This is a genomic window from Brevundimonas sp., from assembly GCF_016742135.1.
GTDB lineage: Bacteria > Pseudomonadota > Alphaproteobacteria > Caulobacterales > Caulobacteraceae > Brevundimonas.
Genome location: NZ_JACVCG010000004.1, coordinates 110,980 through 220,279, shown reverse-complemented (window position 1 = coordinate 220,279; position 109,300 = coordinate 110,980). Strand labels below are relative to the sequence as shown.

The window sequence follows — 109,300 nt, the reverse complement described above, 5'->3', positions numbered from 1 at the left end:
GCGCTCGGCCCCGGTCAGGGCCTCCACCGCGGGCAGGCGGTCGATCACGGCTTCCTGCCAGGCGTTCTTCGCGCCGCCTTCGGTGGCATCCTTGGCCATATGGTTGGCTCCCCTTGCAAACTTTGTCCGAACCCGGTTCGGTCCGCGGTTGATCCCTTATCAGAAGGTGACGTGGGGGTGGTCAAGGCTTACACCCCGATCATCAACCCTGTGACCCGGCCTGCATGAACGCTTCTCCCGCCGCTTCGGATGCCCTGACCGCGCTTCTGGCCTTCTGGCACGATGCGGGCGTCGAGGACTGTTTCGGCGACGCGCCGGTGGATCGCACGCGCGAAACCGCTCCGCCCCCGCCCGCCAGGGCGACCCGCGCGCCTGGCCCGGCCCGGCCCGGCCCCGTTACACCGCTGCGCGCGGCACCCCCTCCGGGCAAGGTCTCCGCCGACACGGTGGCAGAAGCGGTGGCCCTGGCCCGAACCGTGGCAAGGGCGGCGGATTCGCTGGAGTCCCTGACCGAGGCGATTCGGGGCTTCGAGGCCTGCCCCCTCAGCACCCTGGGCGCGCGTCAGGCGGTGGTCTGGCGCGGAGAGGCCACGGCCCCGCTCATGATCATCGGTGAAGGCCCCGGTGCCGAGGAGGACGCCCAGGGTCTGCCCTTCGTCGGCAAGGCCGGCCGCCTTCTGGACCGGATGCTCAGGGTCGCCAACCTCGAGGATCAGGTGATCATCACCAACAGCGTCTTCTGGCGTCCGCCCGGCAACCGTACGCCCTCCCCCGAGGAGCAGGCGATCTGCGCGCCCTTCGTCGCGCGCGCCTTCGAACTGGTTAAGCCGAAGCTGGTGCTGACCGTCGGCGCCGCCGCCGCCCGCGCCATCCTGCACACCGAAGAGGGCATCACGCGGCTGCGCGGCAACTGGGGCGAATGGCACCTGCCGGAGGGCGGCGTTTCGGCACCCGTCATGCCGACCCTTCATCCCGCCTTCCTGCTACGCCAGCCCCAGGCCAAGGCCATGGTCTGGGCCGACCTGCTGACGGTCGCGGCCCGTCTGGGCGTTCCCCCTCGAGGGCCTGACTCAAAAACGCCCCATTGAGGCGACAGCTATGGCGCCTTCCGGGACGTCCGAGGGGCTGGCATCACCCTTGCGAACGACCCCTGATCCGGCGGGAACCTGATCGGATACGGGACAGACGGGGCAAGGCGACTCAAAGGGGCAGCATGATCCGACGGTTTTCAGACCTTGCGGCACGGAGCTTGTTTGCAGGCTTGTTCGCAGGCCTGGTTGCGATCCTGATGGCTGCTGCCCTGACGACCCCGGCGTCGGCCCAGCCGCGCGTGCTCAGCAACTCCGACCGGCTCAACTACACCACGGCCTATGATGCGCTGCGACGCGGCGACCTCGAGGCCGCCCGCGCCTCGGCCCGCCAGGCCGAAGACCGCGTCCTTCTGGGCCAGGTCGAATTCGCTCGACTGTTCCATCCCGACTACGTCTCCAGCTTTGAGGAACTCAGCGCCTGGCTGGAGGACTATGCCGACCTGCCCGAGGCTCCCCGCGTCTATGCCCTGGCGCTCCGTCGACGGCCTGACGGCGCGCCCGAGCCGCGTCGTCCGCGCCGCGTCGATGGCCGCACCTGGGAGAGCCTGACCGAGGCCGAGGGTGCCAAGGCCGCCCGCATCGCCTTCAACGCGGATGATCTCGGCCGCGCCCATGCCACCGGCATCGCGATCGGCGACTGGTGGGTGGTCGGCCTGTCCGCCTGGCGGATGGGCGATTTCCCCGGCGCCTTCACCGCCTTCGAGCGCGTCGCCTGGGATCCGACCGAGGATGCCTGGGTGCGGGCCGGGGCTGCCTTCTGGGCCGCCCGCTCTGCCGCCCGTTCCGGCCAGCTGGAGCAGATCGACACCCTGCTGCGCCTGTCGGCCTCCTGGCCCGCGACCTTCTATGGCCAGATCGCCCTCTATCAGCTGGACATCGAACCGACGCTCCGGAACTGGGGCCCCCAGCCCTATACCGCCGCCGAGGACGAGGGCCTGCGCGCCATCGCCTTTACTCCCGACATCCGCGTTGACGATCAAAGCCTGATCGCCTTCATCGACCGCGATCCCCAGGCCCGTCGCGTGGTCGCCTGGATCGAGGTGGGCCGGCTGGACGACGCCCGCCAGCAGTTCCGCACGGGCCTCCGTTCCGCCACGACCGAAGAGGACCGCAAGCTGTGGTCCGCCCTGGGCCGAGCCTTCTCTCGACAGCTGACGCCCCGCGCACGTGACGCCGAGGTGATCGACGCCATGCGCTATCCCATGCCGCTGCTCGAGCCCGAGGGCGGCTTCGTCATTGAGCCGTCGCTGGTCTATGCCATTGCCCGCAAGGAGACCGACTTCAATCCGCGCGTCCGCTCCGGTGCCGGTGCCTATGGCCTGATGCAGGTCATGCCGACCACAGCCGCCGAGCTCAGCGGGGACCGGGGCTTTATCTCGGACCCCGAGCGCCTCTACCAGCCGGCGGTCAACATGCGGCTGGGCCAGGCCTATGTGATCAAGATGCTGGGTCTGTCCGCCTTCAATGGCGACGTGCTGCGGGCCGTGGCATCCTACAACGCCGGACCCGGGCCGATGCTGGGTGCGCTGCGAAAACTGGGGCCGGACGCCGACCCCCTGTTGCTGATCGAGACCATCGATGTGCCCCAGGCCCGTGACTATGTCGAAAAGGTCGTGGCCGCCTACTGGATCTACCAGCGTTTGCAAGGACGGCCGCTGAACACACTCAAGGCCGTGGCCACAGGCCAGACCGGCATTTCCATCTATCTGGATTTCGTGCCCCCGCCGCCGATGCCGGAAGGTCCGCTTCCGATCGAATCCGGCCCCCTAAATCAGGCTGCTGAGCAGTAGGGCGCACAGGCTGCAGGCCACCACGATGCTGACGACCACGCTCACCCAGCCGGGCTGGTCGGCGTTTGCGGGTCCGGGGACAACAGGCGAGGACATCGGGGCTCTGGGGCTTGAGGGTGGCGTTCTTTGCCGAACGTGCCCATCCTGCCCCGGTTCCCCCTAAGAAGCGGTGTTTGGTGACGGTTAACCGTTCCCTTTCAGACCCAGCTCTTCGAGGCCCGCCTCGCTCCACTCCAGAAAATCCGGCTGGGACAGCAGGACCCGACAGTATTCGGCCGCCGTCCCGTCATCGCCATGCGCTTCCAGGTCGATGCGGAAGTGACGGAAGCGCGCCGCCACCGGCGTGAAAAAGGCGTCTGCGATCGACCAGTCGCCGAACAGATACGGGCCGCCCTCGCCGAACCGGCCCTTGGCATCCGCCCACATCGCGACCATCCGGCGGATGTCGGCAGACAGGGCCCCGGATGGCTGATGCGCCTCGTCCTGCACCACGCACATCGGATGATGGGGTGCCATGCCCAATTCATTTCGCAGGGTTCCGAACGCCGAATGCATCTCGCAGACCGCCGAGCGCGCCACCCATCGGGCGTGCGGATCGACCGGCCACAGCCGCGCGTGCGGATAGTGTTCCTCGGCCCACAGGGCGATGGCCAGACTGTCCCAGACGGTCACCCCTTCCACCTCCAGCGCCGGCACCTTGCCCGCCGGCGCGTGACGCGCGATCTGCGCGGCGGTATCCGGTCGGTTCAGGGCGACCATCACCTCCTCGAACCCGGCCCCGCAGCGCTTCAGGATCAGCCACGGCCTCAGCGACCATGTGGAATAGGCCTTGTCTCCGAGGATCAGCTTCATGACGGGCTCCCTTAGCTCCGGGCTTCAATGAACCCCGAGCGGATTCGCCGCAACCTTGACTCCCCCGCCTTGCCGACCGAAACGCCAGCCCATGATCACGCGCTATTCCCGCCCCGCCGCCACCGACATCTGGTCCCAGGAGACCAAATACCGGATCTGGTTCGAGATCGAGGCCCATGCCGCGACGAAGATGGCCGAGCTCGGCACCATTCCGGCCAGCGCGGCTGAAGCCATCTGGGCCAGGGGCAGGGACGTGACCTTCGACGCCGACCGCATCGACGAGATCGAGCGCACCACCAAGCACGACGTCATCGCCTTCCTGACCCATGTGGCCGAGATCGTCGGCGAGGAAGCCCGCTTCCTCCATCAGGGCATGACGTCCTCCGACGTGCTCGACACCTGTTTCTCGGTGCAGCTTGCGCGGTCCGCCGATCTGCTGATCGAGGGCGTCGACCGGGTGCTGGCGGCGCTGGAGACCCGCGCGAAGGAGCACAAGCTCACCCCCTGCGTCGGCCGCAGTCACGGCATCCACGCCGAGCCGGTCACCTTCGGCCTCAAGCTGGCCGGTTATCATGCCGAGTTCCAGCGCGCCCGCCGGCGGCTGGTCACCGCGCGCGAGGAAATCGCCACCTGCGCCATCTCCGGCGCGGTCGGCACCTTTGCCAATGTCGATCCCGCCGTCGAAGCCTATGTCGCTGACAGGATGGGCCTCACGGTCGAGCCGGTCTCGACCCAGGTCATCCCGCGCGACCGCCACGCAGCCTTCTTCGCCGCCCTCGGCGTCGTCGCCTCCTCGGTCGAGCGCCTCGCCGTCGAGATCCGCCACCTGCAGCGCACCGAGGTGCTGGAGGCCGAGGAGTTCTTCGACAAGGGGCAAAAGGGCTCGTCGGCCATGCCGCACAAGCGCAACCCGATCCTGACCGAGAACCTGACCGGTCTCGCCCGTCTGGTCCGCTCGGCCGTCACCCCGGCCATGGAAAATGTCGCCCTCTGGCACGAGCGCGATATCAGCCACTCCTCGGTCGAGCGCGGCATCGGCCCCGACGCCACCATCCACCTCGACTTTGCCCTGCACCGTCTGGCCGGCGTGGTCGAGCGGCTGAACATCTATCCGGCCAATATGGAAAAGAACCTCAACCTGCTGGGCGGGCTGGTTCATTCGCAGCGCGTCATGCTGGCCCTGACCCAGGCCGGTGTCAGCCGCGAGGACGCCTATGCGGCGGTTCAGGAGAACGCCATGAAGGTCTGGCGCGGCGAAGGGCAGTTCCTCGATTTCCTCAAGGCCGACACGCGCGTCATTCTGCCCGAGGCCGAGCTCGAGGCCCTGTTCGATCTCGGCTATCACACCAAGCACGTGGACACGATTTTCGCCCGTGTCTTCGGTTCCTGAGCCGGCCTGCGGGCGGCCGCATCCCGGATCACGAAACCGACAGGTGCGGTCACATGTCGCGCCGGAAAACGTGATCACCCCGCATCCTTTCAGCGGCTGGGCAGTATCTCCCCCGGTACCGCAATCCGCGGTTCGCCTCAGGAGAAGCGACAATGAAATTCACCCGTATCCGCGTCATGACGGCCGTCTCGGCCGTCGCCATCCTCGGCCTTGCCGCCTGCAACAGCGAGCCGGAAGTCCCCGCCACCGACACCATGGAGCCGGCGGCAACCGACACCATGGCCCCGGCTGCTGACGGCACGGTCGTGGCCGTGGCCCAGGGCAACCCCGACTTCTCGACCCTGGTCAGCGCGGTCCAGGCGGCCCAGTTGGTCGACACCCTGAACGGGGACGGCCCCTTCACCGTCTTCGCCCCGACCAACGCTGCCTTCGAGAAGATCCCGGCCGACACGCGCAATGGCCTGATGCAGCCCGCCCAGCGTGATGCCCTGACCGGCATCCTGACCTACCACGTGGTTCCGGGTCGTGTGGATGCCGCGACCCTGACCCGGCAGATCGAACAGGGCGGCGGCTCGGCCACCCTGACCACCGTCCAGGGCGGCACGCTGACGGCCCGCGTCGTCGACGGCACCGTCACCCTGACGGACGCGGCCGGCAACACCTCGCGCGTCGTCACCGCTGACGTCGCCGCCTCGAACGGCGTCATCCACGCCATCGATACCGTGGTCATGCCGAACTGATCGAGCGAGAGCTTCGTCTCCGCACAGTCCCATCCTTCCTCGCGCGGAGGCGGACCGGGTGATCCATGAAGTCACCCTAACGGAAATGGCCGCGTCCCTCCCGGGCGCGGCCATTCTTGTACGTCAGCACCCCAGAGACCTGGAGGCGATCAGCCCTCGTTGCGGACCTGGTCGCGGGCGATGGAGGCCAGTTCGTCCATCTTGCCGCGGATCTCGCCTTCCGAGACGGTCAGGCCGGCCCCCTTGAAGTCACCGGCGATCTTGCGGAACACGTCCTCCTCGCCCGGCTGTTCAAAGTCGGCACGGACCACGGCGGCGGCGTATTGTTCGGCGCTTTCGGCGGAGAGGCCCATCTTCTCGGCCGCCCACAGACCCAGCAGCTTGTTGCGCCGGGCGACGGCCTTGAACTCCTGCTCCTGATCGAGGGCGTATTTGGTCTCGAACCCTTTTTCCCGATCGTCGAAGGTGGTCATGGACGTCAAATGCTCCTGTCGCGGCCCCTTGATGGCACGCAGGGCGGTCTATACCCCGCCCGCACCCGAACGCAACAAAAGTCGTTGTCGCAGGCAGGCACACGCGGCCCCGGCCAAGGTTTGTCACCCGGCCTGGCTTCCGCTAAGGAGGGGCACCATCCCTTCCCCCTCAACGGCCTGACCTTGCCCCTGGTGTTTCGCTCCGGATCCTTCCGGCCCGAACGGCAATTCCGGCCCGTGAGTCCCCAAGTCCCGCCGGTATTCCGGCCTCGGAACGCACATGAACGCCAAGCGCAAGAAGCTCTACGAAGGCAAGGCCAAGATCCTCTACGAAGGCCCTGAGCCCGGCACCCTGATCCAGTATTTCAAGGACGATGCCACCGCCTTCAACGCCCAGAAGAAGGCCACGCTCGAGGGCAAGGGCGTGATCAACAACCGCATCAGCGAGTTCATCATGTCGCGCCTGAACGGCATCGGCGTGACCAACCACTTCATCAAGCGGCTGAACCTGCGCGAACAGCTGATCCGCGAGGTCGAGATCATCCCGCTCGAGGTCGTGTGCCGCAACGTCGTGGCCGGCTCGATGAGCCAGCGCCTCGGTATCGAGGAAGGCACCCCCCTGCCCCGCTCGATCATCGAATTCTACTACAAGAAGGATGAGCTCAACGACCCGATGGTCACCGAAGAGCACATCACGGCCTTCAACTGGGCCACGACCCAGGAGCTGGACGACATCCTGGCCATGACGGTGCGGGTCAATGACTATCTGTCGGGCATGTTCGGCGCGGTCGGCATCACCCTGATCGACTTCAAGATCGAGTTCGGCCGCATCTGGGAAAATGACTTCAGCCGCGTGATCCTGGCCGATGAGATCAGCCCCGACAGCTGCCGCCTGTGGGACTCCTCAACCGGCGAAAAGCTGGACAAGGACCGCTTCCGCCGCGACCTGGGCAATGTCATCGAAAGCTATACCGAGGTGGCCCGCCGCCTCGGCATCATGAAGGATATGCCGACCGTGATTCAGGGGGGACTGCACTGATGGCGAAAGTAAAGGTTCACATCTTCCTGAAGCCCGGCGTGCTGGACGTGCAGGGCAAGGCCGTCGAGGGCGCCCTCAACGGCCTCGGCTGGACCGGCGTCTCCAACGCCCGCGTCGGCAAGATGATCGAGTTCGACTTCGATGGCGACAATGCCGACGCCGAGGTCAGGAAGATGTGCGACACCCTGCTCGCCAACACCGTGATCGAAAGCTACCGCATCGAGGTGGAGTAGGGTTCTCGGGGAACCTCAGCGGCGACGCGCCATTGCCTGAAGAACGCCAGATGGACGGGAGTACCCCATGACCTTCACCCTCACCTCGAACGATCTCACCGACGGGGGCGTCCTGCCCGACGCCCAGGTACAGGCGAAGGGCAATACCTCGCCGCACCTCAAGTGGTCGGGCGCGCCCGCGGGCACAAAGTCCTTCGCCATCACCTGCTATGACCCCGACGCCCCGACCGGCTCGGGCTTCTGGCACTGGACGGTGGCCAACATCCCCGCCGACGTCACCGAAATCCCGGCGGGCGGTCCCCTGCCCTCCGGCGCGGTCGAGGGCCGCACCGACTTTGGTGAGCCCGGCTATGGCGGCGCGGCCCCGCCCCCCGGCCACGGCCCGCACCGCTACATCTTCACCGTCTTCGCCGTCGATACCGAGACGCTGGACGTCACGCCCGAGAATTCGGGCGCCGTGTTCGGCTTCAACCTGCATTTCCACACCCTGGCCCGGGCCTCGATCACGGGCATCTATGAGAACGTGGGTTAGGGACCTCAGCGGGACGGCGGTCGGGGGGCCTCTTGCGCCGCGGATTCCTCCGGGTTGGAGGCCGTGGTGATCAGCCACCACCGGGCATAGCCACCAACGCAATCGGTCAGCTGTGCCGAGCCGTTACGGCGTTCCAGGCAGGTGAATTCGCTGGATGTGGAGTTGGCGTAGACGGCACCCATCCTGACCTCCGCGTCCTTCTCGGGATGCGGAATGGTTTCAAGTCTGACCCGGAACGGTCGTCCGCAGATGTTTGTGAAACGCATACCGTATTTCCAGTACACACGGTCGGAACGGGTCGGCAGGGCCTCGGCGGTCACGCACGGTTGTCCCGACGGATCGAGGAAGGCGGCCGAAAAACCTGTCTCCGTTCCGATCGGGGACGAATTCGATCCCGACTCGCCCCCTGTCGGAACATAGGGCTCGATCGAACCGTAGATGCGTCCGCCCGTCGGTTCCAGGGGCCCGCTGGAATCTGTGGAGGCGCTTTGTGGACGGGCCGGACATTGCCGACGGTTCAGGGTGTACTCGTTGCAGCCCATTTCATAGCGCGACGTAACCGACGGGACCCAGTTGTCATAAGAGTAGGACGAAGGCTCCAGCGGCCCGCCATTCTCACTCATGAACCGCTCGGATCGCACCGACCCGTGCCAATAGCCGTCCACCATCGTGCCGGTCCAGCGTTCGACGATCAAATCACCCTCAACGGCAATCCGCGCCTCCAACACGCCGGCCCCGTTGATCGGCGTGCCGGGCTGGCAGGCACCTGACCAGGTGAAAGGAGGCGGTGCGCCAGCCGCCTCGCCATGATCAATGCCGGCCAAATAAAAGAGACACCCCTGTGTGGTTCGCTCTTCGATCCAGACGGGATCCTGAGCTGTTCCCGGGCTGCTGGCGAGGGCCGCGGCAGCGAGTGTTGATATGATCGACATGAATATTCCCCATCCCCCTTTGGCGTAACGTCTGTCTAAGACGGTCTGCGGCCCCCGCATCATGCAAATGCAATACGCGCAGCCGTCTCTTCCCCGTCGTCGTCCGCAATGGACGATTTTGGAAACCATCGATACCTTATCTGCGAGAGTGAGATGTGTCGCATGGCGGTTGACGGGTACGCTGCGATTGATCGGGCCCGCGTCCTTCTTCTGGAAGCCGCGCTGGACGGCACCCTTTGGCCCGAGGCCTTGAGCGCCGTGGCGGCGGCCTGTGGAGCCCGATCCGGACAACTGATCGACGTTCGAAGCGACGGCGGCGTCGGTGTCCACTGGCTGACCGAAGTCTCCGAGGGCTTCGTCGAGGAAGTCGAAGCCTTCGGGCTGGCCAATCCCGTGGTCAATCCCCGGATGCGGATCGGGGCTGGCGCGCCGCTCATGAAGGCGGTCGCCGATCAGGACTATGTCGACGCGGAAACCCGCGCGCGTCATCCGATCTATGCCGAACTGTTTGATGTCCACGACCTGTGGTTCAACTGCCAGGTCGTCGTGCGGCGCGACGGGGACCGTCTCACCCGCATGTCGGTCAGCCGCACCCGCCGCCAGGGCCCGATGGACGCCGAGGCCTTTCGCGCCTTCGACGCCCTGGCGCCCTACACCGAGGCTGCTGTCCGGTTTCAGTCGACCCTGGACGCGGCGCGCCTGGGGGCGGTGGTCATGGCCTTCGATGCCGTCTCCGCCGCCGCCTATCTTCTGGACGAAGCCGGCCGGGTGGTCGCCACCTCTGCCGGCGGCGAGAGCCTGGCGGCCTCGGCCGACATTGTGCGGCTACAGGGCCACGATCTCCTGCCTGCCCGCCCCGAGCATCACGCAGCCTTCATCGAGTGCATCGGTCGGGCGGGCGCCGCTGCCCGATCAGGCGTCGTCGCCCTCAATCCACCCCTGACGTTGTGGTCGGTGAACGGGGACCGCCAGATGGCCTTCGATATCCAGCCTCTGCCTCTGGCCCGCACCAGCCTGGCCCACGGTCCGGCAGTTCTCGTCCTGGCTCGCCCCAAACAGCAACCTGCGGTCGCCCCGGCTGACCTCCTGATCCAGCGATTCGCCCTCACCCCGGCAGAGGCCGCCGTTGCCCTGCACGTCGCCGAAGGCGACGCCCTGGCCGACATCGCCGAGGCTCGGGCAGTTTCGATGGGCACGGTCCGCAGCCAGCTTCAATCCATCTACGCGAAAATGGATCTGCACCGTCAAGCCGAACTCGTCCTGGCGATCCGCGCCCTGGTCTGACAGAAGGCCTCGATCACCGCGACCCAGGAAAACGCCGGTTGAAGCTCAGACCGCGCCGATGGCTGTCCTGACCTTCGCGGTCAGGGCCTCCAGTTCGTCAAGCAGCGCGGGTTCGACGGCCCTGAAGTTGAAGCAGGTCTTGCCCTGCCGCCGACGCGCCAACTCATCCGACAGGGCCTCCGCCAGCACCGGGTGGTCGTAAAGCGGCGGCAGGTGGAAGGCGACGTAGCTCTTGCGCATCGTCACCGTCCCGAACCAGCCGGGCTGGCCCTTGGCATCCAGGACGCGAGTCCGGACCACCAGATCGCCGGGCACATCCCGGGTTACGTCCAGCCCGTCGCCGTGACGCAGCATCAGCGCGCGCAGGGCGTCAAAGACTTCCTGCCGGTCGCTCATGCCCGGGCCCTCGCCCGCATGAAGCGGCTGTTGCGGAGCAGGATGGCGCTGACGACCGAGACCAGCAGCCCCACCGGGAAGATTTCCACAAAGGTCATGGGCAGGCGATACAGCGGCGACTGATAGGCCACGGCCATCTCTCGATAGCTGGCCTCCAGCTTGCGATAGGCTTCGCCCGAAAGGCCCTCGGCGCGGCGGGCCTCAAGCGTCGCGTTGATGTACTGCTCCATGAAGGCATGGTCGGTCATCGCCAGATAGACTTCCCACACCAGAACGTAGGCCAGAGACGCCACCAGGGCGATCGCCAAGCCCACGCCCAGCGCCGGAAGGAAGCGGATCACCCCGCCCCGCTCGCGGTCGCGATAGCGCTTCACGCCCATGAAGACCGCCGACATGCCCAGCAGCATGATCAGATAGCCCAGCCAGACATTGCCGTGCGGCTGGTCGCCCGCCAGCACGATCGTGCCGATGATGCCGGTGATGATGATCAGGCCGGCAACCAGCCCGTAGATGAAGATGATGCGCGCCATGACGGCCTCCCCGCTGATGTAACGCCTGCACCCTGCGCCTCCATCGACCGCTCGCCTATCACCCGTATGGGTGAATTCGACGGAGTCACCCGCTCAGGGGATCAGGCCGAGGTCGCGCGCCCGACCCACCGCCTCGGTGCGGGTGCCCGCCCCCAGCTTGGCGAACAGGTGGGCCAGATGCGTCTTGACCGTATTGGGCGACAGGCCCAGCGTCCGGGCAATCTCCTTGTTCGCACGGCCGGACGCCAGCTCCGCCAGCACCCGCATCTCCTGCCCCGTAAGCCCCAGTGAACGGATGGCGGCCTCATTGCGAACGAAGTCGGGTCCGTGCCGACGCGTCGCCACCTTCCAGCCCAGCCAGACTCCCCCGATGGCGAACAGCCCCGCCACCACCGCTACATAGGCATCCGGTGCAAACAGGCGCGTGGCCCTCTGCATCTCCAGCCAGGCCAGCAGGAAGGCCCCGAGCGCCAGGACCAGGCCTGCCGTGACCACCGTCCGGATCATGGCGGGATATCCTGCGAGAACCGTCAGCGGCAGGGGTAGCGTTCGACCATCCAGCTGCGCACAGCCTGGTTCAGGGTCTGGTTCTGGCGCGCGGCCGGAACCGCCTTCATGCGCGCCACGATTTCGTCGGGCGACAGGCGAATCCGTTCAGGCATGCAAAATGGAGGGGTGCGCCCCGCGCGTCGGGCCGCGGCCTCTTCGGCCCGCGCCGCTTCGAAGGCGCCCTGTATGGCGTTGGCGGCGCGCCGGACCGACGGCCTCAGGAACGCAGAAGCATCCCTCGGGGCATTGGCGGCGATCTGATTGAACTCGCGCACAGACATCTGCGCCTGGGCAAGGGCTGGCGTCGCGACCATCAGGGTCAGAACACTGATCAGGGCAAGGAGACGCATGTGACACTCGCATCCGGTTGAACAGGCAGACCGGGATAGAAGCAGGCTTCCGGCGCATCCGCCACGGCTTTTCTGCATCGGCCTGTCGCGCGCCCCGGCCCGGCTCCTGACAACACCCGCGAACCCTGCTACACGCCCGCGCCATGAGCGCAGCCGTCATCGTCTTCCCCGGGTCCAACTGTGATCGTGATTGCAAGGTCGCCGTCGAGCGATCGACCGGCGCGCGCGTCGACATGGTCTGGCATCAGGACACGACCCTGCCCGATGGCCTGGACCTGATCGTCATTCCCGGCGGTTTCTCCTATGGCGATTACCTGCGCTGCGGGGCCATGGCGGCCCTGTCGCCGGTGATGCAGGCCGTGAAAAAGGCCGCCGACGATGGCGTGGCCGTGGTCGGCATCTGCAACGGCTTCCAGATCCTGTGCGAAGCCGGAATGCTGCCCGGTGCCCTGCTACGGAACCGGGGCCTGAAATACGTCTGCAAACCCATCAGCCTGACGGTCGCCAACGGCCAGACCCGTTTCACCTCGGGCTATCAGGGACAGCGCGAGGTACTGATGACCCAGGGCAATGGCGACGGCAATTATTTCGCCGAGCCTGAGACGCTCGCCCGCATCGAGGGCCAGGGCCAGGTGGTGTTCCGCTATGTCGACAACCCCAATGGTTCGGTCAACGACATCGCCGGAATCCAGAACGCGCGCGGAAACGTGCTGGGCATGATGCCCCACCCCGACCGCGCCTTCGAGGCCGAGCTCGGCTCCGCCGACGGCGCCACCCTGTTCCGCAGCGTGCTGGACGCGGCATAGCGCCCCGCTATTGAACCTTTGCCGTTCCGGTGCGTAATGCCGTCATGCAAACGCCCGACGCCCTCTCGACCGCCCTCCTCCGCCGCCTGATCCTGCTGTCGGCGGTGATCTTCGCCATCGCCATCGGCTATTCCCAGACCGCCTTGGGCTGGGGCCAGAGCCCGGCGGAATTCGCCGCCGACAGCGACGAGACGCTCAAGGTCGCGGGCTATGCCTTTTCCATCTGGGGCCTGATCTATCTGGGACTGTTCGCCCATGCGGTGTTCCAGCTGCTGCCTCAGGGGCGCGACCGCCCCCTGACCGTGGCCCTGGGCTGGCCCGCCGTCGGCGCCCTGCTGGGCATCGGCTGGTGGGTCGTGGCCGCCGCGCTGGATGCCGAGACCACCACCATCATCCTGATCTTCGGCTCCCTGCTGGTGATCCTGATCCCGCTGCTGCTCAAGGCCCGCCAGATCCGCGCACTGGGGCGCAAGGATGCCGAGCTGTGGCTGACCGCCTGGCCGCTGATGCTGCTGGCCGGATGGCTGACGATTGCGGCTCCGGTCAATCTGATCACCGTCCTGACCGGCAACGACGCCCTGCCCGATATCCTGCCCCCGACCACCTGGGCCATTCTGGCGGTGGGGCTGGTGTCCCTGACCGCGCTGCTGGTTACCGCGCGCCTGCGCCAGATCGCCTATGCCCTGCCGATCGCCTGGGGCCTGCTGGCGGTGTTCGTGGCCGAGCAGCCGCGCAATGCCCTGCTGGCCTATGTGGCCCTGACCGCCGCCGTCGCCGTGCTGGTCGCCGCCATCATCCTCAGCTTCCGCCTCGCGCCCGTCAGAAATACACCGCCGGCCGATCCGCAAGGCTGACTCCGGTCCCGAACCTCGCTAGAAGCGCCAGCCATGAGCGCATCGAAATCCATGGCCGAACTGGCCGCCGAATACGGCCTGTCCCCCGCCGAGTATCAGGTTGTCCTCGACCGCCTGGGGCGAGAGCCCAATGACGTCGAACTCGGCGTCTTCTCGGTCATGTGGTCCGAGCACTGCTCCTACAAATCCTCGAAGATCCACCTCGGCAAATTCCCGACCAAGGGTCCACGCGTCATCTGCGGCCCGGGCGAGAACGCCGGGGTTATCGACATCGACGACGGCGATGCCTGCATCTTCAAGATGGAGAGCCACAACCACCCCAGCTTCATCGAGCCCTATCAGGGCGCGGCGACCGGCGTGGGCGGCATCATGCGCGACGTCTTCACCATGGGCGCCCGGCCTGTGGCCCTGCTGAACGCCCTGCGCTTTGGCGACGTGAACCATGAGAAGACCCGCCGTCTGGTCTCGGGCGTCGTCTCGGGCATCGGCGGCTATGGCAACTGCGTCGGCGTGCCGACCGTGGCGGGCGAGACCAATTTCCACGCCGGCTACAACGGCAACATCCTGGTCAACGCCATGTGCGTGGGCTTGGCGAAGGCCGACAGCATCTTCTACTCCGCCGCCCCCGGACCCGGCCTGTCGGTCGTCTATTTCGGCTCCAAGACCGGCCGCGACGGCATCCACGGCGCGACCATGTCCTCGGCCGAGTTCGACGATGAGTCCGAGTCCAAACGCCCCACCGTCCAGGTCGGCGACCCCTTTGCCGAAAAGCTGCTGATCGAGGCGACCCTCGAACTGATGGCCTCCGGCGCCGTCGCCGCCATTCAGGACATGGGCGCAGCCGGCCTGACCTCCTCCTCGGTCGAGATGGCCGGCAAGGGCGGCGTCGGCATCGAGCTGGACATGGACGCCGTGCCCCAGCGCGAAACGGGCATGACCCCCTATGAGATGATGCTGTCCGAAAGCCAGGAGCGGATGCTGGCCGTGCTCAAGCCGGGCCGCGAGGAAGACGGCTATCGCATCTTCAAAAAATGGGGCCTGGATGCCGCCGTCATCGGCCGCACCACCGACACCGGCCGTCTGGTCCTGAACCATCACGGCAAGGTCGTCTGCGACGTGCCGCTCGCGCCCCTGTTCGACGACGCCCCCCTCTATGACCGCCCCTGGGTCCAGCCCGAACTGCATCCCCGCATCGATCCCAAGGATGTGCCCGCGCCCGACAGCTGGCCCGACGCCGTCCTGAACGTGGTCTGCTGCCCCGACATGGCCTCCAAGCGCTGGCTATGGGAACAGTACGACCGTCACGTCATGGCCGACACCCTGCACGACTCGGCCACCGGCGCCGACGCCGGCGTGATCCGCGTCCACGGCACCGACAAGGGGCTGGCCGTGACCAGCGACTGCACCCCCCGCTATGTCCAGAACGACCCCTATGAAGGCGGCAAACAGTGCGTGGCCGAGGCCTGGCGCAACCTGACCGCCGTGGGCAGCCGCCCCATCGCCATCACCGACAATCTGAACTTCGGCAATCCGCAGCGGCCCGAGATCATGGGCCAGATCGTGCGCGCCATCGACGGCATGGCCGAGGCCTGCCGCATGCTCGACTTCCCGGTCGTGAGCGGCAATGTCAGCCTCTACAACGAGACCAATGGCGTCGCCATTCCCCCGACGCCCACCGTCGGCGCCGTCGGCCTCCTGCCCAACTACGACGTCGTCACCGGCTTTGGCGGCATGGCCGAGGGCGAGACCCTGGTCCTGATCGGCGAGACGCGCGGCGAGCTGGGCGCGTCCCTCTATCTCCGCGAAGTGCTGGGCCGCGAGGACGGTGCCCCCCCGCCGGTCGATCTGGCGCTGGAGCGTAAGACCGGCGACTTCGTGCGCGGGCGGATCGAGGCCGGGGCCCTGACCTGCGTCCACGACCTCTCGGACGGTGGCCTGATCGGCGCGGCGGCCGACATCGCGCTCGCCTCCGACTGCGGTATCGAGCTGGACGCCACCTCGCCCGAGCACGCCCACATCCTGCTGTTTGCCGAGGACCAGGCCCGCTATCTCGTCGCCGTCGCCGATCCCGCCACCCTGATCGCCGACGCCCAGGCCGCCGGCCTGCACGCCTCGGTCGTCGGCCGGGCAAAGGGCCGCGACTTCACATCGGGAGGACCGGGTGGCGACCTGTTCCGCATCCCCCTCGACCACCTCCGCGAAATGCACGAGAGCTGGATGCCCAACTGGATCGAAGGCCGCGCGTGATGCGCGTGCTGGCCCTCGCGATGGTGCTGACGGCCTGCAGCTCCGCTCCCATGAACGCGCTTGATACCTATGGCCGATGCACGCTCGTGGTTCGCTTCGCCAGCAAATGCTGCGGCATCGACCAGCAGACCCGGGGGCGCGTTGCCGATTTTCTGAGGTCGGATCCCCGAGTGGTTTCGGTCACCGAGCACTCTTGGGGCCGCGAGGGCGAAGTGGACGTCTGTGTTCAAACGCGCCTCGGGCTCGACTATCCGGAGTTCTCCACCTTCTACACGGCGCTTGGTGATCTGCTGCCCGAGAATGCAGAGGGCACCACCGGTCCGGTCTCATTGCTCCTAATCGGAGAGGACAACGAATGAGCGTGTCGCCCCATCGCCGTCGCCCGATGACGTTTCGCACGATGGCGGTTTCCGCCCTCGCCCTGGCCCTGGCCGCTTGCGACGGCGGCGGCGACCCGGTTCAGCAGGCCCTGCGCGATGCCTCCGCCGAACGGCATGCGGCGGCTCTGAAAACCACCGAGGAGCTTGAGCGCCAGACTCCGGTTTCCCGCACGACGGAAACCGCCGATGAAGCCAATGTCGCGCGATTGATCGCCGACCACGAAGCCGCCATCGCCACGGCCCGCCGGATGCTGGACCAGTCGCAGGACCCGGACCTCCGCCGCATCGCCCAGGCCACCCTCGACACCCGCACCACCGAACTCGCCGAACTGCGCGCCTGGCAGGCAGGGCGGTAGCCAGGCGTCGTGCCCTTCTCCCCTTGTGGGAGAAGGTGCCCCCCGAGAAGGGGGCGGATGAGGGGGCTGCGCTTAAAATACCGAGCCTCAAGACGCGTGCGCCTTCGCAACCGCTGAGAGAGACCCCTCATCCGAGCCGCTCACGCGGCCCACCTTCTCCCACAAGGGGAGAAGGATCGGGAACGCTGGGCTTGGGCATTCAACCATCAAATCCGCCCGCCAATTCCCCTGCCCTTTCAACGCCCCCACCGTTTCCCGCATTGTTCTCCGCGCCCTGGTCCCCGCCTCGCCCATACTGTCCGGTTGCCATAGACCCACCGACGGAGGCGCAGCCCTTTCAGACCATTCAGACGGTTCAGACGGTTCAGACGGTAAACTTCACCCCCTCTCCGATGGGAGAGGGGGCGGGGGGTGAGGGGTCTCCGTGTCCTTCGGCGTGAGCCGTCGCACCGGTCGTGCCACGGCTATCGCCGACGGAGAACACCGCCCCTCATCCGGCGCTCGCGCGCCACCTTCTCCCATCGGGAGAAGGGTCAAGGACAGCACCATTCAGACCATTCAGACGGTTCAGACGGTTCAGACGGTTCAGACGGTACTTTTCCACCCCCCCACCGTCTGAATTCCCGCCCTCCCCTTCCCCTCGCCCCGCATCAGCCGTCACAATCGGGCTCTAGCCTGAGCGCCCCACCCTTCCGGAGCCTTCCCATGCGCCTGCCCTCGCTGTCCCGTCGTCAGATGATGCTGTCCCTCGGCATGGGGGGCGTGGCGCTGTCGGGGGCGCGGCCGGCGGTCGCCGACCCGGTCTTCATCGACTATCCGTTCCAGCTGGGTATCGCCTCGGGCGACCCGCTGCCCGACGGCTTCGTCATCTGGACCCGGCTGGCCCCGCGCCCGCTCGAGATCGGGCACGGCATGCCCTCGGCTGCCGTCCCGGTGAAGTGGGAGGTCGCCACCGACACCGGCTTCTCCAGCCCGGTCCGCTCGGGTGAGGCCATGGCCCGCCCGGAACTGGGCCACGCCGTCCATGTCGAGGTCGAGGGTCTCCAGCCCGGTCGTCCCTATTTCTACCGCTTCGTCGCCGGGCGTGAGCGCAGCGCCACCGGCCGCGCCGTGACCGCACCCGCTGCCGGCGCCGCCGTCGACCGCGCCCGGTTCGGTGTGCTGGGCTGTCAGGCGTATGAGCAGGGTTTCTACACCGCCCATCGCCGCGCCGCCGAAGAGCAGCTCGACTTCATCTACTGCTACGGCGACTACATCTATGAGGGTCGGGCCAGCCGCCTCTACAACGGCTCGGGTGGCACCTTCGAGAACCCCCGCCAGCATCTGGGCGGCGAGGTCTACAGCCTCGACGACTACCGGCGGCGCTATGCCCAGTACAAGATGGACGCCGACCTTCAGGCCAGCCACGCCTCGACCGCCTGGTTCTGCACCTGGGACGACCACGAGATCGACAACAACTGGGTCTCGGCCCTCGACCAGGACGGCACCCCGCCCGAGGTTTTCATGCTGCGCCAGCAGGCCGCCATGCAGGCCTGGTACGAGAATATGCCGGTGCGCCGCTCGGCCTTCCCCCGGGGCGCGTCGCTGCAGCTTTACCGCCACGCCGGCTGGGGCAATCTGCTGGACCTCAATCTGCTGGATACCCGCCAGTATCGCTCGGACCAGCCCTGCGGCGACCGCTGGGCCACGACCTGCGCCGGGGTCGGCGACCGCAACGCCCAGGTACTGGGCGAGGCCCAGGAGCAGTGGCTGTACCGCAATCTCGACCGCTCACAGGCCCGCTGGAAGGTTCTGGCCCAGCAGATCATGGTCATGGACCTCGACCGCAAGGAAGGGCCCGACCTGGGCTTCAACCTCGACACCTGGGCGGGCTATGCCATCCCGCGTCGGCGGCTGCTGGAGCGGGTGCGCGACCGGCGGATCGACAACCTCGTGGTCCTGACCGGCGACGAGCATCAGAACTATGCCGGAGAACTGCACATCGACGGGCGTGACCCGTCGGGCCGGCCGGTGGCCACCGAATTCGTCACCACCTCGATCAGTTCCTCGGGCGACGGCACCGACCAGCGCGCCGACGGCCGCCGCTATCTGGCGGACAACCCCTTCCTGAAGTTCAACAATGCCCAGCGCGGCTATGCCGTCTGCGACGTCACGGCCGAGCGCTGGCAGACCGAGTTCAAGGTGCTGGACAAGGTGTCGGACCGGGCGGGCACCCTGTCGACCCGGGCGACCTTCGCCGTCGAGGCAGGCAATCCGCGGGTGGTGCCGGCCTAGAGGGTCAGGCCTTCGCCGCGCCGGCGCGCAGGCCCCGCTCGGCCAGGGCGACAATCGCCACCCCGCCCATGGTCAGAGCCGCCCCGGTCAGGATCTGGGGCGTCAGCACATCGCCCATCAGGCCCCAGCCGATCAGGATCGACACCACCGGCGTCGCCAGCAGATAGGGCGTCACCCGCCCGGCCTCGCGCCGCTGGACCAGCCAGAAGACCAGGGTGGTGGCCACAACCGACGAGGCCAGCCCGCCCCACAGCACCGAGGCCCAGGCGATCGGCGGAGCGCTCATCGCGGCCCCGATCTGGTCGCGCTCGAACGCGAACGAGGCCAGGGCCAGCACCGGCATGGTGACCGTGGCCAGCAGGCCCTGCATCTTGAGCGGCGGGATCGAGGTCGTGCGACGGGCGATCACCGTTGTCAGGGCCCAGGCCGCCGCAGCAGCAATGCCGACCAGGATGGCGTCCCAGTCCTGCAGAACATGGGGGTCCGCCGACATCCACACCACGCCGACAAAGGCGACCGCCAGCCCCGCCAGCGCCGGACCCTTCAGCCGCTCGCCCAGCAGCAGGAAGGCGAACAGCGCCGTGAAGGGGATCCACAGCTGCGACGCCACCGACACCGGACTGACGTCATCCGCCAGCCAGAAGGCCACATAGATCAGTCCGTAGTGCAGCGGCCCGCCCACCCCCACGATCAGCAGCAGGCTCTTCCAGTTCGGGAAGGGCGGGCGGATGAAGGCGAGAAGGCACAGGGCCGTCAGGGCGAACCGCAGCGAGCCCGTCATCAGCGGCGGCAGGGAGTCGGTCGCCACCTTGGCCGCGGCGTTGTTCACGCCCCAGATGACGATCACGGCGACGATGGCCGCGATCTCCAGCAGGCTCAGTGTGTGCGGAATCAGGGGGCGGTTCTGGGTCACGCGCCGCTCATGGCACAGTTCCACGCCGCCCGCCCGTCAACAGCGGTGACGGACGGTTTCAGGCCGGTGAGGTCCTAGAAGGGGATGTCGTCGTTGAGGTCGTAGCTCTCCTTCGGACCCGACGGGCGCGACTGGCCGCCCGAGGAGAAGCCCGAGCCGTAGTCGTCGTCCGAACGGCCGCCACCCCCTGACCCGCCGCCGTCACCGCGACCGCCCAGCATGGTCAGATTGCCATTGAAGCGCTGGATCACCACCTCGGTCGTGTACTTCTCGACGCCCTGCTGGTCCGTGTACTTGCGGGTGGTCAGCGAGCCCTCGACGTACACGGTCGACCCCTTCTTGAGGTAGTTCTCGCAGACCTTGACGATGTTCTCGTTGAAGATGACCACCTGGTGCCATTCGGTCTTCTCCTTGCGCTCGCCCGTGGCCTTGTCGCGCCAGGTTTCGGACGTGGCGATCCGCAGATTACAGACCCGGTCCCCGCTGTTGAGGGTGCGGATTTCGGGATCCTTGCCCAGATTGCCGATCAGAATGACCTTGTTGACGCTGCCCGCCATCTTCCAACTCCGCTTCTCAGGCCCTCTCGCGGGCCATTTGTTCTGTTAATGTTCTCAACCAACGGGTGCCCGGCGTCAAGCCACGCGGGATTATTGCGCGGGCGCGGTCGGGGGATTTTCGGCAACCGCCAAGGGCCTGCCGTCCTCATCGCGCACTATGGCGCCCGGAACGGCCAACCGCCCGTCGCCGGTGCGGGCCAGGGCGAAGAAGCGGGCACCGGTAAGGCTCCGGCCGAACTTCACGCCCTGCTGGTCGATGAAGATGAACTGCCCCTGATAGGCTCCGATGATCTCACGGTTCGAACCGCCCATCCGCAGGAACCGGACCCGCATCTCCTCCAGACGCGCGGCGCACAGTTCGATCTGCGGCTGGTCCCGCGCGACGACGTTCAGACGCGGTTCCTCGCCCCGGGTCTCGCTGGGCACCACATAGTAGCAGACGCCGGGGTCAAAGGGGGGCTCGAACTCCCGGGCGCAGCCGGAGAGGGCCACAGCCGCCAGAATCGCGACAGCGACGGCACCTCTCATCGACCCATCTCCGGGAAGGTGCAGGTGCGCCGGTCCTGTTCGGCCAGGGTGCGGAAGTTGGCATTGTCCGAGGACTGCTCGACCCGACCGGGCACCAGACGCAGGGTCAGATCGCCCCAACGGCCATAGCGGGCCTCGCCCGGCCGCACGCAGGTCCCGGAATAGAGAAGCTGAACACAGGCCTGCAGCCCCATCCCGCTCGACAGCGACCGCCAGTCCGATCCGGTGTGGCGCAGACAGGCGGCGACCGGACCGGACGGGGCCTCCGCGCGCTCGACCGGCGCTTCCACGATCGGCGGAACGGGCTCGACCTCGATCGGCGGCAGGGTCGGCGGCGGCGCCAGGGAGGCGGTGGGGGCCGCCACGAGCGCGCCGGTTTCGTCCAGACCGACATCCAGGGCCTCGGTCGCGAGGCCATTGCGCTGGGCGCACTGGTCCAGTGTCAGCATGCCCACGAACTGTCCTTCGACAAAGCAGCGCAGCTCGCGCGTCGGCTCCAGCGACTGCGCCTCGGCCACATCGACCTGGAGCTGCCCCTTGGGACCCTCCGGCGTCTCCCCGCCCCCGCCGCGTGTGAAGACCAGGGCCAGCACAATGGCCAGGATCACGGCCAGACCGGCACCGATCGCCAGGATGATGCGATTATCAGGAGGGGTGGCCATGCGGCGGAGCTCGACAGGAACTAGCGAAGGCGACCAATAACCCCGACCTCCCCCGTGGCGTCAACCGCCTTCGGCCGATCCGACGTCTCTCAGCCGCCCAGTCGCGCGAGGGCCGCCTGATAGTTTGCGAGCTGCGCCGTCAGATAGGCCGGCACCGGGCCGGAGGTCGCGTTCCGGGTCGTCGAGGGTGCCAGGGCCCGATAGGCGTCGCGCACGGCCTTCATGGCTGTCTGCAGGCGTTCACCCGAAGCGGTCCGGGCTTCCTGGGTCAACAGGCTCAAGGCCTGCGGCAGGTCCAGCCCGAAGGTCCTGGGGCCGTTGCCGGAGGCCGTCGGCCCGACGAATCCGGCCGACAGGCCCAGCCCGGCCAGAGCGTCACGCCCCGGCTCCCCGGACACCAGCACGGCGCCCTCGCGGCCGTCGCGGGCGGTGATCGACAGGCGCTGCACCCCGGCCAGGACGGCATTCAGCCCCTCGGGCGCATTCGCCGCCGTCGCACTCTCCGAAACCACGGTGACCTTCAGGCGGGCCCCTGACGCCAGTTCGATCTTGCGCGCCAGGGTTTGCAGGGTGTCGCGCGCCTCAATGGTCACCGCAACTGCCCGACCGCCGGAGGCCGGCACGACCGAGAACCGGTCCCCAACCCGCAGCGACGTGGCATCGACCAGCCTCTTTGACTCGCTCTGCACGATCTCTCCGGACGGCAGGCCCAGCCGATCCAGTATGCTGCTGCCCCCGGTGGCCACCGCCAGCGTCAGGGGCGCCGCCTGCTCATTCTGTCCGGCCCAGCTACGGCTCCATTCGACGGCCCCCGTCAGGGGATCGATCCGGCTGAGATACCCCTGTACCGGGTCCTCGTCCTTTGCCGACACGGCGCGGGCCGAGGTGCCGGTCATCCACAGCTTTCCATTCAGCAGCCTGACGTCCGAGACCGCGTCTTCGTCCTCGGTCCCGATATAGGTCAGGCGCTCGGCCCCGGAGGCCGCCAGATCTTCGGAGAGCACGGCGACGAAGGCATCGAGCCCGCCGTTGTGCGCCTGGTTGACCGCGCCGACATCCAGGGCGGCGTTGCGGGTGACCCCGGCCACGATGACCTGGCCCTGATCGACCTCGAGCCCCTTGATCGCCCCGTTCATGGCCCCGAGGTCGCGGGTCGACAACAGCTGCGGCTCGCCCCCGGGCGTCAGCTGGAAGCGACGGACGATCAGCCGGCCGTCCTCTTCACCCGCCGTGTAGAGACTGTCGCCGCTGATGGCGGTCGCCTGGACGGCATCGTCCCCTGTGGTGCCGAACTGGAGGGTGCCGTCCACGGTCGCGGTCCAGGGCGCGGTCGGATAGGGTTGGCTGCTGGTGAAGGCCTGCACATAGGAATCCCAACCCCCTATCCCGGCGGCGCCCGGCATGGCGGACTTCGCCCGGCCCGTGACGATCACCTGGCCGCCGGGCCCGAAGGCCACACTGGTCGCCTCGTCCGCGGCACGCGCCCCCCGACGCTGGGTCCACAGCTCCTGACCGTTTTCGTCGAACAGGGTGACAAAGCTGTCCGCCTCGCCGGCCACATCGCCGCTCTGGCCCGGGTTCAGGGCACCGGTGACCGAGCCCGCGACCGCGACCCGTCCCGCCCCATCGACCGCGATGGCGTAGCCCGAGGCCTGATCGGCCGCCCCGAGAGCCCGCATCGTCACCACGCGTCCCGCCGAATCGAGCTTGATCAGGGCGACGTCCGACTGGCCCTTGATGGGCAGATTTCCGGGCCCTTCCTTCATGTCGGCGACCAGCCACAGGGAGCCATCCGGTCCGGTGGCGCTGGCGCGAACGGTCTTGATACCGTCGGGCAGGGGCGTTTGTGACACGCGTCCGTCAACCCACTGGGTCTCGCCAATGCGTGCACTGGCCATGGTCGCGGCGGTGTCCGTATCCGCCTGAAACTTCAGAAGTTCGTGGGCCCCGTTCGTACCGGTTCCCTGAACCACATAGACGGCGTCCGACAGATCCGGCGCCGAGAAGGACACCGTCTCGGTCGAGACTCCCCGGATCGCCAGCGACCACAGATCCGGGCCCGCCGGAAGGGTCACGGTGCGGCCACCGACCTGCAGGGTACGGACCTCGGCCGCCTGGCGTTCGCGACCGACCCGCGTTTCAAGACCCGCCGCTTCAAGCTTTTCATTGATGTGGGCGGTCACGGCTCCCAGGGTGCGGGGCGTCGCGCCCATCTCGGACAGGTCGATGCGGATGGTATGGGTGTCGTTCAGGCGCTTGACCTGGATATCGAAGATCACATCCCCCGCGAACGCCGCCACCGGTGTGTCGATGTCTCCCTCGTGGATCGGCGAGGTGATGGATATGGCTGAATCCCGGCGCACCCCGGCGCTGGTCTTGCTGATCGACTCGGTGACCCCGGCGACCAGCCGCACGTCCTTGAAGGGGGCCGAGGCCACATAGCTGCTGATTTCCTTCAGCCCCTGATCGAACCGCTTGGTGATCAGGGGCAGTTCCGTCGTGCTGATCCCCTTCACACCCGCCCGGTTGGCCAGGGCAGTCAGGCTTTCCAGCCCCTGATAAAGGGCGAACAGGCGGCGGTAATCCTCGGACGCCGAGGCGACATCCAGCCGGGCCGCCGTCTCATCGATCAGGCGTCGTCCCCCTAGGGCGGACCGGACCAGGGCATCCGCTTTCGGCACGGCGGCACCGGACGACCAGGGCGGCGTCGGCTGGGCCTTCTTCGTGGCGAGCGCGGACGCGCCCGACAGCCTTCCCGAGGAAAAGGTCGATGTGCCCCCGTACAGGCCAAGAAGATAGCTGTTGTCGATCATGGCGCGCTCCTCGCCAGTCTGACGGCTGCGTCGGAATGAAGCGTTAACGTCCGTCCACGGAACCCCGAATCGACCTAAGGGTTAACGACAGGTTCGCTGAACGGCCCGATGGAGCTTACGCCCATGGTTGTGTTGAGTAGGCTGCTGATTTCCTTCCTGTCCCTGTACGGCCTCACCAGCCGGCCCGAGCGTCGGGGCCGACCGGCTCCGATCCTGATCGGGCGATCAGGGCTGCCCTGAAGGACGTTCAGCGGGGCACGCTGACCTAGCTGCGGAACAGCGACAGGATGACCTGCGGTGCCTGGTTGGCGATCGACAGGGCTTGTGCACCCAGCTGCTGCTGAACCTGCAGCGCCTGAAGGCGGGCGCTTTCCTTGGCCAGGTCGGCATCGACGAGGTTGCCGACACCCGATTCCAGCGTGTCCATCAGCTTGGTGACAAAGGTGTTATGCGCCTCGATCTGCTTGGCCTGCGCGCCAATTTCGCCGAGCGCCGAGTTCAGGGCCGTGATCGAATTATCGAGCGCCGTCAGGGCATTGGTCGCCCCGGTCAGGGTCAGAAGCGAATCCGACAGCGACAGACTGATGATCGATCCGTTGAGGCTCAGGTCCTTGCTGGACAGGGTGATTGACGAGCTGGCGTCGGCATTGGCCAGGAATTTGATGCCGTTCGACAGACTGCCGTTCAGGATATTGCCGCCGTCAAAGCTGGCGTTCTGCACCGACGACTGAAGGGCGCGCAGCAGGGCCTTGAAGTCTGCGTTCAGCAACTCGCGGGACTGGGTTTTCAGCGACTCGTCCTTGGCCGCGACGACCTTTTCCTTGAGCTGGTTCAGAAGATCCGAGACGGATTCACCGGCCGAGAGGGCGACGTCGGCGATCGAGGTGGCGCGGTCCAGGCTCTGCTTGACCGCCGAGAGCGCGCCGATGTCGGCCCGTTGCCCCTGGGCAATCGCCCAGATGGCGGCATTGTCCTTGGCCCCCTGAACCTTCAACCCGGTGCTGATCCGGTTCTGGACATCGCCCAGGCGGTCATTGGTTCGCGTCAGGTTCTGCAGGGCGATGGCCGCTGCGGTATTGGTGTGGACGCTGTTCGTCATCCGAATCGGGCCTCTCGCTGATGTGACGAGAGGCTAGGGGCGATTTCATTTGCACATGGTTAACGCGCACTAACCACGCCGTTTAACCACGCAGGGCTGCCCTGCATGGCATGGAAGTCTCGATTGTGGTCACCTCAGAGGGAGGTGTTGATCACCGTTCCGGGCGCGTAGCCCTTGTGGCTTCCCAGCCGCGCAACCTCTTCCCGGGGCAGTTGCCGAACGACTTCGCCGGTCTCACGGTCGAGCACCTTGTAGATGAAGACACCCTTTCGGGCGCTTTGCTCGATGACCAGTTTGTAGCGGGCGGCCCTTTCCGCCTCCTGAGAGGCGCGGGACTGATTGAAGTCGCCCCCCGTGGCAGATCCTGCCGGGGCGACGGTCGCGGTGATGGGTCTTATCCTGGCATGTGTATCCATATCTCCCTGCGTCGGGTTTGGACCGACGTCTCCGGTTCAGGGCTCGGACGACGGGGCGGAGGCGCGAACGCCCCCGCCCCTGAAATCGCTCCTTAGCGGAACAGTCCGAGCAGGATGGAAGTCGAAGAGTTGGCGATCGACAGAGCCTGCACACCCAGCTGTTGCTTGGTCTGCAACGCTTGCAGTCGGGCGCTTTCCTTGGCCAGATCGGCGTCGACCAGGTTGCCCACGCCGGTTTCCAGGCTGTCCTGCAGCTTGCTCACGAACTTCAGGTGAGTGCTGAGGGAGTTGGAGCCCGTGCCCAGACGGGCCAGAGCCGACGACACATTGTCGATCGAGGTGTTGATGACACCCAGGGCCGTAGTGGCCAGGGTCGAGGTGCCGATGGTCGCCGTGGCGGCCAGGGTCACGTTCGCGCCACCCAGCGACAGGTTTTCACCCGACACCTTGATGGTCGAACCCGTGGCGTTCGACAGGGCCTTGAAGCCGTTGGTTCCGGTCGAGTTGTCCAGCAGGTTGACGCCGTTGAACTTGGCATTCGTGACGACGGTCGTGATCTGGTCACGGATCGACTTGAAGTCCTCGTTCAGGGCCTTGCGGGCCGAGGTGGTCAGCGAGGTGTCGCTGGCGGCCAGGGCCTTTTCCTTCAGCTGAACGAGCAGCTCGGACACCGACTCGCCGGCGGCGATGGCCACATCGACGGCCGATTGGCCGCGTTGCAGGCTGTCCTTGACGGCGTTCAGGGCACCGATTTCCGAACGCTGGCCCTGGGCGATGGCCCAGATGGCACCGTTGTCCTTGGCGTTCGACACCTTCTTGCCGGTGTTGATCCGCGACTGGACGACGGAGAGTTCGTTGTTGGTGGATTGCAGGTTCTGCAGGGCGATCATGGCGCCCGTGTTCGTGTTGACGCTGTTCAGCGGCATACCGATAGTCCTTGTTTCAAGGTGTCCGACGCCGTTTTGGCTGCCGGGAGCATTTTGCTCGATCCACAGACAAGCAAGACCGACGCCAGACCCGGATTTTCGGGCCAGAACCCAAGCCCTTGTTTTTTATCCGTTAGATTGCCTTAACCACGCATTTTGCCCGGCAAATTCTGCCGGGTCGGACGCCTGAACGGCAGATTATGCCGGGTATCACGGCAATTTCTGCCGGACGGCCTGTTCCGCCGCCGCCCGCGCCGCCCGCTCGGCCATGAGGGTGATGAGAGCCAGTCGACGGGCCGCATCACAGGCCACCAAGGCCTCGCCGCGCGCCAGATAGGCGGCTTCCAGATCCGCAAGGGTGGGCGAGGGTCCGAGGGTCACGAGGCGGCACGGTCGCGTCGCCTCAATCGGCAGGCTCAACAGGACTGGCTCCGGCGCAGGTGGCGGGCGCGTGCCGGCACAGCTCGCGGTCATGATCATGAAGGCGACGCACCCGATCGGGCGCCAGGGGTATAGCGGCATCATCGGCCTCTCTTGCTTGCTGAATGGCCGCGGCGGTGGCGCGCCCGACCTCGATTTCGGTGTCACGGGCGGCCGCGACCTCGCGACTGACGATAAGGTCCCCGTCCCGCTCGGCCCGACGGGCATGGGCGTCGGCCTCGGCCCGTTCCGCGCGCGAGCGGGCCGCCGCCAGCCTGCGCTCCTGCAGGTTGAACGGATCCCAGCGCAGCCCCAGCCCATGCGCCGCCGCCAAGGCCAGCGCCACAGCGACCAGACCGACGACCACCCAACCCCATGATCGCAGGGCCCTCATGCCGGATAGGCCTTCCGGTCCAGTTCGAAGTGCGGCCCGTCGCGCAGGCGCGGCCAGTCGCCGCCCCAGACGATCTTCACGTCACGCGCCTGGGCGGCCTGCTTGAAGGCGGCGGCGATGCGCGGATACAGCGGCCAGTCCCAGCGGATTTGCCCCCCCACGACCGCCGCAACGTCGATGGCGTGCCCCGTCAGATGCCGCGAGTTCAGGGTGCGGCTGGCGCCCGCCTTGATCAGCGCCGCCTGCCGCGCGGGTGAGCGCAGACCCTCGGTCACCATGAAGTCGACGGGCGACATCGCCAGGGCCGCCTCGGCCACAGCCACCAGATCCGGATGAACGCCCTCCAGCGCGCGGCGGGATCGGACGGAAAAGCGAAAGCTCATGACCGCCCTCCCGCGCCGAGCCGGAAACGGGCGCTCATCGCCACCATTTGCTGGGCGGTGGGTGCCACCAGATACAGCAGGGTGATCAGGGCGATCAGCATCAGCAGCTGCTCGATAATCGCCGGCAGGGCCTCGACCGGCGCGCGCGCAACGGCGCGGTGCACCAGCGTCCACAGCACCAGACTGCTCAGAAACACGAACAGCCGTCGCCACAACCAGCGCCCCTCGGCCAGCGATACGTCGTATGTCTTCGTCGGATCTGCGTCTCTCAAAGTTCGCCCTCCCTCTCTTCTCGCTCCGGGCCACCAAAGTCGGCGGCGATCTCCTCCAGACAGGCCTCCAGCGACAGCCGGGCCGGAGCCTCCCACATCTCGGCGTCCAGCAGGGGCAGGCCGCGGGGCCCGCCCGTCCGGGTGTCCACGCGCCGTCTCATCCGACCGCCACCAGCAGGATCAGCCCGTCGGCCCCGGCCCCGCCCGCGCCGCCGGCCACAACGCCCGCGCCCCCACCCCCGCCGCCAGCGCCATAAAGACCGCCTGCGCCGCCCGCATGGCCGGACGTCATCGAGGCGCTGCCGCCGCCTCCGCCGCCGCCACCCGGCCCGTGCACCGGCTCACTGGCTGATGTTCCCGAACTTCCGGGAGCGTCGCTTCCGCCCGCGCCGCCCTCCGCCGGATGCAGCAGAACCGACCCGGCACCTCCACTCCCGGCCGCCAGGACGGCATCGGCTGCGGTCAAGCCGCCCCCCGCACCCCCGGTGCCGCACGAAACTGCCCAGAGGCCGAGCCCCGTGGTGCCGGCCTCACCGCCGACGCCGCCAGACGCACCGCCCTGCCCGCCCCCGGCGGCCAACAGTTGCACGCCCTCCGAAAGGATCCGGGTGGCCCCACCGTCCGCTCCGGGGGCACCGCCCGCACCCACAGCCAGGTCCAGCGCGCCTGGCAGGCCGTCTACGGCCCACACCGCGTGGCTTATTCCGCCTCCGCCACCGCCCCCGCCGCCCGGTCGTTCGGTGCCGCTCGCGCCCCAAGCCCCGGCACCGCCGCCTCCGCCGCCCCCCACGATCGTCGCCTCGACCCAGCGCGCCCAGTCGGGCGGAGACCAGGCAGCATCTTCAGGCATGACCGTGGCCTCACGCCGCGTCGCCCCGAGCGGAAAGCTCACCCGGGCGTTGGCCGGATTGACCTTCATCGCCTCGGTCCAGACCTCGCCGTCCGCGCTGACCTTCAGCCCAAAGGCATCCTCTCCGATCAGACCCAGTTCGGCCCGCCCCGACCAGCCGCTCTGCAGGATCAGCGACAGCACCCCCGAGGGGCCGACCTTGTTCAGCACCAGCCTCAGGTCACCGGTCCCGCCCTCGCCGGTCTCACGGGCGGTCCACAGGGCCGAGTTCAGCCGGGCGAGGAAGGGATTGGCCGCATCCGCCGTCGCCCCGATGCCCAGTCGCTCAAGGCTCTGGAGTTCGCCGAGGAAAGCCGCGAGCGGTATCCAGTCCCCTGCATGCCGCACCACAATCTCGCCCGTGTCGGCGATGACCGCGATCAGTCCCGCCGGAGCGGCCACCCGGGTCCACCCCCCGCCCTCGGCCCGCATCAGGCTGCCCGCCGGATGCAGCGACCAGGCCGCCCCCTCCGCCGCATCCGGCAGGATGTAGAGCGCGCCGTCCGGCGGCGCCTCCGGCTGGATCACCAGGCTGCGACTGCTGGCACAGCATTGCACCAGTCCGTCCAGCCGGGTCAGCGCCTCGTTCAGGGTCACATGTTTCTGCATCTGCCCGGCCGCCAGATAGGGCAGGCCCAGCCGTGCACTCGTATCGCTCATCACCGCATCTCCCGAAAAAACCTTCGGAAGCAGTGTGATCAACCTGGCGCCCCGGTCGGAAAGATCGCTACGCCAACCGACTGGGCCTTTGTTTTTGCGAGAGAATCAGGGCGCAGGACGCACATCCGACTGTCCCGGCCAGAGCCTTCGGCCTGGCGGACGCGACCTAAAGCGGCTGGAATTCGCCCTGGGCGACGACCGGTCCGTCCGGATGGTCCGGATTCGGTGTGTGTCCCGGCTGTTCCATCGACACGGCCACGGCAATGGCCTCGGTCGCCTGATTGACGATCACGCCCTCCAGGCTGTGGCGCGAGGTCTCATGCCCATCGATGGCCCCGACCAGCTGCACGCCAGCCCCGTCCGGCAGGACCAGCCACAGGTGCGGGATGCGGGTATCCCCCTCCATCTCGCGCGTCGGCGCCAGATAAAGCTCTCCGGTGGCACTGTCATAGGCCAGGGTCAGGGCGGTGACGCCATTGTCCAGCTTCAGCGTCGCCACCCGTGTGATGGACCCGGCGACCGGCGTGGTGGCCGGATCGGGCGCGGGCGCGGGCGTGGCGATCAGGACGGCGACGGCGGCGAGGCTGGCGGCCAGCAGACCCGTCGACCCGATGGCCCAGCGGCGCCAAAACACCACCGCGTTGTCATTGGCGGCCCCGCCCGTCGCCGCCAGGATACGCGGCCACAGGCTGGCCGGGGGTTGCACGGGTGCGACCTCGTCCGCCAGCCGGCCCAGCTGCTCGTTCCAGCGGTCGACCTCTGTGCCGAACGCCGGGTTTCGCGCGGCTTCGGCTCGAGCCTCGGCTTCCTCGGTCGGGTTCAACACTCTCAGGGCGTATTCGCCGGCGCGTGTGATGCGGTCCTCGTGATCCGAAGGAGTCATTGTTCCAGACAGCTCCTGAGCTTCAGAAGCCCCCGACGAATCCAGCTCTTCATCGTGCCGAGCGGCGTGTCTTCACGCTGGGCCAGCACCTCATAGGTCACGCCCTCGAAAAAGGCCGTGCGAATGACCCGACTGACCTTTTCATCCAGCTGGTCGAGGCAAACACCGAGACGCCCGGCGTCGTCCGCAATTTCAATATGATCCAGAGCCGAGGGCGCGTCGTCAGCCAGATCATAGGCCGCATCCACCGGCACACTGTTCCGCGCGATGCCACCGGCGCGCAGGCGGTCGATCGAGCGGTTCCGCGCGATCGTCACCAGCCAGGTGATGGGGCTGGCACGGCCGGGGTCAAAGGTAGCGGCCTTGTTCCACACCGTCAGATAGATGTCCTGCATAACGTCCTCGGCCAGCTGCCGGTCAGACAAGATACGCAGGCACACGCCCATCAGCTTCGCGGAGGTGGCGTCATAGACCCGGCGAAAGGCCGCACGGTCTCCCCGGCCGGTCTGTCCGAGCGCTTCGGACAGGGCATCACGATCGAATATGGCTGTCATCCGGTCTCCTGCCGACCCCAAGGGCGCCAATAGGCGGGGGCGACCCTGTTTCGTCAATCCCTTGGGGCGTCAAAGCCGGTCTCAGCCATCCAGATAGACGACACGCTTCAGCTTGCGGTCCTGCTTCATTTCCTCCCGGTGGGTGTCATAGAGACCCTGCTCGCGGGCCTCGCGCTCCGACATCTCGATCCAGTGCGTCGACTCGATGTGCTTTTGCAGCGCCTTGGCCGCCAGCAGGTGGCCGGGGAACAAGGCATCGATAGCATCGCCGGCAATCGGCACCGTCCCGGTCACCGTGTCGATGGTCAGATACCCCAGCATGCGGGCCAGGGTCCCCGGGCCCGCCTTGACGCGAAGCCCCAGGATGACCAGCCAGGCCCCCGCTCCGACGGTATAGATCGTTCCCAGACCGGGGATCCATGTCAGTATCGCGTCAAGCCCCATGCCGAAGGGTCCGAAGGCGACCACCCGGTCGGAAATCTTCTTGATCCGCTCGACACTGAGCCAGACGTCCTCGACGTCAGCGACCGATTTGACCATGGTGCCCTCCTGCCCCGATCCCCTAACGCGCTACGGAGACCGACGTTCATCATGTTGGCAAGACTCAAGGCCATATTTCTGATGCTCTGGCCCTGGGTCGTCTGCCTGATGCTGACGGGGCCATGGCTGATCCCGGCTGCGGCCCACATCAGTGGTCATGGCCATCGCTGGGTGGACATCCTGGCCCAGTTCACCGGTCCCGCCCTGGTCGGCTCGATCCTCGCCAGCCTTCTGGTCATGCTGATGAAGCGTCCGTCCCTGATGGTGATGGCTTTCGGCGCCCTTCTGCTCGCCGCCGGTGCCTTCCTGCCGCAAATTGCGCCGCCGCGCGGCACGCCCGAGCGCGGCGCGCCGGTGCTGACCGTCTATTCCGCCAACCTTCACGCAGAGAATGCCGACGTCGAGGCCGTCGGTGCCAGCATTCGCGCGGCGCGCCCGGATATCGTCATCCTGATCGAAGTCAGCCCCGCCGTCTTCGCGGCGCGCCAGCAGATCCTGGCGGACCACCCGTACCAGCGGGCGTCCGAAACCATAGTGCCTCCGGGATCGCGAGGCAGCGTCATCATCGCCTCGCGCTATCCCCTGTCTGCCGTCGACGCGCCGCAGGACCAGCTTTCGGCCCTGCACGCCCTGGCGGACACGCCCCTTGGCCCGCTGCATCTGGTCGGCGTGCACCTGACCCGTCCCTGGCCCTTCCAGTATCAGTGGGGCCAGATCCTGCAGGCTGAAATGCTGGCCAATCGCCTCGAGGGCGTGACCGAACCCATCCTCGTCGCCGGGGATTTCAACACCGTGTCCAGCGCCCGCATCGGCCGCCAGATCAAGGCGCAGACCGGCCTGACGCCCGCCCCAGCCTGGCCCGGCACCTGGCCGACCGGACTCCCCTCATGGCTGGGGATCAGCATCGACCACCAGTGGCGCTCGGACGAGCTGGTCTTCCTGTCGCGGCAGATCGGCAAACGGACGGGGTCAGATCACTATCCGGTGGTCACGCGCATCACCCGGGCCCGGCCTCACCCCCCGCGCTGATCCCTCAAAGCCGACAGCCGCTCAGCATGGCCGCTTTCCGGGAAATCCCTGGCGATCCAGTCGGCCTCGAAAGCCTTCAGCAGCGCCCCCGTCTCCGGGCCGGGGGCAATCCCCAGCGCCGCCACCTCGCGTCCGCCCACCGGCAAACGCGGCACCGGCCACGCGTCGGCCAGATCGACCAGCGCCTCATACCGGCTTCTCGACTCCGGCTTTTGCGACAGGGCCTGAACCAGCCGATCCTTCGCGGCCTGTTTCCCTTCGGCATAGACGAGCGCCCGCACCTGTCGGTCCTTCACCGCATCGAGGTCCAGCCGGGGCCCGATCAGGGCCTGTAGCCTCGACATCTCGCGATTGGACAGGCGCAGGCCCCTTGCCGCCGCATCCAGCGCGTCCGCCGACCCCGGCAGCAGGGACGACAACCGCAGCAAGGCATCGTCGGTAACGGCCGCCATTGCCCTGAAGGCCTCCAGCCTGCCGGCTTCCGGCAGCAGCCGGGCCAGAATCCCGGCGCGCGCCATGACCTCGACCGTCGGCACCGGATCCGGCGCGGCCAGCAGTTTCAGCAGTTCCTTCGACACCCGCTCGGCCGACAACTCTTCAAGGCCGTCCGCCTCCGCCACACAGGCCGCGAGACCCGCACCATCCGGGCTTCCCGCGCCGTACCAGGCATGAAACCGGAAAAAGCGCAGTATCCGCAGCCGATCCTCGCGGATGCGGCGTCCGGCATCACCGACAAACGCCACCCGCTGCGCCGCGATATCGGCCAACCCCTGACCGGTCGGATCGAAGATCTGCCCGCCTGAATCGGCATAGAGGGCATTGATATGGAAATCCCGCCGCCCCGCGTCCTCGGCCCAGTCGGTGGTGAAGGCGACGGTCGCGCGCCGCCCGTCTGTCGTCACGTCGCGCCGCAGGGTGGTGATCTCGAACGGCCGGCTGTCCGCCACCGCGGTCACCGTACCGTGCTCCAGCCCCGTCGGCACAGCTTTCAGCCCCGCCGCCTGCAGCGCCGACATGACCGCTTGCGGCTCCAGCCGCGTGGCGATGTCCACATCGTCGACCGGTCGGCCCATCAGGGTATTTCGGACACAGCCGCCGACGAAGCGCGCCACGTCCGGCCCGCCCGCCGTCTCGAGGGCCGCCATCACCTTGCGGGTGGCCACCGCCCTCAGCCACGGCGCATCGGCCAGCGCGGGGGGGCTCATGCCGCCGCCTCGCCTTCCCGGGCATCCATCCGGTCGTGCAGGGCGCGCAGGATGCCCGCCGTCACGCCCCAGATGTAGCGCTCGCCATAAGGCATGGCCCAGAAATAGCGGCGCGGCTGACCTTCCAGCTCATAGTGATCCTGGCGGTGATTGGCGGCGTTCATCAGGAAGGCCCACGGCACCTCGAACACCTCGGCCACCTCGTCGGGATTGGGCTCGGTCCGGGGCGAGTCCGTTGTCCAGGCGACAACGGGCGTGACCAGAAATCCGGTCCCGGTTTCATAGCGGTCGGCCAGCCCCAGAACATCGATACCCTCTACGGCAAGCGCGACTTCCTCGCGCGCCTCGCGCAGGGCGGCCTCGACAACCGTCTCGCCCGGATCCAGCCGCCCGCCCGGAAAGGCGATCTGACCTGTGTGGCTGGCCAGGCTGTCCGAGCGCCGCGTCATCAGCACGCGCGGCTCCTTCCCCTCGGCGATGATCAGGATCAGCACCGCCGCCGGTCGCAGCTGACGCGCCGGCCGCTCAGCCCCCGGGTTCAAATCAAAATCGGACCGCGCGGCAACCGCGCCAGCGGTCCCGTCGGCAGGGTCCAGCGCGCGCACCAGACGGGCCTTCAATCTCGCTGCGTCGGTCATTCCACCCCTGCCCCGACCGGCCCCAGTGCAAACACCGCATCGCCCGACCGCACCGACAGCCGGCCCTCGACCGGCGTGGCCCGCTCGACCAGTTCATAGAACAGCGACCGGCTGACCCGGGCCCAGAGATCAGCCCGGACAAGCAGGCGCGGCGCCGGTTCCTGAGTCACCGGATCCGTCTCGACGATTATCGGATGGTCCGCGCCCGCGATCACCGTGTCGCCCTGATCGGTTCCGAACACCAGATGCCCCTCGACGTCCTTCAGCGTGATGGCCCGGAACGGCAGGTCCTCGACCGTGATCTTCAGCTTCTCGACCGGCGTGACCAGATGATAGCCGTCCAGGTCCTTCCTCAGCACCGTCGAGAACAGCCGCGTCAGCTCCGGCCGGCCGATGGGCGTGCCCTCATGCATCCAGATGCCGTCGGCCTGGATGACGATGTCGATGTCGCCGCAATGCTCCGGGTGCCACAGATGCACCGGCGGCAGGCCGCGACCGCCCTGTTCAGTGGCCAGCTGCGCCAGCGCGTCCAGACCCTTTGTCGTCTTGTCCGTCATTCCCCAGACTTAGGACGTGGGGGCCCCGTCGCAAAGCCGCTTCAGGCGCTCGACACCGAACCGGCCACCGCTTCGACCCCGATCGGCAGCCACAACAGCCGCGCCGGATCGACCGGCCCGGGCATGTTCACCCCCCCGATCCGGGCAAAGCCGAACCGTCCGAAGTAGGGCGCATCGCCGACCAGCAATATGCCCGCCGCGCCGCTCGTTCGGGCGTGATCGATGCACGCCTGAACCATGGCCGCGCCTACGCCCTCGCTGCGCTCCGACCGCTCCACCGCGATGGGTCCCAGAAACAGACTGGGCGTCTCGCCCACCCGGACTCGCCATAGCCGCACACTGCCGATGACCCGCCCGTCCATACAGGCGACGAAGCCGACCTCGACCGCGGCCCCTTCGCGCAGTCGCTCGGCCGTCTTGGCAAAGCGGCCGGGACCAAAGGCCTGCAATACGATCCGCTCGACGGTCGCGGCATCCCCGGGCTGCTCGGCGCGCACGTCCGCGGCCCTCGAGAGGGGTGCGTCGTCCGGGGTCAGGGTGCGGGGCTCGGCCATAGGCGCGCGCTGCTACAGGGCACGGGCGCGCAGCGCAATCGCCGATTTGTCTCAGCCGAAATTCGGGGCGCGCTTTTGCGTGAAGGCCATAAAGGCCTCCATGGCCTCGGGGCTCCTCATCTGGCTGCCGAACGCCTCGCCCTCTCGCTGCATCAGCGACCACATGGCTTCGGCATCGCGCATCAGCGCCTTGGTCTTGCGGATCGAATTGGGGGCGCGAGCGGCCAGCTGCCGGGAGAGATCCAGCGCCGTCTCGTCGACCGCATCAGCCGCCACCGCGCGATTGGCCAGCCCCCAGGCCAGGGCCGTGCGGCCATCAACCGGCTGGCCCAGGGCGAACATCTCGAACGCCCTCTGATGGCCGATCACCCGGGGAAGCAGCAGGCTGGAGGCCGCCTCGGGCGCCAGCGCCAGATTGATGAAGGGCACCGACAGCAGGGCATCCTCGGCCACCACCACCATGTCACAGTGCAGTAGCAGGGTGGTCCCGATCCCGACCGCGCGGCCCTTGACCGCCGCAACCAGCGGCTTGTCGAGATCGGCCAGTGCCTTCAGGAAGCGGAACACCGCCATGTCAGCAGGAGACGACGCCTGCGATCCCAGGGCGATGAAGTCGGCAATGTCGTTGCCCGCCGAAAAGCTGTCGCCCTCTGCGCGGATCAGCATCACCCGGATCGCGTCATCGGTCCGACAGCGCTCGGTCGCCCCGGCCAAGGCCTCATACATGGCCTGGGTGATGGCGTTCTTCTTTTCGGGACGGGCCAGGGTCACGGTCAGGATGCCGTCGGACACGTCTGTCTGGATGCTGTCGGACACGACCATTATTCTCCGTTGTCGTCATTCGTTTCTGAAACCGGTGCGCCCGCGGCCTTCCACCAGTCGACGCCCTCGGCATCGCGATGGCGTGTCACCCGACCCTGGCGTTCCAGATGGTTCAGATGCGCCACCGCCTCGCCGGTCGCCATCCCGCGCAGGCCGTCTCCGACCGGGCGGGCGAACAGGCTGGCAAAGGTGTCGACGACCCGCATCGGGCTCTCGAGGCGGCGCTCCAGCCGCGCCAGCGCCTGACCGTGACCGCGCAACAATGCCGCCAGCCGCGTCTGCACGCCCCGGAACGGCTCACCGTGTGAGGGCAGAACCAACAGGTCCTCGGGCAGACGCCGTTGCAGGTCTTTCAACGAGCGCATCCAGTCGCCCAGAGGGTCCGACAGGGGCTCGGTCGGCCACACGGAGATGTTCGAGGAAATCTTCGGCAGGATCTGGTCGCCACCGAGGAACACGTCATCCGACCGGCGCCACAGACAGACATGTTCCGGACTGTGACCCTGACCGACCACCATGGTCCAGTCGTCTCCGCCGATGGACAGGACGTCGCCCTCGGTCAGGCGGTAATAGGCGTCGGGCATGGCGCTCACGACCCGTCCGAACGAGCCATAGTCACGGCCCCAGCCGGCCAGTTGTTCCTCGGTCCAGCCTGCCGCCTGATAGAAGCGTCGTCCCGACTCCGGTGCCGGACGACCGGTGTCCGCGACCAGCATCCGCCCCGTCACATACTCCAGCCGCGACATCAGCAGGGGGGCCCCGAACCGGTCGCACAGCCAACCCGCCATGCCAATGTGATCGGGGTGCATATGGGTGCAGATCACCCGATGGATCGGCCGCCCTTGCAGGGCCCCGGTCAGCAGGCTCTCCCAGATGTCGACCGAAGTGGGGGTGAACAGGCCGGTATCGACCAACGTCCAGCCGTCGCCGTCTTCGAGCGCGTAAAGATTGATGTGGTTCAGCGCCATCGGCAGTGGCAGCCGCAGCCAGACCACGCCCGGGGCGACCTCAATGCCCTCGCCGGCTTCGGGCACACGGGTAAACGGATAGGTCAGCCCCCGGGCTGTGTCCCCTTCCGCTTCGTCGCGTATCACGCCGTCGGCCAAAGTGCGTCTCCAATCGAAACCTTCGATAGACCATTTTGCGCGGGCCCGTCCACCGGCGGTGGCCCGCCACCTTCCTGCCTTGACCCTGTCACATCGGCACGCCAAGGATTGCGCGAGTGTAAGTTGTTCCAGGAGCCTCCTCCGTGTCCCACACCAAGATCGCCACCCTCGCGGGGTCGGCCCTCGCCCTTGCCCTTATGGCGACCACCCCGGCCCTCGCCCAGGACAACCGTGGCAATGATCGCAGCGAAGAGTCCTCGGAAGCGTCGGGCCAGGTCCAGGGCGAAGTTGTTCTGCCAGGCCGCATCGGTGGGGGCCGCGAGGACCGGAACCGCCAGCGGCAGCAAGCACGCCAGCCCGCGCCGCCCTCGGCCGAGGAAATCCAGGCCGCCGCCACTACTGTCGCCGCCGTCGTCGTCCCGACCTGTCAGGTGACCGAGTCTTCGCTGCTCGGCACACGTGAGGGAGGGGCCAAGCTGTACGAAGTCGCCTGCGCCACCGGCCCTGGGTACATCATTGAGGCCGCCGAGGGCGCGCCCACCGCCGCCGACTGCGTGCTCCAGTCCAGCCTCGCCTGGCAGCTTCGTCAGGAGAACCCCGAAGCCGATGTGGGCCTTCAGTGCACCCTGCCGGGCAACCAGAACCGCGTCCAGGTGATCAGCGGCTATGCCCAGCAGGCCGGCGTGTCCTGCAATGCCGACGAAGCCATCGCCTGGAACACGCGGGTCTATGAATTGGGCTGTGCCGGCACGGACGGCTGGCGCCTTGAGAAGGCCGAGGCCGGTACCTGGAGCGCCACGCCCTGCTGGCGTTATGCTCTCATTTCGACCGGCACCTGCCAACTGACCACCGCCGAAGAAAGCCGCACCGAATGGCCCAGGCTGGTGGCCAACACCGAGATTGCCGCCTGTAACATCGAGGACGTGTCCTGGATGGGCGACAACCCCCAGCGCGGCGCCTTCTATGAGCTGAAATGCTCGACGGGCGAGGGCGTCATCGTCCGCTTCCATGAAGGCGCGACCCAGCAGGTCTATTCCTGTGTCGACGCCGTCGCCATCTTCAGCAAGCCGTGCGAGCTGACGGCTACCCCGGCCTCCACCGAACCGGAAGCCGCACCCGCCGAGTAAGGCCCGCGATCAACGCCGATCACGGCCCGGGGCAGCCTTGCGGCGCTCCGGGCCTGTTCGTTTGTGGCCCTCGCCTCGCGCCGGAAATCGCACTAGCCTTGTGCCATGCGCATCGCCACCTGGAACGTCAATTCCGTCAATGCCCGCCTGGAAACCGTGCTCGCCTGGCTGGGTGAGCACCAGCCCGACGTCGTCTGTTTCCAGGAAATCAAATGCGTGGACGAGAAATTCCCGCGCGAGCCGTTTGAGTCGCTCGGCTATAATGTCGAGACCCACGGCCAGAAGAGCTACAATGGCGTCGCCCTGCTCTCGAAACTGCCGATGTCGGATGTCCGCAGGGGCCTGCCCGGCGACCCGTCCGACGAACAGGCCCGCTATATCGAGGCGGTCATCGAAGGCCCCCGGCCCGTGCGCGTCGGCGGCCTCTATCTGCCCAACGGCAATCCGATTGGCACCGAGAAATTCGCCTACAAGCTCGGCTGGTTCGACCGCCTGAATGCCCACGCGCGCGACCTGCTGGCGCTGGAAGAAGCCTTCGTCCTGTGCGGCGACTACAATGTTATCCCGACACCCGACGATGCCCGCAACCCCTCGGCCTGGGTCGATGACGCCCTCTTCCAGCCGGAAAGCCGCGCCGCCTTCCGGGCCCTGTGCAACCTCGGCCTGTCCGACAGCCACGTCCTGGGCCACGAGCCCCCGGGCACCTTCACCTTCTGGGACTATCAGGCCGGGGCCTGGCAACGCGACCATGGTATCCGCATCGACTTCCACCTGCTGTCCCCCCAGGCCGCCGACCGCTTCGCGGGCATCGAAACCCACCGGCAGGCGCGGGAGATGGACAAACCCAGCGATCACGTGCCCGTGGTCGTCACCCTGAAGGACTGACGATGGGCGAGGCCCTGCGGTTCCTGCTGCTGGTCGCCCTCGCCGCCGCGGCCCTGACCACCCTCATGCTGGCGCTGGCCTGGTGGATGGAAAGCGAGCGTCGGCTCCGGCGCACCCTCCTCAAGACCCTGGGCGTGGCCCCCGAGGTCGAGGCCTTCTCTCCCGCCGAGGGCAAGGCTGCGGGTCTCGACTTCGACGAAGGTCAGGTTGCCGTTCTCTGGGCTCGCGGCGGGCATGGCCTCGTCTATGGCTTTGAGGAGATCGAGGGCGCCGAGATCATTGTCGACGGGCACGTCGTCGCCCGGGTGCGGCGGGGCGAGCCGCGCAAGGCCCTCGACATCCTCGCGCCGGAGGCCGAACTGGTCGTGCTGCGCCTGATGTTCATGGACGCCCGCTATCCTGAGTTCGAACTGAACCTCTGGAACGCCACGGCCCCGACGCCCGAGGGCTCCCCGTCCGAGGCGTTGCGACTGGGACGGCGCTGGCTATCGCATCTGGACGCCCTGCTGCGCGCATAGGGCCTTCGCCCTGAACCGGGGCTTTGACCTTTGCGTTCCGTCCGGGGCGGGGCTAGAAGCCCGCCCATCCCTGTTTCGTCCTTCCCGAGGAGCGCCCGCCGTGGCCCGCCTGTTTGACGCCTATCTGATCGCCGACTGGACCGCCGCCGAGACGCGCAAGCTGGGCGACCAGTCGCTGTGGATCGGCGTGGCCAAGCGCGACGTGCGGTTCCGCCTCTATACCGAGACGCACAATGTCGCGACCCGGGCCGAGGGCGAGGCCCTGATCGCCTCCCTGCTGGCCGACCACAGAAAGCGGGGCGACCGGGTGCTGGTCGGCTTCGACTTCAACCTCGGCTATCCGGTCGGCACCGGCCAGCGGCTGGGCCTCAAGGACACCAGCTGGCGGGGCATCTGGGACTTCATCGCCTCGAACGTCGTCGACAAGCCCGACAACACCAACAACCGCTATCAGGTCGCGGCCAAAATGAACCGGCTGATGACCGACCATGCCTGGCCCTTCTGGGGCGCGCCCGCCAAACAGACCCAGCGCTGGCTGACCGCCACCAAGCCGCCCGAGGGTGCCGGCGCCGACATCCCCGAGTTCCGGGCCACCGAACGTGCCGCCCGCGAGGGCCGTCTCCAGCCGAAAAGCGTCTGGCAGATGCATGGGGCCGGCGCGGTCGGCGGCCAGACCCTGGTCGGCATCGCCGCGGTCAACCGCCTGCTCAAGAAGCTGGATCCGTCGGCCGCCGTCTGGCCGTTCGGCACCGGCTGGCGCGCGCTCGATGCTTCGGACCTTGAGCTCCTGTCCGCCCTGGTAGTCGAGGTCTGGCCGTCGCTGTTCAACGCCCGGCCGAACGCCGGCGAGTTCAAGGATCAGGCCCAGGTTCGCGTCACCGCCGAAGCCTTCGCCAATATGGACGAACGTGGCGAACTGGCCTCAGCCTTGGCCCCGCCCAGGGGTGCCTCCGACGATCTGATCCGTCAGGTCGAAACCGAGGAAGGCTGGATCCTCGGCGTCACCCGCCTGCCAGCCAACTAAGGCAAGTCGGGCCTAGCCGTCGCGCTCGCCGACAAAGTCCTGCGCGAATTCCGGGGCATCCTCGGTGTCCAGCAGGTCCAGATCGTCGTCGCCGTCCGAGGCCCGGCCCGGGTCAGGCACCTCAAAGCCTCTGGGCAGGGACATGTCCAGCAGGCCCGCAGCCTTCATCTCCTGCAGGCCCGGCATGTCGTTCAGGCTGGCCAGACCGAAATGCTCCAGGAATCGGTCGGCGGTGCCGTAGGTGACCGGTCTGCCCGGCGTCCGCCGTCGCCCGCGCAGCCTGACGAACCCCATCTCCAGCAACTGGTCCAGTGTCCCCTTGGACAGGGACACCCCGCGTACGCTCTCGATCTCCGCCCGGGTCACCGGCTGGTGATAGGCGACGATGGCCAGGGTCTCCAGCGCGGCCTTCGACAGGCGGCGCGGCTCCTCGCGCTCCTCGGTCATCAGGAACGACAGGTCCGCCGCCGTGCGGAAGCTCCAGCGATCGGCCACGACCTGCAGGGTCACCCCCCGGTCCCGGTACCGCTCGACCAGCCGCGACAGGGCCCGGCCCACATCGGCATCTTCGGGCAGGCGTCGCGCGATATCGGCCGCCGACAGCGGTCCTGCGGCCGCGAACAGCAGGGCCTCGACCCGGCGTTCGATCTCGGTATCGTCGGGCCGGAAGGTCAGCCCCGTCTTCGTTTCGGTCGTCTCTTCGCTCACGGCGTCAACTCCAGTGGCTGGCCGTACGCGCGTCGACGCAGATAGATGTCGGAAAAGGCCTCGGCCTGGGTCACGTCCAGCGCCCCTTCCTTGACCAGTTCCAGACTGGCCGACAGGGTCGAGGCCACATAGCTGGCCTGACTGGGCCCCTCCCGCTCATTCTCCGCGTCCGACGCCTCGGCCCGGGGCGCGACCGCGTCCAGCCTCGTCCAGTCCTCCATGGCGGGCAACCGCTCGCGCAGCCAGTCCCGCGCGGCCTCCAGCGGAAAGGCCTCGACCCTCAGGCCGGGGTTGTAGGCCCGCCGCTCGGCGCGCCTTCGCTGGTTCACATAGGCGCTCATCAGCTCATACAGGCTGGCGTCGATCTGGTCTGACGGCACGATCACCGTCGCCTCGGGATCGCCCCGGGTGAACACGTCGCGCTTCAGGATCGGCTGGCGCATCAGGGCCTCGCCCGCCGTGCGCATGGCCTCCAGCTTGCGCAGGCGAAACGCCAGCGCCGCCGCCATCTCCTCGGCCGGAATCTCGGCATCGGGTACCGTTTCCGTGCGCGGCAACAGCAGCCGCGACTTCAAATAGGCCAGCCAGGATGCCATCACGAGGTAGTCCGCCGCCAGGGCGAAATTCCGCCGGCGCGCCTCATGCACAAAGGCCAGATACTGTTCAGCCAGCCGCGTGATCGACAGCTTCAGCAGATCGACCTTCTGGTTTCGCGCCAGCGCCAGCAGCACATGCAGCGGCCCCTCATAGCCGTCCAGATCGACGACAAAGGTCTCTTCCGGCTCGACCGCCTCGACTGCGGCAAAGTTCAGATTGGGCTGGAACGGCCGGGTCACCCCTGCGCCTCCCCGACATCCGGTCCGGCCTTGGCCTCCAGATATGGCGTCATCAGCCGGTCAAACCGCGCGCGGGCCTCCACCACATCCATGGGCTCGGGCAGCCGCACGCGCCGCGCCATCGCCGCCTCGGCCCGCTTCCGCCGCCGGCCCTTCAAGGGCTTCGACCCGGCCAGCACCGCCTGCATCTCGGCCATATCGCCATTGCAGTGCAGGACCACATCGCAGCCCGCTTTCAGCGCCCTTTTGGCCCGCTGTTCCAGGTCGCCCTTCAACGCCTTCATCGACAGGTCGTCCGACAGGATCAGTCCCTGATAGCCCAGTTCGTCGCGGACCATGTCCAGTACGAGGCGTGAAGTCGTGGCCGGCTCCTCCGGGTCCAGCGCGGCGTAGACGACGTGGGCCGTCATCGCGATCGGCATGTCGGACAGGGCCTGGAACGGCATGAAGTCCCAGGCCTCCAGGTGAGCGCGGTCGGCATTGACCACCGGCAGATCGTGGTGGCTGTCGGCCAGCGCCCGCCCGTGCCCGGGGATATGTTTGATCACCGGCAGGACACCGCCCGCCATCAGCCCCTCGGCCGCTGCCCGACCCAGCACGGCGACCTGCTCCGGGTCGGCGGCATAGGCCCGGTCGCCGATGATGTCGTGCGCCCCCGGTATCGGCACATCGAGCACCGGCAGGCAGTCGACGTCGATCCCCACGGCGTGCAGGTCGTGCGCCATCAGCCGCGCCCCCAGCCGGGCCGTCTCGCGCGCTCCTGCCAGATCATTGCTGGACTTCAGATAGGCCGCGCCGGGCGGATAGCGGGTCCAATGCGGCGGGATCATCCGCTGAACCCGGCCGCCCTCCTGATCGATCAGCACCGGCGCGTCGTGCTCGACACAGGCCCGGAGCGCCGCGACCAGCTCAGCCAGCTGCGCCGGGTCCTCGACATTTCGCCGGAACAGGATGAAGCCGAACGGCTGGGCCTCGGCAAAGAATTCTGCCTCTGCCGGCGTCAGGCGGGGGCCGGAACAGCCCAGGATGATGGCGCGCGTCACCGGGCCTCAGCGCACGATGCAGTCGCCGCCCGAGGCCTTGATGGCGTCGCACAGCCCCTGGGCCTGGTCGCGGCTCAGACCGGAAACCGTCGTCCGGTACAGGGTCGAGCCGTTGGAGGAAGTCACCTCCTGCACCCGCTTGACCGCACCCTCGGTGTACTGGCTGTAGCGTCCGACGATGCGACCGTATTCGCTGTCGGCCAGTCCCGGCGTCGAGAAGGCCCCGATCTGCACCGACGAATTGCCGCCGGCCGCGACAGTCGGACGTTCGGCGGGCTGGGGCCGCGCCGGTGCCGGAGTTGCCGCCTCGGCCGGACGGGCATTGGGCTGGATCGCTTCGGGAGGCGGGACGTAAGTCGGGGCAGTGACGATGGGCTCGGCCTCGTCATAGACAGCGATCCCTTCGGCGGGGTCGATCGGCTGGGCCTCCTCGGCGGCCTCGACCTTCAGCTCGCCGACCGGCGTGCCGATCGCCGGCGGCGCATCCTCGGAGCCGCGCGGCCCGGCCCGGTAATAGAGCACCACGACGATGATCAGCAGCAGCAGCACGGCGGCGCTGATGATCAGGGTGACGGGCGGCCCGCCGACCCCGCTGCGGCGCGCATCATAGCCCCCGCCGCCTCGCCGGAACGGCAGGTCCTCATCGGTCGGCGGTGTATAGGCCCCCCGGTCACGACCGGCACCCGGATCCTGGCGATAGGGGTCTTCGTGCGACATGGAGGCCCTCGATGCATATGCGTCCGCGAATCGCGCGGCTGAGCGCATATCCTAGCGCTCCCGCCGCCTGCATTCGAATCACAGATCGAGCGCCAGATCGAGTGTGAACAGCTTTCTGTGTTCCTCGATCGCATAACGGTCGGTCATTCCGGCGATATAGTCACAGACCGCCCGCGCCCGGCGCGCGGGATCGCTGCTTGACGCCCGTTCCGCCCATTCGGGGGGCAGGATGTCGGGCTCGGCCAGGAACAGCTGGAACATCTCCGACAGGATTCTCCGTGCCTGGCTGCGCGTGCGGTTGACCCGATAATGGCGGTACATCCGCGTGAACAGGAACCGTCTCAGCGCCCCCAGGTCGGCCAGCATGTCCGGCGAAAACGCCACCAGCATCCGCCGCGCCGTCCGCACGTCCTCGACCGTCTCGATCCCGTCCGCCTTCAGACGTCGCTCCGTCTCGGCCAGCACATCCTCGATCATGGCCCCGATCATGCGCCGGACCGCCTCCAGCCGGATCATCCGCGCGTCCAGATCAGGCCAGTCGTCGCGCGTGCCCTTCAGGATCGGCCCGATCAGCGGCACCTCCATCAGGTCCTCCAGGGTAAACAGGCCCGCCTGCACCCCGTCGTCCACATCGTGATTGTTATAGGCAATGTCGTCGGCAATGGCCGCGACCTGAGCCTCCAGCGAGGCAAAGCTGTCCAGCCTCAGGTCCCAGTCCTTCGAGAATTCCGCGACCGGCTTCCACGACGGACGGTCCAGCATGCCGTCGACCGGGCCGTTGTGCTTGATGACGGCTTCCAGGGTCTCCCAGCTCAGGTTCAGGCCCAGAAACTCCGGATATCGCTCCTCCAGCCGGGTGATCACGCGAAACGTCTGGACGTTGTGATCGAACCCTCCCCAAGGCTCCATACAGGCCTGCAGTTCGTCCTCGCCCGCATGGCCAAACGGCGGATGGCCGAGGTCATGGGCCAGCGCGACGGCCTCGGCCAGATCGGTATCCAGCCGCAGCGCATGCGCCAGCGAGCGCGCAATCTGCGCCACCTCCAGACTGTGGGTCAGGCGGGTCCGATAGTGGTCGCCCTCATGCGCCACAAACACCTGGGTCTTTTCCTTCAGGCGGCGAAAGGCCGTCGAATGGATGATGCGGTCGCGGTCGCGGGCAAAGGCCGTACGCGTCCGACTGGCAGGCTCCGGCACCCGCCGTCCCAGCGTGTTTGCGGCGTCCAAGGCATAGAGGGCGAGGCGACGATCGGTCAGGGGCGTTGATCCCGATGGGGTGACAGGCATTGCAGTAGCCCGTGGCGGCCTCATATAGGGCGGTATGACCGAACGATCCACAGACTTCCGGGTCGAGACCACCGGCGATGCCGGCACCCGCGCTGCGGCCCACGGGCTGACCCTGTCGTCAGCGGCGGCGGCCCGTTTGCGGCATCTGTCCGAGGCGAAGGGCATGCCCCTGATGTTGCGGGTCGCGGTCGATGGCGGCGGCTGCTCGGGCTTTCAGTACCGGTTCGACCTGGTCGGGTCGGCCGATGACGACGACATCCGCATCACCACCGACGACCGAACCGCCCTGGTCGATCCCGTCTCCCTGCCCTTCCTCAGCGGCTCGGTGATCGATTTCGTCGACGACCTCGCGGGCGCCCAATTCGTCATCCGCAACCCGAACGCCGCCTCCAGCTGCGGCTGCGGCGTCAGCTTCTCGATTTAAGCCTGTGATCCTCCCCCGGGAACCGGGGGAAGGGGACCCCTTAGGGGTGGAGGGGGCGAAATCGGGCGGCTGCGTTTGACGCTCGCCCCCTCCACCATCCTTCGGACGGTCCCCCTCCCCCGCTGCGCTGGGGAGGATTGCATTTAGGGTTTTTCCTAATTAGGAAGATCCCATGAACACCCTGTTCAAGGCCCTGTCGCATCCCGTGCGGCGTCGGATCATCGAGATGCTGAGGAAAGGTCCCATGGCGTCCGGCGATATCGCGGCGGCCTTTGACATGACCTGGCCGACCGTCACTGGCCACCTGAACGCCCTGAAGGAAGCGGGGCTGGTCAACCCCGAGCGCGACGGCACCACCATCCGCTATCGCCTCGACATTTCCGCCGTGGAGGAGGCGTTGGCCTTCCTCCTGTCGATCACCGGGGCCCGCAGCCCCTCAGAGGAAGCACAGGACCGTGACTGACTCCCGCCCATCCGCCCCTGCCTCGGCCCTCGATGTGGCCACGCTCGGCATCTCGGCCCTCCTGCTGGGGCTCGGACTCTGGATCTTCTTCGCTGGCCCCACCGGCCTGATGCCCATTCACTTCAACGTCCATGGCGACGCCGATGACTGGGCCGGGCGCGAGACGGTCGGCGGCCTGATCCTGGGGCTGGGTCTTGCGACCCTCGCCCTCAGCGGTGGCCTGGGTCATTTCGCGCGCAAGGCCGGTGACCCGGGCCGCGCCCGTTCCCTGTGTTTTGCGCAACTGGTCACCCTCATCGCCCTGACCGGGGCTTCGCTGTTCGCCGCGGCCGTCAGCCTGTCCGGTGCCACCTCTATAGGCACCCTCGCCCCCATGGCGGCCCTCAGCGCCCTGATGATGGCAACCGGAGCCTTCCTCGGCCGGGTCGGGCCCAACCCGATCGTCGGGGTGCGCACGCCCTGGGCCTTCAAGAGCAAGCTGGCGTGGGAGCGCTCCAACCGCCTCGCCGGCCGCCTGCTGTTCCTGATCGGCCTGTTCGGCCTCGTCAGCGCACCCTTCATGCCCCAGCCGTTCGGCGTCATCGCGGTGGTCGTCGCCGTGCTGGTCGCGGCCGTCGCCTCGGCTGTCGAAAGCTGGCGCGTCTGGCGCGGCGACCCCGACCGCCAGCCCTTCTGATCCTGTTTCTCAAGACGGAGACACTCCCATGCTGTCCGCCCTGATCGCCGCCGCCGCCCTCACCCTGTCCGTTCAGGACCCGGGCACCGCCGTCACCCTTCAGACCGACGCCGGCCCCCTTCACGGCACCTGGCTGGCGCCGGCCGACGCGCCCCGCGCTGTCGGCGTCATCATCGCGGGGTCCGGCCCGACCGACCGCGACGGCAACAGCACCCAGGGCATCCGCGCCTCGACCTATCGCCTTCTCGCCGAGGGTCTGGCCGCCCAGGGCATCGCCACCGTCCGCTATGACAAGCGCGGTGTCGGCGAGAGCCTGTTCACCGGCATGTCCGAGCAGGACCTGCGCTTTTCCCATCTGGTCGATGATGCCGTCGGCTGGGCCGCGCAGGCCGCGGAGCAGGCCGGCCTGCCCTGCGCCTGGCTGATCGGCCACAGCGAGGGAGCGCTGATCGCCCTGGCCGCGACCGAGCGCGACACCTCCGCTATCTGCGGTCTGGTGCTGGTCGCCGGCGCCGGTCGCCCGGCCCGCATCGTGCTGGAGGAACAGCTGGGCCCGCAACTGCCCGAGCCGATGCGCACCCAGGCCTTCACCGCGCTGGCCGAGCTTGAGGCCGGGCGTGAGGTGGAGTCTGTCCCCGGCCTCGAGTCCCTGTTCCGCCCCTCGGTCCAGCCCTATCTGATCTCCTGGCTGGTGCTCGACCCGCGCGCGCTGATCGCGGACTATGATGGTCCGGTCCTCATCGCCCAGGGCCTGACCGACATCCAGACCACCGAAACCGACGCCCGCGCCATGGCGGACGCTCAGCCCGACGCCACCCTCGTGGTCTGGGAGGGCGTCAATCACGTGCTCAAGGAGGCGCCCGCCGAGCGCGCCGCCAACCTGCGCACCTATGGCGATCCGGCCCTGCCGCTGGCCGCGCCGGTCGTGCCCGACATCGCCGGCTTCATCCTGCAGCCGCGCTAGAGCAGCTCCACCGCTCCCTGCGAAGCAGGGTTCATCACGGCGACCACCGGTCTCACAGAGGACACAACGAGGTCGTGCGCGCCGCCCCCTTTGTGCCCTTCGTGCCGCCTTTGTGGCCTTTGTGATGAACCCCTTTCTTCCCCCTTCTCCCCATCGTGGGAGAAGGTGTCTGGCGGAGCCTGACGGATGAGGGGGGCGTCCGATCCGGAGCAGAACGCAACGCGGGAGCCCTGACCTCAACGGCCCCTCATCCGAGCCGCTCCGTGGCCCATCCGTCGGGCGTCGCCCTCCACCCAGAAGGGGAAAAGGAATGCTGAGCCGACGCCCTCAGCTCGGATATCCGCCGCCGAATTCCCCAACCCTTTCAACGCCCCTCCCGTTTCTCGCACCGTTCTTCCCGACCGGGTCGCGGGGTGTGCAACCCTCTGCCTGTCTCCGTCGCAGGAGAGGCGCCTCGGGACCCAGGCACTGAAGCGGCGGCGGAGGCCGGTCGAGCGGGATTGCCCGGGGCGAAACCCCGGGGTCCGGGGTGTTTCTGGACGCCTCGCCCGTCGCGGGCCGAGAGACTGGGACCTGCTGTCGAACCGGGACAGGCGAGGTCGGGACCGCAAGCTTTTGGGCGCCCCGACTCCCGGCTGAAGAGACAGTCCCCCCAGGCGCTCGCGTGAACCGACCGGGGCGGCGCCAGGCTATGGGGCCGAAAATCACACACGCTCCCTGACGGCGAAAGCACGGGAGCAACGGTTCCGGGCCCCCGGCCCGCGCGCCGCCCGCCTCTCCATCACCTCTGCCCCCCGGGCGAGAGGGGTTTGGGCGTGAGAAGATGCGCGCGGGGAGGAGATGAATGACGCCATCCCAAGCTTCAGCCCGCCGCCAGCGTCTCCTGAAAGCGCACCGGGCGGCCGTGGGCGCTGCCCTGCAGCTCGCCGTCGCGCATGACCACCCGGCCGCGCACGATCGTCGCCATCGGCAGGCCCTGGACCTCCATGCCGTCGAACGGGGTCCAGCCCGAGCGCGTGGCCATGTCCTCGTGCTTCAACACGGTCTTCGCCTTCAGGTCGACCAGCGTCAGGTCGGCGTCATAGCCCTCGGCCATCCGCCCCTTGCCGGCGATGTTGAAGATGCGTTGCGCCCCGGCCGAGGTCAGGTCGATGAACCGCTCCAGCGTCATCCGCCCCTCTGCCACATGGGTCAGCATGACCGGCACCAGCGTCTGGACCCCCGGCATGCCCGACGGCGACGCCGGATAGGGCCGCGCCTTTTCCTCGAGCGTATGCGGGGCGTGGTCCGAGCCCAGCACGTCGACGACCCCCTGGGCGATGCCGCGCCACAGCCCCTCGATATGCGGTCGATTGCGGATCGGCGGGTTCATCTGGGCCAAGGCCTTGAGCCGCTCGTAGGCCTCGTCCCCGTCCAGCGTCAGATGCTGGGGCGTCACCTCGACAGTGGCCACATCCCTAGCGCCCGCCAGAAACTCGATCTCCTCGGCGGTGGTCACGTGCAGCACGTGGATGCGCGCCCCACATTCGCGCGCCAGTCCCACCAGCCTGCGCGTACTGCGGATGGCGCTTTCGACATCGCGCACCTCCGGGTGGCTGGTCCAGTCCCCGGGCCGCGCCAGACCGCGCCGCTCGGCCAGCCGGTATTCGTCCTCGGAGTGGAAGGTCGCCCGGCGGTTCACCCGCTTCAGGATATCGCGCACTCCGTCGTCGTCGGCGACCAGCAGCGTGCCCGTCGAGGCCCCCATGAACACCTTGACCCCGCAACAGCCCGGCAGCCGCTCCAGCTCGTCCAGATACGCCGCATTCTCATGCGTGCCGCCGATGTAGAAGGCGTGGTCTGTCCACATCCGGTCCCGCGCCCGCGCCAGCTTGTCGGCCATGGCGTCGGCGTCGGTGGTGGTCGGCTCGGTGTTCGGCATTTCGAAGACGGCGGTCACCCCGCCCAGCGCCGCCGCCCGGCTGCCGGTCTCCAGGTCTTCCTTCCACTCCAGCCCCGGCTCGCGGAAATGGACCTGGGTGTCGATCACCCCCGGCAATACAGTCAGGCCCGCGGCATCCACCACCTCTCCGGCCGAGGCCTGCGACAGATCCCCGACGAAGGCGATCCGGCCGTCGCGCACGCCCACGTCGGCCGGTCCCCGTCCGGCGTGATTGGCGACCTCGCCGCCCCGCACGATCAGGTCATAGCTGTTGCCCATGGAGATACTCCTGCCGGTCAGGTCAGGCGGCATCGGTCGTCAGACGCCGCATGCAGGCTTTCAACACCCTCTCCGCCGGAAGGTCCATCATATGCTGCAGGGCCTGATTGAAATGCGGGTCCATGACGCGGAATTCCTCAAAGCTGCGTGGCCCGCGCAGGGTCTGGCCGCCCCAGGGCCCGCGCAGGGACTCGTCCGATGGCCCGAATACGGCCGTGACCGGCACGCCCGCGGCCACCGCCAGCTGGGTCCACAGCGAATCCCCGCCCAGATAGAAGTCCGCTCGCCCCAGGGCCGCGACCATCGCCAGCGGCGACAGCTTGCCCTGCGCCTCGATCACCCGCTCACGCCGCACGGCCAGCCGGATGGTGTGGGCTGCATCGCGGTCCCCCCCCCCGCCGACGATCAGCAGGCGCCCGCCCTCAAGCGGTCCGCCCTCGCCCAGCAGGGCCAGCGCCACCTTGGCATAGCGCTCGGCCGGCCACAGACGCCCGATCCAGTCCGCCCCCGGCCCGACGGCCAGCAGCGGTCCCTCTGCGGGTCCCAGCAGGGCCTCGGCGGCCTCCACATCCTCGGGCGTCGGGTGCAGCCTCGGTGCCGGGACCTCATCAAGTTGCAGAACCCGGGCCGCCGCCTCGACGGCATGCAGGCCGTCCGGCATTTCGCCCCGTACGGCCCGCTTCCTTCGTCTCAGCCAGCCCGACAGTCCCGTGCCGCGCATATCGACGACCAGACCCCAGTACGTGCTCCGCACCTGGTTCCACAGGCCGGTGAGCTCGGCCAGCCCCTCCCCTTTCAGGATCAGCGTCCGGTCCAGACGCGGCACCCCGGCAAACAGCGGCGCGCTGGCGGGCGAGCCCACCACGGTGAACCGCGCCTGCGGCAGGGCCTCGACCAGATGATCCAGCACGCCAGAACTCATCACCGCCATCTCTGGGTCGGCTTCCGCGATGTAAAGGACGGGAAAGGCCGTGCGCATGATCGCACCGTATACGGATTCTCGGGGACGGGCAGCCGCATCGCCCTCGCCAAGCCGCCGGGACCGCCCTATCTGTGGACCATGTCCACCCGCATCGCTTCCCTCCCAGATCGCGCCCTCGTCCGGGTCAGCGGCCCGGAGGCGCGGACCTTCCTCAACGTCCTGCTGACGCAGGCGGTCTTGACCCTCCAGCCCGGCGAGCTGCGCTTCGGCGCCCTGCTGTCCCCGCCGGGCCGTCTGCTGTTCGATCTGTTCCTGTTCGGCGAGGACGACGGCGTCCTTCTGGACGTCGCCGTCGACCGCAGGGACGCCCTGATACAGCGCCTGACCCTCTATCGCCTGCGCGCCGACGTCACGATCCAGCCCGCAGAGGGCACGGTTCAGGTCCTGTGGCCGGCCGCGTCCGACACGCCCGGCACCCCCGATCCGCGCCTGCCCGCGCTCGGTCACCGCCACTACGGTGCGCCCCTGCCCCCGACGGCCGAGGCCGCCGACTGGCACGACCACCGCCTGTCGCACGGCATTCCCGATCCGGCCCGCGATGGTGGCACCGACACCACCTATCCGATCGAGGCCGACTTCGACCTGCTCAACGGCATCGACTTTTCCAAGGGCTGTTTCATCGGTCAGGAGACCACCTCGCGCATGAAGCGGCGCGGTGCCATCCGCAACCGCATGCTGGCGCTTGAGGTCGAGGGCGACCTGCCCCCCTTCGGCACCGAGGTCCTGAACGGCGACCGCCGCGCGGGCCAGACCCTGTCCGGCCTCGGCAATCGCGTCATTGCCCTGCTGCGCCTCGACCGGCTGGACGGGCCACTGACGGTCGAGGGTCGATCCGCCCGCCCGGTCTGGCCCGACTGGCTGCCCCGGGACTAGCCGGGCAGCCTCCGGGCCTTGGCGTCCCAGCTGGAAGCGGCGATCCTCAGGGCCGTCGCCAGCCACCGCATCCGGGTCGCCGGATCCTGCGTCAGCCGCGCCACGCGGACCATTGGCGCCACCATCGACAGATGCCCCTGCCCCCGGAACTGCAGGATCGACAGCAACGCCGCCTCATAGGCGCGGATCGCGGCATCCGCCTGTCCCTCGCGCTCATAGACCTCCGCCAGCCACAGCTGCGACGCAATCAGGGCGTCGGGGCTGGTCTGGCCCAACTCGCCGACCACGCCCGGCGGCTGCACGACGGCCTTGCTGTCCTGCGCGCGCGCCTCACCCGCAAACACCAGGGCGAGGCCGAGCACGATCAGCGTGAGCAGGAATGGTATGCGAGTCACCCGTCCTCCTTGCCAGATCACACTCCGCCCGGCGTCTGACGGGACATGACTCTTGCGTCCAGAGGCCAGCCCGGCGACCCTGCAGCCATGACCGACTCGCCCGTGCCCGACACGACCGGCCGCTGTGGCTGGTGCGGCACCGACCCCCTCTATGTCGCCTATCACGACCAGGAGTGGGGCGTGCCCGAACGCGACCCGCGCGCCCTCTGGGAAAAGCTGGTGCTGGACGGCTTCCAGGCGGGGCTGTCGTGGATCACCATCCTGAAGAAGCGCGAGGCCTTTCGCGCCGCCTTCGACGATTTCGATCCGGAAAAGGTCGCCCGCTATGGCGAGGCCGACCGCCAGCGCCTGCTGAACGATGCCGGCATCGTCCGCTCGGCCGCCAAGATCGACGCCACCATTTTCGGTGCCCGCCGCTGGCTGGAGTTGCGGGATCAGGGCCGCGACATGTCGGACTGGCTGTGGTCCTTCGTCGACGGCCAACCCCTTCAGGGCAATCGCCAGACCCTGGCCGACATTCCGGCCCAGACCCCGCAGTCGGTCGCCATGGCCAAAGCCCTGAAGGCCGAGGGCTTCAAATTCTGCGGCCCCGTGATCGTCTATGCCTTCATGCAGGCGACCGGCATGGTCAACGATCACGTGACGACCTGCCCCCGTCACGCGCCGCTGTCGGCGGGACAGGGCTGATGCTTCCCCGTCCCGATCTGACGTTGGAACAGGAATGGGCCGCCCATGGCCTCGTCTGCGGCGTGGACGAGGCCGGTCGAGGCCCCTGGGCCGGGCCGGTCAGCGCGGCCGCCGTCATCCTTGATCCCGAGCATCTGCCGGACGGGCTGAACGACTCCAAGGCGATGTCAGAAGCCGCCCGCGAGGTAGCCGAGGCCGACATCAAGGCTCGTGCCCTGTGCTGGTCCGTGGCCTTTGCCACGGTCGAGGAAATCGATCGCCTGAACATCCTGCGCGCCACCGAACTGGCCATGCGCCGCGCGGTTCAGGGTCTGGCTCACTGCGCGGCTCTCGCCCTGATCGACGGCAATCATGCCCTGGACGTCGGCTGCCGCTCGGTTGCGGTCATCAAGGGCGATGCACGGTCGGCCTCCATCGCCGCCGCCTCCATCCTCGCCAAGACCACGCGCGACCGGCTGATGCACGAAATGGAGGACGAACATCCGGGCTACGGCTTTGCCCGGCACAAGGGCTACGGCGTGCCGGTGCACCGTCAGGCGCTCGACCGCCTCGGCCCCTGCGCCCAGCACCGCCGCTCCTTCGCGCCGATCCGCCTGATGATTGAAGAGCGACTAAGCGCCTAGAGCGCCATGGCCCCGCCCAGCAGGGCTCCCATCAGGGCCGCGAACAGGCCCCCGCCGACCAAAATCATCCAGTGCGGAATCTCTTCGTTCGCGGCTCTGGCATGCTCAACATTGGCAGCCATGAAGCGGTCGCGGCGGGGTTCCGGCGCGCGCCAGGCTACGGTCTGGAAGGCATCAACGGCCCGGTCCGACCGGACCAGTCCCCGGCCCGCAAATCTGGCCTCGCTGCCCATATCGCCCCCGTGGATGTCTCTGATCGTCTGCATAACCACCAAACGGCATCACTCCCCGGGAGTTCCCGCGAAGGAGTTGCCGCGGATCAAGCCGCCTGCGGCAGGACCACCGGCTCGGGGGTCACCACGAACAGCAGTTCGACATTCCGCAGGCGACCGACCGTGCCGACCTTTTCGCCCTTCGGATTATGGATGCCGATGCGCGCGCCGACATAGCGGGGATGGGCGATCTCGATCACCTGGACATGCCCGCGCGCCGACAGCATGCCGGTCAGCGCCTCCCGGTCCAGATAGCCCTCGTCATTGAACGACACGACCAGATTGGGGGCGCGCAGGCCTTCGATCACCGCCGCCAGCGCCGGCCCGATTCCCGGCCGGCTGTTGAAGGCGCTTTTCCGCGTCCTCACGTCGATCCGCTTGTTGGCGATGCCATAGGTCTCGGGCTTGTCCCACAGCACCAGACTCTCCCAGCAGTGATAGTTCCCCAGATAGGAATGCTGGTTATAGGGCGGGTCCAGATAGACCAGATCGGCCTCGATCTCGGGCGCGATCTCGACCGCATCGGCCTGCGTCGCCCGGCACGGTGCTCCCACCGACGGCAGCACATCCGGCATCCGCAGTTCGAGGGCTTTGAGCGCGCGCGGGGCCCATTGCTTCATATAGGCCATCTGCACCCCGGCCGTGGAATCGACCCGGTCGGCCGCCTCCATCAGGCTGACCAGCGCGATGGCCTTCAGCTCCGGTTCCAGATCCAGCGTCTCGATCCGCTCGCGCATGGCATCGATCCGCGCGCCATTGTCCGGATGGAAATAGCGGGCGTCCTCGCAGAAGGCCCGGGTGAACCAGCCGGCTTCGGGCTTCAGCGCGCGCAGCTCGGCCAGTACCGCCTCGGCCCGGTCCAGCCACCGCTCCCGGTCTGCCTGCACATAGGCGGTGGCCAGGGTGTGGGCATAGGCATTGTGGTCATTCGACCAGACCCGATAACCCGCCCGCTTCAGCGCATGCCCGACCCGTGCCGACCCGGAAAACAGATCGCAGACCGTCGTCCCCGGCCCCGCCAGCGCGCCGATCGCCGAGGTCAACTGCCCCAGCAAAGCCCGCTTCGAGCCGATATATTTGATCATCCGGGGCCGTCAGGTCTTCCGGGCGCGTTTCGCCTTCGACGGAGCATGCGCCAGCCGCAACAGATTCGCAGCCCCCGGCGCACCAAAGGGTGTCCCGGCCAGGATGAGGATCCTCTGCCCCGGCTGGGCCAGGCCATAGTCCATCGCCCCGTTGACCGCATCGTCGGTCACCTGCTCCAGCGAGTCCGGCTGGCGGCCCAGGCGCGGCTCCAGCCCCCAGACCAGCGCCAGCCGCCGCGCCGTGTCCGGATTGGGCGTCAGGGCCAGCACCGTATGCAGCGGCCGCTCGCGTGCCATCCGCCGGGCCGTGCCGCCCAGCGTCGTGAACACGACGATACAGGCCGTCGACTGGGCCTCGCCGGCCTTCCTCGCCGCCGCCACCAGCGCATCGGCGTCGATGTCGTCCATGCCCGCATGTTCGGCATCCATCAGGCTGGGCCAGACCGGATCCCGCTCCACCCGCTCCATGATGCGGTTCATGATCGTGACCGCCTCGACCGGATAGTCGCCCGAGGCCGTCTCGGCCGACAGCATCAGGGCATCGGCCCCCTCATAGACGGCATTGGCGACATCGCTGGCCTCCGCCCGGGTGGGCGCAGGTGCCCCCGTCATCGATTCCAGCATCTGGGTCGCCACGATCACCGGCACGCCTCTGTGCCGCGCCGCGCGGATGATGGCCTTTTGCGCGACCGGCACCTCCTCGGGGTCCAGCTCCACGCCCAGATCGCCGCGCGCCACCATCACCCCGTCGGAATAGTCGAGGATGGCCTCCAGATCGTTCAGCGCCTGGGGCTTTTCGATCTTGGCCAGACAGGCCGCCTTGCCGTTCACCAGCCGCTTCAGCTCGGCCATGTCCTCGGCCTTCTGCACAAAGCTGAGCGCCACCCAGTCCACGCCGATCCTGAGGGCAAAGGCCAGGTCTTCGCGGTCCTTGGGCGTCAGGGCTGAAACCGGAATCACCGCCTCCGGCACGGCGACGCCCTTGCGGTCCGACAGTTTCGAACCACTCTCGACCGTCACATCGGCCCAGTCGTCCGAGCGCTTGCCGACGCGCAGCCGCACCCGCCCGTCGTCCAGCAGCAGCAGCATGCCCTCGCGCAGGGCCTTGAAGATTTCCGGATGCGGCATCTGCACCCGCGTCTCGTCGCCGGGAGCGGGGTCCAGATCTAACCGCATCCTGTGACCCGGCTTGACGTCGATCTCGACGTCCCGGAACCGGCCCAGCCGCAGCTTGGGCCCCTGCAGGTCCGCCAGCACGCCCAGCGGCCGCTTCAGCGCCATCTCGGCCCCGCGCACGGCCTTCAGCGCCGCCGCATGGTCCTCGTGCGAGCCGTGGCTGAAGTTCAGGCGGAACACATCCACCCCGGCCTGGGCCAGGGCCTTGACCGTGCCGGGCGACCGGCTGGCCGGTCCCAGGGTCGCAACGATCCGGGCGTGTCGGGCTCTCTTCATCGAATATCCATGCCAACGGAGGGGTTTCCCCCTTGTGCCCACGAAAGCGCCTCGGGTTAAGGGCGCCCCCCACCCCGAAACACGAAGTGAGAACCGCTACCGGGACTGGTGCGAGCGGCGGGGGTCGAACCCGCATGACCGAAGTCGAGGGATTTTAAGTCCCTTGCGTCTACCAGTTTCGCCACGCTCGCCAGAGGGCTTATTGCGCCGCCCGTAAGGCCCGGAAGTCGATATCGGAGTTGGCCAGCAGCCAGAGGAAGGCGGCCCAGGCGGCGACATTCTGGTCCAGCGCCTTCGGGTCGATCCGGTCCAGAACGTCGTCGGCCGTATGGTGCCAGTTGAAATAGTCCATCCCGTTCTGGTTCAGGCGAAAAGCGGGCACACCGGCCTGCACCAGCGGCGTGGTGTCGGGCCCGCCCCCGGTGGCCGGAGCCGGATCGAACAGGATGCCCAGCGGGGTCAGCACCCGCATGGCAGCGCGGCGCAGATCGCTGTCGCCCGCTCCGGCCGGCAGGGCCAGACTGTAGATCCGGTCCGCGCCGAAATCGCTCTCGCTGGCGGCGATGTGCATATCCAGCACACCGGCCCGGCGGTCGGCATAGAAGCGCGCCCCGGCCAGACCCTGCGAGGGCGGCGGCTGGCTGACCTCTTCGGCGCCCCACCAGACCACGCGGATCGTGCGGCGTGGCTGGACCGGCAGGTCCTCGATCAGCTTCAGCGCGGCCGTAGTGATGGCAATGCCGGCCCCGTCGTCGATTGCGCCCGTCCCCAGATCCCAGCTGTCCAGATGGCCGCCGATGACGATCACCTGATCAGGAAACTCCCAGCCGACCACCTCGGCCACCACATTCTGCGAGTGGCTGTCGGCGACAAAGCCCGCGCCCGAGACCAGCCGCATGCGGATCGGCTCATCGGTCAGGCGTTGCGCCCGGCGCAGCTGGTCAGCGTCCGGCGGGCTGATGGCAAAGGCCGGGATCTGACCTTCGCCGACCCGGGTCGCCCCCGTATGGGCAAAGCGGTGATCGTGTGTCCCCAGCGAGCGCAGCACATAGCCGACCGCCCCGCGCTTCGCCGCCTCGAACGGCCCCTGCCCCCGGATGGGCGAGCTGGTGCCATAGCCGCGCCCGTCCTGGGCCGGCACCGTGTCCTGCAGCACCACCACGATCTTGCCGGTCAGCGAGCCCTCGGGCTGGTCCAGCAGCTCCTGATAGGTCTCGAAGATCACCGCCTCGGCTTCGATACCGCCTCGCGGTGTCGCAATCGTGCCCCCCAGCGCGGTTGCCACCAGCGCCTGGGGGAAGGGCGACAGGATCTCGACCCGCGTCTCGCCCCGCTCCCACAGCTTCAGCGGAAAGGACTCGATCTCGACATTGGCAAAGCCCATGCCGGTCATCAGCTCGGCACCCCACTGCGCCGACGCCTGTTCCGAGGCCGAACCCGCCGGACGCGCGCCGAACCGGGTGGTCAGTTCCTCGACAATCTCCCACGCCCCGCTGCCCTCAAGGGCGCGATCGCGCAGCTGTTCGGCGATGCGGATGTCCTCGGCGCTCTGGGCCATGGCGCCTTGCCCGCCGGCCAGAATCAGAAGGCCCAGGGCCCCCGCCAGTGTTTTTGCCGCCAGCCGCATGGCCGTCTCCCCCCAATCACAGACCCGCAGTCCTAACGGCTCCGGATCAGGGCGCAAAGCCTGTTCGGCCGGACGGCCTCAGACGTCCTGGAAATAGGGCTCGACCGTCCCCTGCAGCTTGACCGTCAGGGCCTTGCCGCGCCGGTCCACCCGGTTACCGACCGCCAGCCGCACCCAGCCTTCCGAGACGCAGTATTCCTCGACATTGGTCTTTTCCTCGCCCTTGAAGCGCACGCCCACGCCCCGGGCCAGCACGGCTTCATCGTGGAATTTGCTTTCGGGGTCGACGCACAGGCGATCAGGCGGGGTATCGGACATGCCGGGTCCTCAGGCGAGCAAGACGGAGAGCGCCGTCATAGGGCCTCCGCCGATCAAGGCAAGGGGCGCGGCCTATTGCACCGTCTGGCGAGCCGGGCTGCGGGCCGGGGTCTCGGCCGGAGACGACGCCCGCTCGGCCGGGGCTGCCTCGGCAGCGGGCGGCGGCGTCTGGCGGGCGGGCGGCGGGGCCTGGCGGGGCGTCTGGCGCGGCGGTGCCTCGCGCGCGGGCTGCGGGCGGGCGGCGGCAGGCTGCGTCGCAGCGGGAGTCGGCGTGTCGGCAGGCGCGGGCGGCGTCGCGGGCGCCGGGGTCCCCTGACTGGCGGCCCGGGCCCGGGCTTCCAGGTCGGGGCGTGTGTTGCGGTTGGCCAGCTTCTCGGTCAGCTCGCGCGCCTCGGCCGGGGGCATCTGGGCCAGGATTGCGGCGAGCGCCCGGGGCCGCATGGCCGCCGCGACCGGCAGCCGCACCTCGTCGTCCAGTGTGACAAACACCGCCGCCGCATCGCGCGGACGCATGGCGGAATAGACCTGGACCAGACGGTCGACCTCGGCCTGTTCCTTTTCGTCGAGCTGGCCCAGCATGCCCTCAACCTCGCCCTTAACGGCATTCAGCTCGGCGATACGGGCGTCCAGCTTCTGCTCGGCGGCGATCAGCAGCGGTAACAGGGTCGCCATCTCCTCTTCCCGCGCATCCAGTTCGACACGACGGCCGGACAGGGACTGGATGACCCTGAGCTCAGCCGGCGAAATTCCGGCCTGATCGGCCAGCTGCTCATCGGTCAGGGTGCAGACCCCGGTCACGGGCGGAGTGGGCGTCTGCGGCCCCTCGGCGGGCACGGCCTCCTCAGCCCAGGCCACGGCCCCCTGGAACAGGCCGGGCACCGAGCCCGCAGCACGCACGGCGATCACCCCGCCGATGGCGATGGCAACGAGAGGCAGAAGGCGGGGCAGCTTGGACATCAGGGACTTTCAGAAAGCGCGACAAACGGGGTCAGGCGGCAAACAGGTCTTCATCCAGACTGCGGCGGGCGCGGTTCAGGCTTTGTTTCGCGGCGTGGTTAGCGGCCAGGGCCTGCAGCACCGGGGCGAACCGTTCGGCGGCCTCGCCGGGCACATCCGGAGCGACGGCCAGGCTCTCCAGCTTGCCGTAAAGGTCGGTCGCGGGGTCCGCGCCCGGGGCCAGCGGGCGTTTCGGCTCTGGCGTAGCGACTGTGGCCGCCGCTGTCCGGACCTCGCGGCCCTCGCGCGCCAGCAGCCCCTCCAGCTCCTGCTTCAGGGCCCGTGCCTTGACGATCCGGTCGTGCAGCAGATCGGTTTCCTGTCCGGCCTCGCGCAGCGTTCTCAACGCGGACTCGGCCCGGCCCGCGGCGCTGTTCAGTTCGGAGATGGCACCGGCGAAGGCCGCCTGCCCTTCGCGGACGGCCTTCAGGCGACGATCCAGCCGCACCCCATAGGCGATGGCGCTGACCAGCAGCAGCATCAGAATGGCGTCCAGAACGGTTCCGATCATGACTGCGTCTTCCTCATGGCCTGTCACTCGCTCGGGCCAGTCGCCGGGCCACATCCACGCGCACCGGCGCCTCGACGCGCACGGCGATGTTCTGACCCTTGCGCCCCATCCGTCCGGTGGTCAGCGGAATGGTGCCGCTGCGGATCGATATTTCGGAATTGGGTGTGGCGTTCAGCATCAGGGTGTCGCCGACCTTGAGGTTCAGCACCCGCGACAGGGGAACCTGCTGTTCATCCAGTACCGCCCGCACCTCGGTGCCCGTGGTCCACAACTCGGTGGCCAGGTGGCCCTCCCAGATGTTGTCGCGGCCGAACTTCTCACCCATGAACTGCTGCAGCAGCATCTTGCGGATCGGCTCCAGCGTTCCGTAGGGCAGCAGCAGCTCGATGCGCCCCCCGCGGTCCTCCATGTCGATGCGCAGCTTGACCAGAATGGCCGCATTGGCCGGCCGGGCGATGGCGGCAAAGCGTGGATTGGTCTCCAGTCGGTCCAGGTTGAAATGCACCGGCGTCAACGGCTCGAACGCGGCCTTGGCGTCATTCAGCACGACCTCGACCATGCGCTGCACCAGCACCCGTTCGATGGTCGTATAGGGCCGCCCCTCGATCCGCAGAGCCGCCGTCCCGCGCCGTCCGCCCAGCAGCACATCGACGATCGAATAGATCAGGTTCGAATCGACCGTCAGCAGGCCATAGTTGTCCAGTTCCTCGGCCCGGAACACCGCCAGGATCGCCGGCAGGGGGATCGAATTCAGATAGTCCCCGAACCGGATCGACGAGATGTTGTCGAGGCTGACCTCGACGTTGTCCGAGGTAAAGTTGCGCAGCGAGGTCGTCATCAACCGCACCAGGCGGTCAAAGACGATCTCCAGCATCGGCAGGCGTTCATAGCTGACCAGCGCCGAGTTGATGATCGCCCGGATGCCCGAGCGCTCCTCGTCGTCGCCGCTCATGTCAAAGCCGAGCAGGCTGTCGATCTCTTCCTGGTTCAGCACCCGTTCCGGCATCAGACCCGGGCGTTCTCCGCCGTCGGTGGCTCCGAACGGATCGTCCTCGGTATCGGCGAGCGCGGCCTGGCTCATCCTAGTTCACCAGCATTTCTTCGATCAGCACGGCTTCCGCCTTGCCGGGTGCCAGGATCAGATTGACCCGACGCAGGATTTCCGCGCGCAGCTGGAAATTCCCCGCCGAGCCGTTCAGGTCCTCGGTACGCAGTTCGCGCAGGAAGCCCTGGAACATGTCCTGCAGGCGCGGCATCTCGGCCATCAACTGATCGGCCAGGTGCGGGTCTTTCAGTTCCAGCGTCAGCCGCAGTTTCAGATAAGCTGGCCGACCCTCCGCCGTCTGGATGTTCACCACCATGTCGGGCAGGGTGTAGAAGGTCACGCCGTCGGGCCCCTGGGTGATCTTGCCCAGTGCGGGATCGGCCTCGCCGCCTCCCTTGCCGCCGTGGCCGCCGCCCTTGCCGTCTTTCTTCTTGGCGCCGTGACCGTCGCTCTTGGGGGCCTCGTGCCCGTCGCCGCCTTCGGCATGCTCCGCCGCTGCGGGCTTGGGCGACAGCATGAAGAAGGCCCCGGCGCCACCGCCTCCCAGCACCAGCACGGCTGCGGGAATGATGATGAACAGCAGGGGCAGTTTTTTCTTGGCGGGCGGGGCGTCACCTTCGCCATCGCCGGTGCCCTCGGCCACGACGACCTCGGTCCCCTCGGCCTTTTTCTTCTTGCCAATTTTCAGCATGCGCTATGGCCCCACTCTGACGGGCCCAAAGAAGCGGGTTTTGGTTAACGGGGCGTTTAGAACCGGCATTTCCTGCCGGGTGGCATCGGTCCCGGAATAGCTAACATAATGATTTTTCGACGTTAACCTTGTTGGCATGGCCTTTGCGACGCCGTCGGCGAAGGAGTTCCGTCTTGGAAAACGTCGCCTACATCGGACTGTCCCGCCAGATGACGCTGCGCCGCGAGCTCGACATCGTGGCCAACAACATCGCCAATGCGAACACCACCGGCTTCAAGGTCGAGCAGCTGATGGTCGGCACCGAGATCGGCCAGGGTGCCCGCAACGATGCCGTGCGCCCGGGCGTCAGCTTCGTCCTCGACCGGGGCGTGGGTCGCGATTACGGCCAGGGGGCCCTGTCGCAGACCGGACGCACCCTGGACTTCGCCATCGAGGGAGAAGGGGCCTTCTTCACCGTCCAGAACGGCGACGGCGAGGCCTATACCCGGGATGGCGCCTTCACCATCAACCCCGAGGGCCTGTTGGTCACCGCCGCCGGGCTTCCGGTTCTGGGTGATGGCGGCGAAATCCGGCTCAACCCCGCGCGGGGCGCGCCCCAGGTGGCTGGCGACGGCACCATCAGCCAGGACGGCCAGGTCGTCGGACGCCTGACGGTGGTGCGTTTCGACACCCTGTCGGTGCTCGAAAAGACGGGTAATGGCCTCTACCGCAACACCTCCAACACCCAGCCGATGGATGCCCCCGACGCCCGCATCCATCAGGGCATGCTGGAAGGATCGAACGTCAATCCGATCCTGGAAATCACCAATCTGATCGAGATCAGCCGCAGCTATGAGCGCATCTCGAAGATGATCGAACAGAGCAACGAACTGAGCCGCAAATCCGTCGAGCGGCTGGGACGCGTCGGCTGATGACGGCCCCCATCGCCCTTCCGAGGAGAGTTATTTCATGAGAGCGCTACGCACCGCCGCCTCCGGCATGTCGGCCCAGCAGCTGAACGTCGAGGTCATCTCCAACAACATCGCCAACATGAACACGGTCGGCTTCAAGCGTCAGCGGGCCGAGTTCCAGGACCTGCTGTACCAGAACGTCGAGCGCATGGGTGGCAGCTCCTCGGCGCAGGGTACGGTGGTCCCGACCGGCATCCAGATCGGGGCCGGCGTGAAGGCCGGCAGCGTCTATCGCATCACCGATCAGGGCACACCGACCCAGACCGGCAACCGCCTGGACCTGGCCATCGACGGCAAGGGCTATTTCCAGATCACCCTGCCCTCGGGGGAAACCGCCTATACCCGCGCCGGCAACTTCTCGGTCAATGGCGAGGGTCAGGTCGTGACCGACGACGGTTACCCCCTCGAGCCCGCCATCAGCATCCCGCAGGACGCCATCGACGTCTTCATCTCCAAGGCGGGCGAGGTCCAGGTCATCCAGTCCGGACAGACCGAGCCGACCGTGGTCGGCCAGATCGAGATCGCGACCTTCTTCAATGAGGCGGGCCTCGAGGCCATCGGCGACAACCTGCTGCTGGAAACCGCCGCCTCGGGCCCCGCCACCCCCGGCGCCCCGGGCGAACCCGGCTTCGGCCAGTTGCTGCAGGGCTATACCGAGGCCTCGAACGTCGATGCCGTGTCCGAGATCAGCGCCCTGATCATCGCCCAGCGCGCCTATGAAATGAACTCCAAGGTCATCTCGACCGCCGACGAAATGATGTCGGTCTCGGCCCAGGTGAAGGGCTGATGGCCCGCTTCGCCCGCCGCTTTGCCCTCGGCGTCTGCCTCGCCCTTGCCGCCTCGGCGGCGCTGGCCACGGCGCCGGTCACCCTGCGCGACAACCCGGTCGACGACGACGGCCAGGTCACGCTGGGCGAACTGTTCGAGGGGGCCGGCGCCGCCTCGGGCATCGTCATCGCCCACCGGACCGGCCCGACCGTCGTCCTCGACGCCGGCATGGTCCAGTCGCGCGCCAGCCAGGCCGGTCTGGTCTGGACCAATCCGCGCGGCCTGCGGCGCGTGGTCGTCCGTCAGGGCAGCACAGCCCCGTACGCTCCATCGGCGGCCTCGACCGCGGCCCGCCCCGGCGAGACGGTCGAGGTCCTGACCTGGACGCGCAGCCTCGCCGCCGGCGACATCATCCGCCCCGAGGATCTGGCCTGGACCGAGGTTCAGGCCCACCGCGCGCCCGTCGGCGGCCCGGCTGACGCCGAAGAGGTCATCGGCCTGTCCGCGCGCCGCGCCCTGCGCTCCGGCACGCCCGTGCTCGGCCGCGACCTGGCCCAGCCGCAGGTCATCGCCCGCAACGACATGGTCCAGGTCGCCTATGTCGACCAGGGCCTGAGCCTGACCATCACCGGCCGGGCCACCCGGGACGCCGCCATCGGTGAGCCCGTGCCGATCCTGAACCTTCAGTCCGGCCGAACCATCGAGGCCATCGCCACCGCCCCCGGCCAGGCCATGGTCGGCCCCGCCGCCCACGCCTTCCGCGCCCAGTCCCGCTGACCCGTTCCGCTGAGAGGATCCCATGCGTATCGTCCTGACCCTGACCGCCCTCTCTGCCCTGTCGCTGGGGGCCTGCTCGACCGCCGTCGAGGCCGTGCGAGGCCCCGAACTGGCCCCGATCGGCTACCCCGCGGCGCTGGTTCCCGTCCAGCAGCAGTATCTGCCGGCGCCCGAGACCCGGCCCGCCAGCGCCAACAGCCTGTGGCGCAGCGGATCGCGCACCTTCTTTGGGGACCAGCGCGCCCGCCGCGTCGGCGACATCGTCACCGTCCGCATCAACATCGATGACCGGGCCCAGACCCAGAATTCGACCCAGCGGTCCCGCACCAATGACGCCTCCGGTGGCGTCACCAACTTCTTCGGGCTGGAGAACAGCCTCGGCCAGGCCTTTCCGGGCGGGTTCGACCCCGCCAACATGATCGGCGTCCAGGGCCAGGCCAACGCTGCCGGCTCGGGCAGCGTCAACCGCTCCGAGCGGGTCAATCTGACCATCGCCGCGGTCGTGACCGACGTCCTGCCCAACGGCAATCTGATCATCCAGGGCCGTCAGGAGGTCCGCACCAACCGCGAGGTGCGCGAACTGACGGTCGCCGGGATCGTGCGCCCCGAGGACATTTCCTCGGCCAACAGCATCGACCACACCCAGATCGCCGAGGCCCGCATCTCTTACGGCGGGCGCGGTGACATCAGCCGCATGCAGGCCACCCCGGCCGCCCAGTCGCTGGTCGAGCGCTTCAGCCCCTTCTGACCGGACGACCCCTCCGGAACGGCGCACCCGGCAATTTCTGCCGGGGGTGGAAGCGTGGCCGTGAACCGTTAACGGACGACGGCGTTCTTCTCGCCAGAGAGGTGTCGCATGTTCAAGAGTCTCATCCCCGCCGTCGCTGCCCTGGGCCTGGTCGCCCATGCGGCCCAAAGCTACACCGCCGAAGACGGCGCGCCCGTGTCCATGGCCGAACGCCTGGCCACGACGCCGGTTGAGATTGCGCCTGTTGCCCCCGCCCTTGGCTGGCATTTCCATACCGAGGGAGACACCGCCAAGCTGGCCTACGGCGTCGCCAATTCGGATCAGCTGGTGCTGATGCTGATGTGCAGGGACGGCGAGGATAAAGTGTCGGCGCTGGGCTCGGTCCGTGCGGATGCGGACACCGCCACGGCCCAGACCTCCTATCGCGACCCCATGACAGGCGGCATCCTACACGAGGCCGAGATCGACAAAGGTGACGCCGTCCTCGCTGATCTGGCTGCGACGGGCAAGATCACCGTCGTCAGCGACCAGGGCAAGGTTGCCATCGAATCCGCCCCCGGGTCGGCCTCCGCCGATCAGGAAGCCGTGAAGGCCTTCTTCGCCTCTTGCGGATCGGCCCCGGCCTGATCATCTCTTCTCCGTTCGGGAGGGGACACCATGGTTCTGACGCTGGCTGCGCTACTGGCTCTGCACACCGGACTGCCGCAGGCCGAGGGCTGGGTCTGGTCGCTCTATGAGGATTCCCGTCAGACCGTGCTCGCCCGGGAAATCCCGGACACCGACCGGCTGACCACCACCCTGGCCTGCGCGCCGGGCTCGGGACGGATCGTGGTCAGCTTCTACGACCTTCCGCCGCGCACGGGCTTTGCCAGCTTCCGCTCGGGCAACGCCAGCGGTACGGCCCAGCTGGCGGGAGGCGACGGCTCCGACCCCTTCTCCCTCACCATCCGTACCGACCACCCCGCCGTGGCCAACTTCACCGCCAGCGGCGCGCTTGAGGTCGTGGCCGGCGACCAGACCCGGACCATCGCCGTCTCGCGCCCGCATCTTGCCAAACTGCGCCGGTTCACGGAAATCTGCGCGGATTGAGCCGAACGGCTTGAGGGGACCCCATGCGCGCCACCACATTGCCGCTCCTGGTCGCTGTCCTGGCACTCGGGGCCTGCGCGTCGATGGAAGCCGCGCCCGCGACCCTCACCGCGACCGAGACCCCGGGCGCCCCCCGCCCAATCGCCGATCACGACTGGTCGTTCCTCGTCGAGGATGATCAGGCTTCCCTCGCCTATGGCCGGAACGAAAGCGACGACGTCTGGCTGTCGCTGGCCTGCGACAGGGGCACCCGGCGCCTGGACCTGTTCCGCCCCGCCGACGCCGACCGGCAGGCGGTCATCTATCTGGAGTCCGGCGGCGAGACCGAGCGCTTCACCGGCCGGATCGAGCCTTCCGAACTGTTCGAATATGGCGAGGTGTTCGCCGAGGCCGCCACCAGCGCCCCGGTCTTTCAGCGGTTTCGCCGCCTCGGCTGGCTGGGTCTGCACGATGCGGAGGGCCGGGCCCTGATGGTAGCTCATCCGGCCTCAACCGACGGCATAGAGCGCTTCTTCGCCTTCTGCGGCTGAGCCTCCGCTTGACGGGACGGTCCCCCTCGTCTCGACTGGTCGCTCGATCTCAGGGGGAATGGATCCATGAACAGACCGGCTCTGGCCACGGCGCTCGCAGCGCTCATGATCGGTGTCTCCGCCTGCGCCACGCCCGCTTCGGGCCCGGCGTCGCCGCCCACGACCACGGCCTCCTCCGCCAGTCAAGGCCTGGCCGCCGTCATCGCCGACTATGAAGCCTTTCTCAAACGCCACGACCCCTTCGGCGCCTCGCAGGAAGGCGACGAGGCCGCGAAATCCCGCCTGCCCGACCTGTCACGCGAAGGCGAACTGGCCCGTCGCCCCGAACTGGTCGCCCTGTCCGACCGGCTGGCCGCCATCGACGTCGCCGCCCTCAGCCCGGCCGAGGCCCAGAACCACGCCTTTGCCACATGGCTGATCACGCGGTCGATCGAGGGCATCGACCTCGATGTCTCGCGCATGGCCTTCAACTCCGAGGGCGGCTTTGGCCAGTCGGCGGCCTATATCGCCGGCTCGGCCCGCCTGACCGACCGCGACGACGTCGAGGCCTGGCTGACCCGGCTCGAGGGCATGGGCCCCCTCTTTGACGCCACCCTGGCCAATGCGCGGCGCGGCCTTGACACCGGCCTCCTGCAGTCGCGGTCCGTGGTCGAAAGCGCCCTGCTGCTGGCCGAGACTGATGCGGCCCTGACCGCCGCCACCGACCCCCTGCTGCGCCCCACCGCCAACCTTCCGGCCTCGCTCCCCGAGGGCGAACGCCGCGCGTATCAAGCCCGGGCCGAGGCCATCGTCCGAGACCACATCCAGCCGCGCCGTCTGGCCTGGCGGGACTTCCTCAGGGACGACTATCTGCCGGTCGCGCCCGAAACCCCCGGTCTGGTTCACCGCCCGGGCGGCCGCGACATCTATGCCTGGCTGGTCGTGGGCTACACCACCACCGACCTCACCCCCGATCAGGTCCACCAGATCGGCCTCGACGAAGTCGCTCGCATCCGCGCCCGCATGGAGGTCGAGATGCGCGCCGCCGGCTGGACCGGCGACTTCCCAGGCTTCCTGACCTTCCTGCGCACCGACCCGCAGTTCTACGCCACCACCCGCGAGGAGCTGCTGGAAAAGGCCTCGGAGATGTCCAAGCGCGCCGATGACGGCCTGCCCGCCCTGTTCGGTACCCTGCCCCGCCTGCCCTACGGGGTCCGGCCCGTGCCCGCCGAGATCGAGGCCAACTACACGACCGGCCGCTACTTCTCGGGCTCGATACGGAACGGCATCGCGGGCGGCTATATGGTCAACACCTCGAAGCTGGATCAGCGCCCGCTGTACGAGCTCCCGGCCCTGACCCTGCACGAGGCCGTGCCCGGCCACCATCTGCAGATCGCCCTGCAACAGGAAGCCGCCGACCAGCCCTATTTCCGGCGCGACGCCAATGTCACTGCCTTTACCGAGGGCTGGGGCCTCTATGCCGAATTCCTCGGCGAGGAGATGGGCTTTTACCGCACCCCCTACGAACGCTTCGGCCGTCTCAGCTATGAGATGTGGCGCGCCTGCCGCCTCGTGGCCGATACCGGCATGCACTGGATGGGCTGGTCCGTCGACCAGGCCCGCGCCTGCTTCGCCGAAAACTCGGCGCTGGCCCCCCACAATATCGAGACCGAACTGCAGCGCTACGTCGGCTGGCCCGGTCAAGCCACAGCCTACAAGATCGGCGAGATCCGCCTGCGCCAGATCCGCACCCGCGCCGAGGCAGCGCTTGGTGACCGCTTCGACGTCCGCGCCTTCCACGACGCCCTGCTGGTCCCCGGCCCTCTCCCCCTCGCCCTCCTCGACGCCCACATGGACCGCTGGATCGAAGCGCAGCGGGCGAAGCCGTAGTCATCCGCGACCCGAAGGGCGGCGGGGAGCCTGAAAGGGGGTTGAGGGTGAGGGATCACCCTGTTGGATCCCGAAGGGCATTCAAGACTATCGGTCGAGGACGGCGACGCGCTTCAGCCGCTTCAACTGAAGGCGCATGAAGGGGTTTGTCGGCGGATGTACGATAGTGCGGTCTTGATCACGGGCCCACGGATCAATGTCCAGAAATGCGACGGGCAGCACCGGAGACCGGCGCCACAGGATGCGGAGGGCTGAATGAAGCCGGGCGTGCAGGACCACAATGGCCGCCGTGGGGTCCGTCATCATGACGCGCCCGAGCGCCCTCGCCGCCTGTAGCCGACGCCCCGCCGACCAGTGGTTCCTTGCGGCTGCGACCAGTTCCAGCGCCCTGATCCAGCGATTCAGCCAGGGAGGCGGGACGAGGTGCGGGAAGGCCTGGGCGTGAAGCTGGCGGGCCAGGCGACGGGAAGCGGCCATGATGTCGACATCGCGGGACATGGCTCCCTCGCGTTTGCGATAGCCGACCAGGAACTGGCGGGTCGCGCACGCCGGGCCATGCCCGGTCAGCCCCAACTGCAACAGATAGTCCTCGCACCCCTGGCAACCCGCCGCGTGCAGCCTCACGTCATAGCCCCCGACGGCGTCGAAAGCGGACCGCGCCATGATCATGCCGCTGCCGTTGCCGACGAGATTGGAGAACAGCATCCGGTAGAAGACCGTGCCTTCCGCGCCGGCATTCAATCCGGACCCGATCACATTTGACCCGGAATCAATCAGGCGGCAGGGAGCATAGGCGAAGGCGGGCGGCTCCGGCGCCGCCTGCATGAGCTTGACGAGGGTTTCCACATACCGGGGGTGCCACAGGTCGTCTGCGTCTAAGGGCGCCAGAAGCGGTCCTGACGTCGAGGCGGCACCTGTGTTCCGGGCCACCGCCACGCCGCTGTGGGGGATCGAGATCACGCGTGCGCGGGCATCCGTCACGGCGAAATCGGCGGCAATCGCGGGCGTCCGATCGGTAGACCCGTCATCGACGACCACGATCTCGAGATTGGCATAGGTCTGGGCGCCCACGGACGCGAGCGTCTCGGACAGGGTGGCTTCGGCATTGCGGGCCGGTACGATGACCGACACGAGCGGCAGGGCGCGTGCCATCGGGGGCTCATCCGCCCCTTCTGTCGGAGCTCCCGGGGGGATGGGGCTCCTCGCTTGCAAGGGCCCGGCCGCGTACCTAGAAGGAATCATGCAGTCGCGCCAAAGGGTTCCCGCAGGGCGGATCGCCTTCCTCAGCAGCAACGACCAGTGGGGCGGCAGCGAGGAATTGTGGAGTCGTGCCGCGATCACGCTGGCCAAAGCTGGCGTCGAAGTGACGGCTTACAAGCGAAATCTCTATCAGGCCGGGGCGCCTGCCGAAGGCCTTGGGGCTGCGGGCTGCCGGACGGTCGACCTGCAGCCCTTTCGCGGGGTGCCGCGAAAGGTTCAAAAGTTCCTCGGCGCCGTCTGGCCTCACCGGCACCTGCATGACTTTCGCTTGACCCATGATTTCAGGCGGAAACAGCCCGACCTGGCCGTGATCTCGCAAGGCCTTAACTATGACGGTTGGCAGATGGCCGCAACCTGCCGTCGACTGGGCGTGCCTTACGTCCTGATCAGCCAGAAGGCCTCCGACCTGTACTGGCCCCCGGACAGTTGCCGCGAGGCGTTTCAGGCCGCCCATCGCGGCGCGCGGGCCACCCTGTTCGTCAGCCGGCACAATCAAACCCTGACGGAGGAGCAATTAGGTTTCCGGCTACCGCATGGCCGGGTGGTTCGCAATCCTTTCAACGCGGACTGGGACCGGCCGACGCCCTGGCCGGAAAAGGGCGGGGGCTACCGTCTCGCCTGCCTCGCCCGCCTCGACGTCAGGGAAAAGGGCCAGGACCTGATCCTGCGCGTGCTCGCCATGCCGAAATGGCGTCGGCGCGACCTTACGGTCGTTTTGTATGGCAGCGGGCACAATGAGCGTGCCCTCTCCGATCTGGCCGCGATGCTCGGGGTCGAGAAGGTCGAATTCGCCGGATTCTCCGCCACCCCGGCCGCCGTCTGGAGGGACGCCCATGGCCTGATCCTGCCTTCCCGCTGCGAGGGTCTGCCCCTGTCGCTGATCGAGGCGATGCTGCACGGACGGATGGCCATCGTCACCGACGTGGGCGGCAATGGCGAAGCCGTGGTGGACGGCGTAACCGGCTTCGTGGCCGGGGCACCGACCGAAGCGTCTCTCGACGCCGCGATGGAGAAGGCCTGGGCGCGCCGCCGGAACTGGCGGGCCATGGGGGCCACCGGCGCAAGACTCGCGCGGGAACTGGTCGAAGCCGACCCCGCCCGGACCCTCGCCGGATTAATCCTCGACCTTGCCGGTCGCAGTCCTGACGAGGCGAATTGAGTCGTCTACGGCCGGCGGAGATGTCCGCTCAGCCGACCGCCAGCTTCGCAACCGCCAGGCCGTCGGGCGCATTCACACCGGCAGACCGAAAGGCATCGACCAGGTTCGCGAACCCGTCGGCGATCCCGACCTCGGCCGTCCAGCCCAGCGCCTCCTGCGCCCGGCGCGGATCGCCGGTGAACCGGGCGACGTCATAGTTGCGCGGCGGTGCCCGCTCCTGTCGCACCCGGCCGTCGCCGGTCCGGATAGCGATGTCGGCGAGCTGGCTGAGGGTGGTTCCCTGGCCTGTCACGAAATGGATCGGGTCGAGGCGTTCGCCCGATGCCGTCGCGTTGACGAGCAGATGCAGGCCTCGCGCCACATCGGTGATGTGGGTGAAGTCGAACATATGGTCGGCGCCCTCGATGCGCATGACGCCGGCCGTGGCCGCCGCCCGCGCGAAAGCGGGCACCACCCGATCATGGTGGTCGTCGATGCAGCCATAGACGTTCGAGAAGCGGGCCACATTGGCGACCAGCCCCTCCGCTGCGGCCGCGCGGACCAGGGTCTCGCCCGCAACCTTGGAGCGCGCATAGACATTCAGGGGAGCCAGGGCTGCCGATTCCGCCACCGGAAGACTGGTCGGCTCGCCGTAGACTTCCCGGCTGCTCGCAAACACGATCCACGGGGGCGTCGGCATGGCGCGCGCCGCGGTCAGCAGACCTTCGAGCGCCTGGACGTTGGTGGTTCGCGTCTTCTCCGGATCCGCCTGGGCCCACACCACCCGCGACACGGCCGCCAGATGGATCACGCCTTCGACACCCTCCAGAGCCTCCGACAGCGCATGGAAGCTGCGAATGTCCTGGTCGAGATCATCGCGGATGTCGAACGTGCGGATGGCATGCCCGGCGGAATTCAGGCGCTTCGCGATGGCGCTGCCAATCAAACCCCGCGAACCCGTAACCAGAATCATCGAACCGAACGCCCCGCCAAATCCACGGCCCGAGCGGTACACATGAGCGAATAACCGCGCAACCGGAAAGACCGGAAGCGCCTCAATCCCTTGCGGTTTTCGTGGCGGATTCACCACGACCGCCGTCGAGGCCGGCGATGCTCAGGTCCGACGTCCGGGAGCAAGGCCCACTTTCTGCAATCCCGCCCGCAGAGCCTTGCGGGCCCTCGGGCGAAGCAGTCGCAGTTCGTCCGTCAGCGCCAGGACGCGCCCCGGAAACAGCGCCAGCTGGACCGGCACCAGCCAGAGTGCCGCCGGTGAAAGGACGGCATAGGCCCCCAGCAGGGAAAGCGGCAGGAGAAGGTCGTAGTAGAGGTGCCCGACAAGGAAATAGGCGCCGCCGGGCTGAACGACCGCTGGCCGGACCTCCAGCCATTTGATCCTGGCCCAGCACAGCAGCACATAGGCCCCGAGGCCGCCGATGACGACCGGACTGTCCAGCCGCCACATCAGAACGGCGAGGGCCATCAGCTCGACCGGGAACACTGCCCCGGCGCCCAGCCGGGCCGCGAACGCCGCCGAGTGGCGCTGCACGAAGGTCGCGACCCCGGATCGCTCGTCGTTCTCCGCATCCCCGATCTGGTGCCAGAGAATGCCTCGAATCCCATAGGCTAGAGACCAGAGGGCGATGGCGGCAAGCCAGACCGCACCCACAGGCCGCCCCGCCACATGGGCCACCAGCGCGGCACCGACCAGGGCGGGGAAAAGGTGCGCGCCGGCGGCGTCCGCCAGCAGACCCAACGCCCCCCGGGCTTTCAGTCGCACCGGCGGCAGTGAATAGAGTGAGAAGGCGGCCCAGGCCCCAAGGTAGCAGCCCACCAGCAGCGGATCATCCCGCCAGAGCCAGACGAAGGCCAGGCCCGCCGCCACCGGCAGGGCGATCAGGACGACCCTCTCCGCGCGACTCCTGTCGGCCATGCGGTTGGGCTTGCCGGCGGCCCGATCGTCGGCCAGATCGGTCAGATCATTGATGAGGCTGACATAGGCGGCACCGGGAACTATCGCCAGAAGCAGCTGGGCCAGCGCCCATCCCAGTTCGGAAACCGGCGCTTGCAGAACAACGGCGGTCGCGTAGAAGGCGGCGAGAATGGGAGCGAGCTTATAGTCCCACCACTGGCCGGCGCGCGCCAGGTGTCCCAGGCGCTCAAGCACCGTCCACAGTTTGCGCGGAGCGCCGGAGGCTCCTTGAGTCGACATCAGAGCCCCTTGCCGCGCCGCCGCTTTGTCTTCGTCAGCCATAACGCAGTCTGGGGCGGGAGCGAAGAGTTGTGGAGCGCCGCGGCGGCTGACCTGGCCGGACGCGGCCATGCGGTCGTCGCCGTCACCTTCCCGTCGTTCCACGATGCACAGCCGATCAAGCGTCTCAAGGCGGCCGGAGGCAGGGTCCATGCCCTGTACGGGTGGCTTCCGGCACGCGGACAGTCCGGGCCTCTGCGATCCCTGGCCGGTCGTCTGCAGCCCGTCTTGCTACGGTTACGCCTTGCGACCCTGCCTCGACCGGATCTGGTGATTATTTCGCAAGGCTCCAATTTCGGGGCCCATCCGCTGGCCCAGATGTGCGCGGCCGCCGGGCTGCCCTATGCCCTGATCACCCAGAAGGCCCAGGAAGCGGTGTGTGTGCCCGATGCCATGCTGGGCAGCGTCCGACGTGCCTATGCAGGGGCCCGATGGAGCTATTTTGTCTCCGCGCACAACCTGCGACTGACCGAGGAACAGCTGGGCCGGTCGCTTCGTCCAAGGGCCTCGGTCGTGCGCAACCCCTTCCTGACCTCGTGGGACGCGCCGCTGACCTGGCCCGAGGAATCGGAGGTGTTTCGACTGGCGTGTGTCGGTCGACTCTTTCCCTTCGACAAGGGCCAGGATCTGCTGCTTCGGGTGCTGGCGACGGTGAAATGGCGTGCCCGACCGCTTTCGGTCACCCTCTCTGGCGAGGGGCCCTACCGGCAGGGCCTGGAAGCCATGGCCCGGCACCTGGGCCTCACCCGCGTGCGTTTTGCCGGCTTCACCGCCGATGTCGACGCCGTCTGGGACAGCCATCACGGCCTCGTCCTGCCGTCGCGGGGAGAGGGGTTACCCCTGGTTCTGGTCGAGGCGATGCTGAGGGGCAGGGTCCCGATCGTGACCGACGTGGCGGGCAACGCCGAGGTGGTGACCGATAACGAGACCGGCTTCGTCGCCGCCGCGGCGACCGAGGGGGCGATCGACGAAGCGCTGGAACGCGCCTGGGCCCGACGGGCGGAGTGGCGCATGATCGGCCAGACCGCCGCCGCCGCGATCCGCAGCCTCGTACCGCAAGACCCGGCGGCGGTGTTTGCGGAGGACCTGCTGCGTCACACGGACTCCTGAGTCCGGACCGGCGGGCGCGGTGCGATATCGCCTCCCTTCAGTTGTTGCGCCGGGGACCGGCGCATGCCAGCGTCGTGCGACGGGAGCGAACTCCATGAGTGAAACGGTTGCGGTCGGTCATGCGACCGCGCTCGATGACGCAATCAGGCGAGCTGTCGATTTCCTTGCCGAACGGCAACTGCCGGACGGGGCCTTTGACGTGCTGATCAGCACCGATCCGGCGATGAGCGGCGACTGCACCTCTGACCCGTCGATCTTTCCGACTGCTTTGGCGGCCCAGGCCCTGGCCTTTGCTCCGGAAGCCGACCCCATCCGATCCAGGGCCCTGGCGTTTCTCGTCGACCAGATGGAGCCCGGCGGACTGTGGAAGCACTGGCCGAGGGGGCACCCGCATCAGCATACCCTGCCCCCGGATATGGATGACACCGCTTGCGCCTCCGCGGCGCTCCGCCTGGGGGGACTCAGCCTTCCCGACAACCGCCGGCTGATCCTGGCCAATCGGACCCGCAGCGGACTCTTCTACACCTGGTTCACGCTGCGGTGGGAGTGGAACGCCGCTCGCGGGCACCGGCGTATCGTCTGGGCTCAGCTCCGCCATCCGGCGGTGCTCTATATGTTTTTCACGCGCACCTCGGCGCGCCCCGGGGATGTCGATGCCGTGGTCAACGCCAACGCGGTCCACTATCTGGGCATCGGGCAGGACACCGCGCCCGTTGTCGAACATCTGCTCGAGATCCTGCGCAGTGGAACCGAGAGCGAGTCGGACAAATGGTATGAGAATCCTTTTGCCATCTGGTATTTCGTCGCCCGCGCGATCGGCGGAGCGATGCCGGAGGCGGCGGGTCTCCTGGAAGACAAGCTGACAGGCACGCGTCCAGCCCATGCGCTTGATGCCGCGCTTGCCGCCTGCGCCCTGATGTACTGTCACCGGTCGCCGGGACAGGCGGCGATCGAGGCGCTGCTCACCCTGCAGCAGGCGAACGGCGGCTGGCCACGCGGTGCGCTGTATTTCGGTGGACGGCTGCGGGGGAAGAAGGGTGCGTTCGATCCGCCGCATCCCGACACACCGCGCTGGGGGTCCGAGGAGCTGACCACCGCCTTCTGTCTGGAAGCGCTCGCCCGGTGGCGCACGCTTTACGGGAGCGGACGCGACGCGCGCCTCCCCGCATGTTCCAGGGGAGAGACGCACGCTTGAATCCGTTTTCGTTTTTTCGGCGTCCTCCGCTCGACCTCTCAGACCATCGGATTGCGCGGGACCCTTTTCCGCACTACGCGCGTCTTCGGCGCAAGCGGTCGGTTCAGTGGTTGCGGCATCACGGCGCGTGGATCGTGCTGGGCTATGATGACGTCAAGGCGGCCCTCGAGCAGCCGGAGGTGTTTTCGAACCGTCCCTATAGCGACATGGACGCCGTTCTGCTGGCCGCCGACCCGCCGAGGCATCGGCCGGTCCGGACTTTGATCTCCCGATATTTCTCGGCTTCAGAGTTGGCCCGACTGACGAAGGTCGCGGAAGACTCCGCGCGCGGAAGGCTGGGCGGCGAAATCGATATCGTGAAGGGCTATGGCTACGCCATCAGTCGCGATGTCGGGGCCGCCATCATCGGTTGGGATGATGCGGTGGTCTCGGAAATCGACCGTCTGGAGGAGGCGACGCCGCTGCCGACGGTGCTCGCCACGCTCGACCGGCTTGCGGATCGCTCGACCCTCATGGCGCAGTTGATCTCGGACGGCGGTGGCACGATCGGACCGGGCGAAGCGCGAAGTCTCGTGCGGCTTCTCTGGCTTGCCGCGACGACGACGACGGAGCGGGTCATCAGTCGGGGCATCCTGCGCCTTCTGGAAGAACCCCGGGTTCGCGAGGCGCTGATGGCCGATCGGACGGTGCTGCCTGCCTTCATCGAAGAGGTTCTGCGGCTTCATCCCCCCGAACACATATTGCCCCGTTCAACGACCGCCAGGGCTCGTCTGGGCAGCGTCGAGATTCCGGCCGGAAGCTCCGTCTATCTGTGCGTCGGTGCCGCCAATCGGGACCCGACGATCTATCCTTCGCCCGATGAGTTGCGGCTGGACAGGTCGGCACGCCGCCAACTGGCCTTCGGCGGGGGAATTCACAGCTGTGTGGGGGCCCCCCTGGCCCGTCGCGTGGTGGCGGCGGCGCTCAACACCCTTCTCGATCGGGCGCCCGCTTTCGAGGCCGCGGAGCCGCTCTCGGAGATCGACTACTTCCACACCATGACGGCCTTGTCTCCCAGAAGGCTGCGGGTGCGTACCTGAACGCCGCGCCCTTCGCCGGATTGCCCGAGGGCGCGGATGTATCTAACGGGAAGGGTCCGGATGTCGACCAGGCGCGGGATCGCGGGGTGTTTCCGGCAGGTCGAGCTCTGCCGTCGAAAGAGGTGAGCGGTGGACAGGGTGCAGAATTCGGGGCCGGGAGATCCCGTCGAAACCGCGCGGCATCTGATCCATGTCGGTTTTCCCAAGGCCGGATCGACCTTCCTGCAGCGCTGGTTCGCGGGGCACCCCGACGTGCGTTATGCCGAGGGGGGGCTCGCAGGGTTCCAGGACGTCTATGAGGTGATCCGCCACGCGGCGTCCGGCACCCCCGCACGCCCGTGGCGTGTCACGAGCGCCGAAGGATTCACGGCCCCGCGAAAGTGGTCAGGCGGTCGACCGAAGGACGTGGTGGTCGATTATGAGGGAGATGTGACTGAACGCCAGCGGCGCGCGTGCCACGCCCTGGCGGCGCTTTTTCCCGGCGCGACCATCCTGATCGTGACCCGGGGGTTTCGATCCATGATCCTCTCTTCCTGGTCCCAGTATGTTCGAACCGGTGGCATGGAGGGGCCAGAAAGCCTGTCACGGGAGATGCCCTGGGACTATGATGCGGTCATCGGTCTGTACCGGTCCGCCTTTGGCGCAGACCGGGTCATCGTCCTTCCCTATGAACTGCTCCGCGACGATCAGAGCCGGTTTCTCCGGAGTCTGGAGGCCCGGCTTGGCATCGGGCCGTTTGATGGCCCCATGGGGCGCGTCAATCCTTCGCTGAGCGAAGCCGAGCTGGCATGGTACCCCCGGATCGGCCGGCTTCTGCAGGCGCTGCCGCTGCCGCGTCGCCTCCGGGACAGGATATTCCGCAGCTATGTCCGGCAGATCTTTCACGGCCGCCTGGCGTGGGTGGCGCGGGGGCTGGACCGCTGGCATGGCCCATCGCCCGGCCTTGCCGCATGGGTTGATCCCGGCCTTCTGGAAAGATGTCGCGGCAGGGCGGACTGTCTTCGCACCCTCCCCGAGTACGGTCCCTATGCGGCGGACTATCTTCACCCGGAGCCGTGATCGGCCGGACCCGTCCCTGAAGCGGGAAGGCGCTGTTCCGGTGCCTTCGCCGTATCCCGGGAATTGCGGGCAGGCCGGCATTGCAGAGGGGCAGGGCGTAGGGCACACAGCGATCATGGCCCCGCCTCCATCGCAGCGAGAAATTGTCTACGACAGCCGATCGGCTTTCTCGCAACCGGGACGGTTCCTGCGAGACGCATGGGTCGATCTGACCGCAGCGCCCGCCACTGGGCTCCGGCTGTTCCAGAGCAGTATGAAGGTTCGCTTCCGCAAGTCCTGGCTGGGATATCTCTGGCTGTTGATCCCCGCGGCGGCCACCGCCCTCGTGTGCATCTATGTGCAGTCCAGGCGTATCATTGAGCTTCCCGATTCCGGACATCCCTACGGTGTCTTCGTCCTCCTCGGGGTGGTGCTGTGGCAGGTGTTCGTCGAGGCACTCAACGCCCCGCTGCAACAGCTGACCGCCAACCGGTACACCATGATCCGGAGCACCGCTCCGCATGAGGCGTTCATTTTCGCGGGCGTGCTGGAGGTGCTGTTGAACGCGTCCGTGCGACTCGCGGCGGTCGCGGTGGTGATGGCGATCTTTCAGGTCCCGGTGGGCCCGTCCCTGCTGTTCGTGCCTCTGGGCCTTCTCGGCCTGGTGGGCCTCGGTCTGTCTTTTGGCCTGATCATCGCCCCGCTGGGAATGCTGTATGATGACGTGGGCCGGATGCTGGCCGTAGTCACCCGGTTCGGGTTCTTCCTGACGCCGGTCGTATATGCCGCCCCGCGCGACAGCCTTCTGCAACTCAATCCGGTCACGCCGCTGCTCCAGACCACCCGCGGGTGGTTCTTTGGCGACGAGCCGTCCGCGGGCTTTCTGCCGGTGGCGCTGGTGGCCATGGGCGGGCTGGTGATTGCGGGCCTGCTCTATAGGGTTGCCCGCCCGCATGTATTTGGCCGGTTGGGATGAGCCAGAAAGACATATCCCGATCCCCTTGCCGCAGGCGGCTGGCGTGACGTCCGATGTCGTTCTTTCCGCAAGCTCGCTTGGGCGAAAGCATTGCCCCGATCTGGCGAGGGCACTGCGCTATGGCGTGCACGATATCGCCGGGGAGTTCGGGTTTCCCTCCCGCCGTGACCTGCGGCCCGGGGAATTCTGGGCCGTCGACGATGTGTCCTTCGAACTCCGGAAGGGCGAGGCGCTCGGCGTCATCGGACGGAACGGGGCCGGAAAGAGCACGCTGCTGCGGCTGCTTTCGGGTCTCCTCAGACCGGACCGGGGCGAGGTTCGTCGGCGCGGCCGGATGGGTGCCCTGATCGAACTGGGTGTCGGCTTCAACCCCGTGCTGACGGGGTACGAGAATATCGCGATCTCGGCGGTGCTGCAGGGCCTGACCCGGGCCGAGACAGCGCGGCTGGCGGACGAGGTGCTCGAGTTCAGCGAACTGGGCGCCTATATGGACGCGCCGCTCCAGTCCTACAGCACAGGTATGAAGGCCCGTCTTTCCTATGCGCTGGCCGCCAGCCTCAAGCCCGATGTCCTCCTGGTCGATGAGGTTCTGGCGGTCGGGGATCTGGGGTTTCAACGAAAGTGCATCGCGCACATGCAGTCCTATCTGCGGGGCGGCGGGGCATTGATGTTCGTCTCCCACAACGTCAATCACATACAGCTGCTCTGTCAGCGGGCCCTGCTTCTGGACAAGGGCCAATTGGTCGCGGCAGGCGATCCGGTCGAAATCCTGAACCAGATGCTGCAATCGCAAAAGATTGCCACCGCTGGATCCGTGCCCGCGTCCAGGGAGGGACCGGTGACGCTCCGCCGGATCGGACTTCGCCCCCTCGCGGGCCCTGTGCTGGAGACAGGGGGCGGTCTCGAGGTTTCCGTCGATTATGACTCTACGACGACGACCCGGATCTTCTGGGGCTTCACCATATGGACGGCGGATTTCGGAGTATGCATCACCGGAAACTATTCGCTCCTGCCCGTCGGCATCGAACCGGGCGAGGGTCGGCTGTCGTGCACTCTCCCCAGCCTGCCTCTGGTCGGAGGACAATATCTGATCCGCATCGGCCTGTTTGATCAACCCACCCGTCAGGCGCTGATCGACGGGGGCCAGACCTCGGCCACGGCGGTTCTCGAAGTCCGCGCACCGATGGATGAACTGTCCAATATCCGTATGGCGAGGAATCAGCTGGTAACGGTCGAGGTGGAATGGAACGCGCCGGGTCCGTGAAGCCTGCAGTATCCGTGGAGGGACGGCGACACCGGAGTGATGCGAGGCGCCCGGCGATGGCGGACAGAGAGGGATTCGAACCCTCGGTACGCTTTCACGTACACACGCTTTCCAAGCGTGCGCGATCGACCACTCCGCCACCTGTCCATTTCCACATCGCGGAAACGCGCGGGCAGTCGACCCGCGAGAGGCGAGGCTGATAGAACAGACTGGCCCTCTCGGCAAGCGGGGGGCGGCACCCCATATGCCTTGACTCCCCAGTTTTGATCGAGACCCGCCATGCTGACGCAAAAGACCCAGATGCCCACGGCCGAGACCGCCCTGCCTGGCCGCGCCGAACCCCTGCCCACCGATGAGCGGCATTTTGTCAGCGGCAATCCGCTCAAGGGGCCGTACCCCGAGGGGTTCGAGACAGCTGTGTTCGGCATGGGCTGTTTCTGGGGCGTCGAGCGCGTCTTCTGGCAACTGCCGGGGGTGTGGGTGACGGCGGTCGGCTATTCCGGCGGGATCACGCCCAATCCGACCTATGAGGAGACCTGCACCGGGCGCACCGGCCATGCCGAGGTGGTCAAGGTGGTGTTCGATCCGACGGTCATCTCGTACGGCGACCTGCTGAAGGCCTTCTGGGAGAACCACGACCCGACCCAGGGCATGCGCCAGGGCAATGACATCGGCACCACCTATCGGTCGGCCATCTATTACGGCGACGAGGGCCAGAAGGCGGAGGCGGCGCGGTCGCGGGAAGCCTATCAGGCGGCGCTGGCCAAGGCCGGTCGGGGAGAGATCACCACCGAGATCGAAGCCCTGGGCCCCTTCTATTACGCCGAGGACTATCATCAGGGATATCTGGCCAAGAACCCGGCGGGCTACTGCGGGATCGGGGGGACCGGCGTGGTCTGTCCTATCGGTATCGGCGTGGAGGCCTGATCGATGGACCGGGCGGGGATCGGCCGGGTCTGTCTGGCGCTGCCGGCGACGACGCTGGCCCATTCGTTCGGCGAGGATCACGACGTCTACAAGGTCGGCGGCAAGATGTTCGCCATCGTCGGCGGCGAGGGCGCGCTGAGCTTCAAGGTATCGGACATCGCCTATGAGGTGCTGACCGAGGCCGGCCATGCGGCACCCGCCCCCTATATGGCCAGGCGCCTCTCCTGCGACGGAGACAGGCAGAGGGTTGCACACCCCGCGACCCGGTCGGGAAGAACGGTGCGAGAAACGGTGGGGGCGTTGAAAGGGATAGGGAATTTCGGGGCAGGTTTTATAGTTGAGGGCGTCGACTCAGCGGTCCTTCTCCCCCGATGGGGAGAAGGGAAAAGAAAGAGGTTCATCACAGGGCAGCGCGGAGCCTGTGAAGGTGGCGCGTGAGCGCCGGAAGGGGGCCGGCGATATCGGCGTCAGCCGTGGCAAGACCGGTGCGACGGCTCACGCCGAACGGAGTAGCACTTCGCTCGTCCTGCTTTTGAGTGGCGATGATCCGTTTCCACAAACCCGGAGACGTGGCTTCGAAGCCCAACGTCAGCGGTCTTTGCGTGGGATGAAGGTCATGTCCCCGTTCCGCTCCAGATAGGCATCCTGGACCGAGTTCAGATGCTCGAGCCCGTGTGTTCGGAGGGCCATATGCAGGTCTCCGTCCCCTACCCCGGCCCTGTGCATGGCGGCCCTGTCGACCGCTCCTTCACGGACCAGCTGTACGCGTCCGCCCTTGACCAGATAGCTGAGCCAGCCCCAGCGCGCCGCCGCCCGGGCCAGGAAGGTATGAAGGACGACCAGTACCAGGGTGGCCGCGAGCGTCGGCAGGAAAGGCGCACTGCCGGTCATGGCGCGACTGAGGTTCGAGCCCACGATCACGGCGAAGATGATGTCCAGGGGGGTCCATTTGCCAAAGGCCCGCGAGGCCGCCACCCTTACCGCAAGTACCCCCACCGCGAAGATCAACGCGCCGCGGATCGACATCTGCCAGGCGTTGATCGACCCGTCTTCCGACCCGATGACGGCGTGCAGAAGTTCGCTGCCGGCGGAGATCATCTGATCCTGTCGTCCCTACCGAAGGGTGGGCTCGTCTGTATCCGCCAGGCCCTTGGAAGGGTCATCGCCCGCCGTGCCCGGGTCGATGCGGGCATTGCGCCTGGCCGCGCGACTGCGGGCCCACAGGGCCGCGAGCCCCAGAAGAATGGGGCCGCCAATGATGACAAAGGCCCAGAAAATGGTCGGGTCCATGAAGATCTCCTCAAGCAGATATTCCATTCCAACACCCCGCGGACCGCATTGGTTTCGCGAGGGACGGTCGCCGGATCGTCAAACAAGCTTTGCTTTATTGGCACGTGAATCCGGGGGCAGCGTCAGCCTCAGACTCTGTACATTGGAACGACCCCCTGTTTCGGGGATTTGCTGTATCTCAGCTTAATCCCGAGGGAGAATGCCATGTACAAGATACTTATACCCGTAGCCGCTGCGGGCGCCCTGCTCGCGGCGTGTGGAGAACAGGACCCGGTTAACGCGACCCAGGACGCGGTGTCCGTCCCCGTGGGGCAGACCTCGGCCATGACGCTGGGGGCCAATACGGTGGAGGGCTATGTCACCTCGGCCGCCATGGGCGACATGTACGAAATTCGCGCCGCCGAACTGGCGCTCGAACGCAGCCAGAATCCCCAGGTCCGCTCTCTGGCCCAGATGATCCTGAACGATCATACGGCCGCCAGCGAAGCCCTGAGAGGCGTCGTCCAGAGCCAGCAGATCGACGTACAGATCCCGACCGAGCTGGACCAGCGCCGCCAGGGTCTGCTGGATAACCTGCGGGATGCCGGGGCCAATTTCGATGAGGTCTTCATCGACCAGCAGATCGCCGCCCACCAGGAGGCGCTGACCCTGCATCAGGGCTTCGCCGACAACAGCGACGCTCCGCAGCTGGCGGCCCACGCAGCCAATGTCGTACCCCGACTGGAAGCGCATCTGGAACAGGCCCGGGCGCTGGACAACTAGGGCGGCGCGCCTCCCCCTTGGCATCAGGCCCGCATCTGCCGAATAGCGGATGCGGGCCGGGTGCGTTCGGCTATGCCGCGCCGGCGAACACCTTGATCATGCCGTCGCAGAAGGCGGGCAGATCGTCCGGATTGCGGGATGTGACCAGCTTGCCGTCGATGACGACCGTTTCATCCACCCATTCCGCGCCGGCGTTCTCCAGATCGACCCTGAGCGACGGCCAGGAGGTCATGCGACGCCCCTTGACCAGCCCGGCGTCAATCAGCGTCCAGGGGCCATGGCAGATGGCGGCAATCGGCTTGTCCGCGTCGGCAAGGGCGGCGATGAACCGGATGGCCTTTTCCTCGAGCCGGAGCGCATCGGGATTGATCACGCCTCCGGGCAGCACCAGGCCGTCGTAGTCACCGGCGGAGACAGCATCCAGCGTCTTGTCGACCGCGACCTTGTCACCCTTGTCATGATGCTCGAAGCCCTGAATCTCCCCAGCTTCCGGGGCCACGATATCGACGGTCGCGCCCGCCGCGCGCAACGCCTCGACCGGCTGGCTCAGTTCGACCTGTTCAAAACCGTCGGTGGCCAGAACGGCGATATGTTTTCCGGCAAGCGTCCGGGTCATGGTGATCTCCATTTCCTTGAGGGTGACACGATAATCCCGCGACCGATGACCCGTTCCTTTGTCGGCTGGCGGACATTGGAACCGGGATCGACCGCTGCGGCTTCAAGAGGGGCTGTCGCAGTGTTGATCGGACCCATCATGAAAATTGCCCAGGTTGCTCCCCTGTACGAAGCTGTGCCGCCCATGCTGTATGGCGGAACCGAGCGCGTGGTGGCGCACCTGACCGACGCGCTGGTCGACCTGGGCCATGAGGTCACCCTGTTCTCCTCCGCAGAGGCCCGGACGCGCGCACGGCTGGTGCCGGTCAGGGATCAGGCGATCCGGCTGGACCCCTCTCCGCTCAAGTCGGACCTCGCCGCCCACATGTCGATGCTGGCCGAGGTACGGCGGCGCGCGGACCAGTTCGACATCATCCATTTCCACACGGACATGCTGCATTTCCCGTTCTTCGAGGACCGGGCCGAGCGGACGGTGACGACCCTGCATGGCCGCCTGGACCTGAAGGATCTGGGCGGCGTCTATGAGCGGTGGCCCCGGTATCCGCTGGTCTCGATTTCCAATAATCAGCGCCAGCCCCTGCCCTGGGCCAACTGGTCGGCGACCGTCCAGCACGGCATGGATGCGGACCTGTATCGCTTCAACGCCAGACCCTCGGGCTATCTCGCCTTCCTGGGGCGGATCGCCCCCGAGAAGCGTCCTGATCGCGCGATCCAGATCGCCACGCGGCTCGGCATGCCGCTCAGGATCGCCGCCAAGGTCGATGCCGCCGACACCGTCTATTTCGAGACGAAAATCCGCCCGCTGCTGGACAATCCGCTGGTCGAGTTCGTCGGCGAGATCGGCGATGCGGCCAAGTCGGACTTCCTGGGCCAGGCGGATGCCTTCCTGTTCCCGATCGACTGGCCGGAGCCGTTCGGCCTGGTGATGATCGAGGCCATGGCGTGCGGCACGCCCGTGGTGGCGTATCGGTGCGGTGCCGCCCCGGAAGTGATCGAGGACGGGGTGACGGGCTATCTGGTCGATGACCTGGATGAAGCCGTGGCTGCCGTGCGCAAGGCCATTCAGCTGGACCGGTCAGCCATCCGGGCGCGGTTCGAGCTGCGCTTTTCCGCGACCGCGATGGCGCACCGCTATCTGGATATCTATCGCGAACTGCTGGCCCGCACGCCCTACGCCGCGCCGGATATGCCGTCCCTGCCCCCCTCGCTGAAGATTGTGCCGACGCCCGCGGTCGCCGTGGCCTGATCGTCTTCCCATGCGTTACAGGGTCTCACGCAGGAGACTCCCCCATGATTGACGCAGAGGCCTCGGTTGAGGTGCTGGGCCGGATACTGCCGCTCAAGGAGGGAGATGCCTTCCTCGTCGCCGATGCCTGGGGCGATCTGACCGGGGGGGCGGACGGCTTTTTTCTGCGCGATACACGCATGCTGTCCCGCCTTCGCCTTCTGGTGGGGGGTGCCCCGCCGTCGCGGCTGAGCACGGCCCTGTCGGACGACAATGTCTTCTTTATCTGCCAGGCGACCAATCGCCCCCTGCCCCCGATGGGCGGACGGTCGGCACCGGCCGGTATCATCCACGTCGAGCGGCGGCGCTTCCTGTGGCAGGAGCGGATGTATGAGCGCATCCGCCTGACCAACCACGGGATCGACGATGTCATCGTGCCCCTGATGATCGAATACGGGGCCGACTTTCGCGACATCTTCGAGGTGCGGGGCATGCACCGGGAGACGAGGGGACAGCTGGCGGACCCTGTCAGGGACGGCCGACAGATATGCTTTGCCTACGAGGGGCTGGACGGAGTGGCGCGGCAGACCTGCCTGTCGTTTTCCGAACCCCCGGCCCGCATGTCGGAGGGGCAGGCCAGCTTCCAGCTGTGCCTCAGCCGGGGCAGCCGGTACGATCTGTTCATCGAGGCGGGGGCCGAGCCCTGCGCGTGTCCGGACACGGCCCGCTGGCGGCTGGCGGCGGTTCAGGCGCGCCTGGCCATGCGGGCCAGGCGGCGGCGCGGCGGCGGTGTGCGGGGCCTGCGCAGTCCGCGCTTCAACCAGTGGCTGGACCAGTCACGGGCGGATGTCGCGCTCCTGACCACCGACCTGCCGACAGGCCCCTACCCCTATGCCGGGGTGCCGTGGTTCTCCACGCCGTTTGGCCGGGACGGCATCATCACCGCCTGGCAGATGCTGTGGCTGGATCCAGGTCTGGCGCGCGGGGTGCTGTCCTATCTCGCGGCGCGACAGGGGACGTCCACCGATCCGTTCCGGGATGTCGAGCCCGGCAAGATCATGCACGAAACGCGGGGCGGCGAGATGGCGGCCCTGAAGGAGGTGCCGTTCAGTCTCTACTACGGCGGGGTCGATACCACCTGTCTGTTCGTGGCGCTGGCGGGGGCCTATGCGCGGCGGACAGGTGAGCTGGGTTTCATCCGCGACCTCTGGCCCAATCTGCTGGCCGCCGCCGACTGGATGGACCGGCGGGGTCGCGCCAACGGCATGGGCCTGATCGACTATCAGCGGGGACGTGATACCGGGCTGGCCAATCAGGGCTGGAAGGACAGCGAGGACTCCATCTTTCACGCCGACGGGCGCTTTCCCAAGGGGCCGATCGCCCTGCTGGAGGTTCAGGGTTATGCCTATCAGGCGTGGCAGGCGATGGCCGAGATGGCCCGGGCGCTCGGACACGCCGACGCCGATCAATGGTCTGAGCGGGCCCTTCGCCTGAAGGCGGAGGTCGAGACCCGCTACTGGATGGAGGACGCGGGCTTCTACGCTCTTGCCCTGGACGGCGAGGGTCAGCCCTGTCGGGTGCTGGGATCGAACGCCGGCCATCTGCTGTTTTCCGGCCTGCCCGCTCCGGACCGGGCCGCGCGTGTCACCCGCACCCTGCTGTCGGCGCGCTTTCGCACGGGATGGGGCCTTCGGACCCTGGCCACGCAGCAGCCGCGCTACAATCCCATGTCCTATCACAACGGGTCGGTGTGGCCGCACGATACGGCGCTCTGCGTCGCGGGCATGGCCAACTATGGAGAGCGTGAGGCGGTCGCCCGGGTGCTCGACGACCTGTATGCCGCCGCGGTCAATTTCGACATGCGACTGCCGGAACTGTTCTGTGGCTTTACGCTGGAAACCGGCGAGCCGCCGGTTCCCTATCCGGTCGCCTGCATGCCCCAGGCCTGGGCGGCGGGATCCGTCTTCCTGCTGCTGCAGGCCAGTCTCGGGATACGGATCGATGCGTTGGAGGGTCGTATCCAGATCGACCGTCCGCGCCTGCCCAGCGGGATTGACCGACTGAGCGTCACCGGGCTGGAGGTCGGTGACAGCCGGTTCGATCTGGACTTCACCACCGTCGATGGCACGGCCACGGTTCGGCCGCGTCATCGTAGCGGGCCCCGACTGGACATCGCCCTGATGGTCTGACGCGCGTCAGACGTCCGGCAGGGTCTGACTGGCGAAGCCCCACCCCGACAGGGCCTTCTGGCCGGCCCGATCCAGCAGGGTGTCGACATCGGCGATGGAATACGGATGGGCGTTCTTCATGCCGTCCAGCTCGTCCCAGGTGATCGGCACGGCGACGGGGGCACCCGGCCGGGCGCGCGCCGAATAGGGCAGGACAGCCGTGCTGCCGCGCTGGTTCCGCAACCAGTCGATGAAGATCCGTCCCTTGCGTTTGGCCTTGCTCATGGTGTCGGTAAAGCGGTCAGGTTCCGCCATCGACAGAGCCCCCGCGAACCGGCGCGAGAAATCCTTGTGCGCGTCCCAGTCATGGCCGGGCGTCAGAGGCACGACCACATGCACCCCCTTGCCCCCGGACAGCATGGCGAAGCTGACCAGGCCGAGGTCCGACAGGCGGCGGCGGATATCGCGGGCCGCGCGGATCACATCGCCGAAATCCAGCCCCTCGTCCGGATCAAGGTCGAAGATCATGCGGTCGGGGGCCTCGACATCGTCTGTGCGGCAGGCCCAGCCGTGAAACTCGATGGTCCCCATCTGGACGCAGGCCGCGAGCCCGGCCGCGTCCTTGATGTACAGATAGTCCTCGGCCCCGCCGTCCTTCTCGCGGATCGGCACGGCGTGAACATGCGGGCCAAAGCTGCCGCTGTCGTGCTTCTGGAAAAAGCACTGGCGCGCCCGTCCCTGCGGACAGCGCACGAGGCTGATCGGGCGTCGCGCCGCGAACGGCAGCATCAGCGGCGCGACAGCGGCATAGTAGTCCGCCAGTTCGCCCTTGGTCTGACCGCTCTCCGGAAAGATCACCCGGTCGGCGTTTGTGACGCGAACCCCGGGCGAGGGCGGAGCCTTGGCCTTGACCGCCACCTCGGGCGTGACGGACGCAGCGGGCTTGTCCCCCCGCAGCCCCAGAAAGCTGCCGTGACGGACATTGCCATCCCCGGTGAATTCGCTGAAGGCCACCTCCGCCACCAGCTCGGGTCTCAGCCAGGTGACCCCGCGCGCCGACGCCCGGTCCACCTCGGCCGGCGGCGTCTTGCGCTCCAGCCGCTTCATGCGCCGGGCCAGATCCTCCATCGTATCCTGGGTGAAGCCGGTGCCGACATTGCCCTTGTAGATCCAGGTCTTGCCTTCCTTCTGGGCCAGCAGGAGGGAAGCAAAGGGGCGGCCCCGGGCGGCCGAGGCCTTCCAGCCGATGATGACGAATTCCTGCCGGAGCGTGCATTTGACCTTGAGCCAGTCACGGGTACGCCGGGACCGATAGGGGGCGTCGATACGCTTGGAGATGATGCCCTCCTGCCCTGCCTTGCAGAGGGACTCATACAGGGTCTCGCCCGCGCCGATAATATGGTCGGTGAGGTGGATCGGGGGGCCGGCGACGTGCAGCAGGGCTTCCAGCCGTTCCTTGCGCTCGATGTTCGACAGGGATGTCAGATCCTCGCCGTCCAGCGACAGGAGGTCAAAGGCGTGGAAGGCCAGGGCATCGTCCGGGGTCTGGCTGCCCTTACCCCGCTTGAGCACGGCCTGCAGCGAGGAGAAGTCGGGGTTGCCCTTCCTGTCATAGGCGACGATCTCACCGTCCATCAGGCAGGGGGGCAGATCCAGTCCCTGAATCACCTCCACCAGAGGGCCGAACTTGTCGGTCCAGTCCAGGCCCGTGCGGGTGAAAATCGTGACCTTGCCGCCCGCCGCCGACACCAGGGCACGATAGCCATCGAACTTGATCTCGTGCATCCAGCCGTTGCCGGCGGGCACGGCATCGACCAGCGTCGCCAGCTGGGGCGCGCGAAAGGCGGGAGGGCGCGAGACGACCGGTTTGCGCCGCTTGCGGGCCTTTTGGGTATGAGCGGCGGCCTCGGCCATGACCTCGGTGAAGGCCTTGCCGGTCTTGCCGGCCAGCGCATGTTTGCCGGTCTTGTCGGCGGCGATCTCGGCCATGGTGCGACCGGTCAGCACGCTGGTCAGCCCCCGTTCGATCAGGGTGTCGCCGGCCGCGGCATGGGCATCGTCGACCTTTCGCAGCAGCCAGTTTTCCCGCTTTTCGCCCTTGCGCGGCTTGAGCCGGATCAGGATCCACTCCCCCTTCATACGCTCGCCATGGACGACGAAGTGCAGGTGTCCCTTTTCGAGGTCGTCGGCTGACTTTCGCGCAACCGGTTCCCAACGTCCCTGATCCCACATCATGACGGTGCCGCCGCCGTATTCGCCCTTGGGGATGATCCCCTCGAAGCCGCCGTAGGACAGGGGGTGGTCCTCGGTACGGACCGCCAGCCGCTTGATGTCCGGATCGGCGGACGGCCCCCGGGTGACCGCCCAGCTTTTCAGAACCCCGTCCATCTCAAGCCGCAGGTCCCAGTGCAGGCGCGTGGCGTCGTGCTTCTGGACCAGGAAGCGGTCCCCGCCCGAGGTGTCGGCAGCCTCGCCCCGCGGCTCGGCGGTGCGGTCAAAGTCCCGCTTGCGGTTGTATTCCGCAAGCAGATCGTCCGCTCGGGATTTGGCCTTGCGCGCCATGGATCAGGCCCGCTTCCGCGCCCGCGGTTTGGCGGTGGGCGCCTTTTTGGGGGCCGGGGCTTTTTTCGTGGTGGTCTTTTTGGCGCCGCTGTCGCCGACCGACTTCTTCAGGGCTGCCATCAGATCGATGACATTGCCGCCGGTCGCTGCGGCGGGCTCCTCGACGTCCTCCAGCACCTTCTTGCCCTTGGCCCTGGCCTTCTTCTCGACCAGCTTTTTCAGGGCATCGACATAACGGTCATGGAATTCCGAGGCGTCGAAGGGGGCCGTCCGCTGTTCGATCAGCGAGCTGGCCAGGTCGATCAGGGCCTTCTCGGGCTTGTCCGTGCCTATGCCCTTGAAGAAGGACTGCCCCTGGCGCACCTCGTCGCCGTACCGCAGAGTTTCCAGCAGCAGACCCTTCCCGCAGGGCTTCAGGGCGACCAGCTTTTCATGGCCGCGAACCGACAGCTGGCCGAGGGCGATCTTCTTCGCGGCACGCAGGGCCTCGCGCAGGACGATGAAGGCCTCCTCCGCCAGATCATCGGCCGGCACGACGTAATAGGGCTTTTCGAAATAGAGGGGGTCGATCTCGTGCGCCTCGACGAACTGGACCAGGTCGAGGGTCTTCTTGCTTTCGATGCGGACGGCCTCGATCTCCTCATCGTCGAGCAGGACGTAGTTGCCCTTTGAGACCTCATAGCCCTTGACGATCTCGTCGCGGTCCACCGGCCCCAGACCGGACACGACCTTTTCATAGGAGATCGGCTTGCCCGACGGTTCATGGATCTGGCGGAAGCTGATCGAGGCGCCGGACTTCACCGCCGCATAGATCTCTACCGGTATGGACACCAGGGCCAGACGGATATTGCCCTGCCAGTAAGCGCGCGCTGCCATGGATGACTCCCTTTCGCGGAGTCAGAACACCCCAGAAGCCCCCGGGTTCGCGTGTTACGGCAGCGGCGCGATGATCCCTGACCTACTGCGGCACGCTGGGCGCGCCGAAGTCGAAGGCCGGCTCCTGGCGTCGCGGGCTGCTGCCAAAGGTATAGGTCAGGCCGATGTAATAGGTCGGCTCGCTGAACCTCACCCGGCTGCGGTCCTGGAAGGCGGGCGTGTCGGTGAAGGAGTCGATCTCGGCCGTGTCCAGAATGTTGGTGCCCGTCAGAACCAGACTGAAGTTATCGGTGAATTTGCGCCGGTAGCCGATGTTCAGCATGCCGAAGGCGCTGCGCTCGCTCTGGGCCTGGATCTGTTCGCCGACATAGAAGCCGTTCAGCTGGAAGAAGTCGGTGTCGGTCGGCGACCAGTTGATGGAGGCCCGCGCCGTGCCGCTGGTCCCGCTGCGCTCGATGCCGCCCGCGATGCCGGGAATGCTGATGTCCTGCTGATACAGGGTTCCCGAGGCGTTGTAGGTCACCTTGGGACCGAAGCGGCCATTGACGATAAACTCGACGCCGGTGCGCTGGCTTTCGCCCAGGTTCTCGCGGGTGGTCAGCACCACGCCGCCGCCGAGGTCCTGCGAGACATCGGTCACACCGCCACTGCTGTCCCGATAGAAGGCCGTCACCGCATAGAAGGTCGGCCCCCTGCGCAGTTGCCAGGTCAGCTCGAACGAGTCCGTGATCTCCGGGTCGAGATCGGGATTGCCGCGCCGCAGGTTCTGCGGGTCGATATAGATGGTGTAGGGGTTCAGATCCTGGGGCGACGGGCGGCTGATCCGGCGGCTGTAGCCCCCGCGCAGACGCTGGCTGTCCGTCAGCTGATAGCCGAAATTCAGCGTCGGATAGGCCTTCAGGTAATCGCGCTGGACGGTGATCGAATCCGTGATCTGGTCGAGGGTGAAGTCGACCTGTTCGATCCGCAGACCCGCCTGGACATCCAGATCGCCGAACGGCCGCTCATAGGTGACATAGGCGGCGTGGATCCACTCTTCATAGTCAAAGCGGTTGGTCAGGGCCGCGACCGGGGCAAGGCTGGCTTCGTCCGGGCCGCGCCAGCCGAACGAGTCGAACTCGTCCATGCCAAGATCGCCCTCATAGCCGATCTTGAGCAGGCGACGCTCACCCATGGGTCGGGTATAGTCGAGCTTGAAGCCATAGGCGTTGCGCTGGTTGTCCCCGCCGGTGCGCTGCACGAAATCGGGCTCGCTACCGATCTGGGTTGTCGAAAACAGGTCCAGGTCGCGCTCCGACCGGCTCGAATCCACCTCGAAATCGGCGGCCAGTTCGTGCTGATTGCCCTCAAGCTTGCGACGCCAGGACAGGCGACCGCCGACGTTGCTGTTGGCGAAGCTGCCGGTCTGGAGCCGTTCATAGCGGTCGCTGACCGTTCCGAGGCCATTCGCACGCTCAAAAATCTGCAGCCCGTCATTCTCGGCCTCAAAGGCGCGGTAGCTGAGCTCGCCGCTGATCCGGTCGCGCGCATTGAGGTCATAGTCGGCGCTGATACGGGCATTGCCGAAGGTATTGGTGTTCTCGCCCGTCGCCACGCTTTCCTCGAGGATGGTCGCGGCCGGAGACGCGCCGGGGCGCAGGCGGCTCGACTCGCTCTCGACGTCGCTGACGTTGTGGCGCAGACCGATGTCGCCCGACAGCGTCAGGCCGTCCTTGGTACGGCTGCCGCTCAGGGACAGGTTGCCGCGCTCACCGCCGTCCCATGAGGCGCGAACGCCGACAGAGGTGACCGACGGCTGGGCCGTCCGGGTCACCAGATTGATGATCCCGCCGCTGCCCTCGGGGCTGAAGGCCGCAGACGGGTTGGTGATCACTTCCACCCGCTCGATCTGGCTGCCCGACATGGCCTGCAGCACATCGGCGCGCGAGGCGCCGCGCAGCATGGCGGATGGACGTCCGTCCACCAGGATCGTGACATTACCGTCGCCGCGCAGGCTGACATTGCCCTGCAGATCAACCTCGACACCCGGGACATTGCGCAGGACGTCCGCGACCGAACCGGTCTGGGCCTGCACATCGTTGGAGACATTGTAGATCATCCGGTCGGCGGCCGTGATGATGTCGCTGCGGGTGGCCTGAACGAGGATTTCGTCGACCTCGGTGGACTCTTCATCCTCCTCCTCTTCGGCGGCAACCGGCGGATCCTGATTGGCGTCCTGGGCCAGGGCCGGGGCGGCGGACAGCAGGCACCCGAAGAAGAGCGCCGTCGTCAGAAGCAGTGTGCGGTTCGACATGTTCAGCCCGATTCAGAAATTCAGCCCCAGAGGCGTCAATTCGCCTTTGGCTACAGAGAGGTGTGGTGATCCGGGCGGTAGCACGCCGCTGCGGCCGGACAAGTTAAATCCGGGACAGGTTGAAGGCCTCGCGATGGCCACAATTACCCGAGGGGGCTGTCATTAATCTTCAAGGCCTACCCCCCCCTGGAACAAGATAACAATGTTCATTGACACGACCTGTGATTGTGACATCTTCTAATAGGTCGTCAGGGGGAATAAACATGTCAGAAGGCGGGACGCGCGACGGGGATATCCTGTACGAGTTGGTCAGCGATTGCGCCGGGCATATCCTCAAGGCGGACCGGCCCCACCTGACCCCCAGGGACTACCTTCCGATGGGAGAAGGCCCGGGGACCCACTCCTACGATGCCGCAACCCTGCAGTCCTTTATTGAAAGGCTGGTGCAGGATATCAACGTGAAGTTGAAGTCCTCCTACCGGCCCACCAAAGAATTTCTTGGCAAGCAAAAGGTCACCTCGACCTATGCCGCCGTAAAGATCGCCACCTGGGGATGGTTGTTCAAGAAGGTAAGCAAGGACGATGCAGTCCTCTCTCGTCTGAGGGCTCTGAAATGATCCGCAGGGCAGGAATTCTGACAGTCGCCCTTCTGGCTTTCGCAGCTATTGCCCATGCGGCCAATGCCCAGGCGGCGAGGGATCCCAAGCCTCCGATTCTACAAGGCTTGCCGTGCAGCCAGGACAGGATTGCGCATGAAGATGTCATCGCAGCTCTGGTTTTCGGGGCCGATGTTTCTCTGCGGGGCAGGGCGTTGGCAGCGATTGCATCCGACACACTTGGCGACCGGGTGGCCGAGTGGCGGAATGATCCCGACAGTCCACTTCTTGAACCCGCACGCACACTCGACGTTGCCGTGGACAATCTGCTGAACAATGAAGCCGGTACGCCGGGCTATGTGGTCATCTCGCCCGACGCGCCTGTCGGCGATCTGGGGCGGTTGTTCCTGAACCGCCAGGCGGAGCAGTGGATCCGGTTCCCCTGTGGGCCACGCCTGGCTGCGGCATCGGACTGGCGGGACACGCTGATCGTGACCAGCGTGGGCGACTCGGGCAAAGCCAAGAAGTTCGAGACCCGCCCCTTCGCCACACTGAGTTGGCTGGACAATCGCGAGAGCGGCGAGGAAACGACCGAGGTCGATATCTATGTCGGATTCTCGGCTCCTCTTTGGGGCCCCGTGAGCCCCTCCGTCGCCTATCAACGTCGCTCTGGCACCAAACCTGTCAATGACCTGACCTTTGCACTTGAAGGCGAGGTCGGATTTCTGTCCTGGAGCGCGGGGTACGAAACCGACGACGACTTCAACTCGGCCCTCTATCGCGCCCAGTTCGAGTTCGAACCCTTCGCCGGCAGCGATATCTGTGCCTCTGCCCTCAGCCGCGACGGTGAATACAATCCGGTGAGTGGCGGCAACTGCAGTCTCTGGTTTACCGGTGACTATGTCGATGTCGACGAGATCGGGGACAAGGCCGGTCTGGTGGACCGCCGCGAGTTCAGCCGGCTGGGAGCCCGACTTTCGGCCTCGTGGTGGATCCGCGCCGGCGACAGCGAAGCCTACTGGATGCTGTCAGGATCCTACGCCTTCTTCGAGACTGTGGGAGGCGATGAGGCGGACGCCGCCATGGCTCGTGTCTCGCTCAACTTCCTGCCTTCGAAGTACAGCCCCTACAGTGTGGGTCTGACCTATGAAAACGGGAATGATCTCACCAGCTTTACGCCGGTCGACCAGATCAAGGTCACCCTGGGCTTCCGCCGCTGACGCCCGAGGATCGCTCCTTCCGCAGGCCTGTATATAAACGCAATCTATCTTCAGCATCAGAAAATAGTCTTAGCCTATTGTCGAGGGTTTGATACCTTGGTCCGGTCACGTCCCCGGATTTGCACCGGGGCCCACATCACCCGGGAGATCAAGGCATGGACGGAAACGCAGGCGACCCCCTCAGCGACCCCAGGAAGCAGCGCGGCGCGCTTCGCTCGCTTCTGGGCCGCACCAATCGCGACTGGTGGCCGAACCATCTGGCGATCGACATCCTGCACCAGCAGGGCCGGACCGGCGACCCGATGGGCGACGACTTCAACTATGCCGAGGCCTTCAAGAAGCTGGACTATGCGGCGGTCAAGCGTGACCTGCATGCCCTGATGACCGATAGCCAGCCCTGGTGGCCGGCGGACTATGGCCATTATGGCCCCTTCTTCATCCGTATGGCGTGGCACTCGGCCGGCACCTATCGCACCGCCGATGGACGCGGCGGGGCCGGGGCCGGTCAGCAACGCTTTGCCCCCCTGAACAGCTGGCCCGACAACGGCAACCTCGACAAGGCCCGGCGCCTGCTTTGGCCGATCAAGCAGAAGTATGGTGCCAGCCTGTCGTGGGCCGATCTGATGATCCTGGCCGGCAATGTCGCCATTGAAAGCATGGGCGGGCCGGTGTTCGGTTTCGGTGGCGGTCGCGCCGACACCTGGGAGCCTGAAAAGGACGTCTACTGGGGCACCGAGGAAAAATGGGTCGGCGAAGAAGGCAATGAGACCCGCATCCAGCCCGACAAGGAGATGGCGCTGGAGGAACCGCTGGCCGCCATCCAGATGGGTCTGATCTATGTGAACCCGGAAGGCCCCGGCGGGGTCCCGGACGCCCTGCAGTCGGCCCGCGACATCCGCGAGACCTTCCGCCGGATGGGTATGAATGACGAGGAAACAGCGGCCCTGACCGCAGGGGGGCACACCTTCGGCAAGGCTCATGGCGCGGGCGACGCGAAGAAGGTGGGGATCAGCCCCGAGGGCGCCGACATCGCCCAGCAGGGTATGGGCTGGGTGTCCGGCCACGAGAGCGGCATGGGCGATCACACCATCACCTCGGGCATCGAAGGCTCCTGGACCCCGACCCCGATCACCTGGGACATGTCCTATTTCGACATGCTGCTGGACCACGACTATGAGCTGGTCCGCAGCCCGGCCGGGGCCAAGCAATGGCAGCCGGTCGGCAATCCGGACGACACCCTGGCCCCCGCCGCACACACGCCCGGCAAGCGGGTGCCGACGATGATGACGACCGCCGACATGGCGTTCAAATTCGACCCGGAATACCGCAAGGTCATGGAGAAATTCCGGGCCGATCCGGCCTATTTCGCCGACCAGTTCGCGCGCGCCTGGTTCAAGCTGTGCCACCGCGACATGGGCCCCAAGGCCCGCTACCTCGGCCCCGAGGTTCCGGCCGAAGACCTGATCTGGCAGGACCCGATCCCGGCCCACACGGGACCGACCCTCTCCGGGGCCGACATCCGCGATCTGAAGGATGCGATTGCCGCCTCGGACCTGTCGGTGGCGGACATGGTGCGCACGGCCTGGGCCTCGGCCTCGACCTATCGCGGCTCGGACCACCGCGGCGGTGCCAATGGCGGTCGCATCCGTCTCGCGCCGCAGAAGGACTGGGACGTCAATGAGCCGGAAAAACTGGCCCGCGTGCTCAAGGTCTATGAGGACATCAAGTCAAGCTCGGGCAAGAATGTCTCGATCGCGGACCTGATCGTGCTCGGCGGTTCCGTCGGTATCGAAAAGGCGGCCCGCGCCGCCGGTCACGACATCGAGGTGCCCTTCACCCCGGGACGCACCGATGCCTCGCAGGAGCAAACCGAGATCGACGGCTTCCATTGGCTGGAGCCCCGCGCTGACGGCTTCAGAAACTATCTGCAGGTGCGGTTCAACGTGCCTACGGAAGAGCTGCTGATCGACCGGTCGCAACTTCTGGGTCTGACGGCGCCGCAGATGACCGTGCTGGTCGGCGGTCTGCGGGTGCTTGGCATCAACCACAAGGGCTCGAAGGATGGCGTTTTCACGGACCGTCCCGGCCAGCTGACGAACGACTTCTTCGTCAATCTGCTGGACATGGGCACGGCCTGGAAACAGGTCGACGACAGTTCGGACGAGACCTTCGTGGGTACCTGCCGCAACTCGGGCGAGCAAAAGTGGACCGCCACCCGGACCGATCTGGTATTCGGCTCCAACTCGCAGCTGCGGGCGCTGGCAGAGGTGTATGCCTCGGCCGACGCCGGTCAGAAATTCGTGCGCGACTTTGTGAAGGCGTGGGTGCAGGTGATGAATGCGGACCGCTTCGACCTGAACTGATCTGGCGGCCCGAACCGACTGAAAGACACCCGGATGCAGAGGCCTGCGTCCGGGTGTTTTCTTATGCCCCGGCGACCGGCTTGAGCGCACCGGCGTGGACGGCGGCCTCGATCGCCGCACGCAGGTCCGCCTCAGGCACGAAGTCGAACTGGGCGATCATGTCCTCAAGAACAAATACCGATTGGGTCATGGCCCATTCCATGGCAACCGAGGCCGGGCCACGAACGACAGGCGGCATCAAGCCTGTCGGGCTGTATCGCGTCAGGGATATCCTCTCCGGCAAACAGTAGTCGGATGATCGCCCCATCAGGCGCTGCTGGGTCATGGCGATCTCCTGCACGAAAGCCGGGCTGGCCGCCAGCGCCGCCAACCGCTGCCCCAGATCAGCCAGCTGTGCCGCCAGTGGCCTGCCTTCGTCCCGCGTCGCCGGGGGCAGCCAGGCCCGGAATGCCGGATCCTGCATGGCCGCGGACTCGAGCAGGCGGAACAGAATACGTCCGTAGAGCGGAGTCACGGACAAGGTCACATGGAGCGAGGCCCCCTCGACGGCGAGTGCGTCATGGTACCAGCCACGCGGAATATAGAGGACGTCTCCGGGCCGCATCCGGACTTCCCGCATGACGGGTCCACAGGCCGAGGCCAGATAGCGACGGACCTCCTCGCCCTCTCCAGGATAGTCGACAGGATCGGACTCACGGTTGCGGTAAAGCCGCCAGAGCTTTTCGCCTTCGGTCTGCACGGCGAAGACATCATGGGTGTCATAGTGGGGTCCGAACCCCTGCACCCCCTTGAAAGAGCAATAGACATTGGCCGCCACCGAGGCGGCATAGGTGGTGCGCAGGGTGTCGCAGACCGAGCGCAGGGGGGGTGTCAGCGCCCCCACATCATTGGCGACGACCGTGGCTCCCATTGCCATCATCACCTGCATTTTGGCCGGGGATGGCCGAACGACGGGTCCGGACATGGTCTGGACTTCGGCGCAATAGGTCTCGGCCGGAAGCTGCCTGCCGCTGTGCACCAGTTGCAGGCTCGCATGGGTCCAGATCGAGCTCTGCGCCAGTAGGTCGTTGAAAGTGGCCCAGTCCAGCAGACCGCGACGCGCAGCCCCCGTCTCTCCCTCGGCCGGGATGTGCAAGGGTGCCCTGCCCTCGACCTCGGCACGAAAGCGATCAAGGGTTACGGGATGGATCAGATCGGCAAGACTTGGCATACCCGGACGCTAGCGCCACCGACCGTCCGTGTCGATCAATCCGACGCCCGGCTGCCGGATGCCCGCATGAAGAGGCCGTCGCCCATGAAACCCAATCCGCGCGCCCTGATCGAGCGGTCGCTGGCCGCCATAGAATTGGGCGATCACGATGTGCTCGAGGCCTGCCTGCACCCCGAGGTGATCTATCGCCGTCCGGGCCTGCCGGTCCTGTCCGGTCGGGAGGCGGTCATCGACTATTACCGTCGCCTTCGCAGCGCCAAGACATCGCAGATCCTGCTCGACGAGATCGTCTGCGAAGGCGACCGGGCTGTGGCCATGGGCCTGGTCGAGGGGCGTGGGCATGACGGTGCCCCGATCCACGAGCGCTTCGCTGACGCCTACCGGATCGAGGACGGCCTGATCCGCGAACGCACCACCTACTTCTTCCGCCAGGGCTTCTGAGGCGATTGCCACGGCCATGCGCCGCGGCCAGAGTGAGGTCTCAGCCTCGGGAGGACGAGACCCATGCGACTGTCATCCATGATCACCGCGACGCTTCTGGCAACCGGCATGCTGGCGCTGGCCACGCCCAGCCTGGCCCAGTCCGGCGCACCGCCGACCGCCCAGCAGGCCAGCGGCGGTGCCATAGGGCGCATGAGTACGGATGATCAGCTTCGCCGTCACGAAGGCAATGAATATCGCTCCCGGTTGGAAGCCGAACAGATGACGGCCGAGGAGGCTGAGGCCCGCTACGGTGCCGAGCGGGTCGCCCTTGCTGAACGAGTGCAGGCCCTGATGGACGCCGGCCAGTGCGAGGATGCGCGGCGCATGGCCTCCGAGGCCGGTGAGCGGTCTATGGCCATCCGCGTGCGCCAGACCTGCCGGCGGCGATAAATCCGGCAGCTGCAAATCCGGAGGAGAACGATCATGACCTATATCGACGGCTATGTGCTGGCGGTGAAGAAGGACCGGCTGGACGAGTATCGCAAGATCGCTGCCGACGCCGCCGAGGTCTGGCGCGAGTACGGCGCCCTGCGGACCGTCGAGGCGGTGGCAGATGACGTGCCCTATGGCGAGACGACATCCTTTCCCCGCGCGGTGCAGCAGGCAGAGGACGAGGTCGTGATCTTCTCGTGGATCGAATATCCGGACAAGGCGACGCGGGACGCCTGTAATGAGAAGGTCATGACCGACCCTCGCATGCAATGCGACATGAGCAACGGCCCGATGAACGGCAAGACCATGATCTACGGCGGCTTTACCCCGATCGTCGACAACGGTTAGATCGTTGGAACAGCCTGGCTCAGCCGGCCGCCGATACGGATCGGCTCGATCCGGACAGCCAGTCCCGTGCGGTCGTCGGTCTCAACATAGACGCCGCAGACGGTCGCCGGGCCCGACGCCGGCTGGTAGCGGCCACCGCTCAGCCGGGTGGTGAAGCGGCGCAGGGGTTCTTCCTTGTCGTTGCCGATCACGGAATCATAGTTGCAGCAGCCGCCGGCGTCGGTCTGATAGGCGGTGCCGCCGGGCAGGATCTGGGCATCGGCGGTCGGAACATGGGTGTGTGTGCCGACCACCAGGCTGGCGCGCCCGTCGCAGAAATGGCCCATGGCCATCTTCTCGCTGGTCGCCTCGCAGTGGATGTCGACGATTGCGGCATCCGCGACCACACCCAGCGGTGCGGCTTCCAGTTCGCGCTCGACCGCGCTGAACGGATCGTCCATCGGGTCCATATGCACCCGGCCCAGCACATTGATGACCAGCACCCGGCGGCCATCCGATGTCGTGAAGACGTCGGCCCCCCGGCCCGGCGCATCCATCAGGCGGGGATAGTTGACGGGCCGGATCAGACGGGGCTCGCGCACGATATAGGTCAGGGCCTCGCGCTGGTCCCAGCTGTGGTTGCCCAGCGTCAGGACATCGGCCCCGGCGTTGAACAGATCGCGGGCCGTGTTCTCGGTGATGCCGAAACCGCCCGCCGCGTTCTCGGCATTGATGACCACGAAGTCGAGCTTCAGGTCGCGCTTCAGGCCAGGCAGATGGTCGGACAGGCCGTCGCGGCCGGACTTTCCGACCACGTCGCCGAAAAATGCCAGCCTCATGCGGCCGACCGGGGGGAGGAGGTGCGCGTCATGGGAAGGCGGTATAGCCGGTCTCGGTCAGAACGCCATGCAGGGCGACGTCATGCGGCTCGAACGGCAGGGCCTCAAACTGTTGTCCGGCATAGGCCAGGCCGATCCGGACCGCGTCCGGCAAGGCGGCAAAGGTGCGGTCGTAATGGCCGCCCCCCTGCCCCAGCCTGCGCCCCTGATCATCAAAGGCGAGGAGTGGCGCAACGATCAGGTCAGGAACCACCTCACCCGCCAGCGGGAAGGGAGCGGGTACCCCGGCCAGATCGGCTTCCAGCGGATCACCCGGGTTCCAGCGCCGGAAGATCATCGGGGCATCCGACGCCAGGGTGACGGGCAAGCACAGATCCACGCAGCGCGCGATCAGAGCCTCGACCAGCGGCCCCGTGTCCACTTCAGAGCCGATGGGATGATAGACGGCGACACAAGCGACCTGTGGCAGGCGGTGCGCATGACCAGCGGCACGCGCAGCGGCGTCCGGACCGTCCTTCGCCAGGGCCATCCGTCGGGCCCGCATCTCGGAACGCAGCGCGCGCTTGTCGATCATAGCGTCCCCGGGAAGGTTCCGCCCTCAAGCAACGAGGCCCTGCGGGCCGAGCGATAGGGCAGGAAAGAGGTTGGCGGCGCCACAAGAACCGTGAGGAGCTTTCAATCCTCTCGACCTGGCTTACCAGGTGGGCGCCGTGTGCCCAGGCCCTCGGGCCCGAACAGGGACAGCTCCCTATGAGAGAATTAAGGTCGCAAGGATTAGTCGCCCTCGACGTGAGCCGCAGCAGGACCCGCCGGGGACCAAGATAGGCCTCGACCTGTGGCCGGACAATGGCCGGCAGGCGGCATGCCTGCAAAATGGATCAGGTGATCGACTGGGCGATCTTTTCGATGCGGGCGGCAACGGCGTTCAGGGCCTCGGCGACCCCGGCATCAGCAGGCGGCGGCTCGGCCGGACGAACAGGCGCCTCACCCGAGCGGGCCTCCTGCAGTTCGTCGGCCAGGATCAGTCCAGCCATCAGGAACAGCCGCAGTTCTCCGACATGGCCTACCTCGGCGGCGACGTTGCTGACGTGGCCGGCGAACTGGGCGGCCAGTTGCTTGACGCGATCCTCCTGTCCATCGGCGCATCCGACGGCATAGGGCCGACCGTTGATCTCGACGGTGACGGTGGCCATCAGGCGCTCCCCCCTGGCCCGTCGTCCGCCAGGATCGCACGGATGGCCTCGGCCGAGGCGGCCAGCGCGGCGCGGGCCTCACGCCCGGCGTCTTCCAGCCGGGCCAGACGCCCGGCATCGGCGCGCGGCGCAAACAGGTCATCATCGCCGATCGGGGGGGCGGAAGCCGGTCGGGCCTTCAGGTCCTGCATGCGGCGTTCCAGCAGGGCGAGGGCCTTGTCGATACGGGCTTTCGCAGCGGTGGTGGCGTCGGCCATCGGTGTCACTTCCTCCGGAATCCCTATAGAACCCGTCCGCGCGTCGGGGTAAAGCGGCCCCGCCCCCCTTTTTCTCCCCCGCGTCCCGAGAGGTAGCCCGTGGCCAAAGCCGATTCCACCCCGCCGAAGGCTACCCCCAAACAAATGGCCGACGCCATTCGCGTGCTGGCCATGGACGCCGTGCAGAAGGCCAACAGCGGCCACCCCGGCATGCCGATGGGCATGGCCGATGTCGCCACAGTGCTGTTCTCGAAGTTTCTCAAGTTCGATGCCAGCCGTCCCGACTGGGCCGACCGCGACCGTTTCATCCTGTCGGCCGGGCATGGCTCCATGCTGATCTACGCCCTGCTGCACCTGACCGGCTATGAGGCGGCGACCCGCGAGGAGTTGTCGAACTTCCGCCAGTGGGGATCGAGGACTGCGGGCCACCCCGAATACGGACACATGCCGGGCGTCGAGACGACCACCGGCCCGCTGGGTCAGGGCCTGGCCAATGCCGTCGGCTTTGCCATGGCCGAGCGCCATCTGGCCGCGCATTTCGGTGAGGATCTGGTCGACCACCGCACCTGGGTGATCGCCGGCGACGGCTGCCTGATGGAGGGCGTGTCGCAGGAGGCCATCACGCTGGCCGGGCGGTACCGGCTGAACAAACTGACCGTGCTGTGGGACGACAATGCCATCACCATCGACGGCGCGGTCAGCCTGTCCGATGCGACGGATCAGAAGGCCCGTTTCAAGGCCGCCGGCTGGGCGGTCAAAGCCATCGACGGCCACGACATGGCGGCCATCAAGTCCGCGCTGAAATGGGCCGAGCGTCAGACCAAGCCCACCTTGATCGCCTGCAAAACGAAGATCGGGCGCGGCGCCGCCACGATGGAAGGCAGCCACAAGACCCACGGCGCGGCGCTGGGCGAGGCCGAGATCGCGGCCACGCGGCTGGGTCTGGCCTGGGATCACGACCCGTTCGACATTCCGGAGCCGGTCGAAAAGGCCTGGCGCAAGGTCGGACGTCGCGGCGCGGAGGTCCGTCAGGCGTGGGAGGAGCGGCTGGAGGACTCGGAGTTCCACGATGATTTCGTGCGGGCCATGGCCGGGGGCCTGCCCGACGATGCCTTCAACGCCCTCGAGGCCGCCATCGCGAAAACCGTCGAGACCAGACCGGCCCAGGCCACACGCCAGTCGTCCGGCGCGGCGCTCGCCGCCCTGTTCGAGCCCATTCCGGAGCTGATCGGCGGCTCGGCCGACCTGACCGGCTCAAACAATACCCTCGTCGCGGGCACCGAGACCTTTGACGCCCCTGACTATGCCGGGCGCTACATCAACTGGGGCATCCGCGAGCACGGCATGGCTGCGGCCATGAACGGCATGGCGCTGCACGGGGGGATCATTCCCTACGGCGGCACCTTCATGGTGTTCTCGGACTACAGCCGACCGTCGATCCGGCTGGCCGCCCTGATGGGCATCCGCGTCATCCATGTGCTCACACACGACTCGATCGGTCTGGGCGAGGACGGCCCGACCCACCAGCCGGTCGAGCATCTGGCCGCGCTTCGCGCCATTCCGAACCTGCAGGTCTTCCGCCCTGCCGACACGGTCGAGGCCATGGAGTGCTGGCGTCTGGCGCTGGAAAAGGCCGACGGCCCCTCGGCGCTGGCCCTGTCGCGGCAAAAGACCCCGGCGGTCAGGACGGAAGCCGCCACCGAGAACCTTTCGGCCAGGGGCGCCTATGAGCTGCGAGCCGCCTCGGCCAAGGCCAGGGCCACCCTGTTCGCCACCGGCACCGAAGTGGCCATCGCGCTGAAGGCCGCCGACATGCTCGAGGCCGACGGCGTGCCGACCCGCGTGGTCTCGGTGCCGTCGTTCGAGCTCTTCAACCAGCAGCCCAAGGCCTATCAGGCCAAGATCGTCGCCAAGGGCACGGTCCGCGTCGCCATCGAGGCCGGCGTGCGTCAGGGCTGGGACCGCTTCATCGGCGAGGACGGCGGCTTCGTCGGCATGTCGGGCTTCGGTGCCTCAGCCCCGGCCGAAGTGCTCTACGAGAAGTTCGGCATCACGGCGGAGGCCGTCGTGGCCGAGGTCAGGGCGCGGCTGTAATTTGATCCTCCCCTGCATAGCGGGGGAGGGGGACCACGCGTAGCGTGGTGGAGAGGGCGACCTCACGTGCGGTGCCTGGGGCTTGCCCCCTCCACCGCTTCGCGGTCCCCCTCCCCCGTCGCGATGCGACAAGGGAGGAACACAATGAAACTCGGCACGCCCCTCTCCGACAGCGCGGTTCGCGTCATGCTTCTCGGAGCGGGTGAGCTGGGCAAGGAGGTGGCCATCGAGCTGCAGCGTCTCGGGGTCGAGGTGATCGCGGTCGACCGCTATGCCAACGCACCGGCCATGCAGGTCGCTCACCGCAGCCACGTCATCCCCATGACCGATCCGCAGGTGCTGAACGGCGTCATCCTGGCCGAGGCCCCGCACATCATCGTGCCCGAGATTGAAGCCATCGCCACCGAGGTGCTGGCCGACATTGAGGCGGCAGGGCTGGCGACCGTCATCCCCACGGCGCGGGCGACGCAGCTGACCATGAACCGCGAGGGCATCCGCCGGCTGGCTGCGGAAGAGCTGGGCCTGCCGACCAGCCCCTATGCCTTTGCCGGATCCGCCGCCGAACTGGCCGAGGCCGCGCATACCATCGGTCTGCCGGTGTTCGTCAAGCCGGTCATGTCGTCCTCGGGCAAGGGCCAGTCGATGATCGACGCCATTGAGGACGCGGCCAATGCCTGGGCCTGGGCCCAGTCAGGCGGGCGGGTCGAAACCACGCGGGTGATCGTCGAGGGGCGGATCGACTTTGACTATGAGATCACCCTGCTGACGGTGCGCTCGCTGCGAGACGGCAAGGTCGTCACCGACTTCTGCGCGCCCATCGGTCATCGCCAGGTCAAGGGCGACTATGTCGAGAGCTGGCAGCCGCAGGCCATGAGCGCGGCCGCGCTGGCCTCGGCGCAGGATATCGCGGGCAACATCACCGGTGCGCTGGGCGGTCTGGGCGTGTTCGGAGTCGAGCTGTTCGTGAAGGGCGATCAGGTCTGGTTCTCGGAGGTCTCGCCCCGGCCGCACGATACCGGTCTGGTCACCCTGGCCAGCCAGACGATGAGCGAGTTCGCCCTTCACGCCCGGGCCATCCTGGGGCTGCCGGTCGATGTCAGCTTGCGGGAGCCCGCCGCCAGCGCCGTCATCTATGGCGGTATGGAGGCTGAGGGGATTGCGTTTGAGGGCGTGGCCGAGGCCCTGTCGGTGCCCACCGCCGACCTGCGCCTGTTCGGCAAGCCGGAGGCGTTTGAGCGCAGGCGGATGGGCGTGGCGACCGCGCGCGGCGGCGACACCGATCAGGCCCGCGAGCGCGCCCGCGAAGCCGCTTCCCGCGTCAGGCCGGTTCACGGCTAATCGGTCGCTTCATCGGTCAGCAGGGCTGCAATGGCCGCGTCGAGCACCACATCCTCGCCGGCGCGGCGCTGGGCCAGCGTCGGGATGACCTCGATGTCAGGTGTCACGCCTTCGCCTTCCAGGGAATGCCGTTCGGCGGTCAGGATCACGAACAAGCTCAGGGACATGACGCCGCCATCGGGCAGTTCGATGTCGCGCGACCCGATCACGGCCCCCGCCGTCGTTTCGCCGACCACGCGCCCGCGCCCCGCATCCTGGACATGCGCTGCCAGCAGCTCTGACGCACTGGCCGAGCCGGGCCCGGTCAGCACGATCAACGGCCCCTCCCAGACGACCTCGCGCGGGGCGGTGACGAACCGGACGTCGATCAGCCGCCGCTTCTGGACCGCGAAACCCACACTGTCGCGATGGAGCAGGCCGACCACACTGGACAGCGCCGCCAGCTGGCCGCCGTCATTGTCCCGCACATCGAGAATTAAGGCCCGGGGCGGGTCTGCCTCGGCCTCGCGTAGCCGGGCCTCCAGCCATTCAACCGCCTCGGGATCGAATCTGTCGAACCTGAGGATCAGAATACCGTCGCGGCGCGTGGCCTCGTGAAAAGGCCGGGGCGGAAGGGCGATGGGGGCGATGGTGCGCTCGTGCCGTTGACCGGTCTCGTCCTCGAACACCAGGGGCGTGGGGTGACCCAGTCGCGGGGACACACCCGTGAAGTCGTTCAACCCGTCCACGCGCACCAGCCGCCAGCCCACCTGAATGCCCTCCGCGGCGGCCGGACCGTCCGGGCGTACCCGTGTGACGAACCAGTCGTCCCCCATGCGGGCGGCCGTCAGACCAAAGGACGGCCCGGCCTGGCCCTGGTTACTGGCATGTTCACGCGCCCGCACGGCCGGGGATGTCGCCGACAGATGGCGATCATTCATGAGGTCGAACAGATTGTTCAGCTGCCCGTAGAAGCCCGCCTCGGTCGGCTCGGCCAGGGCCGCCTCGCGCCGTCGCGCGGCCTCGTCCTTCCAGTCCACGCCCCGAAGGTCGCGGTCGTAATAGTGACCGGCGACATAGCCGACCGCCGCGTCCCAGACCCGCGCGTTCAGGGCCCGCCGCTCGGCCGACCCGTCCGCCACCACCACGGGCGGGGGCACCACGCCCCTTTCGGCATAGGGCAGGCTGGAACAGGCCGCGATCAGGGCGAGGGCACCGCCGAGGAGGCCGATCAGCAGGGGTCTGAGGGTCGGGCGTCGCATCATCATGGCCCGACGCTATGGGCGGATGCTCCCCCGGGCAAGGGCCCCGATGCCTGCCTCGACCCGGGCCCTTCCGGACCCGATCCGACACAATCCATCACGCCTTGTTACGCGCCGGGGGTTGATCCGCGCCGCGCCCGGTTCCATTGAAGCGCCAACCATAAACATCGCTTCAGGAGCCCCGCCCATGACCGTCCGCGTCGCCATCAATGGTTTCGGCCGTATCGGCCGTCTCGTCCTGCGCTCGATCGTCGAGCATGGCCGTCGCGACATCGAGGTGGTGGCGATCAACGATCTGGGGCCGGTGGCCACCAACGCCCACCTGCTGAAGTATGACTCGGTCCATGGCCGCTTCCCCGGCACAGTCGAGTCGGGCGACGACTGGATCGACGTGAGTCTGGGCCGGATCAAGGTGACGGCCGAGCGCGACCCCGCCAACCTGCCGCACAGGGATCTGGGCGTCGACATCGCCTTTGAGTGCACCGGCATCTTCGCCTCCAAGGACAAGGCCTCGGCCCACCTGACTGCGGGTGCCAGGCGCGTGCTGGTCTCGGCCCCCGCCGACAATGCCGACAAGACCATCGTCTACGGCGTCAACCACGACACCCTGACGTCCGAGGACGTCGTGGTCTCGAACGCCAGCTGCACGACCAACTGCCTGGCCCCCATCGCCAAGGTGCTGCACGACCTGGTCGGGATCGAGCGCGGCTATATGACGACCATCCACGCCTACACCGGCGACCAGCCGACGCTGGATACGATGCACAAGGACCTGTACCGCGCCCGCGCCGCCGGCCTTTCCATGATCCCGACCTCGACCGGCGCGGCCAAGGCCGTCGGCCTGGTCCTGCCGGAGCTGAAGGGCAAGCTGGACGGCTCGTCGATCCGCGTGCCGACCCCCAACGTCTCGGTCGTCGACCTCAAGATCGTCCCCGGCCGCGACACCTCGGTTGACGAGGTCAATACCGCGCTGAAGGCCGCCGCCGACGGCCCGATGAAGGGCGTTCTGGCCACCACCACCGACCCGGTCGTGTCCATGGATCTGAACCACATCGCCGCCAGCTCGACCGCCGCCCTGCCCCAGACCCAGGTCATCGAGGGCAAGCTGGTCCGCGTGCTCAGCTGGTACGACAACGAATGGGGCTTCGCGACCCGCATGAGCGACACGGCGCTGGTGATGAGCAAGCACTTCTAAGCACGTGCGCGTCTCCTCCCCGTCGCCCGGCGATGGGGAGGGGGACCACGAAGTGGTGGAGGAGTTCTTCTCCAACGCATCGAGTCCGGGGTGAGAGCCCCTCCGACACGGCGCAAGATGCGCCGCGCCACCTCCCCATCGCGCCGCGAGAGGGAGGAGACAGGGAATATGTCCATGACCTTCCGCACCCTCGACGACGCCAAGGACCTCGCTGGCAAGACCGCTCTCGTTCGCGTGGATTTCAACGTTCCGATGGAGGGGGGCAGGGTCACCGATGACACCCGGCTGCGCGCCGCCTTGCCGACCATCCAGCGGCTGCGCGATGCGGGGGCAAAGGTCGCGCTCCTGGCCCATTTCGACCGGCCGAAGGGCAAGCGGGTGCCCGAGATGAGCCTTCAACCCGTCGTCGATGATCTGGAGCGCCTGCTGGGCGCGCCGGTGCGGTTCGCCGATGACTGCGTAGGCGAAGAGGCCAAGGCCGCCATCGCGGACGTCGACCCGGGCGGGGTGATCCTGCTGGAGAATGTCCGCTTCCACGCGGGCGAGGAGAAGAACGATCCCGCCTTTGCCGCCCGACTGGCCGAGCTGGGGGACCTTTACGTCAACGACGCCTTTTCCGCCGCGCACCGGGCCCATGCCTCGACCGAAGGGCTGGCGCGCCTGCTGCCCGCCTATGCCGGCGAGGCGATGAAGCGCGAGCTTGAGGCGCTGGACGCGGCGTTGGGCAATCCGGTCAAGCCGGTGCTGGGCATCGTCGGCGGGGCCAAGGTCTCGACCAAGCTGGACCTGCTGAAGAATCTGGTCGGACGGCTGGACCGACTGGCCATCGGCGGCGGCATGGCCAACACCTTCCTGTTCGCCCAGGGGATAGACATCGGCGGCTCGCTGGCCGAGCGCGACATGGCCGACACTGCGCGCGAGATCATCGCCGAGGCCGAGGCCAAAGGCTGCGAACTGCTGCTGCCGATCGATGTGGTCGTGGCCACCGAGGTCAAGCCGGGGACCGAGACCCGCACCGTCCTCGCCCGTGAGGAGATCGGCGACGACGAGAAGATCCTGGATGCCGGACCGCTGACCATCGAGAAACTGGTCAAGGCCATGGCCCTGTCGCGCACCCTGATCTGGAACGGCCCGCTGGGCGTGTTCGAGGTGCCGCCCTTTGATGCCGCGACCGTCAAGGCGGCCCAGGCGGCGGGCCAGCTGGCGACCAGCGGCGCCATCACGGCTGTGGCCGGTGGTGGCGACACCGTCTCGGCCCTCAACCATGCCGGTGTGGTCGACCAGATGACCTTCGTCTCCACCGCCGGCGGTGCCTTCCTCGAGTGGATGGAGGGCAAGCCCCTGCCCGGCGTCGAGGCCCTGCGCGTCTGACGCCACACCGGGTGCCCGAGTGGATGATGCGCTGTAA

At 67.4% G+C, this 109,300-nt stretch carries 119 protein-coding genes, 2 tRNA genes and 1 other RNA gene (1 of these 122 cut by a window edge); 56 read left to right on the top strand and 66 right to left on the bottom strand.

Annotated elements, in window-relative coordinates; all coding sequences use genetic code 11:
- Positions 1–99 carry the 5' end (the start) of an electron transfer flavoprotein-ubiquinone oxidoreductase gene (locus tag IBJ06_RS10170; RefSeq protein ID WP_292159877.1) on the bottom strand. The gene continues 1,659 nt to the left of window position 1, outside the view, so only the first 99 of its 1,758 coding nucleotides appear in the window; its start codon is at positions 97–99; the stop codon falls past the left edge of the window.
- 125 nt (positions 100–224) lie between these two features.
- Between IBJ06_RS10170 and IBJ06_RS10165 the strand changes: the two genes are divergently transcribed.
- Positions 225–1,088, top strand: a complete 864-nt coding sequence (locus IBJ06_RS10165; RefSeq protein ID WP_292159873.1) for a uracil-DNA glycosylase — start codon at positions 225–227, stop codon at positions 1,086–1,088.
- A 200-nt stretch (positions 1,089–1,288) separates the two neighbouring features.
- A complete protein-coding gene (locus tag IBJ06_RS10160; RefSeq protein WP_292159870.1) occupies positions 1,289–2,881 on the top strand; it encodes a lytic transglycosylase domain-containing protein in 1,593 nt (530 codons plus the stop codon).
- A 183-nt stretch (positions 2,882–3,064) separates the two neighbouring features.
- Here IBJ06_RS10160 and IBJ06_RS10155 read toward each other — a convergent pair whose 3' ends face one another.
- Positions 3,065–3,733 carry a glutathione S-transferase family protein gene (locus IBJ06_RS10155; RefSeq protein ID WP_292159867.1) on the bottom strand — a complete coding sequence of 223 codons (669 nt, stop codon included), beginning with the start codon at positions 3,731–3,733 and terminating at the stop codon, positions 3,065–3,067.
- Between the two features lie 91 nt (positions 3,734–3,824).
- Between IBJ06_RS10155 and purB the strand changes: the two genes are divergently transcribed.
- Positions 3,825–5,123, top strand: coding sequence for an adenylosuccinate lyase (gene purB / locus IBJ06_RS10150; RefSeq protein WP_292159865.1), 1,299 nt, complete (start codon positions 3,825–3,827; stop codon positions 5,121–5,123).
- Positions 5,124–5,275: 152 nt separating this feature from the next.
- Positions 5,276–5,863 (top strand): fasciclin domain-containing protein, encoded by a 588-nt coding sequence (locus tag IBJ06_RS10145; protein ID WP_292159863.1) that lies wholly within the window; start codon positions 5,276–5,278, stop codon positions 5,861–5,863.
- Between the two features lie 149 nt (positions 5,864–6,012).
- On the opposite strand, the gene IBJ06_RS10140 is transcribed toward IBJ06_RS10145, so the two are convergent.
- Positions 6,013–6,336: a DUF1476 domain-containing protein gene (locus tag IBJ06_RS10140; protein ID WP_292159862.1), complete on the bottom strand. Its 324-nt coding sequence runs from the start codon at positions 6,334–6,336 to the stop codon at positions 6,013–6,015.
- A gap of 280 nt (positions 6,337–6,616) precedes the next feature.
- Here IBJ06_RS10140 and purC point away from each other — a divergent pair, with 280 nt between their 5' ends.
- From purC to IBJ06_RS10125, 3 genes are all read left to right on the top strand, one after another.
- A complete protein-coding gene (gene purC / locus IBJ06_RS10135; RefSeq protein ID WP_292159861.1) occupies positions 6,617–7,375 on the top strand; it encodes a phosphoribosylaminoimidazolesuccinocarboxamide synthase in 759 nt (252 codons plus the stop codon).
- Entirely contained in the window at positions 7,375–7,608 is a 234-nt protein-coding gene (purS, locus tag IBJ06_RS10130; protein ID WP_292159860.1) for a phosphoribosylformylglycinamidine synthase subunit PurS, read from the top strand. The genes purC and purS overlap by 1 nt, the downstream gene beginning before the upstream one ends.
- A 67-nt stretch (positions 7,609–7,675) precedes the next feature.
- Entirely contained in the window at positions 7,676–8,140 is a 465-nt protein-coding gene (locus IBJ06_RS10125) for a YbhB/YbcL family Raf kinase inhibitor-like protein (protein WP_292159858.1), read from the top strand.
- 5 nt (positions 8,141–8,145) lie between these two features.
- Here IBJ06_RS10125 and IBJ06_RS10120 read toward each other — a convergent pair whose 3' ends face one another.
- Positions 8,146–9,072 carry a hypothetical protein gene (locus tag IBJ06_RS10120; protein WP_292159857.1) on the bottom strand — a complete coding sequence of 309 codons (927 nt, stop codon included), beginning with the start codon at positions 9,070–9,072 and terminating at the stop codon, positions 8,146–8,148.
- 162 nt (positions 9,073–9,234) lie between these two features.
- On the opposite strand from IBJ06_RS10120, the gene IBJ06_RS10115 reads away from it, so the two are divergent.
- Positions 9,235–10,356, top strand: a complete 1,122-nt coding sequence (locus tag IBJ06_RS10115) for a helix-turn-helix transcriptional regulator (protein ID WP_292159855.1) — start codon at positions 9,235–9,237, stop codon at positions 10,354–10,356.
- Between the two features lie 45 nt (positions 10,357–10,401).
- Here IBJ06_RS10115 and IBJ06_RS10110 read toward each other — a convergent pair whose 3' ends face one another.
- From IBJ06_RS10110 to IBJ06_RS10095, 4 genes are all read right to left on the bottom strand, one after another.
- Entirely contained in the window at positions 10,402–10,752 is a 351-nt protein-coding gene (locus tag IBJ06_RS10110; RefSeq protein ID WP_292159853.1) for a hypothetical protein, read from the bottom strand.
- Positions 10,749–11,282 (bottom strand): DUF4199 domain-containing protein, encoded by a 534-nt coding sequence (locus tag IBJ06_RS10105; protein ID WP_292159851.1) that lies wholly within the window; start codon positions 11,280–11,282, stop codon positions 10,749–10,751. The genes IBJ06_RS10110 and IBJ06_RS10105 overlap by 4 nt, the downstream gene beginning before the upstream one ends.
- Before the next feature lie 93 nt (positions 11,283–11,375).
- Positions 11,376–11,789 carry a LuxR C-terminal-related transcriptional regulator gene (locus IBJ06_RS10100; protein ID WP_292159849.1) on the bottom strand — a complete coding sequence of 138 codons (414 nt, stop codon included), beginning with the start codon at positions 11,787–11,789 and terminating at the stop codon, positions 11,376–11,378.
- Positions 11,790–11,812: 23 nt separating this feature from the next.
- The gene (locus tag IBJ06_RS10095; RefSeq protein WP_292159847.1) at positions 11,813–12,181 is read right to left on the bottom strand and encodes a hypothetical protein; all 369 of its coding nucleotides are present in this window, start codon (positions 12,179–12,181) and stop codon (positions 11,813–11,815) included.
- A 143-nt stretch (positions 12,182–12,324) separates the two neighbouring features.
- Between IBJ06_RS10095 and purQ the strand changes: the two genes are divergently transcribed.
- From purQ to IBJ06_RS10065, 6 genes are all read left to right on the top strand, one after another.
- Entirely contained in the window at positions 12,325–12,987 is a 663-nt protein-coding gene (gene purQ / locus IBJ06_RS10090; RefSeq protein ID WP_292159845.1) for a phosphoribosylformylglycinamidine synthase subunit PurQ, read from the top strand.
- A gap of 44 nt (positions 12,988–13,031) precedes the next feature.
- Entirely contained in the window at positions 13,032–13,841 is an 810-nt protein-coding gene (locus IBJ06_RS10085; RefSeq protein WP_292159843.1) for a hypothetical protein, read from the top strand.
- A gap of 33 nt (positions 13,842–13,874) precedes the next feature.
- The gene (gene purL / locus IBJ06_RS10080) at positions 13,875–16,088 is read left to right on the top strand and encodes a phosphoribosylformylglycinamidine synthase subunit PurL (protein WP_292159841.1); all 2,214 of its coding nucleotides are present in this window, start codon (positions 13,875–13,877) and stop codon (positions 16,086–16,088) included.
- Entirely contained in the window at positions 16,088–16,447 is a 360-nt protein-coding gene (locus IBJ06_RS10075) for a hypothetical protein (RefSeq protein ID WP_292159839.1), read from the top strand. The genes purL and IBJ06_RS10075 overlap by 1 nt, the downstream gene beginning before the upstream one ends.
- Entirely contained in the window at positions 16,444–16,824 is a 381-nt protein-coding gene (locus IBJ06_RS10070) for a DUF305 domain-containing protein (RefSeq protein WP_292159837.1), read from the top strand. Before IBJ06_RS10075 ends, IBJ06_RS10070 begins: the two co-directional genes overlap by 4 nt.
- 705 nt (positions 16,825–17,529) lie before the next feature.
- Positions 17,530–19,098: an alkaline phosphatase D family protein gene (locus tag IBJ06_RS10065; RefSeq protein ID WP_292159835.1), complete on the top strand. Its 1,569-nt coding sequence runs from the start codon at positions 17,530–17,532 to the stop codon at positions 19,096–19,098.
- A 4-nt stretch (positions 19,099–19,102) separates the two neighbouring features.
- On the opposite strand, the gene IBJ06_RS10060 is transcribed toward IBJ06_RS10065, so the two are convergent.
- The 17 genes from IBJ06_RS10060 to IBJ06_RS09980 all read right to left on the bottom strand — a co-directional run bounded on the left by IBJ06_RS10060 (position 19,103) and on the right by IBJ06_RS09980 (position 32,007).
- Positions 19,103–20,011 (bottom strand): DMT family transporter, encoded by a 909-nt coding sequence (locus IBJ06_RS10060; protein WP_292159833.1) that lies wholly within the window; start codon positions 20,009–20,011, stop codon positions 19,103–19,105.
- 74 nt (positions 20,012–20,085) lie between these two features.
- Positions 20,086–20,568, bottom strand: a complete 483-nt coding sequence (gene ssb / locus IBJ06_RS10055; RefSeq protein ID WP_292159831.1) for a single-stranded DNA-binding protein — start codon at positions 20,566–20,568, stop codon at positions 20,086–20,088.
- Between the two features lie 90 nt (positions 20,569–20,658).
- Positions 20,659–21,096 (bottom strand): hypothetical protein, encoded by a 438-nt coding sequence (locus IBJ06_RS10050; protein ID WP_292159829.1) that lies wholly within the window; start codon positions 21,094–21,096, stop codon positions 20,659–20,661.
- Positions 21,093–21,758 carry a hypothetical protein gene (locus tag IBJ06_RS10045; RefSeq protein WP_292159827.1) on the bottom strand — a complete coding sequence of 222 codons (666 nt, stop codon included), beginning with the start codon at positions 21,756–21,758 and terminating at the stop codon, positions 21,093–21,095. The genes IBJ06_RS10050 and IBJ06_RS10045 overlap by 4 nt, the downstream gene beginning before the upstream one ends.
- 89 nt (positions 21,759–21,847) lie before the next feature.
- Positions 21,848–24,571 (bottom strand): transcriptional regulator, encoded by a 2,724-nt coding sequence (locus tag IBJ06_RS10040; RefSeq protein ID WP_292159825.1) that lies wholly within the window; start codon positions 24,569–24,571, stop codon positions 21,848–21,850.
- 265 nt (positions 24,572–24,836) lie between these two features.
- Complete coding sequence (locus IBJ06_RS10035) at positions 24,837–25,670, bottom strand: flagellin (RefSeq protein WP_292159823.1); 834 nt, start codon at positions 25,668–25,670, stop codon at positions 24,837–24,839.
- 134 nt (positions 25,671–25,804) lie between these two features.
- A complete protein-coding gene (locus IBJ06_RS10030) occupies positions 25,805–26,086 on the bottom strand; it encodes a flagellar protein FlaG (protein WP_292159820.1) in 282 nt (93 codons plus the stop codon).
- Positions 26,087–26,178: 92 nt separating this feature from the next.
- Positions 26,179–27,012, bottom strand: a complete 834-nt coding sequence (locus tag IBJ06_RS10025) for a flagellin (RefSeq protein WP_292159818.1) — start codon at positions 27,010–27,012, stop codon at positions 26,179–26,181.
- Positions 27,013–27,222: 210 nt separating this feature from the next.
- Positions 27,223–27,432, bottom strand: a complete 210-nt coding sequence (locus IBJ06_RS10020) for a hypothetical protein (protein WP_292159816.1) — start codon at positions 27,430–27,432, stop codon at positions 27,223–27,225.
- On the bottom strand, positions 27,416–27,826 hold the full coding sequence (locus IBJ06_RS10015; RefSeq protein WP_292159815.1) for a hypothetical protein: 411 nt from the start codon (positions 27,824–27,826) through the stop codon (positions 27,416–27,418). Before IBJ06_RS10015 ends, IBJ06_RS10020 begins: the two co-directional genes overlap by 17 nt.
- A complete protein-coding gene (locus tag IBJ06_RS10010) occupies positions 27,823–28,209 on the bottom strand; it encodes a M15 family metallopeptidase (protein WP_292159812.1) in 387 nt (128 codons plus the stop codon). Before IBJ06_RS10010 ends, IBJ06_RS10015 begins: the two co-directional genes overlap by 4 nt.
- Positions 28,206–28,481 carry a hypothetical protein gene (locus IBJ06_RS10005; protein ID WP_292159810.1) on the bottom strand — a complete coding sequence of 92 codons (276 nt, stop codon included), beginning with the start codon at positions 28,479–28,481 and terminating at the stop codon, positions 28,206–28,208. The genes IBJ06_RS10010 and IBJ06_RS10005 overlap by 4 nt, the downstream gene beginning before the upstream one ends.
- The gene (locus IBJ06_RS10000; RefSeq protein ID WP_292159808.1) at positions 28,478–28,630 is read right to left on the bottom strand and encodes a hypothetical protein; all 153 of its coding nucleotides are present in this window, start codon (positions 28,628–28,630) and stop codon (positions 28,478–28,480) included. The genes IBJ06_RS10005 and IBJ06_RS10000 overlap by 4 nt, the downstream gene beginning before the upstream one ends.
- An 8-nt stretch (positions 28,631–28,638) precedes the next feature.
- Entirely contained in the window at positions 28,639–30,030 is a 1,392-nt protein-coding gene (locus tag IBJ06_RS09995; RefSeq protein WP_292159805.1) for a DUF2793 domain-containing protein, read from the bottom strand.
- A 166-nt stretch (positions 30,031–30,196) separates the two neighbouring features.
- Entirely contained in the window at positions 30,197–30,913 is a 717-nt protein-coding gene (locus IBJ06_RS09990) for an anti-sigma factor (RefSeq protein WP_292159803.1), read from the bottom strand.
- Entirely contained in the window at positions 30,910–31,467 is a 558-nt protein-coding gene (locus tag IBJ06_RS09985; RefSeq protein ID WP_292159801.1) for a sigma-70 family RNA polymerase sigma factor, read from the bottom strand. Before IBJ06_RS09985 ends, IBJ06_RS09990 begins: the two co-directional genes overlap by 4 nt.
- A gap of 81 nt (positions 31,468–31,548) precedes the next feature.
- Positions 31,549–32,007, bottom strand: a complete 459-nt coding sequence (locus IBJ06_RS09980) for a DUF4112 domain-containing protein (protein ID WP_292159798.1) — start codon at positions 32,005–32,007, stop codon at positions 31,549–31,551.
- A 51-nt stretch (positions 32,008–32,058) separates the two neighbouring features.
- Here IBJ06_RS09980 and IBJ06_RS09975 point away from each other — a divergent pair, with 51 nt between their 5' ends.
- Positions 32,059–33,036, top strand: coding sequence for an endonuclease/exonuclease/phosphatase family protein (locus IBJ06_RS09975; protein ID WP_292159796.1), 978 nt, complete (start codon positions 32,059–32,061; stop codon positions 33,034–33,036).
- On the opposite strand, the gene IBJ06_RS09970 is transcribed toward IBJ06_RS09975, so the two are convergent.
- Genes IBJ06_RS09970 through IBJ06_RS09945 form a run of 6 tightly spaced genes read right to left on the bottom strand, consistent with a single transcriptional unit; the run spans position 33,021 to position 37,918 of the window.
- A complete protein-coding gene (locus tag IBJ06_RS09970; RefSeq protein WP_292159793.1) occupies positions 33,021–34,241 on the bottom strand; it encodes a CCA tRNA nucleotidyltransferase in 1,221 nt (406 codons plus the stop codon). The genes IBJ06_RS09975 and IBJ06_RS09970 overlap by 16 nt on opposite strands.
- Positions 34,238–34,879 (bottom strand): CoA pyrophosphatase, encoded by a 642-nt coding sequence (locus IBJ06_RS09965; RefSeq protein WP_292159790.1) that lies wholly within the window; start codon positions 34,877–34,879, stop codon positions 34,238–34,240. Before IBJ06_RS09965 ends, IBJ06_RS09970 begins: the two co-directional genes overlap by 4 nt.
- Complete coding sequence (locus IBJ06_RS09960; RefSeq protein WP_292159789.1) at positions 34,876–35,436, bottom strand: DUF1285 domain-containing protein; 561 nt, start codon at positions 35,434–35,436, stop codon at positions 34,876–34,878. Before IBJ06_RS09960 ends, IBJ06_RS09965 begins: the two co-directional genes overlap by 4 nt.
- Before the next feature lie 41 nt (positions 35,437–35,477).
- Positions 35,478–35,990, bottom strand: coding sequence for an N-acetyltransferase (locus tag IBJ06_RS09955; RefSeq protein ID WP_292159787.1), 513 nt, complete (start codon positions 35,988–35,990; stop codon positions 35,478–35,480).
- A 51-nt stretch (positions 35,991–36,041) separates the two neighbouring features.
- On the bottom strand, positions 36,042–36,806 hold the full coding sequence (locus tag IBJ06_RS09950; protein ID WP_292159786.1) for an enoyl-CoA hydratase: 765 nt from the start codon (positions 36,804–36,806) through the stop codon (positions 36,042–36,044).
- Between the two features lie 5 nt (positions 36,807–36,811).
- Positions 36,812–37,918 (bottom strand): MBL fold metallo-hydrolase, encoded by a 1,107-nt coding sequence (locus IBJ06_RS09945; RefSeq protein ID WP_292159784.1) that lies wholly within the window; start codon positions 37,916–37,918, stop codon positions 36,812–36,814.
- A gap of 143 nt (positions 37,919–38,061) precedes the next feature.
- Between IBJ06_RS09945 and IBJ06_RS09940 the strand changes: the two genes are divergently transcribed.
- The 4 genes from IBJ06_RS09940 to IBJ06_RS09925 all read left to right on the top strand — a co-directional run bounded on the left by IBJ06_RS09940 (position 38,062) and on the right by IBJ06_RS09925 (position 41,472).
- Positions 38,062–39,045, top strand: a complete 984-nt coding sequence (locus tag IBJ06_RS09940; protein WP_292159781.1) for a hypothetical protein — start codon at positions 38,062–38,064, stop codon at positions 39,043–39,045.
- Between the two features lie 105 nt (positions 39,046–39,150).
- Positions 39,151–39,930 (top strand): exodeoxyribonuclease III, encoded by a 780-nt coding sequence (xth, locus tag IBJ06_RS09935; protein WP_292159779.1) that lies wholly within the window; start codon positions 39,151–39,153, stop codon positions 39,928–39,930.
- 2 nt (positions 39,931–39,932) lie between these two features.
- Positions 39,933–40,448 carry a hypothetical protein gene (locus IBJ06_RS09930; protein WP_292159777.1) on the top strand — a complete coding sequence of 172 codons (516 nt, stop codon included), beginning with the start codon at positions 39,933–39,935 and terminating at the stop codon, positions 40,446–40,448.
- A 100-nt stretch (positions 40,449–40,548) separates the two neighbouring features.
- Positions 40,549–41,472, top strand: coding sequence for a cobalamin biosynthesis protein CbiG (locus IBJ06_RS09925; protein WP_292159776.1), 924 nt, complete (start codon positions 40,549–40,551; stop codon positions 41,470–41,472).
- A 12-nt stretch (positions 41,473–41,484) separates the two neighbouring features.
- On the opposite strand, the gene scpB is transcribed toward IBJ06_RS09925, so the two are convergent.
- The 5 genes from scpB to IBJ06_RS09900 form a co-directional block, all read right to left on the bottom strand.
- Entirely contained in the window at positions 41,485–42,180 is a 696-nt protein-coding gene (scpB, locus tag IBJ06_RS09920) for an SMC-Scp complex subunit ScpB (RefSeq protein WP_292159775.1), read from the bottom strand.
- Complete coding sequence (locus tag IBJ06_RS09915; RefSeq protein WP_292159774.1) at positions 42,177–43,016, bottom strand: ScpA family protein; 840 nt, start codon at positions 43,014–43,016, stop codon at positions 42,177–42,179. Before IBJ06_RS09915 ends, scpB begins: the two co-directional genes overlap by 4 nt.
- Positions 43,013–44,059, bottom strand: coding sequence for a beta-N-acetylhexosaminidase (gene nagZ / locus IBJ06_RS09910; RefSeq protein WP_292159773.1), 1,047 nt, complete (start codon positions 44,057–44,059; stop codon positions 43,013–43,015). The genes IBJ06_RS09915 and nagZ overlap by 4 nt, the downstream gene beginning before the upstream one ends.
- A gap of 6 nt (positions 44,060–44,065) precedes the next feature.
- Positions 44,066–44,776, bottom strand: coding sequence for an SPOR domain-containing protein (locus IBJ06_RS09905; RefSeq protein WP_292159772.1), 711 nt, complete (start codon positions 44,774–44,776; stop codon positions 44,066–44,068).
- A gap of 78 nt (positions 44,777–44,854) precedes the next feature.
- Complete coding sequence (locus IBJ06_RS09900) at positions 44,855–46,063, bottom strand: deoxyguanosinetriphosphate triphosphohydrolase (RefSeq protein WP_292159771.1); 1,209 nt, start codon at positions 46,061–46,063, stop codon at positions 44,855–44,857.
- Between the two features lie 34 nt (positions 46,064–46,097).
- Here IBJ06_RS09900 and erpA point away from each other — a divergent pair, with 34 nt between their 5' ends.
- The 4 genes from erpA (at position 46,098) to IBJ06_RS09880 (ending at position 48,590) form a co-directional block, all read left to right on the top strand.
- The gene (erpA, locus tag IBJ06_RS09895) at positions 46,098–46,487 is read left to right on the top strand and encodes an iron-sulfur cluster insertion protein ErpA (protein ID WP_292159770.1); all 390 of its coding nucleotides are present in this window, start codon (positions 46,098–46,100) and stop codon (positions 46,485–46,487) included.
- Between the two features lie 172 nt (positions 46,488–46,659).
- A complete protein-coding gene (locus tag IBJ06_RS09890) occupies positions 46,660–46,950 on the top strand; it encodes a metalloregulator ArsR/SmtB family transcription factor (protein WP_292159769.1) in 291 nt (96 codons plus the stop codon).
- Positions 46,943–47,626, top strand: coding sequence for an SdpI family protein (locus IBJ06_RS09885; protein ID WP_292159767.1), 684 nt, complete (start codon positions 46,943–46,945; stop codon positions 47,624–47,626). The genes IBJ06_RS09890 and IBJ06_RS09885 overlap by 8 nt, the downstream gene beginning before the upstream one ends.
- A gap of 28 nt (positions 47,627–47,654) precedes the next feature.
- Complete coding sequence (locus IBJ06_RS09880; protein ID WP_292159766.1) at positions 47,655–48,590, top strand: alpha/beta fold hydrolase; 936 nt, start codon at positions 47,655–47,657, stop codon at positions 48,588–48,590.
- 862 nt (positions 48,591–49,452) lie between these two features.
- On the opposite strand, the gene IBJ06_RS09875 is transcribed toward IBJ06_RS09880, so the two are convergent.
- Positions 49,453–50,790 (bottom strand): dihydroorotase, encoded by a 1,338-nt coding sequence (locus IBJ06_RS09875; protein ID WP_292159765.1) that lies wholly within the window; start codon positions 50,788–50,790, stop codon positions 49,453–49,455.
- A 22-nt stretch (positions 50,791–50,812) separates the two neighbouring features.
- The gene (locus tag IBJ06_RS09870; protein WP_292159763.1) at positions 50,813–51,769 is read right to left on the bottom strand and encodes a glycosyltransferase family 9 protein; all 957 of its coding nucleotides are present in this window, start codon (positions 51,767–51,769) and stop codon (positions 50,813–50,815) included.
- Between the two features lie 81 nt (positions 51,770–51,850).
- On the opposite strand from IBJ06_RS09870, the gene IBJ06_RS09865 reads away from it, so the two are divergent.
- Complete coding sequence (locus IBJ06_RS09865; protein WP_292159762.1) at positions 51,851–52,645, top strand: folate-binding protein; 795 nt, start codon at positions 51,851–51,853, stop codon at positions 52,643–52,645.
- On the opposite strand, the gene IBJ06_RS09860 is transcribed toward IBJ06_RS09865, so the two are convergent.
- Entirely contained in the window at positions 52,642–53,040 is a 399-nt protein-coding gene (locus tag IBJ06_RS09860; protein ID WP_292159761.1) for a hypothetical protein, read from the bottom strand. The two genes, IBJ06_RS09865 and IBJ06_RS09860, sit on opposite strands and share 4 nt — an antisense overlap.
- Positions 53,041–53,127: 87 nt before the next feature.
- Between IBJ06_RS09860 and IBJ06_RS09855 the strand changes: the two genes are divergently transcribed.
- On the top strand, positions 53,128–53,727 hold the full coding sequence (locus IBJ06_RS09855; RefSeq protein WP_292159760.1) for a DNA-3-methyladenine glycosylase I: 600 nt from the start codon (positions 53,128–53,130) through the stop codon (positions 53,725–53,727).
- Positions 53,727–54,350, top strand: coding sequence for a ribonuclease HII (locus IBJ06_RS09850; protein ID WP_292159759.1), 624 nt, complete (start codon positions 53,727–53,729; stop codon positions 54,348–54,350). The genes IBJ06_RS09855 and IBJ06_RS09850 overlap by 1 nt, the downstream gene beginning before the upstream one ends.
- Here the strand turns inward: IBJ06_RS09850 and IBJ06_RS09845 are convergent.
- From IBJ06_RS09845 to IBJ06_RS09800, 10 genes are all read right to left on the bottom strand, one after another.
- Entirely contained in the window at positions 54,347–54,616 is a 270-nt protein-coding gene (locus IBJ06_RS09845; RefSeq protein WP_292159758.1) for a hypothetical protein, read from the bottom strand. The genes IBJ06_RS09850 and IBJ06_RS09845 overlap by 4 nt on opposite strands.
- Positions 54,617–54,669: 53 nt before the next feature.
- A complete protein-coding gene (locus IBJ06_RS09840; protein ID WP_292159757.1) occupies positions 54,670–55,707 on the bottom strand; it encodes a DNA adenine methylase in 1,038 nt (345 codons plus the stop codon).
- A 9-nt stretch (positions 55,708–55,716) separates the two neighbouring features.
- Complete coding sequence (pyk, locus tag IBJ06_RS09835) at positions 55,717–57,159, bottom strand: pyruvate kinase (protein ID WP_292159755.1); 1,443 nt, start codon at positions 57,157–57,159, stop codon at positions 55,717–55,719.
- 106 nt (positions 57,160–57,265) lie between these two features.
- A tRNA-Leu gene (locus tag IBJ06_RS09830) sits at positions 57,266–57,350 on the bottom strand.
- An 8-nt stretch (positions 57,351–57,358) separates the two neighbouring features.
- Positions 57,359–58,786, bottom strand: coding sequence for a M20/M25/M40 family metallo-hydrolase (locus IBJ06_RS09825; protein ID WP_292159753.1), 1,428 nt, complete (start codon positions 58,784–58,786; stop codon positions 57,359–57,361).
- Between the two features lie 78 nt (positions 58,787–58,864).
- Positions 58,865–59,104: a DUF3297 family protein gene (locus IBJ06_RS09820; RefSeq protein ID WP_292159751.1), complete on the bottom strand. Its 240-nt coding sequence runs from the start codon at positions 59,102–59,104 to the stop codon at positions 58,865–58,867.
- A gap of 72 nt (positions 59,105–59,176) precedes the next feature.
- The gene (locus IBJ06_RS09815; RefSeq protein ID WP_292159749.1) at positions 59,177–60,061 is read right to left on the bottom strand and encodes a MotE family protein; all 885 of its coding nucleotides are present in this window, start codon (positions 60,059–60,061) and stop codon (positions 59,177–59,179) included.
- A gap of 31 nt (positions 60,062–60,092) precedes the next feature.
- Positions 60,093–60,611 (bottom strand): DUF6468 domain-containing protein, encoded by a 519-nt coding sequence (locus IBJ06_RS09810; protein ID WP_292159747.1) that lies wholly within the window; start codon positions 60,609–60,611, stop codon positions 60,093–60,095.
- 13 nt (positions 60,612–60,624) lie between these two features.
- Entirely contained in the window at positions 60,625–61,692 is a 1,068-nt protein-coding gene (fliM, locus tag IBJ06_RS09805; RefSeq protein WP_292159744.1) for a flagellar motor switch protein FliM, read from the bottom strand.
- Between the two features lies 1 nt (position 61,693).
- Complete coding sequence (locus IBJ06_RS09800) at positions 61,694–62,347, bottom strand: flagellar basal body-associated FliL family protein (protein ID WP_292159742.1); 654 nt, start codon at positions 62,345–62,347, stop codon at positions 61,694–61,696.
- A 173-nt stretch (positions 62,348–62,520) separates the two neighbouring features.
- On the opposite strand from IBJ06_RS09800, the gene flgF reads away from it, so the two are divergent.
- The 8 genes from flgF to IBJ06_RS09760 all read left to right on the top strand — a co-directional run bounded on the left by flgF (position 62,521) and on the right by IBJ06_RS09760 (position 69,078).
- The gene (flgF, locus tag IBJ06_RS09795) at positions 62,521–63,258 is read left to right on the top strand and encodes a flagellar basal-body rod protein FlgF (protein ID WP_292159740.1); all 738 of its coding nucleotides are present in this window, start codon (positions 62,521–62,523) and stop codon (positions 63,256–63,258) included.
- A gap of 37 nt (positions 63,259–63,295) precedes the next feature.
- The gene (gene flgG, locus IBJ06_RS09790; RefSeq protein ID WP_292159738.1) at positions 63,296–64,084 is read left to right on the top strand and encodes a flagellar basal-body rod protein FlgG; all 789 of its coding nucleotides are present in this window, start codon (positions 63,296–63,298) and stop codon (positions 64,082–64,084) included.
- Positions 64,084–64,842, top strand: a complete 759-nt coding sequence (gene flgA / locus IBJ06_RS09785) for a flagellar basal body P-ring formation chaperone FlgA (protein ID WP_292159736.1) — start codon at positions 64,084–64,086, stop codon at positions 64,840–64,842. Before flgG ends, flgA begins: the two co-directional genes overlap by 1 nt.
- Positions 64,843–64,864: 22 nt before the next feature.
- The gene (flgH, locus tag IBJ06_RS09780) at positions 64,865–65,590 is read left to right on the top strand and encodes a flagellar basal body L-ring protein FlgH (RefSeq protein WP_292159734.1); all 726 of its coding nucleotides are present in this window, start codon (positions 64,865–64,867) and stop codon (positions 65,588–65,590) included.
- A 108-nt stretch (positions 65,591–65,698) separates the two neighbouring features.
- Positions 65,699–66,217, top strand: coding sequence for a hypothetical protein (locus tag IBJ06_RS09775; RefSeq protein WP_292159732.1), 519 nt, complete (start codon positions 65,699–65,701; stop codon positions 66,215–66,217).
- A 30-nt stretch (positions 66,218–66,247) separates the two neighbouring features.
- Positions 66,248–66,679, top strand: a complete 432-nt coding sequence (locus tag IBJ06_RS09770; RefSeq protein ID WP_292159730.1) for a hypothetical protein — start codon at positions 66,248–66,250, stop codon at positions 66,677–66,679.
- Between the two features lie 23 nt (positions 66,680–66,702).
- Positions 66,703–67,209 (top strand): hypothetical protein, encoded by a 507-nt coding sequence (locus IBJ06_RS09765; RefSeq protein WP_292159728.1) that lies wholly within the window; start codon positions 66,703–66,705, stop codon positions 67,207–67,209.
- 66 nt (positions 67,210–67,275) lie between these two features.
- Positions 67,276–69,078 carry a DUF885 family protein gene (locus tag IBJ06_RS09760; RefSeq protein ID WP_292159726.1) on the top strand — a complete coding sequence of 601 codons (1,803 nt, stop codon included), beginning with the start codon at positions 67,276–67,278 and terminating at the stop codon, positions 69,076–69,078.
- Positions 69,079–69,165: 87 nt separating this feature from the next.
- On the opposite strand, the gene IBJ06_RS09755 is transcribed toward IBJ06_RS09760, so the two are convergent.
- Positions 69,166–70,230, bottom strand: a complete 1,065-nt coding sequence (locus IBJ06_RS09755) for a glycosyltransferase family 2 protein (RefSeq protein WP_292159724.1) — start codon at positions 70,228–70,230, stop codon at positions 69,166–69,168.
- 88 nt (positions 70,231–70,318) lie between these two features.
- On the opposite strand from IBJ06_RS09755, the gene IBJ06_RS09750 reads away from it, so the two are divergent.
- Positions 70,319–71,497 carry a glycosyltransferase family 4 protein gene (locus tag IBJ06_RS09750; RefSeq protein WP_292159722.1) on the top strand — a complete coding sequence of 393 codons (1,179 nt, stop codon included), beginning with the start codon at positions 70,319–70,321 and terminating at the stop codon, positions 71,495–71,497.
- Between the two features lie 28 nt (positions 71,498–71,525).
- Here IBJ06_RS09750 and IBJ06_RS09745 read toward each other — a convergent pair whose 3' ends face one another.
- Entirely contained in the window at positions 71,526–72,449 is a 924-nt protein-coding gene (locus IBJ06_RS09745; protein WP_292159720.1) for an NAD(P)-dependent oxidoreductase, read from the bottom strand.
- A 141-nt stretch (positions 72,450–72,590) separates the two neighbouring features.
- The gene (locus IBJ06_RS09740) at positions 72,591–73,685 is read right to left on the bottom strand and encodes a UbiA family prenyltransferase (RefSeq protein ID WP_292159718.1); all 1,095 of its coding nucleotides are present in this window, start codon (positions 73,683–73,685) and stop codon (positions 72,591–72,593) included.
- On the opposite strand from IBJ06_RS09740, the gene IBJ06_RS09735 reads away from it, so the two are divergent.
- The 6 genes from IBJ06_RS09735 to IBJ06_RS09710 all read left to right on the top strand — a co-directional run bounded on the left by IBJ06_RS09735 (position 73,674) and on the right by IBJ06_RS09710 (position 80,386).
- Positions 73,674–74,834, top strand: a complete 1,161-nt coding sequence (locus tag IBJ06_RS09735; RefSeq protein WP_292159716.1) for a glycosyltransferase family 4 protein — start codon at positions 73,674–73,676, stop codon at positions 74,832–74,834. The genes IBJ06_RS09740 and IBJ06_RS09735 overlap by 12 nt on opposite strands.
- A 94-nt stretch (positions 74,835–74,928) precedes the next feature.
- Entirely contained in the window at positions 74,929–76,029 is a 1,101-nt protein-coding gene (locus IBJ06_RS09730; protein WP_292159714.1) for a prenyltransferase/squalene oxidase repeat-containing protein, read from the top strand.
- The gene (locus IBJ06_RS09725) at positions 76,002–77,108 is read left to right on the top strand and encodes a cytochrome P450 (protein WP_292159712.1); all 1,107 of its coding nucleotides are present in this window, start codon (positions 76,002–76,004) and stop codon (positions 77,106–77,108) included. The genes IBJ06_RS09730 and IBJ06_RS09725 overlap by 28 nt, the downstream gene beginning before the upstream one ends.
- Positions 77,109–77,237: 129 nt before the next feature.
- Positions 77,238–78,167 (top strand): sulfotransferase, encoded by a 930-nt coding sequence (locus tag IBJ06_RS09720; protein ID WP_292159710.1) that lies wholly within the window; start codon positions 77,238–77,240, stop codon positions 78,165–78,167.
- A 253-nt stretch (positions 78,168–78,420) separates the two neighbouring features.
- Positions 78,421–79,122 carry a hypothetical protein gene (locus IBJ06_RS09715; RefSeq protein WP_365812454.1) on the top strand — a complete coding sequence of 234 codons (702 nt, stop codon included), beginning with the start codon at positions 78,421–78,423 and terminating at the stop codon, positions 79,120–79,122.
- 124 nt (positions 79,123–79,246) lie between these two features.
- Complete coding sequence (locus IBJ06_RS09710) at positions 79,247–80,386, top strand: ATP-binding cassette domain-containing protein (RefSeq protein ID WP_292159707.1); 1,140 nt, start codon at positions 79,247–79,249, stop codon at positions 80,384–80,386.
- 57 nt (positions 80,387–80,443) lie between these two features.
- On the opposite strand, the gene IBJ06_RS09705 is transcribed toward IBJ06_RS09710, so the two are convergent.
- Positions 80,444–80,533, bottom strand: a tRNA-Ser gene (locus tag IBJ06_RS09705).
- A gap of 132 nt (positions 80,534–80,665) precedes the next feature.
- Here IBJ06_RS09705 and msrA point away from each other — a divergent pair.
- Both msrA and IBJ06_RS09695 read left to right on the top strand, forming a co-directional pair.
- Positions 80,666–81,313 (top strand): peptide-methionine (S)-S-oxide reductase MsrA, encoded by a 648-nt coding sequence (gene msrA / locus IBJ06_RS09700; RefSeq protein ID WP_292159705.1) that lies wholly within the window; start codon positions 80,666–80,668, stop codon positions 81,311–81,313.
- A 3-nt stretch (positions 81,314–81,316) separates the two neighbouring features.
- A complete protein-coding gene (locus IBJ06_RS09695) occupies positions 81,317–81,751 on the top strand; it encodes an MmcQ/YjbR family DNA-binding protein (RefSeq protein WP_292159703.1) in 435 nt (144 codons plus the stop codon).
- Between the two features lie 150 nt (positions 81,752–81,901).
- On the opposite strand, the gene IBJ06_RS09690 is transcribed toward IBJ06_RS09695, so the two are convergent.
- Positions 81,902–82,411: a YetF domain-containing protein gene (locus tag IBJ06_RS09690; protein ID WP_292159701.1), complete on the bottom strand. Its 510-nt coding sequence runs from the start codon at positions 82,409–82,411 to the stop codon at positions 81,902–81,904.
- Positions 82,412–82,426: 15 nt separating this feature from the next.
- Positions 82,427–82,630, bottom strand: coding sequence for a hypothetical protein (locus tag IBJ06_RS09685; protein WP_292159699.1), 204 nt, complete (start codon positions 82,628–82,630; stop codon positions 82,427–82,429).
- 177 nt (positions 82,631–82,807) lie between these two features.
- Between IBJ06_RS09685 and IBJ06_RS09680 the strand changes: the two genes are divergently transcribed.
- Positions 82,808–83,365, top strand: a complete 558-nt coding sequence (locus tag IBJ06_RS09680; protein ID WP_292159697.1) for a DUF4142 domain-containing protein — start codon at positions 82,808–82,810, stop codon at positions 83,363–83,365.
- A gap of 70 nt (positions 83,366–83,435) precedes the next feature.
- Here the strand turns inward: IBJ06_RS09680 and IBJ06_RS09675 are convergent, their stop codons facing one another.
- On the bottom strand, positions 83,436–83,981 hold the full coding sequence (locus IBJ06_RS09675) for a type 1 glutamine amidotransferase domain-containing protein (RefSeq protein ID WP_292159695.1): 546 nt from the start codon (positions 83,979–83,981) through the stop codon (positions 83,436–83,438).
- A 138-nt stretch (positions 83,982–84,119) separates the two neighbouring features.
- Between IBJ06_RS09675 and IBJ06_RS09670 the strand changes: the two genes are divergently transcribed.
- Together IBJ06_RS09670 and IBJ06_RS09665 are read left to right on the top strand one after the other, a co-directional pair.
- Entirely contained in the window at positions 84,120–85,226 is a 1,107-nt protein-coding gene (locus IBJ06_RS09670) for a glycosyltransferase family 4 protein (RefSeq protein ID WP_292159693.1), read from the top strand.
- Between the two features lie 44 nt (positions 85,227–85,270).
- A complete protein-coding gene (locus tag IBJ06_RS09665) occupies positions 85,271–87,394 on the top strand; it encodes an amylo-alpha-1,6-glucosidase (protein ID WP_292159691.1) in 2,124 nt (707 codons plus the stop codon).
- 6 nt (positions 87,395–87,400) lie between these two features.
- Here the strand turns inward: IBJ06_RS09665 and ligD are convergent, their stop codons facing one another.
- The 3 genes from ligD to IBJ06_RS09650 all read right to left on the bottom strand — a co-directional run bounded on the left by ligD (position 87,401) and on the right by IBJ06_RS09650 (position 93,104).
- Positions 87,401–89,935, bottom strand: coding sequence for a DNA ligase D (gene ligD, locus IBJ06_RS09660; RefSeq protein ID WP_292159689.1), 2,535 nt, complete (start codon positions 89,933–89,935; stop codon positions 87,401–87,403).
- 3 nt (positions 89,936–89,938) lie between these two features.
- The gene (locus IBJ06_RS09655) at positions 89,939–90,811 is read right to left on the bottom strand and encodes a Ku protein (protein WP_292159687.1); all 873 of its coding nucleotides are present in this window, start codon (positions 90,809–90,811) and stop codon (positions 89,939–89,941) included.
- Positions 90,812–90,893: 82 nt separating this feature from the next.
- Positions 90,894–93,104 (bottom strand): TonB-dependent receptor, encoded by a 2,211-nt coding sequence (locus tag IBJ06_RS09650; RefSeq protein WP_292159685.1) that lies wholly within the window; start codon positions 93,102–93,104, stop codon positions 90,894–90,896.
- A 263-nt stretch (positions 93,105–93,367) separates the two neighbouring features.
- On the opposite strand from IBJ06_RS09650, the gene IBJ06_RS09645 reads away from it, so the two are divergent.
- The 3 genes from IBJ06_RS09645 to katG all read left to right on the top strand — a co-directional run bounded on the left by IBJ06_RS09645 (position 93,368) and on the right by katG (position 97,283).
- A complete protein-coding gene (locus tag IBJ06_RS09645; protein ID WP_292159683.1) occupies positions 93,368–93,721 on the top strand; it encodes a hypothetical protein in 354 nt (117 codons plus the stop codon).
- Between the two features lie 194 nt (positions 93,722–93,915).
- Positions 93,916–94,920, top strand: coding sequence for a hypothetical protein (locus IBJ06_RS09640; RefSeq protein ID WP_292159682.1), 1,005 nt, complete (start codon positions 93,916–93,918; stop codon positions 94,918–94,920).
- A gap of 155 nt (positions 94,921–95,075) precedes the next feature.
- The gene (katG, locus tag IBJ06_RS09635) at positions 95,076–97,283 is read left to right on the top strand and encodes a catalase/peroxidase HPI (protein ID WP_292159680.1); all 2,208 of its coding nucleotides are present in this window, start codon (positions 95,076–95,078) and stop codon (positions 97,281–97,283) included.
- Positions 97,284–97,344: 61 nt separating this feature from the next.
- On the opposite strand, the gene IBJ06_RS09630 is transcribed toward katG, so the two are convergent.
- Positions 97,345–98,493 carry a cupin domain-containing protein gene (locus tag IBJ06_RS09630; protein WP_292159679.1) on the bottom strand — a complete coding sequence of 383 codons (1,149 nt, stop codon included), beginning with the start codon at positions 98,491–98,493 and terminating at the stop codon, positions 97,345–97,347.
- 84 nt (positions 98,494–98,577) lie between these two features.
- Here IBJ06_RS09630 and IBJ06_RS09625 point away from each other — a divergent pair, with 84 nt between their 5' ends.
- The 3 genes from IBJ06_RS09625 to IBJ06_RS09615 all read left to right on the top strand — a co-directional run bounded on the left by IBJ06_RS09625 (position 98,578) and on the right by IBJ06_RS09615 (position 99,756).
- The gene (locus IBJ06_RS09625; RefSeq protein ID WP_292159677.1) at positions 98,578–98,934 is read left to right on the top strand and encodes a nuclear transport factor 2 family protein; all 357 of its coding nucleotides are present in this window, start codon (positions 98,578–98,580) and stop codon (positions 98,932–98,934) included.
- A 63-nt stretch (positions 98,935–98,997) separates the two neighbouring features.
- Entirely contained in the window at positions 98,998–99,366 is a 369-nt protein-coding gene (locus IBJ06_RS09620) for a hypothetical protein (protein ID WP_292159674.1), read from the top strand.
- A 33-nt stretch (positions 99,367–99,399) separates the two neighbouring features.
- Positions 99,400–99,756, top strand: coding sequence for a DUF1428 domain-containing protein (locus IBJ06_RS09615; RefSeq protein ID WP_292159672.1), 357 nt, complete (start codon positions 99,400–99,402; stop codon positions 99,754–99,756).
- Here IBJ06_RS09615 and IBJ06_RS09610 read toward each other — a convergent pair.
- The 5 genes from IBJ06_RS09610 to IBJ06_RS09590 all read right to left on the bottom strand — a co-directional run bounded on the left by IBJ06_RS09610 (position 99,753) and on the right by IBJ06_RS09590 (position 102,024).
- Entirely contained in the window at positions 99,753–100,574 is an 822-nt protein-coding gene (locus tag IBJ06_RS09610; protein WP_292159670.1) for a TIGR00282 family metallophosphoesterase, read from the bottom strand. The genes IBJ06_RS09615 and IBJ06_RS09610 overlap by 4 nt on opposite strands.
- A gap of 28 nt (positions 100,575–100,602) precedes the next feature.
- The gene (locus IBJ06_RS09605; RefSeq protein WP_292159668.1) at positions 100,603–101,148 is read right to left on the bottom strand and encodes a 5-formyltetrahydrofolate cyclo-ligase; all 546 of its coding nucleotides are present in this window, start codon (positions 101,146–101,148) and stop codon (positions 100,603–100,605) included.
- 72 nt (positions 101,149–101,220) lie between these two features.
- Positions 101,221–101,380, bottom strand: a non-coding RNA gene (ssrS, locus tag IBJ06_RS09600) — 6S RNA.
- A 72-nt stretch (positions 101,381–101,452) separates the two neighbouring features.
- Positions 101,453–101,767: a cell division protein ZapA gene (gene zapA / locus IBJ06_RS09595; RefSeq protein ID WP_292159666.1), complete on the bottom strand. Its 315-nt coding sequence runs from the start codon at positions 101,765–101,767 to the stop codon at positions 101,453–101,455.
- Entirely contained in the window at positions 101,767–102,024 is a 258-nt protein-coding gene (locus IBJ06_RS09590) for a hypothetical protein (protein ID WP_292159664.1), read from the bottom strand. The genes zapA and IBJ06_RS09590 overlap by 1 nt, the downstream gene beginning before the upstream one ends.
- 144 nt (positions 102,025–102,168) lie before the next feature.
- Here IBJ06_RS09590 and tkt point away from each other — a divergent pair, with 144 nt between their 5' ends.
- Positions 102,169–104,118, top strand: a complete 1,950-nt coding sequence (gene tkt, locus IBJ06_RS09585; protein WP_292160171.1) for a transketolase — start codon at positions 102,169–102,171, stop codon at positions 104,116–104,118.
- Positions 104,119–104,262: 144 nt separating this feature from the next.
- Positions 104,263–105,456 (top strand): formate-dependent phosphoribosylglycinamide formyltransferase, encoded by a 1,194-nt coding sequence (gene purT / locus IBJ06_RS09580; protein WP_292159662.1) that lies wholly within the window; start codon positions 104,263–104,265, stop codon positions 105,454–105,456.
- Here purT and IBJ06_RS09575 read toward each other — a convergent pair.
- On the bottom strand, positions 105,453–106,697 hold the full coding sequence (locus IBJ06_RS09575) for a S41 family peptidase (RefSeq protein WP_292159660.1): 1,245 nt from the start codon (positions 106,695–106,697) through the stop codon (positions 105,453–105,455). The two genes, purT and IBJ06_RS09575, sit on opposite strands and share 4 nt — an antisense overlap.
- Positions 106,698–106,884: 187 nt before the next feature.
- Between IBJ06_RS09575 and gap the strand changes: the two genes are divergently transcribed.
- Together gap and IBJ06_RS09565 are read left to right on the top strand one after the other, a co-directional pair.
- Complete coding sequence (gene gap, locus IBJ06_RS09570; protein ID WP_292159658.1) at positions 106,885–107,892, top strand: type I glyceraldehyde-3-phosphate dehydrogenase; 1,008 nt, start codon at positions 106,885–106,887, stop codon at positions 107,890–107,892.
- 174 nt (positions 107,893–108,066) lie between these two features.
- Positions 108,067–109,263: a phosphoglycerate kinase gene (locus IBJ06_RS09565; protein ID WP_292160170.1), complete on the top strand. Its 1,197-nt coding sequence runs from the start codon at positions 108,067–108,069 to the stop codon at positions 109,261–109,263.
- The last annotated feature ends 37 nt before the right edge of the window (positions 109,264–109,300 follow it).

Excerpts from the sequence above, each read along its gene's own strand:
- IBJ06_RS09960 (WP_292159789.1), bottom strand. The coding sequence starts at position 35,436 with ATGACGGACAAGACGACAAAGGGTCTGGACGCGCTGGCGCAGCTGGCC.
- IBJ06_RS09645 (WP_292159683.1), top strand. The coding sequence starts at position 93,368 with ATGTCAGAAGGCGGGACGCGCGACGGGGATATCCTGTACGAGTTGGTC.
- IBJ06_RS10030 (WP_292159820.1), bottom strand. The coding sequence starts at position 26,086 with ATGGATACACATGCCAGGATAAGACCCATCACCGCGACCGTCGCCCCG.
- IBJ06_RS09605 (WP_292159668.1), bottom strand. The coding sequence starts at position 101,148 with ATGATCGACAAGCGCGCGCTGCGTTCCGAGATGCGGGCCCGACGGATG.
- IBJ06_RS09565 (WP_292160170.1), top strand. The coding sequence starts at position 108,067 with ATGACCTTCCGCACCCTCGACGACGCCAAGGACCTCGCTGGCAAGACC.
- ssb (WP_292159831.1), bottom strand. The coding sequence starts at position 20,568 with ATGGCGGGCAGCGTCAACAAGGTCATTCTGATCGGCAATCTGGGCAAG.
- IBJ06_RS10140 (WP_292159862.1), bottom strand. The coding sequence starts at position 6,336 with ATGACCACCTTCGACGATCGGGAAAAAGGGTTCGAGACCAAATACGCC.
- IBJ06_RS10015 (WP_292159815.1), bottom strand. The coding sequence starts at position 27,826 with ATGAGGGCCCTGCGATCATGGGGTTGGGTGGTCGTCGGTCTGGTCGCT.
- IBJ06_RS09980 (WP_292159798.1), bottom strand. The coding sequence starts at position 32,007 with ATGGTCAAATCGGTCGCTGACGTCGAGGACGTCTGGCTCAGTGTCGAG.
- xth (WP_292159779.1), top strand. The coding sequence starts at position 39,151 with ATGCGCATCGCCACCTGGAACGTCAATTCCGTCAATGCCCGCCTGGAA.
- ligD (WP_292159689.1), bottom strand. The coding sequence starts at position 89,935 with ATGGCGCGCAAGGCCAAATCCCGAGCGGACGATCTGCTTGCGGAATAC.
- IBJ06_RS09755 (WP_292159724.1), bottom strand. The coding sequence starts at position 70,230 with ATGGCACGCGCCCTGCCGCTCGTGTCGGTCATCGTACCGGCCCGCAAT.
- IBJ06_RS09750 (WP_292159722.1), top strand. The coding sequence starts at position 70,319 with ATGCAGTCGCGCCAAAGGGTTCCCGCAGGGCGGATCGCCTTCCTCAGC.
- IBJ06_RS09985 (WP_292159801.1), bottom strand. The coding sequence starts at position 31,467 with ATGACAGCCATATTCGATCGTGATGCCCTGTCCGAAGCGCTCGGACAG.
- IBJ06_RS09670 (WP_292159693.1), top strand. The coding sequence starts at position 84,120 with ATGAAAATTGCCCAGGTTGCTCCCCTGTACGAAGCTGTGCCGCCCATG.
- IBJ06_RS09890 (WP_292159769.1), top strand. The coding sequence starts at position 46,660 with ATGAACACCCTGTTCAAGGCCCTGTCGCATCCCGTGCGGCGTCGGATC.
- IBJ06_RS10120 (WP_292159857.1), bottom strand. The coding sequence starts at position 9,072 with ATGTCGATCATATCAACACTCGCTGCCGCGGCCCTCGCCAGCAGCCCG.
- IBJ06_RS10125 (WP_292159858.1), top strand. The coding sequence starts at position 7,676 with ATGACCTTCACCCTCACCTCGAACGATCTCACCGACGGGGGCGTCCTG.
- purB (WP_292159865.1), top strand. The coding sequence starts at position 3,825 with ATGATCACGCGCTATTCCCGCCCCGCCGCCACCGACATCTGGTCCCAG.
- IBJ06_RS09610 (WP_292159670.1), bottom strand. The coding sequence starts at position 100,574 with ATGAGGCTGGCATTTTTCGGCGACGTGGTCGGAAAGTCCGGCCGCGAC.
- IBJ06_RS09740 (WP_292159718.1), bottom strand. The coding sequence starts at position 73,685 with ATGTCGACTCAAGGAGCCTCCGGCGCTCCGCGCAAACTGTGGACGGTG.
- IBJ06_RS10065 (WP_292159835.1), top strand. The coding sequence starts at position 17,530 with ATGCGCCTGCCCTCGCTGTCCCGTCGTCAGATGATGCTGTCCCTCGGC.
- IBJ06_RS09930 (WP_292159777.1), top strand. The coding sequence starts at position 39,933 with ATGGGCGAGGCCCTGCGGTTCCTGCTGCTGGTCGCCCTCGCCGCCGCG.
- purT (WP_292159662.1), top strand. The coding sequence starts at position 104,263 with ATGAAACTCGGCACGCCCCTCTCCGACAGCGCGGTTCGCGTCATGCTT.
- IBJ06_RS09725 (WP_292159712.1), top strand. The coding sequence starts at position 76,002 with ATGTTCCAGGGGAGAGACGCACGCTTGAATCCGTTTTCGTTTTTTCGG.
- IBJ06_RS09855 (WP_292159760.1), top strand. The coding sequence starts at position 53,128 with ATGACCGACTCGCCCGTGCCCGACACGACCGGCCGCTGTGGCTGGTGC.
- IBJ06_RS09850 (WP_292159759.1), top strand. The coding sequence starts at position 53,727 with ATGCTTCCCCGTCCCGATCTGACGTTGGAACAGGAATGGGCCGCCCAT.
- IBJ06_RS09730 (WP_292159714.1), top strand. The coding sequence starts at position 74,929 with ATGAGTGAAACGGTTGCGGTCGGTCATGCGACCGCGCTCGATGACGCA.
- IBJ06_RS10145 (WP_292159863.1), top strand. The coding sequence starts at position 5,276 with ATGAAATTCACCCGTATCCGCGTCATGACGGCCGTCTCGGCCGTCGCC.
- flgH (WP_292159734.1), top strand. The coding sequence starts at position 64,865 with ATGCGTATCGTCCTGACCCTGACCGCCCTCTCTGCCCTGTCGCTGGGG.
- IBJ06_RS10155 (WP_292159867.1), bottom strand. The coding sequence starts at position 3,733 with ATGAAGCTGATCCTCGGAGACAAGGCCTATTCCACATGGTCGCTGAGG.
- zapA (WP_292159666.1), bottom strand. The coding sequence starts at position 101,767 with ATGGCCACCGTCACCGTCGAGATCAACGGTCGGCCCTATGCCGTCGGA.
- IBJ06_RS10160 (WP_292159870.1), top strand. The coding sequence starts at position 1,289 with ATGGCTGCTGCCCTGACGACCCCGGCGTCGGCCCAGCCGCGCGTGCTC.
- tkt (WP_292160171.1), top strand. The coding sequence starts at position 102,169 with ATGGCCGACGCCATTCGCGTGCTGGCCATGGACGCCGTGCAGAAGGCC.
- IBJ06_RS10045 (WP_292159827.1), bottom strand. The coding sequence starts at position 21,758 with ATGGCCACCCCTCCTGATAATCGCATCATCCTGGCGATCGGTGCCGGT.
- IBJ06_RS09975 (WP_292159796.1), top strand. The coding sequence starts at position 32,059 with ATGTTGGCAAGACTCAAGGCCATATTTCTGATGCTCTGGCCCTGGGTC.
- IBJ06_RS09770 (WP_292159730.1), top strand. The coding sequence starts at position 66,248 with ATGGTTCTGACGCTGGCTGCGCTACTGGCTCTGCACACCGGACTGCCG.
- IBJ06_RS09760 (WP_292159726.1), top strand. The coding sequence starts at position 67,276 with ATGAACAGACCGGCTCTGGCCACGGCGCTCGCAGCGCTCATGATCGGT.
- gap (WP_292159658.1), top strand. The coding sequence starts at position 106,885 with ATGACCGTCCGCGTCGCCATCAATGGTTTCGGCCGTATCGGCCGTCTC.
- IBJ06_RS09625 (WP_292159677.1), top strand. The coding sequence starts at position 98,578 with ATGAAACCCAATCCGCGCGCCCTGATCGAGCGGTCGCTGGCCGCCATA.
- IBJ06_RS09745 (WP_292159720.1), bottom strand. The coding sequence starts at position 72,449 with ATGATTCTGGTTACGGGTTCGCGGGGTTTGATTGGCAGCGCCATCGCG.
- IBJ06_RS09690 (WP_292159701.1), bottom strand. The coding sequence starts at position 82,411 with ATGATCTCCGCCGGCAGCGAACTTCTGCACGCCGTCATCGGGTCGGAA.
- IBJ06_RS09695 (WP_292159703.1), top strand. The coding sequence starts at position 81,317 with ATGGACCGGGCGGGGATCGGCCGGGTCTGTCTGGCGCTGCCGGCGACG.
- IBJ06_RS10095 (WP_292159847.1), bottom strand. The coding sequence starts at position 12,181 with ATGCGTCTCCTTGCCCTGATCAGTGTTCTGACCCTGATGGTCGCGACG.
- IBJ06_RS09955 (WP_292159787.1), bottom strand. The coding sequence starts at position 35,990 with ATGGCCGAGCCCCGCACCCTGACCCCGGACGACGCACCCCTCTCGAGG.
- IBJ06_RS10115 (WP_292159855.1), top strand. The coding sequence starts at position 9,235 with ATGGCGGTTGACGGGTACGCTGCGATTGATCGGGCCCGCGTCCTTCTT.
- IBJ06_RS09870 (WP_292159763.1), bottom strand. The coding sequence starts at position 51,769 with ATGCGCACGGCCTTTCCCGTCCTTTACATCGCGGAAGCCGACCCAGAG.
- katG (WP_292159680.1), top strand. The coding sequence starts at position 95,076 with ATGGACGGAAACGCAGGCGACCCCCTCAGCGACCCCAGGAAGCAGCGC.
- IBJ06_RS10110 (WP_292159853.1), bottom strand. The coding sequence starts at position 10,752 with ATGAGCGACCGGCAGGAAGTCTTTGACGCCCTGCGCGCGCTGATGCTG.
- IBJ06_RS09620 (WP_292159674.1), top strand. The coding sequence starts at position 98,998 with ATGCGACTGTCATCCATGATCACCGCGACGCTTCTGGCAACCGGCATG.
- purQ (WP_292159845.1), top strand. The coding sequence starts at position 12,325 with ATGAGCGCAGCCGTCATCGTCTTCCCCGGGTCCAACTGTGATCGTGAT.
- IBJ06_RS09715 (WP_365812454.1), top strand. The coding sequence starts at position 78,421 with ATGAAGGTTCGCTTCCGCAAGTCCTGGCTGGGATATCTCTGGCTGTTG.
- flgG (WP_292159738.1), top strand. The coding sequence starts at position 63,296 with ATGAGAGCGCTACGCACCGCCGCCTCCGGCATGTCGGCCCAGCAGCTG.
- IBJ06_RS09905 (WP_292159772.1), bottom strand. The coding sequence starts at position 44,776 with ATGTCGCACGAAGACCCCTATCGCCAGGATCCGGGTGCCGGTCGTGAC.
- IBJ06_RS09655 (WP_292159687.1), bottom strand. The coding sequence starts at position 90,811 with ATGGCAGCGCGCGCTTACTGGCAGGGCAATATCCGTCTGGCCCTGGTG.
- IBJ06_RS10165 (WP_292159873.1), top strand. The coding sequence starts at position 225 with ATGAACGCTTCTCCCGCCGCTTCGGATGCCCTGACCGCGCTTCTGGCC.
- IBJ06_RS09840 (WP_292159757.1), bottom strand. The coding sequence starts at position 55,707 with ATGATCAAATATATCGGCTCGAAGCGGGCTTTGCTGGGGCAGTTGACC.
- IBJ06_RS09810 (WP_292159747.1), bottom strand. The coding sequence starts at position 60,611 with ATGATCGGAACCGTTCTGGACGCCATTCTGATGCTGCTGCTGGTCAGC.
- IBJ06_RS09990 (WP_292159803.1), bottom strand. The coding sequence starts at position 30,913 with ATGACTCCTTCGGATCACGAGGACCGCATCACACGCGCCGGCGAATAC.
- IBJ06_RS10040 (WP_292159825.1), bottom strand. The coding sequence starts at position 24,571 with ATGATCGACAACAGCTATCTTCTTGGCCTGTACGGGGGCACATCGACC.
- IBJ06_RS09965 (WP_292159790.1), bottom strand. The coding sequence starts at position 34,879 with ATGACCGACGCAGCGAGATTGAAGGCCCGTCTGGTGCGCGCGCTGGAC.
- IBJ06_RS09970 (WP_292159793.1), bottom strand. The coding sequence starts at position 34,241 with ATGAGCCCCCCCGCGCTGGCCGATGCGCCGTGGCTGAGGGCGGTGGCC.
- IBJ06_RS09865 (WP_292159762.1), top strand. The coding sequence starts at position 51,851 with ATGTCCACCCGCATCGCTTCCCTCCCAGATCGCGCCCTCGTCCGGGTC.
- IBJ06_RS10025 (WP_292159818.1), bottom strand. The coding sequence starts at position 27,012 with ATGCCGCTGAACAGCGTCAACACGAACACGGGCGCCATGATCGCCCTG.
- IBJ06_RS09820 (WP_292159751.1), bottom strand. The coding sequence starts at position 59,104 with ATGTCCGATACCCCGCCTGATCGCCTGTGCGTCGACCCCGAAAGCAAA.
- IBJ06_RS10105 (WP_292159851.1), bottom strand. The coding sequence starts at position 11,282 with ATGGCGCGCATCATCTTCATCTACGGGCTGGTTGCCGGCCTGATCATC.
- IBJ06_RS09800 (WP_292159742.1), bottom strand. The coding sequence starts at position 62,347 with ATGCTGAAAATTGGCAAGAAGAAAAAGGCCGAGGGGACCGAGGTCGTC.
- purL (WP_292159841.1), top strand. The coding sequence starts at position 13,875 with ATGAGCGCATCGAAATCCATGGCCGAACTGGCCGCCGAATACGGCCTG.
- purS (WP_292159860.1), top strand. The coding sequence starts at position 7,375 with ATGGCGAAAGTAAAGGTTCACATCTTCCTGAAGCCCGGCGTGCTGGAC.
- IBJ06_RS10035 (WP_292159823.1), bottom strand. The coding sequence starts at position 25,670 with ATGACGAACAGCGTCCACACCAATACCGCAGCGGCCATCGCCCTGCAG.
- IBJ06_RS09815 (WP_292159749.1), bottom strand. The coding sequence starts at position 60,061 with ATGTCCAAGCTGCCCCGCCTTCTGCCTCTCGTTGCCATCGCCATCGGC.
- IBJ06_RS09575 (WP_292159660.1), bottom strand. The coding sequence starts at position 106,697 with ATGCGACGCCCGACCCTCAGACCCCTGCTGATCGGCCTCCTCGGCGGT.
- IBJ06_RS09765 (WP_292159728.1), top strand. The coding sequence starts at position 66,703 with ATGCGCGCCACCACATTGCCGCTCCTGGTCGCTGTCCTGGCACTCGGG.
- IBJ06_RS09685 (WP_292159699.1), bottom strand. The coding sequence starts at position 82,630 with ATGGAATATCTGCTTGAGGAGATCTTCATGGACCCGACCATTTTCTGG.
- flgA (WP_292159736.1), top strand. The coding sequence starts at position 64,084 with ATGGCCCGCTTCGCCCGCCGCTTTGCCCTCGGCGTCTGCCTCGCCCTT.
- IBJ06_RS09845 (WP_292159758.1), bottom strand. The coding sequence starts at position 54,616 with ATGCAGACGATCAGAGACATCCACGGGGGCGATATGGGCAGCGAGGCC.
- fliM (WP_292159744.1), bottom strand. The coding sequence starts at position 61,692 with ATGAGCCAGGCCGCGCTCGCCGATACCGAGGACGATCCGTTCGGAGCC.
- msrA (WP_292159705.1), top strand. The coding sequence starts at position 80,666 with ATGCTGACGCAAAAGACCCAGATGCCCACGGCCGAGACCGCCCTGCCT.
- IBJ06_RS10085 (WP_292159843.1), top strand. The coding sequence starts at position 13,032 with ATGCAAACGCCCGACGCCCTCTCGACCGCCCTCCTCCGCCGCCTGATC.
- IBJ06_RS10070 (WP_292159837.1), top strand. The coding sequence starts at position 16,444 with ATGAGCGTGTCGCCCCATCGCCGTCGCCCGATGACGTTTCGCACGATG.
- IBJ06_RS09650 (WP_292159685.1), bottom strand. The coding sequence starts at position 93,104 with ATGTCGAACCGCACACTGCTTCTGACGACGGCGCTCTTCTTCGGGTGC.
- IBJ06_RS09630 (WP_292159679.1), bottom strand. The coding sequence starts at position 98,493 with ATGCCAAGTCTTGCCGATCTGATCCATCCCGTAACCCTTGATCGCTTT.
- IBJ06_RS10100 (WP_292159849.1), bottom strand. The coding sequence starts at position 11,789 with ATGATCCGGACGGTGGTCACGGCAGGCCTGGTCCTGGCGCTCGGGGCC.
- IBJ06_RS09900 (WP_292159771.1), bottom strand. The coding sequence starts at position 46,063 with ATGCCTGTCACCCCATCGGGATCAACGCCCCTGACCGATCGTCGCCTC.
- IBJ06_RS09995 (WP_292159805.1), bottom strand. The coding sequence starts at position 30,030 with ATGAGCGATACGAGTGCACGGCTGGGCCTGCCCTATCTGGCGGCCGGG.
- IBJ06_RS09775 (WP_292159732.1), top strand. The coding sequence starts at position 65,699 with ATGTTCAAGAGTCTCATCCCCGCCGTCGCTGCCCTGGGCCTGGTCGCC.
- IBJ06_RS10050 (WP_292159829.1), bottom strand. The coding sequence starts at position 21,096 with ATGAGAGGTGCCGTCGCTGTCGCGATTCTGGCGGCTGTGGCCCTCTCC.
- pyk (WP_292159755.1), bottom strand. The coding sequence starts at position 57,159 with ATGAAGAGAGCCCGACACGCCCGGATCGTTGCGACCCTGGGACCGGCC.
- IBJ06_RS09875 (WP_292159765.1), bottom strand. The coding sequence starts at position 50,790 with ATGGGCAACAGCTATGACCTGATCGTGCGGGGCGGCGAGGTCGCCAAT.
- IBJ06_RS09675 (WP_292159695.1), bottom strand. The coding sequence starts at position 83,981 with ATGACCCGGACGCTTGCCGGAAAACATATCGCCGTTCTGGCCACCGAC.
- IBJ06_RS10075 (WP_292159839.1), top strand. The coding sequence starts at position 16,088 with ATGCGCGTGCTGGCCCTCGCGATGGTGCTGACGGCCTGCAGCTCCGCT.
- purC (WP_292159861.1), top strand. The coding sequence starts at position 6,617 with ATGAACGCCAAGCGCAAGAAGCTCTACGAAGGCAAGGCCAAGATCCTC.
- IBJ06_RS09880 (WP_292159766.1), top strand. The coding sequence starts at position 47,655 with ATGCTGTCCGCCCTGATCGCCGCCGCCGCCCTCACCCTGTCCGTTCAG.
- IBJ06_RS09825 (WP_292159753.1), bottom strand. The coding sequence starts at position 58,786 with ATGCGGCTGGCGGCAAAAACACTGGCGGGGGCCCTGGGCCTTCTGATT.
- IBJ06_RS09680 (WP_292159697.1), top strand. The coding sequence starts at position 82,808 with ATGTACAAGATACTTATACCCGTAGCCGCTGCGGGCGCCCTGCTCGCG.
- IBJ06_RS09665 (WP_292159691.1), top strand. The coding sequence starts at position 85,271 with ATGATTGACGCAGAGGCCTCGGTTGAGGTGCTGGGCCGGATACTGCCG.
- IBJ06_RS09590 (WP_292159664.1), bottom strand. The coding sequence starts at position 102,024 with ATGGCCGACGCCACCACCGCTGCGAAAGCCCGTATCGACAAGGCCCTC.
- IBJ06_RS10010 (WP_292159812.1), bottom strand. The coding sequence starts at position 28,209 with ATGAGCTTTCGCTTTTCCGTCCGATCCCGCCGCGCGCTGGAGGGCGTT.
- IBJ06_RS09615 (WP_292159672.1), top strand. The coding sequence starts at position 99,400 with ATGACCTATATCGACGGCTATGTGCTGGCGGTGAAGAAGGACCGGCTG.
- erpA (WP_292159770.1), top strand. The coding sequence starts at position 46,098 with ATGACCGAACGATCCACAGACTTCCGGGTCGAGACCACCGGCGATGCC.